Annotated in this window: 102 protein-coding genes, 4 tRNA genes and 1 other RNA gene (2 of these 107 only partly in view); 53 read left to right on the top strand and 54 right to left on the bottom strand. The window is 67.7% G+C overall.

Translation table 11 applies throughout. The features are described from left to right. Positions 1-955: the 5' portion of a DUF2235 domain-containing protein gene (locus EU805_RS10355; protein ID WP_129763901.1), read on the bottom strand. 110 nt of this gene lie to the left of the window's left edge; only the first 955 of its 1,065 coding nucleotides appear in the window; its start codon is at positions 953-955; its stop codon lies beyond the left edge, outside the window. Positions 956-1,265: 310 nt separating this feature from the next. On the opposite strand from EU805_RS10355, the gene EU805_RS10350 reads away from it, so the two are divergent. The 3 genes from EU805_RS10350 to EU805_RS10340 are packed head-to-tail and all read left to right on the top strand — an operon-like array spanning position 1,266 to position 5,750. Further along, complete coding sequence (locus EU805_RS10350) at positions 1,266-4,409, top strand: valine--tRNA ligase (RefSeq protein WP_129763900.1); 3,144 nt, start codon at positions 1,266-1,268, stop codon at positions 4,407-4,409. Next, positions 4,406-5,518: a pyridoxal phosphate-dependent aminotransferase gene (locus EU805_RS10345; RefSeq protein ID WP_129763899.1), complete on the top strand. Its 1,113-nt coding sequence runs from the start codon at positions 4,406-4,408 to the stop codon at positions 5,516-5,518. Before EU805_RS10350 ends, EU805_RS10345 begins: the two co-directional genes overlap by 4 nt. A gap of 46 nt (positions 5,519-5,564) precedes the next feature. After that, positions 5,565-5,750, top strand: coding sequence for a hypothetical protein (locus EU805_RS10340; protein WP_129763898.1), 186 nt, complete (start codon positions 5,565-5,567; stop codon positions 5,748-5,750). A gap of 98 nt (positions 5,751-5,848) precedes the next feature. Here the strand turns inward: EU805_RS10340 and EU805_RS10335 are convergent, their stop codons facing one another. Then, positions 5,849-7,024, bottom strand: a complete 1,176-nt coding sequence (locus tag EU805_RS10335; RefSeq protein WP_129763897.1) for an alanine--glyoxylate aminotransferase family protein — start codon at positions 7,022-7,024, stop codon at positions 5,849-5,851. A 104-nt stretch (positions 7,025-7,128) separates the two neighbouring features. Here EU805_RS10335 and EU805_RS10330 point away from each other — a divergent pair, with 104 nt between their 5' ends. Next, positions 7,129-8,997 (top strand): ABC transporter ATP-binding protein, encoded by a 1,869-nt coding sequence (locus EU805_RS10330; protein WP_129763896.1) that lies wholly within the window; start codon positions 7,129-7,131, stop codon positions 8,995-8,997. Beyond that, complete coding sequence (locus EU805_RS10325; RefSeq protein ID WP_129763895.1) at positions 8,990-9,727, top strand: folate-binding protein YgfZ; 738 nt, start codon at positions 8,990-8,992, stop codon at positions 9,725-9,727. The genes EU805_RS10330 and EU805_RS10325 overlap by 8 nt, the downstream gene beginning before the upstream one ends. A gap of 92 nt (positions 9,728-9,819) precedes the next feature. On the opposite strand, the gene efp is transcribed toward EU805_RS10325, so the two are convergent. After that, positions 9,820-10,383 carry an elongation factor P gene (gene efp, locus EU805_RS10320; RefSeq protein ID WP_129763894.1) on the bottom strand — a complete coding sequence of 188 codons (564 nt, stop codon included), beginning with the start codon at positions 10,381-10,383 and terminating at the stop codon, positions 9,820-9,822. A 222-nt stretch (positions 10,384-10,605) separates the two neighbouring features. Here efp and EU805_RS10315 point away from each other — a divergent pair, with 222 nt between their 5' ends. After that, complete coding sequence (locus tag EU805_RS10315; RefSeq protein ID WP_129763893.1) at positions 10,606-10,932, top strand: DUF6280 family protein; 327 nt, start codon at positions 10,606-10,608, stop codon at positions 10,930-10,932. A gap of 56 nt (positions 10,933-10,988) precedes the next feature. On the opposite strand, the gene EU805_RS10310 is transcribed toward EU805_RS10315, so the two are convergent. After that, on the bottom strand, positions 10,989-11,561 hold the full coding sequence (locus EU805_RS10310; RefSeq protein WP_129763892.1) for a cobalamin biosynthesis protein CobQ: 573 nt from the start codon (positions 11,559-11,561) through the stop codon (positions 10,989-10,991). Positions 11,562-11,612: 51 nt separating this feature from the next. Here EU805_RS10310 and EU805_RS10305 point away from each other — a divergent pair, with 51 nt between their 5' ends. After that, positions 11,613-13,064, top strand: coding sequence for a cobyric acid synthase (locus EU805_RS10305; RefSeq protein ID WP_129763891.1), 1,452 nt, complete (start codon positions 11,613-11,615; stop codon positions 13,062-13,064). Between the two features lie 57 nt (positions 13,065-13,121). On the opposite strand, the gene EU805_RS10300 is transcribed toward EU805_RS10305, so the two are convergent. From EU805_RS10300 to EU805_RS10290, 3 genes are all read right to left on the bottom strand, one after another. Next, the gene (locus EU805_RS10300) at positions 13,122-13,916 is read right to left on the bottom strand and encodes a hypothetical protein (protein ID WP_129763890.1); all 795 of its coding nucleotides are present in this window, start codon (positions 13,914-13,916) and stop codon (positions 13,122-13,124) included. Between the two features lie 66 nt (positions 13,917-13,982). Continuing rightward, positions 13,983-15,338 (bottom strand): TolC family outer membrane protein, encoded by a 1,356-nt coding sequence (locus EU805_RS10295; protein ID WP_129763889.1) that lies wholly within the window; start codon positions 15,336-15,338, stop codon positions 13,983-13,985. Continuing rightward, positions 15,335-15,988 (bottom strand): protein-L-isoaspartate O-methyltransferase, encoded by a 654-nt coding sequence (locus tag EU805_RS10290; protein ID WP_129763888.1) that lies wholly within the window; start codon positions 15,986-15,988, stop codon positions 15,335-15,337. The genes EU805_RS10295 and EU805_RS10290 overlap by 4 nt, the downstream gene beginning before the upstream one ends. Before the next feature lie 152 nt (positions 15,989-16,140). On the opposite strand from EU805_RS10290, the gene EU805_RS10285 reads away from it, so the two are divergent. Both EU805_RS10285 and EU805_RS10280 read left to right on the top strand, forming a co-directional pair. Further along, a tRNA-Cys gene (locus tag EU805_RS10285) sits at positions 16,141-16,214 on the top strand. A gap of 82 nt (positions 16,215-16,296) precedes the next feature. Then, a complete protein-coding gene (locus EU805_RS10280; RefSeq protein WP_129763887.1) occupies positions 16,297-17,406 on the top strand; it encodes a class I SAM-dependent RNA methyltransferase in 1,110 nt (369 codons plus the stop codon). On the opposite strand, the gene EU805_RS10275 is transcribed toward EU805_RS10280, so the two are convergent. The 5 genes from EU805_RS10275 to EU805_RS10255 are packed head-to-tail and all read right to left on the bottom strand — an operon-like array spanning position 17,375 to position 21,585. Then, positions 17,375-17,914 carry a gluconokinase gene (locus EU805_RS10275; protein ID WP_242494120.1) on the bottom strand — a complete coding sequence of 180 codons (540 nt, stop codon included), beginning with the start codon at positions 17,912-17,914 and terminating at the stop codon, positions 17,375-17,377. The two genes, EU805_RS10280 and EU805_RS10275, sit on opposite strands and share 32 nt — an antisense overlap. Beyond that, positions 17,911-18,957, bottom strand: a complete 1,047-nt coding sequence (gene modC, locus EU805_RS10270; RefSeq protein WP_129763886.1) for a molybdenum ABC transporter ATP-binding protein — start codon at positions 18,955-18,957, stop codon at positions 17,911-17,913. Before modC ends, EU805_RS10275 begins: the two co-directional genes overlap by 4 nt. Beyond that, positions 18,954-19,640: a molybdate ABC transporter permease subunit gene (modB, locus tag EU805_RS10265; protein ID WP_129763885.1), complete on the bottom strand. Its 687-nt coding sequence runs from the start codon at positions 19,638-19,640 to the stop codon at positions 18,954-18,956. The genes modC and modB overlap by 4 nt, the downstream gene beginning before the upstream one ends. After that, the gene (modA, locus tag EU805_RS10260) at positions 19,640-20,425 is read right to left on the bottom strand and encodes a molybdate ABC transporter substrate-binding protein (RefSeq protein WP_129763884.1); all 786 of its coding nucleotides are present in this window, start codon (positions 20,423-20,425) and stop codon (positions 19,640-19,642) included. Before modA ends, modB begins: the two co-directional genes overlap by 1 nt. A gap of 38 nt (positions 20,426-20,463) precedes the next feature. Beyond that, positions 20,464-21,585, bottom strand: coding sequence for an acetoin utilization protein AcuC (locus tag EU805_RS10255; RefSeq protein ID WP_129763883.1), 1,122 nt, complete (start codon positions 21,583-21,585; stop codon positions 20,464-20,466). Between the two features lie 472 nt (positions 21,586-22,057). Between EU805_RS10255 and EU805_RS10250 the strand changes: the two genes are divergently transcribed. Then, positions 22,058-24,547 (top strand): sialate O-acetylesterase, encoded by a 2,490-nt coding sequence (locus tag EU805_RS10250; RefSeq protein ID WP_129763882.1) that lies wholly within the window; start codon positions 22,058-22,060, stop codon positions 24,545-24,547. 88 nt (positions 24,548-24,635) lie between these two features. Here EU805_RS10250 and EU805_RS10245 read toward each other — a convergent pair. Together EU805_RS10245 and EU805_RS10240 are read right to left on the bottom strand one after the other, a co-directional pair. Further along, positions 24,636-24,712 (bottom strand) — tRNA-Arg (locus EU805_RS10245). Positions 24,713-24,780: 68 nt separating this feature from the next. Continuing rightward, on the bottom strand, positions 24,781-25,092 hold the full coding sequence (locus EU805_RS10240; RefSeq protein WP_129763881.1) for an ETC complex I subunit: 312 nt from the start codon (positions 25,090-25,092) through the stop codon (positions 24,781-24,783). Between the two features lie 113 nt (positions 25,093-25,205). Here EU805_RS10240 and EU805_RS10235 point away from each other — a divergent pair, with 113 nt between their 5' ends. Continuing rightward, positions 25,206-25,724, top strand: coding sequence for a superoxide dismutase family protein (locus EU805_RS10235; protein ID WP_129763880.1), 519 nt, complete (start codon positions 25,206-25,208; stop codon positions 25,722-25,724). Between the two features lie 103 nt (positions 25,725-25,827). Continuing rightward, entirely contained in the window at positions 25,828-28,038 is a 2,211-nt protein-coding gene (gene uvrB / locus EU805_RS10230; RefSeq protein ID WP_129763879.1) for an excinuclease ABC subunit UvrB, read from the top strand. 64 nt (positions 28,039-28,102) lie between these two features. Here the strand turns inward: uvrB and EU805_RS10225 are convergent, their stop codons facing one another. Next, positions 28,103-28,690 (bottom strand): helix-turn-helix domain-containing protein, encoded by a 588-nt coding sequence (locus EU805_RS10225; protein WP_129763878.1) that lies wholly within the window; start codon positions 28,688-28,690, stop codon positions 28,103-28,105. A 38-nt stretch (positions 28,691-28,728) separates the two neighbouring features. Between EU805_RS10225 and EU805_RS10220 the strand changes: the two genes are divergently transcribed. Next, positions 28,729-29,118, top strand: coding sequence for a VOC family protein (locus EU805_RS10220; protein WP_129763877.1), 390 nt, complete (start codon positions 28,729-28,731; stop codon positions 29,116-29,118). Positions 29,119-29,202: 84 nt separating this feature from the next. Here EU805_RS10220 and EU805_RS10215 read toward each other — a convergent pair whose 3' ends face one another. Further along, positions 29,203-29,493, bottom strand: a complete 291-nt coding sequence (locus EU805_RS10215) for a GlsB/YeaQ/YmgE family stress response membrane protein (RefSeq protein WP_129763876.1) — start codon at positions 29,491-29,493, stop codon at positions 29,203-29,205. A 9-nt stretch (positions 29,494-29,502) separates the two neighbouring features. Further along, entirely contained in the window at positions 29,503-30,024 is a 522-nt protein-coding gene (locus tag EU805_RS10210) for a hypothetical protein (protein WP_165351927.1), read from the bottom strand. A gap of 67 nt (positions 30,025-30,091) precedes the next feature. Between EU805_RS10210 and EU805_RS10205 the strand changes: the two genes are divergently transcribed. From EU805_RS10205 to EU805_RS10140, 15 genes are all read left to right on the top strand, one after another. Further along, positions 30,092-30,167: transfer RNA gene (locus EU805_RS10205), tRNA-Ala, on the top strand. Between the two features lie 105 nt (positions 30,168-30,272). Then, the gene (locus tag EU805_RS10200; protein ID WP_129763874.1) at positions 30,273-30,524 is read left to right on the top strand and encodes a hypothetical protein; all 252 of its coding nucleotides are present in this window, start codon (positions 30,273-30,275) and stop codon (positions 30,522-30,524) included. A 107-nt stretch (positions 30,525-30,631) separates the two neighbouring features. Next, positions 30,632-32,005, top strand: a complete 1,374-nt coding sequence (locus tag EU805_RS10195) for an aspartate aminotransferase family protein (protein ID WP_129763873.1) — start codon at positions 30,632-30,634, stop codon at positions 32,003-32,005. 303 nt (positions 32,006-32,308) lie between these two features. Further along, positions 32,309-33,760, top strand: a complete 1,452-nt coding sequence (locus EU805_RS10190; RefSeq protein WP_129763872.1) for a PLP-dependent aminotransferase family protein — start codon at positions 32,309-32,311, stop codon at positions 33,758-33,760. Between the two features lie 83 nt (positions 33,761-33,843). Beyond that, positions 33,844-35,619 (top strand): sulfoacetaldehyde acetyltransferase, encoded by a 1,776-nt coding sequence (gene xsc / locus EU805_RS10185; RefSeq protein ID WP_129763871.1) that lies wholly within the window; start codon positions 33,844-33,846, stop codon positions 35,617-35,619. Continuing rightward, positions 35,616-36,365, top strand: coding sequence for a sulfite exporter TauE/SafE family protein (locus EU805_RS10180; RefSeq protein WP_370318195.1), 750 nt, complete (start codon positions 35,616-35,618; stop codon positions 36,363-36,365). Before xsc ends, EU805_RS10180 begins: the two co-directional genes overlap by 4 nt. A gap of 100 nt (positions 36,366-36,465) precedes the next feature. Then, positions 36,466-37,512, top strand: a complete 1,047-nt coding sequence (locus EU805_RS10175; protein ID WP_129763870.1) for an acetate/propionate family kinase — start codon at positions 36,466-36,468, stop codon at positions 37,510-37,512. Continuing rightward, positions 37,509-40,349, top strand: coding sequence for a molybdopterin-dependent oxidoreductase (locus EU805_RS10170; protein ID WP_129763869.1), 2,841 nt, complete (start codon positions 37,509-37,511; stop codon positions 40,347-40,349). The genes EU805_RS10175 and EU805_RS10170 overlap by 4 nt, the downstream gene beginning before the upstream one ends. Beyond that, on the top strand, positions 40,346-40,483 hold the full coding sequence (locus EU805_RS17440) for a hypothetical protein (protein WP_165351926.1): 138 nt from the start codon (positions 40,346-40,348) through the stop codon (positions 40,481-40,483). Before EU805_RS10170 ends, EU805_RS17440 begins: the two co-directional genes overlap by 4 nt. Further along, on the top strand, positions 40,480-41,241 hold the full coding sequence (locus EU805_RS10165) for a 4Fe-4S dicluster domain-containing protein (protein WP_129763868.1): 762 nt from the start codon (positions 40,480-40,482) through the stop codon (positions 41,239-41,241). Before EU805_RS17440 ends, EU805_RS10165 begins: the two co-directional genes overlap by 4 nt. After that, on the top strand, positions 41,238-42,116 hold the full coding sequence (locus tag EU805_RS10160) for a DmsC/YnfH family molybdoenzyme membrane anchor subunit (protein WP_129763867.1): 879 nt from the start codon (positions 41,238-41,240) through the stop codon (positions 42,114-42,116). Before EU805_RS10165 ends, EU805_RS10160 begins: the two co-directional genes overlap by 4 nt. 166 nt (positions 42,117-42,282) lie before the next feature. Next, positions 42,283-43,005 (top strand): SDR family NAD(P)-dependent oxidoreductase, encoded by a 723-nt coding sequence (locus EU805_RS10155; protein WP_129763866.1) that lies wholly within the window; start codon positions 42,283-42,285, stop codon positions 43,003-43,005. Positions 43,006-43,025: 20 nt separating this feature from the next. Then, positions 43,026-43,871 carry an SMP-30/gluconolactonase/LRE family protein gene (locus EU805_RS10150; RefSeq protein WP_242494118.1) on the top strand — a complete coding sequence of 282 codons (846 nt, stop codon included), beginning with the start codon at positions 43,026-43,028 and terminating at the stop codon, positions 43,869-43,871. 41 nt (positions 43,872-43,912) lie between these two features. Next, positions 43,913-44,884, top strand: coding sequence for an aldose epimerase family protein (locus EU805_RS10145; RefSeq protein ID WP_129763865.1), 972 nt, complete (start codon positions 43,913-43,915; stop codon positions 44,882-44,884). 66 nt (positions 44,885-44,950) lie between these two features. After that, positions 44,951-45,027: transfer RNA gene (locus EU805_RS10140), tRNA-Met, on the top strand. A gap of 277 nt (positions 45,028-45,304) precedes the next feature. Here the strand turns inward: EU805_RS10140 and EU805_RS10135 are convergent. Next, positions 45,305-45,682 (bottom strand): DUF4260 domain-containing protein, encoded by a 378-nt coding sequence (locus EU805_RS10135; RefSeq protein WP_129763864.1) that lies wholly within the window; start codon positions 45,680-45,682, stop codon positions 45,305-45,307. 25 nt (positions 45,683-45,707) lie between these two features. Then, the gene (gene hemC / locus EU805_RS10130) at positions 45,708-46,643 is read right to left on the bottom strand and encodes a hydroxymethylbilane synthase (RefSeq protein ID WP_370318194.1); all 936 of its coding nucleotides are present in this window, start codon (positions 46,641-46,643) and stop codon (positions 45,708-45,710) included. An 83-nt stretch (positions 46,644-46,726) separates the two neighbouring features. On the opposite strand from hemC, the gene hemE reads away from it, so the two are divergent. Continuing rightward, complete coding sequence (hemE, locus tag EU805_RS10125; RefSeq protein ID WP_129763862.1) at positions 46,727-47,755, top strand: uroporphyrinogen decarboxylase; 1,029 nt, start codon at positions 46,727-46,729, stop codon at positions 47,753-47,755. Positions 47,756-47,771: 16 nt separating this feature from the next. Here hemE and EU805_RS10120 read toward each other — a convergent pair whose 3' ends face one another. Together EU805_RS10120 and hemF are read right to left on the bottom strand one after the other, a co-directional pair. Beyond that, the gene (locus EU805_RS10120; RefSeq protein WP_370318193.1) at positions 47,772-48,311 is read right to left on the bottom strand and encodes a cell wall hydrolase; all 540 of its coding nucleotides are present in this window, start codon (positions 48,309-48,311) and stop codon (positions 47,772-47,774) included. An 87-nt stretch (positions 48,312-48,398) separates the two neighbouring features. Beyond that, positions 48,399-49,289 carry an oxygen-dependent coproporphyrinogen oxidase gene (gene hemF, locus EU805_RS10115; RefSeq protein WP_129763861.1) on the bottom strand — a complete coding sequence of 297 codons (891 nt, stop codon included), beginning with the start codon at positions 49,287-49,289 and terminating at the stop codon, positions 48,399-48,401. Between the two features lie 81 nt (positions 49,290-49,370). Between hemF and EU805_RS10110 the strand changes: the two genes are divergently transcribed. Continuing rightward, complete coding sequence (locus EU805_RS10110) at positions 49,371-49,757, top strand: hypothetical protein (RefSeq protein ID WP_129763860.1); 387 nt, start codon at positions 49,371-49,373, stop codon at positions 49,755-49,757. A 1-nt stretch (position 49,758) separates the two neighbouring features. Here the strand turns inward: EU805_RS10110 and EU805_RS10105 are convergent, their stop codons facing one another. Genes EU805_RS10105 through clpS form a run of 3 tightly spaced genes read right to left on the bottom strand, consistent with a single transcriptional unit; the run spans position 49,759 to position 51,943 of the window. Next, entirely contained in the window at positions 49,759-50,565 is an 807-nt protein-coding gene (locus EU805_RS10105; RefSeq protein ID WP_129763859.1) for an SDR family NAD(P)-dependent oxidoreductase, read from the bottom strand. A gap of 25 nt (positions 50,566-50,590) precedes the next feature. After that, positions 50,591-51,568: a class I SAM-dependent methyltransferase gene (locus tag EU805_RS10100; RefSeq protein ID WP_129763858.1), complete on the bottom strand. Its 978-nt coding sequence runs from the start codon at positions 51,566-51,568 to the stop codon at positions 50,591-50,593. Positions 51,569-51,592: 24 nt separating this feature from the next. Further along, on the bottom strand, positions 51,593-51,943 hold the full coding sequence (gene clpS, locus EU805_RS10095) for an ATP-dependent Clp protease adapter ClpS (RefSeq protein ID WP_207208098.1): 351 nt from the start codon (positions 51,941-51,943) through the stop codon (positions 51,593-51,595). A gap of 287 nt (positions 51,944-52,230) precedes the next feature. On the opposite strand from clpS, the gene EU805_RS10090 reads away from it, so the two are divergent. Further along, complete coding sequence (locus EU805_RS10090; protein ID WP_370318192.1) at positions 52,231-53,586, top strand: D-alanyl-D-alanine carboxypeptidase family protein; 1,356 nt, start codon at positions 52,231-52,233, stop codon at positions 53,584-53,586. A gap of 4 nt (positions 53,587-53,590) precedes the next feature. On the opposite strand, the gene EU805_RS10085 is transcribed toward EU805_RS10090, so the two are convergent. From EU805_RS10085 to EU805_RS10065, 5 genes are all read right to left on the bottom strand, one after another. Further along, complete coding sequence (locus EU805_RS10085; RefSeq protein ID WP_129763856.1) at positions 53,591-55,183, bottom strand: ABC transporter ATP-binding protein; 1,593 nt, start codon at positions 55,181-55,183, stop codon at positions 53,591-53,593. Then, positions 55,180-56,316: an ABC transporter permease gene (locus EU805_RS10080; protein ID WP_207208100.1), complete on the bottom strand. Its 1,137-nt coding sequence runs from the start codon at positions 56,314-56,316 to the stop codon at positions 55,180-55,182. The genes EU805_RS10085 and EU805_RS10080 overlap by 4 nt, the downstream gene beginning before the upstream one ends. A 31-nt stretch (positions 56,317-56,347) precedes the next feature. Continuing rightward, a complete protein-coding gene (locus EU805_RS10075) occupies positions 56,348-57,421 on the bottom strand; it encodes a microcin C ABC transporter permease YejB (RefSeq protein ID WP_129763854.1) in 1,074 nt (357 codons plus the stop codon). Positions 57,422-57,423: 2 nt separating this feature from the next. After that, positions 57,424-59,307 carry an extracellular solute-binding protein gene (locus EU805_RS10070; RefSeq protein ID WP_242494117.1) on the bottom strand — a complete coding sequence of 628 codons (1,884 nt, stop codon included), beginning with the start codon at positions 59,305-59,307 and terminating at the stop codon, positions 57,424-57,426. A gap of 159 nt (positions 59,308-59,466) precedes the next feature. Then, positions 59,467-59,994: a cytochrome c family protein gene (locus tag EU805_RS10065; protein WP_129763852.1), complete on the bottom strand. Its 528-nt coding sequence runs from the start codon at positions 59,992-59,994 to the stop codon at positions 59,467-59,469. A gap of 126 nt (positions 59,995-60,120) precedes the next feature. On the opposite strand from EU805_RS10065, the gene EU805_RS10060 reads away from it, so the two are divergent. Then, positions 60,121-60,963, top strand: a complete 843-nt coding sequence (locus EU805_RS10060) for a prephenate dehydratase (protein WP_129763851.1) — start codon at positions 60,121-60,123, stop codon at positions 60,961-60,963. Between the two features lie 16 nt (positions 60,964-60,979). Here EU805_RS10060 and EU805_RS10055 read toward each other — a convergent pair whose 3' ends face one another. Continuing rightward, positions 60,980-61,438 carry an SRPBCC family protein gene (locus EU805_RS10055; RefSeq protein WP_129763850.1) on the bottom strand — a complete coding sequence of 153 codons (459 nt, stop codon included), beginning with the start codon at positions 61,436-61,438 and terminating at the stop codon, positions 60,980-60,982. Between the two features lie 60 nt (positions 61,439-61,498). Continuing rightward, entirely contained in the window at positions 61,499-62,440 is a 942-nt protein-coding gene (gene nudC / locus EU805_RS10050) for an NAD(+) diphosphatase (protein ID WP_129763849.1), read from the bottom strand. A 112-nt stretch (positions 62,441-62,552) separates the two neighbouring features. Between nudC and EU805_RS10045 the strand changes: the two genes are divergently transcribed. From EU805_RS10045 to recR, 6 genes are all read left to right on the top strand, one after another. Further along, positions 62,553-64,391, top strand: coding sequence for a 5'-nucleotidase C-terminal domain-containing protein (locus tag EU805_RS10045; RefSeq protein WP_129763848.1), 1,839 nt, complete (start codon positions 62,553-62,555; stop codon positions 64,389-64,391). A 39-nt stretch (positions 64,392-64,430) separates the two neighbouring features. Continuing rightward, positions 64,431-64,530: signal recognition particle sRNA small type (ffs, locus tag EU805_RS10040), an RNA gene on the top strand. 43 nt (positions 64,531-64,573) lie between these two features. After that, on the top strand, positions 64,574-65,599 hold the full coding sequence (gene rsgA / locus EU805_RS10035) for a ribosome small subunit-dependent GTPase A (protein WP_129763847.1): 1,026 nt from the start codon (positions 64,574-64,576) through the stop codon (positions 65,597-65,599). Positions 65,600-65,702: 103 nt separating this feature from the next. Beyond that, positions 65,703-67,463, top strand: coding sequence for a DNA polymerase III subunit gamma/tau (locus EU805_RS10030; RefSeq protein WP_129763846.1), 1,761 nt, complete (start codon positions 65,703-65,705; stop codon positions 67,461-67,463). A gap of 59 nt (positions 67,464-67,522) precedes the next feature. Further along, positions 67,523-67,867, top strand: coding sequence for a YbaB/EbfC family nucleoid-associated protein (locus EU805_RS10025; protein WP_129763845.1), 345 nt, complete (start codon positions 67,523-67,525; stop codon positions 67,865-67,867). A gap of 68 nt (positions 67,868-67,935) precedes the next feature. Next, a complete protein-coding gene (gene recR, locus EU805_RS10020; RefSeq protein WP_129763844.1) occupies positions 67,936-68,529 on the top strand; it encodes a recombination mediator RecR in 594 nt (197 codons plus the stop codon). Positions 68,530-68,604: 75 nt separating this feature from the next. Here the strand turns inward: recR and EU805_RS10015 are convergent, their stop codons facing one another. Next, complete coding sequence (locus tag EU805_RS10015) at positions 68,605-69,414, bottom strand: DUF1013 domain-containing protein (protein ID WP_129763843.1); 810 nt, start codon at positions 69,412-69,414, stop codon at positions 68,605-68,607. A gap of 128 nt (positions 69,415-69,542) precedes the next feature. Between EU805_RS10015 and EU805_RS10010 the strand changes: the two genes are divergently transcribed. After that, the gene (locus tag EU805_RS10010; protein ID WP_129763842.1) at positions 69,543-70,169 is read left to right on the top strand and encodes a ribonuclease T2; all 627 of its coding nucleotides are present in this window, start codon (positions 69,543-69,545) and stop codon (positions 70,167-70,169) included. A gap of 9 nt (positions 70,170-70,178) precedes the next feature. Here EU805_RS10010 and fmt read toward each other — a convergent pair whose 3' ends face one another. Genes fmt through EU805_RS09990 form a run of 4 tightly spaced genes read right to left on the bottom strand, consistent with a single transcriptional unit; the run spans position 70,179 to position 73,025 of the window. Continuing rightward, positions 70,179-71,078 carry a methionyl-tRNA formyltransferase gene (gene fmt / locus EU805_RS10005; protein WP_129763841.1) on the bottom strand — a complete coding sequence of 300 codons (900 nt, stop codon included), beginning with the start codon at positions 71,076-71,078 and terminating at the stop codon, positions 70,179-70,181. Positions 71,079-71,100: 22 nt separating this feature from the next. After that, positions 71,101-71,892, bottom strand: a complete 792-nt coding sequence (locus EU805_RS10000; RefSeq protein ID WP_129763840.1) for a metal ABC transporter permease — start codon at positions 71,890-71,892, stop codon at positions 71,101-71,103. Further along, on the bottom strand, positions 71,893-72,624 hold the full coding sequence (locus EU805_RS09995; RefSeq protein ID WP_129763839.1) for a metal ABC transporter ATP-binding protein: 732 nt from the start codon (positions 72,622-72,624) through the stop codon (positions 71,893-71,895). Beyond that, on the bottom strand, positions 72,621-73,025 hold the full coding sequence (locus EU805_RS09990) for a Fur family transcriptional regulator (protein ID WP_129764085.1): 405 nt from the start codon (positions 73,023-73,025) through the stop codon (positions 72,621-72,623). The genes EU805_RS09995 and EU805_RS09990 overlap by 4 nt, the downstream gene beginning before the upstream one ends. Before the next feature lie 122 nt (positions 73,026-73,147). Here EU805_RS09990 and EU805_RS09985 point away from each other — a divergent pair, with 122 nt between their 5' ends. Next, complete coding sequence (locus EU805_RS09985; RefSeq protein ID WP_129763838.1) at positions 73,148-74,242, top strand: zinc ABC transporter substrate-binding protein; 1,095 nt, start codon at positions 73,148-73,150, stop codon at positions 74,240-74,242. Positions 74,243-74,285: 43 nt separating this feature from the next. Here the strand turns inward: EU805_RS09985 and EU805_RS09980 are convergent, their stop codons facing one another. Both EU805_RS09980 and EU805_RS09975 read right to left on the bottom strand, forming a co-directional pair. Continuing rightward, positions 74,286-75,251, bottom strand: coding sequence for a YcjF family protein (locus tag EU805_RS09980; RefSeq protein ID WP_242494116.1), 966 nt, complete (start codon positions 75,249-75,251; stop codon positions 74,286-74,288). A gap of 8 nt (positions 75,252-75,259) precedes the next feature. Continuing rightward, complete coding sequence (locus EU805_RS09975; RefSeq protein WP_129763836.1) at positions 75,260-76,684, bottom strand: YcjX family protein; 1,425 nt, start codon at positions 76,682-76,684, stop codon at positions 75,260-75,262. 92 nt (positions 76,685-76,776) lie between these two features. Here EU805_RS09975 and truA point away from each other — a divergent pair, with 92 nt between their 5' ends. Beyond that, positions 76,777-77,562, top strand: a complete 786-nt coding sequence (gene truA, locus EU805_RS09970) for a tRNA pseudouridine(38-40) synthase TruA (RefSeq protein WP_129763835.1) — start codon at positions 76,777-76,779, stop codon at positions 77,560-77,562. A 102-nt stretch (positions 77,563-77,664) separates the two neighbouring features. Here the strand turns inward: truA and EU805_RS09965 are convergent, their stop codons facing one another. Further along, entirely contained in the window at positions 77,665-78,636 is a 972-nt protein-coding gene (locus tag EU805_RS09965; protein ID WP_129763834.1) for a membrane dipeptidase, read from the bottom strand. A gap of 166 nt (positions 78,637-78,802) precedes the next feature. Here EU805_RS09965 and EU805_RS09960 point away from each other — a divergent pair, with 166 nt between their 5' ends. Continuing rightward, positions 78,803-80,602 carry an autotransporter assembly complex family protein gene (locus EU805_RS09960; RefSeq protein WP_129763833.1) on the top strand — a complete coding sequence of 600 codons (1,800 nt, stop codon included), beginning with the start codon at positions 78,803-78,805 and terminating at the stop codon, positions 80,600-80,602. Next, a complete protein-coding gene (locus EU805_RS09955; protein ID WP_129763832.1) occupies positions 80,599-85,914 on the top strand; it encodes a translocation/assembly module TamB domain-containing protein in 5,316 nt (1,771 codons plus the stop codon). Before EU805_RS09960 ends, EU805_RS09955 begins: the two co-directional genes overlap by 4 nt. A gap of 125 nt (positions 85,915-86,039) precedes the next feature. Here EU805_RS09955 and EU805_RS09950 read toward each other — a convergent pair whose 3' ends face one another. The 5 genes from EU805_RS09950 to EU805_RS09930 form a co-directional block, all read right to left on the bottom strand. Beyond that, positions 86,040-87,050, bottom strand: a complete 1,011-nt coding sequence (locus EU805_RS09950; protein ID WP_129763831.1) for an oligopeptide/dipeptide ABC transporter ATP-binding protein — start codon at positions 87,048-87,050, stop codon at positions 86,040-86,042. Next, the gene (locus EU805_RS09945; protein WP_129763830.1) at positions 87,047-88,015 is read right to left on the bottom strand and encodes an oligopeptide/dipeptide ABC transporter ATP-binding protein; all 969 of its coding nucleotides are present in this window, start codon (positions 88,013-88,015) and stop codon (positions 87,047-87,049) included. Before EU805_RS09945 ends, EU805_RS09950 begins: the two co-directional genes overlap by 4 nt. A gap of 25 nt (positions 88,016-88,040) precedes the next feature. Next, positions 88,041-88,967: an ABC transporter permease subunit gene (locus EU805_RS09940; protein ID WP_129763829.1), complete on the bottom strand. Its 927-nt coding sequence runs from the start codon at positions 88,965-88,967 to the stop codon at positions 88,041-88,043. 10 nt (positions 88,968-88,977) lie between these two features. Beyond that, positions 88,978-89,901, bottom strand: a complete 924-nt coding sequence (gene oppB / locus EU805_RS09935; RefSeq protein ID WP_129763828.1) for an oligopeptide ABC transporter permease OppB — start codon at positions 89,899-89,901, stop codon at positions 88,978-88,980. Between the two features lie 101 nt (positions 89,902-90,002). Then, positions 90,003-91,634: a peptide ABC transporter substrate-binding protein gene (locus EU805_RS09930; RefSeq protein ID WP_129763827.1), complete on the bottom strand. Its 1,632-nt coding sequence runs from the start codon at positions 91,632-91,634 to the stop codon at positions 90,003-90,005. Positions 91,635-91,891: 257 nt separating this feature from the next. Here EU805_RS09930 and EU805_RS09925 point away from each other — a divergent pair, with 257 nt between their 5' ends. Next, the gene (locus tag EU805_RS09925) at positions 91,892-92,461 is read left to right on the top strand and encodes a hemerythrin domain-containing protein (protein ID WP_129763826.1); all 570 of its coding nucleotides are present in this window, start codon (positions 91,892-91,894) and stop codon (positions 92,459-92,461) included. Positions 92,462-92,561: 100 nt separating this feature from the next. Here the strand turns inward: EU805_RS09925 and acs are convergent, their stop codons facing one another. Then, a complete protein-coding gene (gene acs / locus EU805_RS09920) occupies positions 92,562-94,517 on the bottom strand; it encodes an acetate--CoA ligase (protein WP_129763825.1) in 1,956 nt (651 codons plus the stop codon). A gap of 154 nt (positions 94,518-94,671) precedes the next feature. Here acs and EU805_RS09915 point away from each other — a divergent pair, with 154 nt between their 5' ends. Together EU805_RS09915 and EU805_RS09910 are read left to right on the top strand one after the other, a co-directional pair. After that, positions 94,672-95,184 carry a YdcF family protein gene (locus EU805_RS09915; protein WP_242494115.1) on the top strand — a complete coding sequence of 171 codons (513 nt, stop codon included), beginning with the start codon at positions 94,672-94,674 and terminating at the stop codon, positions 95,182-95,184. Between the two features lie 47 nt (positions 95,185-95,231). Then, positions 95,232-95,897, top strand: coding sequence for a hypothetical protein (locus tag EU805_RS09910; RefSeq protein ID WP_129763823.1), 666 nt, complete (start codon positions 95,232-95,234; stop codon positions 95,895-95,897). A gap of 15 nt (positions 95,898-95,912) precedes the next feature. Here EU805_RS09910 and EU805_RS09905 read toward each other — a convergent pair whose 3' ends face one another. The 3 genes from EU805_RS09905 to EU805_RS09895 form a co-directional block, all read right to left on the bottom strand. Then, positions 95,913-98,201, bottom strand: coding sequence for a glycosyl hydrolase family 28-related protein (locus EU805_RS09905; RefSeq protein WP_129763822.1), 2,289 nt, complete (start codon positions 98,199-98,201; stop codon positions 95,913-95,915). Positions 98,202-98,306: 105 nt separating this feature from the next. Then, positions 98,307-98,735 carry a DUF4864 domain-containing protein gene (locus EU805_RS09900; RefSeq protein WP_129763821.1) on the bottom strand — a complete coding sequence of 143 codons (429 nt, stop codon included), beginning with the start codon at positions 98,733-98,735 and terminating at the stop codon, positions 98,307-98,309. A 64-nt stretch (positions 98,736-98,799) separates the two neighbouring features. Continuing rightward, a complete protein-coding gene (locus tag EU805_RS09895) occupies positions 98,800-100,380 on the bottom strand; it encodes a lysine--tRNA ligase (protein ID WP_129763820.1) in 1,581 nt (526 codons plus the stop codon). A 110-nt stretch (positions 100,381-100,490) separates the two neighbouring features. On the opposite strand from EU805_RS09895, the gene EU805_RS09890 reads away from it, so the two are divergent. Beyond that, positions 100,491-100,910, top strand: coding sequence for a tellurite resistance TerB family protein (locus tag EU805_RS09890; protein ID WP_129763818.1), 420 nt, complete (start codon positions 100,491-100,493; stop codon positions 100,908-100,910). A gap of 90 nt (positions 100,911-101,000) precedes the next feature. Here the strand turns inward: EU805_RS09890 and EU805_RS09885 are convergent, their stop codons facing one another. The 3 genes from EU805_RS09885 to EU805_RS09875 form a co-directional block, all read right to left on the bottom strand. Beyond that, positions 101,001-101,258 carry a hypothetical protein gene (locus tag EU805_RS09885; RefSeq protein ID WP_129763817.1) on the bottom strand — a complete coding sequence of 86 codons (258 nt, stop codon included), beginning with the start codon at positions 101,256-101,258 and terminating at the stop codon, positions 101,001-101,003. A gap of 107 nt (positions 101,259-101,365) precedes the next feature. After that, positions 101,366-102,895 (bottom strand): D-alanyl-D-alanine carboxypeptidase/D-alanyl-D-alanine-endopeptidase, encoded by a 1,530-nt coding sequence (gene dacB / locus EU805_RS09880; protein WP_129763815.1) that lies wholly within the window; start codon positions 102,893-102,895, stop codon positions 101,366-101,368. A gap of 47 nt (positions 102,896-102,942) precedes the next feature. Then, positions 102,943-103,542 (bottom strand): nicotinate-nucleotide adenylyltransferase, encoded by a 600-nt coding sequence (locus EU805_RS09875; RefSeq protein WP_129763814.1) that lies wholly within the window; start codon positions 103,540-103,542, stop codon positions 102,943-102,945. Positions 103,543-103,669: 127 nt separating this feature from the next. On the opposite strand from EU805_RS09875, the gene ettA reads away from it, so the two are divergent. The 3 genes from ettA to EU805_RS09860 all read left to right on the top strand — a co-directional run bounded on the left by ettA (position 103,670) and on the right by EU805_RS09860 (position 106,205). Then, on the top strand, positions 103,670-105,325 hold the full coding sequence (gene ettA / locus EU805_RS09870) for an energy-dependent translational throttle protein EttA (protein WP_129763812.1): 1,656 nt from the start codon (positions 103,670-103,672) through the stop codon (positions 105,323-105,325). 267 nt (positions 105,326-105,592) lie between these two features. Then, positions 105,593-105,799, top strand: a complete 207-nt coding sequence (locus EU805_RS09865; protein WP_129763810.1) for a cold-shock protein — start codon at positions 105,593-105,595, stop codon at positions 105,797-105,799. 196 nt (positions 105,800-105,995) lie between these two features. Beyond that, positions 105,996-106,205, top strand: a complete 210-nt coding sequence (locus tag EU805_RS09860; protein ID WP_129763809.1) for a cold-shock protein — start codon at positions 105,996-105,998, stop codon at positions 106,203-106,205. On the opposite strand, the gene EU805_RS09855 is transcribed toward EU805_RS09860, so the two are convergent. Next, positions 106,202-106,873 (bottom strand): arylesterase, encoded by a 672-nt coding sequence (locus EU805_RS09855; RefSeq protein ID WP_129763808.1) that lies wholly within the window; start codon positions 106,871-106,873, stop codon positions 106,202-106,204. The genes EU805_RS09860 and EU805_RS09855 overlap by 4 nt on opposite strands. Between EU805_RS09855 and EU805_RS09850 the strand changes: the two genes are divergently transcribed. Genes EU805_RS09850 through EU805_RS09840 form a run of 3 tightly spaced genes read left to right on the top strand, consistent with a single transcriptional unit; the run spans position 106,872 to position 110,595 of the window. Continuing rightward, complete coding sequence (locus EU805_RS09850; protein WP_129763807.1) at positions 106,872-107,540, top strand: ABC transporter ATP-binding protein; 669 nt, start codon at positions 106,872-106,874, stop codon at positions 107,538-107,540. The genes EU805_RS09855 and EU805_RS09850 overlap by 2 nt on opposite strands. Continuing rightward, entirely contained in the window at positions 107,537-110,047 is a 2,511-nt protein-coding gene (locus tag EU805_RS09845) for an ABC transporter permease (RefSeq protein WP_129763806.1), read from the top strand. The genes EU805_RS09850 and EU805_RS09845 overlap by 4 nt, the downstream gene beginning before the upstream one ends. Then, a complete protein-coding gene (locus EU805_RS09840; RefSeq protein WP_129763805.1) occupies positions 110,044-110,595 on the top strand; it encodes a gamma-glutamylcyclotransferase family protein in 552 nt (183 codons plus the stop codon). The genes EU805_RS09845 and EU805_RS09840 overlap by 4 nt, the downstream gene beginning before the upstream one ends. 12 nt (positions 110,596-110,607) lie before the next feature. Here EU805_RS09840 and gltX read toward each other — a convergent pair whose 3' ends face one another. Together gltX and EU805_RS09830 are read right to left on the bottom strand one after the other, a co-directional pair. Further along, a complete protein-coding gene (gene gltX, locus EU805_RS09835) occupies positions 110,608-111,933 on the bottom strand; it encodes a glutamate--tRNA ligase (protein WP_129763804.1) in 1,326 nt (441 codons plus the stop codon). Positions 111,934-111,963: 30 nt separating this feature from the next. Beyond that, a protein-coding gene (locus EU805_RS09830) for a DHA2 family efflux MFS transporter permease subunit (protein WP_129763803.1) crosses the window boundary here: on the bottom strand, positions 111,964-113,016 show its 3' portion. The gene runs 396 nt beyond the window's last position; the window shows 1,053 of its 1,449 coding nt (coding positions 397-1,449); its start codon lies beyond the right edge, outside the window — the gene reads right to left on this strand; its stop codon occupies positions 111,964-111,966.

The raw sequence follows: 113,016 nt of genomic DNA, 5'->3' as shown, positions 1-113,016 counted from the left end.
GCCACCAGAAGAGCTTGGCCTTGCCGTGCCATTGCCCGACCGAGGGCGCATGCGGATCGCGCGGAAACCGGGCGTGCCAGCCTTGGGGCAGGTCCACCCCCGCCCCCGCGATGCGGTTCAGCATCCAGACCAGCGGGATGTTGGCCAGGGGGCGCGCGGCCTCGATCGCGTCGAGATGTCCGCCCACGTCCGCATGGGTGCCGGTGAACCAGACCTGCCGGATGTCGCGGGGATCCTCCGCCCGCACCGACCACAGGACCGGTCGGTAGGCCCGTCTGCGCTCGTCCAGCGCCAGCGCCTGGTAGCCCGTGTCCACGTGATCGCCCAGCCGGTGATCGTGGAAGCCGTGGATGTCCTCCTGAAAGCGCCAGAGGATCGGCAACCGCAGTCCCAGCGCGCGCACCGTGTCCCAGACGCCGATCGCGGCGATGCGGGTTTCGGCATGACAGAAGCGGTCCCGGAAGTGCGCGACCGCCGCATCGGGACTTTCGCGCTGGTAGTGCCGAAAGGCCTGCCGCACCCCGCGCGCGGTGGCATGGTTGCGCCGCAGAAGCCCCACCCGTCCGATCATCCCTGCCAGAGACCGCGCCGCGTAGGCCCCGCGGGAATAGCCCATCAGCACGATCCGGTCGCCGGGCCGGTAGCGCGAGGCCAGCATCCCGTAGGCCCGCGCGATCTGCGCGTCGATGCCGTTGCCCGCGATCACGTCCAGCGTGTCCCGCCAGTCGCGCCACTGGATCCCGGCCTCGTAGTAGACCGTCAGCGAGGCCGTGCGCCCGGCCTCGCGCAGAAGCTTGTAGGTGAGGCCGGCGTTGGTCTCCCGCCCCGCCTCGAGCGACGACATCGTGCCGTCGAGGATGACCACATGCACCGCCGGCCCCCGCCCGGCCTGCCCCGCGCTCTTGCGCCGGGGGCGGAACCGGAAGAGGCCAAGCAGCCGTTCAAGCGGCGTCATGGACCCCGGCGGACGGCCGCCGCCGCAGGTTCGGGTAGACAGGGAACGGCGACGCCGCCGCCCGCGTGTATGCTCTGCCGCGCGACGGCGCCCGACCGGCGGCATCGACCGCGCACCGGGCCGACTGCCTCGGATGCCTCCCCCCCCGTGACTGGCCATCCCCGGCCGAATTTCGTCATCGCACCTGTCCTTCCGGAACCCGCGCCGACCCTTCCCCAAAGCCTGGCGGCTGTCCACCCGCCCCATTGCCCCTTTTCGCCGCCCCGCCCTTTGGGGTATCGGGGTCCGACACCAGACGAGGACGCACCCCATGGCCCTTTCCAAGACCTTCGATTTCGCCACGCGCGAGGCGGACATCTACGACGTTTGGGAAAAGGCCGGCTGCTTTGTCGCGGGCGCGGGCAAGAGGCGGGACGAGACCTTCACCGTCATGCTGCCGCCGCCCAACGTGACCGGCGTGCTGCACGTGGGCCATGCCTTCAACCACACGCTGATGGACATCCTGACGCGCTGGAAGCGGATGCAGGGCTACGACACGCTCTGGCAGCCGGGGCTCGACCACGCGGGCATCGCCACGCAGCTGGTGGTCGAGAAGGACATGGCCGAGAAGGGCGAGACCCGCAAACGCGCCGAGATGGGACGCGAGGCGTTTCTGGCCCGCGTCTGGGAGTGGAAGAAATCCTCTGGCGGGACCATCGAACAACAGGCCCGGCGTCTGGGCGACAGCATGGACTGGTCACGCTCCGCCTTCACCATGTCCGGCGCGCCGGGCGCGCCCGAGGGCGAGCGCGACGGCAACTTCCACGACGCCGTGCTGAAGGTCTTTGTCGAGATGTACGACAAGGGCCTCATCTACCGCGGCAAGCGGCTGGTGAACTGGGACCCGCATTTCGAGACGGCGATCTCTGACCTCGAAGTCGAGAACGCCGAGGTCGACGGCCACATGTGGCACTTCAAATACCCGCTGGCGGGGGGCGAGACCTATACCTACGTCGAGAAGGACGAGGACGGAAACGTCACGCTGGAGGAAGAGCGCGACTACATCTCCATCGCCACGACGCGGCCCGAGACGATGCTGGGCGACGGTGCGGTGGCGGTCCACGTGGACGACGAGCGCTATGCCCCCATCGTCGGCAAGCTGTGCGAGATTCCGGTGGGGCCGAAGGAAAGCCGCCGTCTGATCCCGATCATCACCGACCCCTACCCCGATCCGGCGTTCGGTTCCGGGGCCGTAAAGATCACCGGGGCGCATGATTTCAACGACTACGAGGTCGCCAAGCGCGGCGGCATCCCGATGTATTCGCTGATGGACACGCGTGGACGGATGCGCGCGGACGGCAAGCCCTACGCCGAGGAAGCCGCCACCGCGCAGGCCATTGCAGACGCATGGCTGATCCGAAACGGCTTCAAAGATAAGCCGGAAGGCCTCTACATCGACACTGGCGAACCGGATGAAAACTCGGTCGCCGCGATGAACCTCGTCCCCGAGGCCTACCGCGGCCTCGACCGCTTCGAGGCCCGCCTGCGTGTGATCGAGGACATCACCGCAGAGGGCCTCGCCGTCATGGTCCCGCCCACCGACCCGCGGCTGGGCGACACCGCCAAGCTGACCCCGCCAGAGGAAGGCGGCGAGGTCCGGCTTGACCAGCTTACGCCGCTGGTCGAGCCCAAGAAGATCATGCAGCCCTTCGGCGACCGCTCGAAGGTCGTCATCGAGCCGATGCTGACCGACCAGTGGTTCGTGGACACCGCCAAGATCGTCGGCCCCGCGCTGGAAGCGGTAAAGGACGGCCGCACCACGATCATCCCCGAGTCCGGCCGCAAGGTCTATGACCACTGGCTGGAGAACATCGAGCCCTGGTGCATCTCCCGCCAGCTGTGGTGGGGGCACCAGATCCCGGTGTGGTATGGGCCGGAAATTGTTGAGCAACCGAGAACGGCCGGCGGTTACGGTTTCGAGGAAGGTAAGAAGTTTTTCTGTGCTTCAACGGAAGCGGAAGTGATTAAGTTAGCTAAAGCGCATTATGGCGAAGGCTGCGAGATCGAATTCCTGCAAAGAGCAAGCAGCGCACCGCAACGACTGGATCACTCGATTACCCGCCGGACCGAAGCGGGTGAGACAACCGTTACAGTTGACCGGGTGTGTCTTGTTCGCGACCCCGACGTGCTCGACACCTGGTTCTCCTCCGGCCTCTGGCCGTTCGGCACGCTGGGCTGGCCCGAGGACACCGAAGCGCTCGACCGCTACTTCCCCGGCGACGTGCTGATCACCGGGCAGGACATCCTGTTCTTCTGGGTCGCGCGCATGATGATGATGTCGCTCGCCGTCATGGACGAGGTGCCGTTCCACACGGTCTACCTTCACCAGCTGGTGCGCGACGCCAAGGGCGAGAAGATGTCCAAGACGCGCGGCAATGTCATCGACCCGCTCAGCATGGTCGACACCTACGGCGCGGATGCGCTGCGGATGTCGAACGCGGCCATGGCTTCGATCGGGGGGGTGCTGAAGATCTCGGAGGATCGGATCGCGGGCTACGGGAAGTTCGTCAATAAGCTGTGGAACGCCGCCAAGCTGGCCGAGATGAACGGCGCGTTTGACGCCCCCGCCGAGCGGCCCGAACCGACCCAGACCGTCAACCGCTGGATCATCGCGGAGGTGGGCCAGTTGCAGCGCGACGTGGACGCGGCCCTGACCGAATATCGCTTCAACGACGCGGCGAACGCGCTTTACGCCTTCATCTGGGGGCGGTTCTGCGACTGGTACCTGGAGTTCTCCAAGCCGCTCTTGATGGACGGGTCAGAGGCCGACAAGGCCGAAACGCAGGCCACCCTGGGTTGGGCGCTGGATCAATGCCTGATCCTGCTGCACCCGGTCATGCCCTTCGTCACCGAAGAGCTGTGGCAGGAGACGCGCGCCCGCGACACGATGCTGGCCCTGACCCCCTGGCCCGAGAACGGCGATCTGACCGACGAGGCCGCGAGCGCCGAGATCAACTGGGTGATCTCTCTGATCGAGGGCATCCGCTCGGCCCGGGCGCAGTTGAACGTGCCCGCGGGGCTGAAGATCGAGGTGCTGCAGATCGAGGCGGACGAGGCGGCAAAAACCGCGCAGGCAAACAACCTTGCCATGATCCAGCGCATGGCGCGGGTGGAGGCGATCAACGAGGCCGCCGAGCCGCCCAAGGGCTCGCTGACCGTGGCCACGCGGGGGGCGACCTTCGCGCTGCCGCTCGCCGGTCTGATCGACGTCGAGGCCGAGAAGGCCCGCCTGACCAAGTCGGTCGCCAAGCTCGACAAGGAGATCAAGGGCCTCTCGGGGCGTGCGAACAACCCCAAGTTCGCCGAATCCGCCCCGCCCGAGGTCGTGGCCGAGACGCGCGCGAACCTCGCCGAGCGCGAGGCGGAGCGGAGCCAGATCCAGACCGCCCTCGCCCGGCTGGAAGAGTTGGGATGAGCGACCCGCGCCTGACGGACCTGGCGCGGTCCCTGCCCGCCTCGGTGCCCTTCGTCGGCCCCGAGCGGCTGGAACGCGCCCGCGGCGCGCCCTTCGCCGCGCGGTTGGGGGCCAACGAACAGGGCTTCGGCCCCGCCCCATCGGTGACCGAGGCGATCGCCAAGGTCGCGCCGGACGCCTGGATGTATCCCGACCCGGACATGCAGGACCTTCGGACGGCCCTGGCAGACCATTGCGGCGTGACGCCCGAGCACGTGATGATCGGCGAAGGCATCGATGGCCTTCTGGGCACCCTCGTGCGCCTGCTGGTGGCCCCCGGCGATGCGGTGGTAACCTCCGCCGGGGCCTATCCGACGTTCAACTACCACGTCACGGGCTTCGGGGGCGCGCTGCACACCGTCCCCTACGCGGGCGATCACGAAGACCCCGAGCGCCTGATCGAAAAGGCGCGAGAGGTCGGCGCGAAGCTGGTCTATCTCGCCAATCCCGACAATCCGATGGGCAGCCACCACGGGGCGGATACCCTGCACCGCATGATCGAGGCCGTGCCCGATGGCTGCCTTCTGGTGCTGGACGAGGCCTACGCCGAGTTCGCGCCCGCGGCGAGCACGCCCGACGTCGAACCGGGCGACACGCGGGTGATCCGGATGCGCACCTTCTCGAAGGCCTACGGGCTGGCGGGGCTGCGCGTTGGCTATGCGCTGGGCGCGCCCGCGCTGATCTCGGATTTCGACCGGGTGCGCAATCACTTCGGCGTCGGACGGCTGGCGCAGGTGGCCGCCCTCGCAGCCCTGCGGGACCCGGAGTGGCTGCACCATGTGCTCGACCGGACCGCCGGGGCGCGGGACCGCATCGCCGCGGCGGCCCGCAACGCCGGTCTGGAGCCCCTGCCGTCGGCTGCGAACTTCGTGGCCATCGACTGCGGGGCCGATGGGGCCTTCGCCCGCCGCGTCCTGGACGCCCTGGCACGACAAGGAGTCTTCGTGCGGATGCCAGGCGTCGCGCCCCTGGACCGCTGCATCCGGGTCAGCGCCGGTCCCGCGGACCAGATCGTTCTCTTCGCCCGGGCCCTGCCGGAGGCGCTGTCACAAGCCCGCGCGCAGACTTGACCGCAGCGCCTTGCCGCGCCCATGCTGGGCGCGAAAGGGAACGCCGATGCCAGCCGAACGACAGACCGGACGGGTCGAGGACTATACCGACGCCTTCCTCGCAACGCTCGGGTTGATCCTCTTCATGGCGCTGTGGTGCATCGGCGCGCTCTTCGGCTTTCTCTGGGTCATCGCAACGGCCCTTGCCTTCGACCGCATCCGCCTTCTGATCGCGCGCCGCCGCCCGGGTTGAGGCGCCACGCCCTCGATCTCTGTTCTGGAAATATCCCGGGGGAGCCGGGCCGTCAGGTCCGGCCGGGGGCAGAGCCCCCGCATCGCGCGAGAGCGCGATCACGCCTCGGCCAGAACCCGCGCCGCGGCCTCCAAGGCACCTTGGCCATAGGGCACGCCCGTCGCGATCAGCCCGGCCTGGATCGTGCCCAGAACCCCCATGATCATCTGCGCGTTGACGTGCCCCATGTGGCCCACGCGGAACCAGGCGGAGGTCGGTTCCCGCCCCAAGCCGATGCCCAAGGTCAGGCCCGCCTGATGCTCGCACCAGTGGCGCAGCGCATCGCCCTGCCCTTCGCCGATCCCGACAGAGGTCACCGCGTGGCTGCGATGGGCCGGGTCGGCCACGTTGAGCCGCATCGGCCCCGCCTGCCCCCAGGCCTCGAAAGCGGCCCAGAGAGCGGTCGCCAGGGTGGCATGCCGCGCGATCACGGCCTCCAGCCCTTCGGCGTTGATCATGTCGAGCGCGGCCCGCAGCCCGTAGAGGTGATGCGTCGGTGCCGTGCCCGCGAAATACTGGTAGTAGACCTCCGGATTCGACCGCGGCCCCCAGTCCCAGTAGCGCGAGACGCGGGCGGGCCTGCGTGCCGCGGCGCGTTCGTTGAACCAGACGAAGCTGATCCCCGCGGGCGTCATCAGCCCCTTCTGGCAGGCCGCCACCATGACGTCGACGCCCCAATCGTCCATGCGGAAGTCATCGCAGCCAAGCGACGCGATGCAATCGGCCATCAGAAGCGCATCGTGCCCCGCCGCGTCCATGGCAGCCCGGATCGCCCCCATGTCGGACTTGATCCCGGTCGAGGTGTCCACGTGGCACACGAGCACCGCCTTGATGGCTTGCGCGCCTTTCGCACGCAGCCGCTCTTCCACCCGCGCGGCGTCGACCGGCATAGTCTGGCCGAAGTCCATCACCTCGACCTCCAGCCCCAGGCCTGCCGCGATATCCGCCCAGCCGTGGCCGAAGCGCCCCGTGGCGCAGACCAGCACCCGGTCGCCGGGGTTCGCCACGTTGGCGAGCGCCGCTTCCCAGGCGGCGTGACCGTTTCCGATGTAGATCGCCACGTTTCCCGTCGTGCCGGCCACCTTGCGAAGGTCCGGGATGATCGAGGCGGTCAGATCGTGCAGCTCCCCTTCGTAGATGTTGGGAGAGGCGCGGTGCATCGCCCGCAGCACCGCGTCGGGAATGACCGAGGGGCCGGGGATCGCCAGGTAGGACCGGCCGTGGGACAGGGACATGGGAAGGCGCCTTTGCGAATTGGAACGCGCCGACCCTATGCCCGGGCGAGCGGAGGTCAAGCTCTTGCCTTGCGAGGCCGCAGGCCGCGGGATAGGTGTCCGGCATGAGCGCAGATCCCTTCACTGGCGACACCCCGGCTACAGCCGATCGACCGGCAGGCGAAGCGCAGGGCCCGGACGGCACCGCTCTGCCGGGAGAGGCTGCCCCGCCCCCGCGCACGCCACGCGCCTACACACCGCTCTTCGGCTGGCTCTGGCGAAGCTACCTGCACCGGCATCGCGGCACGCTCTTGGCCGCGACCCTGCTGATGTCGATGGAAGGGGCCATGCTGGGGCTCTTGTCCTATCTCATCAAGCCAATGTTCGACCGGGTCTTCATCGCGGGGCAGGAAAGCGCGCTCTACCTCGTGGGCTTCGGCATCATGGGGATCTTCATCGTGCGCGCCGTGGCGGGTGCGGCGCAGAAGATCCTGCTCAAACGCGCCAGCCAGAAATGCGCGGCCGAGATGCGCATCGACCTTCTGGATCACCTCATGGGGCTGGACACGGCCTATCACCAGATCAACCCGCCGGGGCGGCTGATCGAATGGGTACAGTCGGACGTCACGGTGGTGAACAACTCCTGGGCGTCGATCCTGGTGTCGCTGGGGCGCGACACGGTCTCGGTCGTGGTGCTCTTCGGGGTGGCGCTGACGGTGGACTGGCAGTGGACGCTGGTCACGCTCGTGGGCGTGCCGTTCCTCGTGGCGCCCGCCCTTCTGGCGCAGCGCTACGTGCGCAAGCGCTCGGACAAGGCGCGCGATCTGGCGGGGCACATGTCGACCCGCCTCGACGAGGTCTTCCACGGGATCAACCCGATCAAGCTGAACGCGCTGGAGGACTACCAGTCCCGCCGCTACCGCGTGCTGACCAACGACCGCGCGCGGGCGGAGGTCAAGGCCACCGTGGGCCAGGCCACGGTGCCTGCGCTGGTGGACGTGGTTACCGGCCTGGGGTTCCTTGCCGTCATGATCTACGGCGGCGGAGAGATCATCAGCGGCGAGAAGACCGTGGGCGAGTTCATGTCCTTCTTCACCGCCATCGCCCTGGTCTTCGACCCGCTGCGCCGCATCGCGAACACCTCTGGCCAATGGCAGATCGCGGCGGCGAGCATCCACCGGTTGCGCCGGGTCCTGGCCGAGCGCGCGACGCTGACCACCCCCGCCGCCCCCCGCCCCGCGCCCACCGGCGCGCCCGAGATCGTCTTCGAGGACGTGCGCCTGAACTACGGCGACCTCGCGGTGCTGAAAGGCGCCGCCTTCCGCGCCCGCGCGGGAGAAACGACGGCCTTCGTCGGTGCCTCTGGCGGCGGCAAGAGCACGGTGTTCAACGTGCTGACCCGCCTGGTCGAACACCAGTCGGGACGCGTCACCATCGACGGCATCCCCGTTGCGGACATGGCGCTGCCGGAGCTGCGAGGTCTCTTCTCGGTCGTGACGCAGGACGCGGCGCTTTTCGACGAAAGCCTGCGCGACAACATCCTGCTGGGCCGCACCGACGTGACCGACGCCCGGCTGGAGGAGGTCCTGCGCGCGGCCCACGTGCTCGATTTCCTGCCGCAGCTTCCCGACGGGCTGGACAGCCCCGCGGGCCCGCGCGGATCGAACCTCTCGGGCGGTCAGCGCCAGCGCGTCGCCATCGCCCGTGCGCTCTTGCGCGACACGCCGATCCTGCTGCTGGACGAGGCGACCAGCGCGCTCGACACGAAGTCCGAGGCGCTGGTGCAGGACGCGCTGAACCGGCTGAGCGTCGGGCGCACCACGCTGGTGATCGCGCACCGGCTGTCCACGGTTCGGGACGCCGACAGCATCGTGGTGATGGACCGCGGGCGCGTCGCGGACCAGGGCACGCACGCGGCCCTTCTTGATCGCGACGGCATCTATGCCGATCTGCACAGGATGCAGTTCAAATCGAAAGAGGCCGCCCATGACTGATCGCACCGTCCTTGCGCTGACCGGGGCCGACCGGGTCGACTTCCTCCAGGGGCTCGTGACCAACGACATCACCCGCGACGGGCTGATCTACGCCGCGCTGCTGACCCCGCAGGGCAAGTATCTGGCCGATTTCTTCGTGCTGGACGACGGCCCGCGGCTGCTGATCGACGTGGCGACGGAACAGGCCGCGGGCCTGGGCCAGAGGCTGTCGATGTACCGCCTGCGCGCCGACGTGGTGATCGAGACGACGGATCTGGTCGTCTCCCGCGGGGTGGGTCCGGCGCCCGAGGGCGCGCGACCCGACCCGCGCGATCCGGCGCTGGGATGGCGGCTTTACAGTGATCGTGATGTGTCGGAAGACGTGGACTGGGACGCGTTGCGGGTGTCCCATCTTATCCCCGAAGCGGGCCGCGAGCTGACGCCCGAGACCTATATCCTCGAAGTGGGCTTCGAGCGGCTGAACGGCGTGGACTTCCGCAAGGGGTGCTTCGTGGGCCAGGAAATCGTCGCGCGGATGAAGCATAAGACAACCCTGCGCAAGGGTCTGGTGGCGGTGAAAATCGACGGCTCCGCCCAGCCGGGCGACGAGATCACGAGCGACGGGCGCGCCGCTGGCGTCCTTCATACCGTCAGCGGATTCGAGGGCCTCGCCTACCTGCGCTTCGACCGCGCCGAGGGGGCGCGGACGAAGGATGCGGACTTGACGGTGCGGGCCCTACCGACCGTTTAGACTTCGTTCATCTTCCTGCCCAAACCTGAGGGGGGGGTCACCCCGAAGCAGGAAAGGACAGGAAAGTCGGCAGGAGCCGCGTGGATGGGACCTCAGGCGCGTTCGACGTATTCGAAGAGTTCGGTGTTCACCACGATATCCTCGTCGGTGCCGACGAAGGGCGGAATCATGACTCGCACGCCGTTGTCGAGGATCGCGGGCTTGAAGCTGTTGGCCGCCGTCTGACCTTTGACGACCGGCTCGGTCTCGACGACCTTGCAGGTGACTCGCAGCGGCAGGGTCACGTTCAGCGCCTCTTCGCCGTAGTATTCGATCTGCACGATCATGCCATCCTGCAGGAACGGGCGGCGGTCGCCCAGGATATCGGCCGGCAGGGCGATCTGGTCATAGGTCTCGTTGTCCATGAAGGTCAGCATTCCGTCGGCTTCGAACAGGAACTGCTGGTCCTTCTGTTCCAGCCGCACCTGCTCGACCTTGTCGGCGGAGCGGAAGCGTTCGTTCAGCTTGCGGCCATCGCGCAGGTTCTTCAGCTCGACCTGGGCGAAGGCCCCACCCTTGCCGGGCTTGACGTGATCGACTTTCACCGCGCCCCACAGGCCGTTCTCGTGCTCGAGCACGTGGCCGGGGCGAATTTCGTTACCGTTGATTTTGGGCATGGGTCACTTCGTGGCAGGAATGTTGCAAAAGGTTGATGACTTCTGGATCGGGTCTATATCTGGCGTGCAACAGCCCCGCAAGACGACCCATCTTGCGCGAAAAACCGCTAGACATGCACGCAGTGCATGACAGGCATTCCGAAACAGGTCGCCATTTTGCCCAACTTTCGGGCATAAGGAGCGTCACCGCCGCGATTAGGCGCGTTTAGACTAGGAGCGTATATGAGAGATTTCGTTGATGGAACCGCCTTCAACAATGAACAGGGCAATCGGGCGCGCAAGTTGTTCGCCGCCGTGGTTCTTGCCGCTCTCGACGACGCGATCGCCGACGACAAGAAGTATGGCAACGGGCCAGAGCAGATCGCACGCTGGGCGCGTTCGCGCGACGGCCGTGAAGTGCTGTCCTGCGCGGGCATCGACCCCAACGAGCGTGTTGTCGCCGGACTGATGGAATTCGTGGGCAAGGGTGTGCGCACCTCGGTCGCCCTGTCGCGTGAAGAGAGCGAGCGGCGTCATGCCGCCGCGGAAGCGGACGCTCGGGCCGCCTGACAGGCCCCTACCGTTTCGATTTCGAAAAGGCGGTCCCTCGGGGCCGCTTTTTCGCATCAGGCCATCATCAGCCCGAAGATCAGGGCGGGGGTGACCTCCAGCACGGCGAGCGCCGCGATCAGCCCGCGCATCGCGCGCGACCGGAACCGCCGCCACAGCCAGAGCGACAGGATCACGCAGGCGCCGACCTCGATCGGGCCGATCACCCCGCCGAAGTGCGCGGGGTCCCAGTAGCTCAGCGGGCTTGCGAAGACCCAGTCGGTCAGCGGCCAGAAATGCGCCCGGGCGTCGTCGTGGTGTAGCGGAAAGTCCAGGGCCAGGTGCAGCAGTCCCGATCCGGCGAAGGCCACGACCACGGGGCTGCGCCAGAGCAGACCCACGGCCGCCAGGACCGCCCAGAGCGGGACCGAGTTGTCGACGCGGAAGATGCCCTGCCACAGCGCCGAGTAATACATAGTGCCGAAGACCACCTGCGGATCGGTGCCCATCACCGCCAGTTGCCAGCCCGCCAGAAGGTAGAGCGACAGGTCCGGCACCAGCCCGCCCGCCAGGGCGGCCAGGGTGATCCGGCCCGCCTTGGGCCTGCCGAAGGCGGCGAGGCCGAAAATCAGGTGCGCGGGGGTGTTCATGGCGTTCCTCTCGGGCACGGGCTGGCGTATGGGTAGCAAGGGAGGCGCGCGATGGCACGGGCAATCATGATTCAGGGCGCCGGGTCGAACGTCGGCAAGTCGATGCTGGTGGCCGGCATCGCGCGGGCCGCGCGCAACCGGGGCCTGTCGGTCGCGCCGTTCAAGCCGCAGAACATGTCCAACAACGCCGCCGTCACGGAAGACGGGGGCGAGATCGGCCGGGCGCAGGCCCTTCAGGCGCGGGCCTGCGGGCGTGCGCCGCGGGTCGACATGAACCCGGTGCTGCTGAAGCCCGAAACGGACCAGGGCGCGCAGGTGGTCGTGCAAGGCCAGCGCCTGACGACCGTGCGCGCCCGCGACTACGCCGCCCTCAAGCCGCAGCTGATGCCGCGCGTACTCGACAGTTTCCGTCGCCTCGCCACGGGCTGCGATCTGGTCGTCGTCGAAGGCGCAGGCAGCCCGGCGGAGATCAACCTGCGGACCGGCGACATCGCCAACATGGGTTTTGCCGAGGCCGCGGGCGTGCCCGTCGTGCTGGTGGGCGACATCGACCGCGGCGGGGTCATAGCACAGCTCGTCGGAACGAAGGCGGTGCTGCCGTCCGACGATGCCGCCCGGATCACGGGGTTCGCGGTCAACAAGTTCCGCGGTGACCTGTCGCTCTTCGACAGTGGCATGGCCGAGATCGCGCGCCGCACGGGCTGGTCATCGCTCGGCGTCGTGCCCTGGTTCGCGCAGGCCTGGAAACTGCCGGCGGAGGACGTGATGGACATCGCCTCGCGCAAGGGAGGTGCTGTCAAGGTGGTCGTGCCGCGGCTGAACCGGATCGCCAATTTCGACGATCTCGACCCGCTGTCTGTGTCCTCCGGCGTCAGCGTGGAGATCGTGCCGGAAGGGCGGCCGCTGCCGCTGGACGCGGATCTGATCGTGCTGCCGGGGTCGAAGTCGACGATCGCCGATCTGGCGCATTTCCGCGCGCAGGGCTGGGACATCGACCTGGCCGCGCACCTGCGGCGCGGTGGTCACGTGCTGGGGATCTGCGGCGGCTACCAGATGCTGGGGCGGCGGATCAGCGATCCGGACGGATTGGAAGGCCCCCCCGGCGCGGTGGAGGGGCTGGGCCATCTCGATGTCGAGACGGTGCTGCATCCGCGCAAGCGTCTTGCACTGAGCGCCGCGCATTACCGCCCCACCGGCGACCCGGTGTCGGGATACGAGATCCACCTGGGCCAGACCACCGGCCCCGATGCGGAGCGCGCCTGGCTGGATTTCGACGGCAGACCCGAGGGGGCCGCTTCCGCCAATGGCCGCGTCATGGGGTGCTACCTGCACGGGCTTTTCGCCGCGGACGCGTTCCGGCAGGCCTACCTCGACCGGATCGGCCACCCCGCCCCGGTCGAGGATTACGACGCAACGGTCGAGACGACGCTCGACGCGCTGGCTGCGCATATAGAGACCTACCTGGACATGGATCGCCTGCTGGCACTTGCGGAAGAGGTCTGAGCCCGGTTCCGGGAGAAGCGGGTCGGTCGGGTCGCCCTTTGTTTGCCCCGCCGGACCTCAGTCGAAGTCGCTGGTGGACAAGGCGCGGTGGATCTCGCGCCGGACCAGCTTGCGGACGTTGCGCGTCACGCGTTCTCCCATCCGGCCCTGCAGTTCCTCGCGGACGATGTCACGGACGACCTGCGCCAGGGCTTCGCGCGTGATGCCGCCACCGCCTTCGAGGTAGTAGTTCAGCTGCTCGCGTTCCGCGGCGTCGAAATCCTCATCCGAAAGCGGCATCAGGTCGTCGTGATGCTCGTCCTCCTCCGCACGGCGGGCCGCTGCGCCATGGGCCTCCTGGTGGCGGAAGACTGGCTCCGCCGCATCCTCGCGGTCGTCGCGCGTCTCTTGCGTCCCGAAGATCCGCTGCGCCTCGGCCAGGGTGTTCGGCCAGTCCGACGGCGCGACCTCGACCGCATCCTCGATGGAGACATCGCCGCGGAAGCCCGCGCTGGCCCAGCTCTTGTCAAGGTCCGTGCCGGTGCCGTCGTCCTCCCAGTCGTCCGCCTGGCCCCGAACGGCGGCTTCCAGCTCGGCGATCGTGGCCAGAAGATCGGAGGCGGAGGACGTCGCGGGCGCATCCCGGCGGTCCGAGGGGCGCAACTGCAAGGGCGGTTCGACCTCTGGCGGTCCCTGCTCGGGGTCGAGGTCGACCCGGTGCGACGGCATCAGCACCAACCGCCCGACCCGCTTGCCCTCGCTCGGCGTCCGCCCGTCTGGCGCGGCCGCGGCGTCACCCGATCCTTCTGCCACCAGCCGGCGGATGGAGGACAGCACGTCCTCGATCTTCACGTTGGTCATGGCGTCGGACATGCGGGCTTCCCGGTTGACGTTGTGCGATGGTAGCCCGGTCGCGTTGATCGGACAACCAGGCGATGATTACTGGCCGATGGCGCTCAGGACGCGGTCCAGGGCCTGTCCCTGCCGCGACAGCGCGGGGGGCGCATCCTCGACCAGGTCGTAGTAGGCACTGGGATCGTAGATCTGGACCGGCAGGCGCAAATGTTCCGCCGTCATCAGGCCCATCGCCACGAGCACGGCGTAGGAAGCATTCACCTCTGCCACCTGGGCCTGGATGACGAGCGCCCGGGCGTCCAGAAGGTCCTGCTCGGCGTTCAGCACGTCCAGCGTGGTGCGGGCGCCCAGCGTCGCTTCCTCCCGGATTCCCTCGAAGGCCAGGCGCGCGGCGCGGACCTGTTCGGCGCTCGAGCTCAGCTGCGCCCGCGCGACCTGCAGGACGGCATAGGCGTTCGCGACCTGCTGGCGCACGGCCAGCGTCGTGATCCGCAACCCGGCGCGGGACTGGTCGCGTTGGGCCACGGCCTGCCGCACGGCCGAGGCGATCTGCCCGCCGGAATAGATCGGCCCGCCGAAGGACAGACCGACCGAATTACCGATGTCGCCGTTGAAGTCGGTCCCGATTTGCGCGTTGAGGTTCGCCTGCGGCTTGTAGGACGTCTCGGCCCGCGCGATGGACAGCTCCGAGGCGGCGACGTTGAACTGGGCCTGCAGGATGTCGGGGTGGTTGCGCATGGCGACCGCGATCGCCTGCGCCTCCGTGTTGGAAACGGGGGCGGGCTGCGCGCTGCTGATGGACCCCGGCTCGCGTCCGACGGCGGCCTCGAACTCGGCCTCCGCCTGTTCCAGGTCGCCCCGGGCCTGCACCAGCAGGCTGCGCGATTCCGCCAGACGCGCCTGCGCCAGCGCCACGTCGGTGCGCGTGACCTCTCCGACCTCGAAGCGGTCGTTGGCGGCCCCCAGCTCCTGTTGCAGAAGGCTGACGTTGTTCTCGCGCAGGCGGATGAATTCCTGCGCCGAAATGATCGCCATGTAGGCCTGCACCGCCCGGAACAGCACCTGCTGCTCGGCCGAGCGCAGGGCCTGGCGCGTGCCGAGGACCAGTTCCTTCTGTGCTGCGACGGCGTAGCGGTTCGCCCCGCCATCGTAGAGGTTCAGCTGACCCGTCAGCGACAGGCTGCCGGTGAAGCGGTCTGCGCCGGGGGCACGGGGGCTTTGCGTGTTGATCGACGAGGACCAGCTGATCACCGGCAGAAGCTGCGACACCGCCTGGGCCACGTCCTCGTCCGCGGCGCGCAGCACGGCGCGGTTCTGCACCAGAAGGCCGGAGTAAGCATAGGCGTCCGTCAGCGTCTGGACGAGGTTGTCGGCATGGGCGGAGGTCACGCTCACCGTCAGGCACAGCGCGGTCAGGGCGGCTTTCGCGAACCGGCTCATAGCGCGAAGCTCCGGGCCTTCTGAAAGCCCGGCAGAAGGGGCGCGCCCGCGTTGAAGGCGTAACGCCAGGCCAGGCGCCCACCGGACTTGACGCCGATGCGCGCGGTGCCGAGCGCGCCTTCGACGAACAGGGCCGCGACCCGGCCGCCGTCCTTGACCTGTTCGACAAGGCTGTCGGGAACCTGTTCGACCGCGCCGTGGATCAGGATCAGATCGTAGGGGCCCGACGCCGCACAGCCGTCTTCGAGCGGGTTGGTCATGACCGCGGCGTTGTCGATGCCGTGATCGGACAGGTTGGCCTGCGCTTCCTCGGACAGGCGTTCGTCGGATTCGACGGCCACCACGAAATCGACGAGATGGGCCGCGACGGCCGTCGAGTAGCCAAGCCCGCAGCCAAGGTCGAGCATCACGTCGGTCGGCTGGATATCCAGCGCGTCCAGCATCTTGGCCAGCGTGCGCGGCTCGAGCATGACGCGGCCCCCGGGCAGGGTCAGGTTCTCGCCCACGTAGGCGGCCTCGATCATGGAAGAGGGTACGAAATCTTCTCTCGGGACCGAGAGCAACGCGTCGATGATCGGGAATTTGGTGACGTCAGAGGGCCGCACCTGCGTGTCGACCATCATCGTCCTGCGTGTTGCAAAATCTGCCACGGTGTCCTGTCCACTCGATTGCTTTTTCCAAGTGATGCCATAGGTGGCCCCGAGCGGCAATGTTCGTGTCAAGGGCAGCGACGCTTTGCCCCCGAGTGTTGCGTGCCATCGGTTGACCCCGGGCGCGAAGCTGTCTATCCGGGGCCTCGGACGGCGAGTGGGCAGGTAGGTTATGCAGCGGATTGCAAATCCGTGTAGACCGGTTCGATTCCGGTACTCGCCTCCAATTTCCGACATCGTTGGGCCACGGGGGGATCGCGGTCCCGATCCGTGCCGCAGCCCTGCCCGACGTGCGAGGAAACACCGCCATGCCTGACCCGTTCGAGATCTTCGCGACCGCCCCGCCCGGGCTGGAGCACCGGCTGCGCCGCGAGGTGCTGGACAAGGGGTTCGCGGGGGCCGATGCCACGGCGGGCGGGGTGACGATCACCGGCGGCTGGGACGACGTCTGGCGCGCGAACCTGGAGCTGCGCGGCGCGGGCCGCGTTCTGGCGCGGATCGGGTCGTTCCGGGCGTTTCACCTGGCCCAGCTCGACAAGCGGGCGCGCAAGTTCGACTGGGGGGCCGTGCTGCGCCGCGACGTGCCCGTCCGGGTGGAGGTCGCGACCGACCGGCGCTCCAAGATCTATCACGGGCGCGCCGCGACGGAACGGATCGAGAAGGCCCTGCGCGAGGAGCTTGGCGCCCCCATCGCCGCCGATGCCCCCGTCACGCTGAAGGTGCGCATCGACGACAACCTCGTGACCTTCAGCGTCGATACCAGCGGCGAGAGCCTGCACAAGCGCGGCCACAAGGAAGCGGTCGGCAAGGCCCCGATGCGAGAGACGCTGGCCGCCCTTTTCCTGGCCGAATGCGGCTACGACGGGACGGAGCCGGTGGTCGATCCGATGTGCGGCTCCGGCACCTTCGTGATCGAGGCCGCCGAGATCGCGGCAGGCCTGCAACCCGGCCGGTCCCGCGCGTTCGCGTTCCAGCATCTGGCGACATACGATCCGGACCGCTTCGCCGCCCTGAAACGCCCCGCAGGTCCCGCGCCCGAACTACGCTTCCACGGCTCCGACCGCGATGCGGGTGCCGTCGCGATGGCGATGCGGAACGCCGCGCAGGCTGGCGTGGCGGGGTTTGCGCATTTTTCGCATCATGCGGTCAGCGATCTCGCGCGTCCCGAAGGACCGCCGGGGCTGGTCATCGTGAACCCGCCCTACGGCGCGCGGATCGGAGATCGAAAGCAGCTCTTCCCGCTCTATGGGGCTTTGGGGAAGACGCTGTCCGAGCGCTTCTCCGGCTGGCGGGTCGGCGTGGTCACGTCGGAGGGGGGGCTCGCCAAGGCCACCGGATTGCCGTTCGAGCCCACGAAGATCACCGTCCCCCACGGTGGCCTGCGGATCACCTTGCATCGAACCGGCCCGTTGCCATGATCGCCGCGACCACCTGCTGGGGGGGCTGGTCGATGTCGACCGTCACGGCATCCTCGTCCGGGCCGGGCGGTTCCAGCGTGGCGAACTGGCTGTCGAGCAGCGTGGCCGGCATGAAATGGCCCGGACGATGGCTGACACGGTCGAGCAACACCTCCCGGTCGCCAGCAAGGTGGACGAAGACGACCGGGCCGGCCAGCGCGCGGATCCGGTCGCGGTAGCTGCGCTTGAGGGCCGAGCAGGCGATGACCTTGCGGTCTCCGGCCAGCGCGTGTCCGACCGCGTCCAGCCAGGGCGCGCGGTCGGCGTCGTCCAGCGGAATGCCGGCGGCCATCTTGTCGATGTTGTGCTGCGGATGCAGGTCGTCGCCGTCCTGGAAGGCTAGCCCCAACCTGTCCGCCAGCATCGCCCCGATGCGGGACTTGCCGCAGCCCGACACCCCCATCGCGACGATCCGGTGGGCCGGGGGCTGGTCCTTGGTCCCGCCGTCTGTCGTGTCGTGCGCCATCATGTCCCTCCGATATCGCGCGCGGCGATGGCCGTGGCCTTGAGAATTGCGTGGATCCCCTGCCCCGCCGCCAGCCCCATGGCCTGCGCCGAGCGTCGCGTGATCCGTGCCAGTAGCCGGTCCTCGCCCGTGCGCAAGGACACCGCGACGCCCGGCCCCTGCCCATCGGTCAGCCCCTCGATCCGGCAGGAGAGGATATTGAGCGCGCTCAACCCCTGCGGAGGAGCGGTGGACAGGATCACCTCGGAGGCGGGCACCCGCAGGCGGACCGCGGCCCCCGCCGGTCCCAAGTGTCCGGGCAGGATCAACTGCGCCGCGCTCAGGGCGATCGTGGTCAGATCGTCGGCGGCGTCGTAGCGCAACACGCGGCCCGTCAGCACGGCCCCCGCCTCTCGCGGACCCACGAGGGGGACGGCGGCGGGATCCGACAGGACTTCCTCTATCGGGCCCGCGCGACGGACGGCGCCTTGCTCGAGGATGACCAGCGTGCGGGCCAGACGCGCGACCTCGGACATGTCGTGGCTGACGTAGAGGATCGGCACCCCGGTCCGGTCGCGCAGCCGTTCGAGATAGCTCAGCACCTCGGCCTTGCGGGGCGCGTCGAGGGCCGCGAGCGGTTCGTCCATGGCCAGAAGCTGCGGATCGCTCATCAGAGCGCGCCCCAGGCCCACGCGCGAGGTCTCTCCGCCCGAAAGCGTGGCGGGGCGGCGGTCCAGGAGGGGGCCGAGCCCCAGCAGGTCGATCACCGCGTCGCGCTCGTGCGTGCCGCCGTAGGCCAGGTTCTGCGCGACGGTCATGTGCGGGAAGAGCCGTGCATCCTGGAAGACGTAGCCGATCCGGCGCCGGGCGGGCGGCAACCGGGTGATGTCGCGGCCACCGATGCGGACGTGGCCGGCGTCGGGCCGCAGGAGCCCCGCGACCGTTTTTACCAGCGAGGTCTTGCCCGACCCCGACCGGCCGAAGATCGCGGTGACGCCGGCGGGCGCCGTGAAGGCCGCAGCCAGGGTGAACTGCCCCAGCCGCCGGGTGACGTCGACCTCGATCATCCGCGGATCCGGGCCTGCATCCGGCGCGACAGCACCTCGGCCAGCCCGAGCGTCCCCAGCGCCAGGGCCACGCTGATCGCCACCAGCACCGCCACCGCGCCGTCGCTGCCGGGGACTTGCAGCAGGCTGTAGATCGCGGTGGGGATCGTCCGGGTCTGTCCGGGGATCGCGGCGACGAAGGTGATGGTGGCCCCGAATTCGCCCAGCGCCTTGGCGAACCCCAGCACCGCCCCCGCCAGAAGCGCGGGCGCGATGAGCGGCAAGGTCACGCTGGCGAAGATGCGGGCCCGCGAGGCGCCGAGGGTGGCCGCGGCCTCCTCAAGCCCGGGATCGACCGCTTCGAAGCCCAGGCGGATCGCGCGAACGACCAGCGGGAAGGCCATGATCGCGGCGGCCAGCGCCGCCCCGGTCCAGCGAAAGGCGAGCGTGATCCCGAAGCTGTCGCGCAGGACCGCGCCGACCGGGCCCTGCGTGCCGAAGACGACCAGCAGCAGGTAGCCCGTGACGACCGGCGGCAGGACCAGCGGCAGGTGCACGAGACCGTTGAGAAGCCCCCGCCCCCGGAAACGCTTCCGCGCCAGAAGCCAAGCCACGAGCGTCGCCAGCGGCAGGCTGCACAGGGTCGCCACGAAGGCGATCCGCAAGGACAGCGTCACCGCGTCCCAAGGGATCGCCTGGAGCATCACTGCGCGTCCAGCGGCAGGAACCCCGCGCCGAGGAAGGCCGTGCGCGCCGCCTCGGACTGCAGGTCCGCCAGGAAGGCCGTGGCCGAATCTTCTGCCCCGCCCGCCACGACGGCGGCCTGATAGAGGATCGGTGCGTGGGAATCTTCGGGGATGCGGGCGACGATCTTCAGCGTAGGCTCCACCCGCGCGTCGGTGGCGTAGACCATCGCCAGCGGCACCTCGCCCCGGGCGGCCAGGGCCAGCGCCGCGCGGACGTTGTCGGTTTCGGCCAGCCGCGGTTCGAGCGCCTCCCACAGTCCGAGTGACGTGAGCGCCTGCTTCGCGTAGATGCCCGCGGGCACGGAGGTGGTCAGACCGATGGCCAGCCGACCGGACACGCCCAGCGCCTCCACGATGGACGCCAGCGTCAGGTCGAGGTCCGGCGTCTCGCTCGCGCCGACCAGCACCAGCGCGTTGGACAGAAGGTCGGTGCGGCTGCCCTCGACGAGGGCACCCTCGGCCGCGAGCGCTTCCATCCAGTCGGGATGAGCGAGGAAAACGAGGTCGGCGGGCGCGCCCTGCATGACCTGCCGCGCCAACGTGCCGGAGCCGCCGTAAGTGACCGTGACCTGCGGGTGGCGCAGGGCGATCTCGTCCAGCGGCTCCTTCAGGCTGGCGGCGGCGAAGACGGTGATCGGCTCTTCTATCGTCTCGGGCGGTGCCGTGCCTGCGGCCGGATCGGCCCCCTGCGCGACGGCGGGTGCGGCGATCAGGGTCAGGGCGAGGGCAAGGCTGCGGATCATGGGGCGACTATTCCGTGCATGAGGGATGGGGACAAGGTCTACATCCAACGCGCCAGACGCGCCGAGAGGGCCGCGACCCCTGCGCGCACCTCCTCCGACACCGGGCCGTCGTGCGGGGGATCGCGCAGGGTGGTCACCCAAGGCTCAGGCGGGATGACGATGCGCCTTTGGCCCTCCCACCGCAGGGCGCGCAGGACCGCTTGCGCGGGGGCGGGCAGGATGTCGGGAATTTCGTGTCCGTTCACGATGGCCCAGTTGCCGGACCACAGCCGTCCCACCGACCAGGGATTGTACCCCCCGCCGCCCAGGACCATCAGGCGCGGGGCAAGCGGCATGAGTCCGCGCAGGATGTCCCAATGGGCGTTGTTCGACAGCTCCAGCCGGGATTGCGGGTCCTCTGTCACGCCGTCGGCGCCGCATTGCAGGACGATGGCATCGGGCGCGAAGGCGGCCACGGCGGGCAGGATGACCGCGTCCCGCGCCAGCGCCATGTCGCCGTCGCGCGCCCCGCGCCGCAGCGGCAGGTTGAAGACCTGCCCCGCCCCCGCGTCCGTGATCGGCCCGGTGCGTGGCCAGCGCCCTGCCTCGTGGGTGGAGATCAGCAGCGTGTCGGGATCGTCGCGGAAGGCATGATCCACGCCGTCGCAATGATGCGCGTCGATATCAACGTAGGCGATCCGCCGCGCGCCCGACCGGCGCAGCGACTGGATGCCCAGCACGGGATCGTTGAGGTAGCAAAACCCGTTCGCCCGGTCCGGCATCCCGTGGTGCGTCCCCCCCGCGGGGGTGAAAACCGTGCCGGGGTCGCGCAGCAGCTCGCCGGCGAGCATCGCCGCCCCGGCGGAGGTCGCGGGCCTGCGCCACATCTCCTCGAAGATCGGGTTGTTGCCGGTGCCCAGCGCGTGGCGGGCGCGGACGGCCTCCTTCACGCTCTGGGTCCGCTCCGCCTCCTTCAGGGCGGCGAGGTAGGCGGGCGTGTGGAAGGACGTCAGCGCCGCTGCCTTCGCGCGGGGCGAGGTCAGATATTGTCCCGCCGCGATCCAGCCCATGGCACGGCACAGGTCCATGACCGTCGAGACCCGCGGCACCCGCAGGGGGTGATGCGGACCATAGGAGGAATGGCGGTAGATCTCTGATCCGATGAAGAGTGGCGCGCGCATGGGTATCGAGATTGGAACGGGACCGCCTGACAAGACCATGCGCGGGCGGCGGTTGCAAAGGGCATGCCGAGGGGACCCCGTCGAAACGGACCGGCAGACGCGGGCACGCGCGCCGAATCAGCTGGTCCACCTCGCGCAGCGGAGCCATGTCCGACGCCGCTTTGCCGACCTGACCGCCCGGTTGTTTCGAATTCCAGATAAACCCGGTGCAATCTGCGGGTTTGTCCGCGCTCTCGCCGATCTTGCAACCCTGACACGAGAATGTGCTGGGCGCCTTGCCCTGCAAGGGGATATAGAAGCGCCATTCCCGGTAAGAGCGTTTTCAGATGTCATTCACCATCCTGCGCGGCAAGAAGCAGATCGAAACCATTAATCAAACAACTCCGACGCGCTCGATGCGCTGCAGAAGAACGACACGCTGATCATCTCGGGCGAGGTGCTGCTCGACCCGATCCGCATCGGGGTTCGGAACATGACCCTGTTCAACGACGGCCCCCCGGTGGAGGTCGTCGTCTCTGCGGGGGTCTCTCGCATCTACCTGGGCGCGGGGGCCAACGCCGTCGTCACCACCGAGGGAGAGAACACGGCCGTCTACGGGGCCACGGCGGACACGATCTACGGCGGCGGTGACGGGGCCGACAGCTTCAAGGGCGGCGCGGGCGACGAGACGCTTTTCGGCGGCGCGGGCGACGACCGGCTCGAAGGGGGTGGCGGCAACGATTTCATCGTCACCGGTGCGGGGCAGGACTGGGCCAAGGGCGGCGCGGGCGACGACATCATCGTGGCGACCGCGGGCATGAACCGGATCACCGGCGGGACCGGGGCCGACACGATCGAGGTGCACCTCGATGCGGGTCAGGATACCATCAACTTCGACTTCGACACCGGCCAGGATCGCCTGGACATCGTTGGCTTCGGCGCCCTGTCGAGCTTTGCCGAGGTGCGCGCCGCGGGTGGTGATATCTACGAGAATTCCAAGGGCGACAGCCAGATCCGGCTGGGGGACGCCAAGGTCGAGTTGCGTGGCGTCACGCTCGAACAACTTCAATCCGCGACCGTGACGTTCGTCGAAACAGGGCGCCCCCTGCCCTACAACCCGCAGACCGACAAACCCGCCGAGGACACGTCCTCCGACCCGGGCGTTCCGCCCGATGTCATCATGGTCGGCGACGCCGAATACAAGCTGCGCGACGACGAACCGCTGCACGCCAACTTCAAGACCCAGGATGCCGCCGGAAACTGGTATTCGCCGGATTACTTCGTGCTCGTCGCGGGCGGCCAGTCGAACATGGTGGGGTCTTCCAAGACCGGCAGCTTCATCATGAACGACGACGTGATGGCCTACGACTGGTTCAACGACGAGATCATCAAGGGCGATTACGGTGCCTTCCCAGCGACGCTGCATGACGGGGCCGCGGCGCGCAACAACCTCTATTTCCCGATGGCGGTGGAGCTGACGGAGGCGCTGATGCGTCCCGTGCTGGTCGTGAACCGCGCCTATTCGGGTTCGCGCATCGACACCTGGCTGGAAAGCAAGGTCGGCACCAACTGGGCCAAGCTGACCGACAGCGTGAGCAAGGCACTGGCCCACGTGGGGCAGTCGAAGGCGGACGCCTTCATCTGGCACCAGGGCGAAAGCGACTATCCGATCAAGACCCATGCCTTCGTCGACCTGCTGGAGGAGTTGATCGACCAGGTCCGCGGCAGCGGGTGGGCCGCGCCGGACCTCGACATCGTGATGGGCGAACTCAGCCGCGAGGGCACGAACTTTGCCCAGAACGCGGCGTTCCAGCTCATGGAGATCGCGGGCGAAGACCCCGACCTGCGCTTCGTCAGCTCCGTCGGGCTGGCGTCGGACGACCTCAACGGCGTGCATTTCAACGGCACCGCGCTGGAGGAATTCGGCCACCGCTTCGCGCAGACCTTGCTGGACCTGCGGGACGGCATCCCGATCGCGCCGAACACCGCCCCGACCCCGGTCACGGGTGGCAAGGTCGGCAGCTTGACGATGCGCGAGGGCGAGGAGCTGCGCGTCGACGTCTCGAGCTACTTCACCGACGCGGAGGGGGATGACCTGTTCTATTACAGCTACCTCAGCCGCCGGTCCGAAAGCATGACCTTCGAGGATCAGGATACGAACGAGATCGTACTGCGACCGGATTATTCCTCCGTCGGGGAGTACCGCGTCTTCGTCTACGCCACGGACTGCGCCCTCGACGGCGAGAGCGTCTATTTCGACCTGACGGTGACGGGGGCGGTGCCGCTGGTCGCCACGTATACCGGCGCGGACTTCGGACGGCAGCTTTACAGCTACCGCGACTTCGACACCGGCCAGGCGAGCCTCACGCAGAACCGCGGCATCGACGTGCTGGACCAGGCGGCCTTCGGGTCGGCGGCGACGGCGATGCTCACCGGCGAAAGCCTGCACGTGCGGGGCGGGGCGGAGATCTTCGCCGACTTCCGCCTGGCCGACGACGTCGGCCGCGTCAGCTTCTACGGCGAGGCGCGTTTCGACGTCTTGGGCAACGACCTGGACAACCGCTTCGTCGGCAATGCCGCGACGAACGCGATGTTCGGCGGTGCAGGCAACGACTTCCTGTTCGGTGACGGCGGCGACGATCGCCTTTTCGGCGGGGACGGCTCGGATCGCCTGTACGGCGGGGCGGGCGACGATCTGCTGGTCGGCGGCCCCGGCAACGACCGGGTGCACGGCGGCGCGGGGCGCGACACCTTCGTGCTGTCCGCCGGCGCCGGATACCTGACCATCGAGGATTACACCGCGGAGGACACCATCGCGCTTGCGGGGTTTGACGGGATCGACACCTTCGACGATCTGCTCGCACGGGCGTCGCGGATCTTCGACAACCAGGGCCGCGCGATCATCGACATCGACGACCAGCGGCTGGTGCTGAACGATGTCGCGACGGACGACCTTTCCGCCGACATGTTCGACTTCATCTAGATCGACCGCGCCCCGGCCTCGGGGCGATCCGGCGCGTCGACCGCGCGGCAAAACGACGCGGGCGCGACACGGATTGGCGGGGGTGGACTGGCGATCCCGGAAGGACTCGAACCCTCGACCTGCCGATTAGAAGTCGGCTGCTCTATCCAGCTGAGCTACGAGACCGCTATGGCCGGTTTTGCAGGCTGAGACCGCGTTTGGCAAGCGCATTGGCCTGCGGCGGCGCGCAAAGGTCAGTGTGTCCAGGCGCCGCGACGGTTGGTGGCGAAGTTCTCTCCGTAGCCGCCCGCGCGGACGTTGGCCTTGCGCTGCTGGGGATCGGTCACGACCGCGTCGAGGCCCTTGTCCTTGGCGTAGGCCAGCGCCTCTTCCTTGGTGTCGAAGAACAGGCGCACCTGGCTTTGCGTGTCGTCGGACGAGGTCCAGCCCATCAGCGGGTCGATGTCCCGGCCGCTGGTGTCCACGAAATCCAGCACCCAGCGCTTGGTCTTGGCGGTACCCGACGACATGGCGGTCCGGGCGGGGCGGAAGATGCGGGCTTGCATGGGCAGTCTCCTGTTCGACGTATCGCTTATCGGGCTTCAGCGGCGCGCGTGCAAGAGGAACCCGCAGCCGCGCCGCCGTGTTGGACAGGCAGATGATCGAGAAAGGATACGACATGATGAATATCAAACTGCCTCTCGCCGCCACCGCCCTACTGCTGGCCACCCCCGCACTTGCCGAGACGCACGGCATGGAAGGCTTCAGCGCCGAAGTGCAATCGAACGAGGATATCACAGGCTCCGTCACCGTGACCGAGGAAACCTCCGGCGTCTTCGTCGTGACGGTCGATCTCGAGGGCGTGCCCGAAGGCGTCCATGGCATTCACCTGCATGAGACGGGCGATTGCTCGGCCGATGACTACTCCAGCGCGGGCGGCCACCTGGCCGACGGGCGTGAGCATGGCGTGAAGGTCGAAGGTGGTCCGCACCCGGGCGATCTGCCGAACGCGACCGTGGGCGCCGATGGCGTGCTGAGCGTGACGCACTTCAACACCTTCCTCACGACCGAGATGATGGCCGACGAGGACGGCACGGGCTTCATCGTGCACTCGGACCCCGACGACTACGAATCGCAGCCCTCCGGTGACGCGGGTTCGCGCATCGCCTGCGCCGTGCTGGTCGAACCGCAATCCTAAGCCTTTCGGCTGAGTGACGACCGCCCGCGCCGGGACTTGAACCCCGGCGCGGGCGGTCGCATGTTCGGTGCATCCCCGCCCGAACCGTTCGAAGGACCCCCCGATGGCCTATGCCCAGACCGACAAGCGCGACCTGTCGGACGCCGCCTACCTGTCGAACCCCGCGCCGAACGTGCGCGAGCGCGAGAAGATGGAAGGCGGAAAGACCTTCAAGCTGGTGACGGAATTCGATCCCGCGGGCGACCAGCCCACTGCGATCCGCGAGTTGGCACAGGGCGTGCGCGATGGCGACCGGGACCAGGTCCTGCTGGGCGCCACCGGCACCGGCAAGACCTTCACCATGGCCAAGATCATCGAGGAAACCCAGCGCCCCGCGATCATCCTCGCCCCCAACAAGACGCTGGCCGCCCAGCTCTATGGCGAGTTCAAGGGCTTCTTTCCCGACAACGCGGTCGAGTATTTCGTCAGCTACTACGACTACTACCAGCCAGAGGCCTACGTCGCGCGGTCGGACACCTATATCGAGAAGGAATCCCAGATCAACGAGCAGATCGACCGGATGCGCCACTCGGCCACCCGGGCGCTGCTGGAGCGGGACGATGTGATCATCGTGGCCTCGGTGTCGTGCATCTACGGCATCGGCAGCGTCGAGACCTATGGGGCGATGACGCAGGACATCCACGTCGGCAAATCCTACGACCAGCGCAAGATCATGGCGGATCTCATCGCGCAGCAATACCGGCGCAACGACGCGGCCTTCCAGCGGGGCTGCTTCCGGGTGCGGGGCGATTCCCTGGAGATCTGGCCCGCCCACCTCGACGACCGGGCGTGGAAGCTGTCCTTCTTCGGCGAGGAGCTGGAGGCGATCACCGAATTCGACCCGCTGACAGGGGAGAAGACCGGCACCTTCGACAAGATCCGCGTCTACGCCAATTCGCACTACGTGACGCCCAAGCCCACGATGCAGCAGGCGATCATCGGCATCAAGAAAGAGCTGCGGATGCGGCTCGACCAGCTGGTGGCCGACGGCAAGCTGCTGGAGGCGCAGCGGCTGGAACAGCGCACCAACTTCGATCTGGAGATGCTGGAGGCCACCGGCGTCTGCAACGGGATCGAGAACTATTCCCGCTACCTCACAGGCCGCGCCCCGGGCGAGCCGCCCCCCACCCTCTTCGAGTTCATCCCCGACAACGCCATCGTCTTCGCGGATGAATCCCACGTCTCGGTCCCCCAGATCGGCGGCATGTACAAGGGCGACTACCGGCGCAAGTTCACCCTGGCGGAACACGGCTTCCGCCTGCCCTCCTGCATGGACAACCGGCCGCTGAAGTTCGAGGAATGGGATGCCATGCGGCCGCAGTCGGTCTTCGTGTCGGCCACGCCCGCAGACTGGGAACTGGACCAGGCAGGCGGCGTCTTCGCCGAACAGATCATCCGCCCCACCGGCCTTCTGGACCCCAAGATCGAGATCCGGCCCGTCGAGATGCAGGTCGATGACCTGCTCGACGAGGTGCGCCGCGTCGCCGCCGACGGTTACCGCACGCTGTGCACCACCCTGACCAAGCGCATGGCCGAGGACCTGACCGAATACATGCACGAACAGGGCATCCGCGTGCGCTACATGCACTCGGACATCGACACCATCGAACGGATCGAGATCCTGCGCGACCTGCGCCTGGGCGCCTTCGACGTGCTGATCGGGATCAACCTGCTGCGAGAGGGGCTCGACATCCCCGAATGCGGGTTGGTGGCGATCCTGGACGCCGACAAGGAGGGTTTCCTGCGCTCCGAGACGTCGCTGGTGCAGACCATCGGCCGCGCCGCGCGCAACGCCGATGGCCGGGTCATCATGTATGCCGACCGCATCACCGGCTCGATGGAGCGCGCGATGGCCGAGACCGACCGCCGCCGCGCCAAGCAGATCGCCTACAACGAGGAACACGGCATCACGCCGCAGACCGTGAAGAAGAACGTCGAGGACATCCTCGCCGGGCTCTACAAGGGCGACGTGGACATGAACCGCGTGACGGCCAAGGTCGAGCGGCAGGGCTCGAACATGAAGGCGGTGCTGGACGGTCTGCGCACCGACATGCGCAAGGCCGCCGAGAACCTCGAATTCGAGGAAGCCGCCCGCCTGCGCGACGAGCTGAAACGGCTGGAAGCGGTTGAATTGGCCGTGGCAGACGACCCCCTCGCGCGGCAACAGGCGGTGGACCGGGCGGTCGAGGAAAGCAGCGCGAAGTCAGGCCGCAGCACGATGGGCCGCGGCGGGATGCGAGGTGGTGTGAAGCGGAAGGGAAAGAAGGGACGGTAGCGTCAATCGCGCTTCGGCAGCAAAGCGTCGGGCTGATCCGATCGGTTCCCGTGGTCTTCGAGACCTACCGTCCCGATGAATTGGCCCGCGAAGCCTTTCGTTCGGATGACGGCCCATCGGGCGCAAGTCCGATCGCCAAGCTGAGGTCCGCGCCCAGGTCAGCCGCCTCGTAGGTGGGCCGCGGCGGTCGCGCCTCGACATCGACATGGCGCCGGATCCATCTGCGATCTTCGAGCTGTCGCAAGGATCCCGACAAGGACCTGTCCGATATATTCCGAAGCTCGTGTCTGATTTCGCCGAAAAACCGCGGCCGGTCGGTCACGGCGAGGATCGGAACCGTCCACGTCCGCCGGATCAGAGCGCCTTCCGACGGGTCGTGCACCAGCCCCTTGATCCTGCAGGCGATGCCGGCGGCCCTTTCGCCGTCTGCGGTCAATCGGAACTCGGGACGCAGCGGATGGCCGTGGCCAGGGTTGCGCTCGATCAGTCGCATGTCGAGCAGGTTTGCCAAGCTGCCCGCAAATGCCGATCGTCCCGCCCCCGTCGCGGAAAGAAGGGTCGTCTGACGTCCCGGCGTTCCGGACGCAAGCGCGGCGAGAATGTCCAGTGACCATGCGCGCGATGACAGATTGACAAGAAGGCTGATGTCCATAAAGGTTAGTAACTAAACAAGACGTGAAAGGGAACACCATGTCTGTCGTCGCCTTGAACAACACGATTACCTTCGCGATCTCGGTGCGAGACAGGTACTCGAGCGCACAGTGGTACAACCAGATGCTGGGGTTCGACCTGCTGTACCACATGGACGACGCTGGCTGGAGCGAGATGACGACCAAGACCGAAGGCGTCACCCTCGGGTTGGGAGAACAGGCGGAGCCTGCTCCCGGCAACACCGTTCCAGTCTTCGGTGTCAGTGACATTGAAGCAGATCGGGCCGCACTCGAAGCGGCAGGCGTTCGTTTCGATGGAGAGACCGAAACGATCGAAGGCATGGTGAGTACGGCAACCTTCTACGACCCGGACGGGAACGCACTCATGATCGCACAGGATTTGTCAAAATCGATGCAGGCCGTCGGCTGACGACATCGAGCGTGTAGACCCGGTCCCCCGGGTTCATACGTCGATCACCTGCGGTATTTCGGCAGCACGGCGTAATGGCAGGCGTCAGTGCCGGGTCCGGTCGCCCCGCCCCGTCACCGCTTTCACCAGCGCCACGATCAGCACGGCGCCGACGATCCCGATCGCCAGCACCGCAAGCAGCCCGGCCCCCACGACCGCCGTCACGCCCAGCGCCGCCAGCACGAAGGGAAACGCCACCGCGCCCAGCACCCCGGCGATGATGTATTTCCCCTTGCTCCCGCCCGTCACGACCGAGGCGACCAGCCCCGCGACGAGGCCGATGAGGGCCAGCAGGACGATGGCCGTCCAGCCGATGACTTCGAGAAAGGTTTCCATGGCCGTCTCCTACTTTGCCCAGCGCACGGTGCCGTCCGACCACGTGCCCCGCAGCGTCCGGCCCTTCGCCTTGACCAGAGGATAGCGCACCGACCAGTCGCGGAAACGGTCGTTCGACACGATTTTCAGCCCCTCCCGCCTTGCCAGTTCCAGGATCTCCGCATCGGCCACGACGCCCTTGTCCACCACGTGGACCTGTCGCGGCGGCAGGTTCACCCGGCGCGCCATGGCGAAGGCCCCCTGGAACTTGTCGTAGAGCACCCAGCCCACGTTGGCGTCGAAGATCACGATGGGGGTCAGCCCGCGCGCCTCGACCGCGCGGATCACGCGGATCAGCACCAGTTCGGACGCCTCGCCGCCCCAGTGCATGACGTTCGACCCGTCTACCACGACGCATGTCTCCGGCGGGGGTGCTGCGGTCTCGCGCGGGCGGCGCCGGGTCCGGTCGCGGCCCCGGTCCCGCCACATCAGGCCCGCCAGCACCACCAGCAAGAGCGCGGCTCCGATCGCCAGTACCGTTTCGTCGCTCATATAGCCCTCTGAATTTCGTCGATGCGACCTTGCATTTCCGCCCCGCATGAGGCAAGTGAGCGCCAGTGGGGTCGTAGCTCAGTTGGGAGAGCGCGTCGTTCGCAATGACGAGGTCGTCGGTTCGATCCCGATCGACTCCACCATCCACCCCGATTTATTTTCGCACCAACCCGCGCGGCTCTTGCAGCGCTTGCGCGGCATCCCATCTGCGCTCCATCGCACTTCCGCGACTTCAGGAGCTCCGCGCCATGCGCACCGCCATTCTCGCCCTCGCCCTGCTTGCCACCCCCGCCTTCGCCGACAGCACCAGCGGCACCGTCCTGGCCTTCGACCGCGTCGACATGATCCTCGTGATGAAGGACCGGACCGTCTGGGAACTGCCCTCCGATCTCGAACTGCCAGAGGATCTGAAGGCCAATGACCGCATCGTCATCGACTGGGACACCAACGGCGACAACGGCGTCGGCACCTTCAACTCGATCACCCGGGTCGAGGAGTAATCTGGCCTTAGCGATGCGCCCGGTCTGGCACTAACGCGGCGCATCGCTTGGCGCGACGATCGCGGACGGGCCCCCCCAAGCCCCCCGTCCCAGACCGGAGTGCCGCGATGACCTACCCTCTCAGCAACGATCCCTCGGCCATCGTCGAAGCGGACCGCGCCCACGTCTGGCACCACCTGATCCAGCACAAGCCATTCGAGACCATCGACCCGCGCGTGATGGTAGAAGGGAAAGGCATGCGAGTCTGGGACATCCGCGGCAAGGAACATATCGACGCCGTCTCGGGCGCGGTCTGGACCGTGAACGTGGGCTACGGGCGCAAGCGGATCGCCGACGCGGTCGCGGCCCAGCTGACCAAGCTGTGCTTTTTCGCCAGCGCCTCGGGAACGATTCCCGGCGCGCAGTTCGCGCAGATGCTGGTCGACAAGATGCCGGGGCTGAGCCGCGTCTACTACACCAGCTCGGGCTCCGAGGCCAACGAGAAGGCCTTCAAGATGGTGCGCCAGATCGCGCACAAGCATCACGGAGGACGCAAGCACAAGATCCTGTTCCGCGACCGCGACTACCACGGCACCACGATCGCCAACCTCTCCGCCGGCGGCCAGCAGGAGCGCAACGCGATGTACGGCCCCTTCGCGCCCGGGTTCGTGCAGGTGCCGCACTGCCTCGAATACCGCTCGGACGACGGCGGGGAAGGATACGGCCAGCGCGCCGCCGATGCCATCGAGGCGGTCATCCTGCGCGAAGGCCCCGACACGGTGGGCGCCCTGTGTCTGGAGCCGATCACCGCGGGCGGCGGCATCATCGTGCCGCCCAAAGGCTACTGGGAACGCGTGCAGGAGATCTGCCGCAAGTACGACATCCTTCTGCATATCGACGAGGTGGTCTGCGGCCTGGGCCGGACCGGTACCTGGTTCGGTTACCAGCAGTTCGGCGTGAAGCCCGACATCGTGACCATGGCCAAGGGGGTCGCCTCCGGCTACGCGGCGATCTCGTGCTGCGTGACGACCGAAGCCGTGTTCGAGCAGTTCAAGGACGACACCGATCACCTGGGCTATTTCCGCGACATCTCGACCTTCGGGGGCTGCACCGCGGGCCCGACGGCCGCCATCGAGAACATGGCGATCATCGAGGAAGAGGACCTTCTGGCCAATTCCGCCGCGATGGGCGTGCGGCTGATGGACAACCTCAAGGACCTCTCTCAGCGCCACCCGGCGATCGGCGACATCCGCGGCATGGGTCTTTTCGCCGGGGCCGAACTGGTCACCGACCGCGCCACGAAGGAGCCGGTGAGCGAAAAGCAGATCGCCGCGATCCTCACCGACTGCATGGCGCAGGGCGTGATCATGGGGGCCACCAACCGCTCGGTGCCCGGTTTCAACAACACCCTGCTCTTCGCCCCGCCGCTGATCGCGACCGCCGACGATATCGACCAGATCACGGGGGCCGTGGACACCGCCCTGACCCGCGTCCTGGGCTAGACGAGAGCCTTTTGACATAGTCCGGGCGCACATCAGGCGTGCCGGCCGTCAGGGCTTTAGCCCGCAGAACGCGCGCAGACGTAGCGCCGCCCGGCTCACCAAGGCTGCCACCAATACGGATCCGCTTCGCGATTACCTTGCGCGCGCCTTCTGCCATCACCCACCTTCTTCTGGCCAGAAATATCCCGGGGGAGCCGACGCGCAGCGTCGGTGGGGGCAGAGCCCCCGCAGAGACGGCGCTTGCGCCGTCTCTTGCCACCTCTCCCCCATCGGTCCAGTCTGGCGCAAACATAAGGCCAGGGCATGGCGATACCGATAGAGCACTTTCACCTCGACACGGCGACCGAAGGGACGCTGCAGCAGCGCATCCGCCAGATGGTCGCGCGCGGCATCCTGTCGGGGCGGTTCGCCAAGGGCGCGCGCCTTCCGTCTTCGCGCAAACTGGCCGCACACCTCGGCGTTAGCCGGATCACCGTGACGCTGGCCTACACGGACCTCGTGGCGGATGACTACCTGACCTCCGCGGGGCGGTCGGGCTATTTCGTCTCGCAGACCGCGCCGGAGCCGCGCGACACCACCCCCGCGCCGACGACTCCCAGCACCGTCGATTGGGGGGCGGTGCTGCAGGTCCGGCCAGCGGGGTTCGGTGTCTCCAAACCCACCGACTGGGCGCGCTACCGCTATCCTTTCGTCTACGGACAGCCCGACCCGGACCTCTTCGACACCGCCGGTTGGCGGTTGTGCGCGTTGCAGGCGCTCGGCCGGCGCGATTTCACGGCCCTCGCCGCCGACCAGTACGACGGCGACGATCCGCTTCTGGTCGACGCGCTGGTGAACCAGATCCTGCCGCGGCGCGGCATCTCGGCCCGGCCGGAGCAGGTGCTGGTCACCCTGGGCGCTCAGAACGCCCTGTGGCTGTCGGCGCAACTGCTGCTGGCGGAGGGGACGGCTTGCGTGACCGAGGATCCCTGCTACCCGGCCCTGCGCCGCATCGTGCAGGCGACCGGCGCTGCCCTGACCCCGGTCCCGGTGGATGCCGATGGGCTGCCACCGGACCTGATCCCGCAGGGCACGCGCGTCGTATTCACCACCCCCAGCCACCAGTGCCCGACCACCGCCACCATGCCCGCCGCGCGCCGCGCCGCGCTGCTGGCCCGGGCGCGGCGCGACGACATGATCGTGGTCGAGGACGACTACGAGTTCGAGATGTCCTTCCTCGGCGCGCCGCAGCCTGCGCTGAAGTCGCGCGACCTCGATGGCCGCGTGATCTACGTCGGCAGCTTCTCCAAGTCGCTCTTCCCGGGGTTGCGCCTGGGCTACCTCGTCGGACCCGCACCCTTCATCGCGGCGGCCCGGGCCTTGCGCGCGCAGGTGGTGCGGCACCCGCCGGGTCAGATCCAGCGCACGACGGCCTATTACCTCACGCTCGGGCACTATGACGCGCGGGTCACGCGGATGCGCACCGCCCTTCACGCGCGCCGCCGAATCCTGGACGAGGCGCTGGCCCGTCACAGCCTGACCATCGAAGGGGTGGGCGTCTACGGCGGCTCCTCGGTCTGGGTCCGCGCGGGCGAGACGGTCGATACCGAACGGCTCGCGCAGGACCTGCTGACCCGTGATGTGTTGATCGAGCCCGGCGCGCCGTTCTTCGCGGCGGAGGGGCCGTCGAACGCGATCCGGCTGGCCTATTCCTCGATCCCGCAGGGCCGCATCCCGGAAGGGATCGCCCGGATCGCCGCGGCGATCTGGTCTTAGCCCATCGTCCGGACTGGCCCTATGCAGGGGGCGCGCACCGCCTAAACCTGTCCCCGAACCCCTTCAGCGCAGGATTTCCGCAGATGAAAATGACCACCGAGGAAGCCTTCGTCAAAACGCTTCAGATGCACGGGATCGACCAGGCCTTCGGGATCATCGGCTCCGCCATGATGCCGATCTCGGACATCTTTCCCGACGCAGGGATAACCTTCTGGGACTGCGCGCATGAAGGCTCGGCGGGCATGATGGCCGATGGCTACACCCGGGCCACGGGGCGCATGTCGATGATGATCGCCCAGAACGGGCCGGGCATCACCAACTTCGTCACCGCGGTGAAGACCGCCTACTGGAACCACACGCCGCTGCTGCTGGTCACCCCGCAGGCCGCCAACAAGACCATCGGTCAGGGCGGTTTTCAGGAAGTCGAGCAGATGAAGCTCTTCGAGGACATGGTCGCCTACCAGGAAGAGGTCCGCGACCCCACCCGTATCGCCGAGACGCTGAACCGCGTCATCATGGCCGCCAAGCGCGCCTCGGCGCCCGCGCAGATCAACGTGCCGCGCGATTTCTGGACGCAGGTCATAGACGTGGAATTGCCGCAGATCGTCGCCTTCGAACGGCCCGAGGGGGGCTCCGACGCCATCGCCCGCGCCGCCGAGTTGCTGTCCGATGCGAAATTCCCCGTGATCCTCAACGGCGCGGGCGTCGTGCTGGCGGAGGGCGGCATCGCCGCCTCGATGCAACTGGCCGAGCGCCTCGATGCGCCGGTCTGCGTGGGCTACCAGCACAACGACGCCTTCCCCGGCTCGCATCCGCTCTTCGCCGGGCCGCTGGGCTACAACGGATCGAAGGCCGGGATGGAGCTGATCGCCAAGGCCGACGTGGTGCTCGCGCTGGGCACGCGTTTGAACCCCTTCAGCACCTTGCCCGGCTACGGCATCGACTACTGGCCCAAGGACGCCAGGATCATCCAGGTCGACCTGAACCCCGACCGCATTGGCCTGACCAAGAAGGTCACCGTCGGCATCGTCGGAGACGCGGCCAAGGTCGCGACGGCGATCCACGCGGGCCTGTCGGACACCGCCGGGGACGAGGGCCGCGACGCCCGCAAGGGCCTCATCTCCGACACCAAGTCGAAATGGGCGCAGCAGCTCTCCTCGATGGACCACGAGGACGACGACGAGGGCACCACCTGGAACGCGCGGGCCCGCGCCGACAAGCCCGACTGGATGTCCCCCCGCATGGCCTGGCGCGCGATCCAGGCCGCCCTGCCGCGAGAAGCGATCATCAGTTCAGACATCGGCAACAACTGCGCCATCGGCAACGCCTACCCGTCCTTCGAGGCGGGCCGCAAATACCTGGCCCCCGGCCTCTTCGGCCCCTGCGGCTACGGACTGCCCGCCATCGTCGGCGCCAAGATCGGCCAGCCCGACACGCCCGTCGTGGGCTTCGCGGGCGACGGCGCCTTCGGTATCGCCTGCAACGAACTCACGGCCATCGGGCGCAGTGAATGGCCCGCGATCACCATGGTCGTCTTCCGCAATTACCAGTGGGGGGCGGAGAAGCGGAACTCGACCCTGTGGTTCGACGACAATTTCGTGGGCACAGAGCTGGACGAGGGCGTCTCCTACGCCGGGATCGCGCAGTCCTGCGGGCTGAAGGGCGTGCAGGTCCGCACGATGGACGAGGTGACGGAGGCGTTGAACACCGCACTCAAGGATCAGGCCGCGGGCAAGACCACGCTGATCGAGGTCCTTCTGAACCAGGAACTGGGCGAGCCCTTCCGCCGAGACGCGATGAAGAAGCCTGTGAAGGTCGCGGGGATCGACCGGGCCGACATGGCCGCAGCGCAGGTGTGATCGCGCTCGACGGTCTCGCCGCCTGGCCGGTTGCGCTGACGCTGGCGGCGGCCTTCTTCGGCGCCGCCGTCGTGCGCGGCTACTCTGGCTTCGGTTTCGCGGCCATCGTGCTCGGGATAGCCGCGCTGGTGACCGACCCGGTGCCGCTGATCCCGGTGATCTTCATCCTGGAAATCGTCATGAGCGCGGCGCAGGCCCGCAGCCTGCGCGGCCATGTCGACTGGTCCCGGCTCCTGTGGCTCTGGGCGGGCGCCGTGATCGCGATGCCGGTCGCGATTTTGGTACTTCTGGCGCTGCCGGAAACGATCGTGCGGCTCGGTCTCTCGGCGCTGATCGGCGCGATGGCCCTGGTGTTGCTCACCGGCTGGACCCTGCGCCGGCCCCTGCCGCCACCGGCGCATGCGGCGGTGGGGATCGTGGCCGGGATCGCCAACGCGGTTGCGGTCGGCGGCTTGCCGGTCGCCGCAAGCCTCGCGGCCCAGCCGCTGCCGCCCGCGGTCTTTCGCGCCACGATGATCGTCTTTCTCGCGGGCATCGACATCGTCGGACTGCCGATCATGGCTTGGGGCGGCAACGTCGGCCTCGGCACGTTCCAGTTGACCGCGCTTGCAGCGCCCATCGTCGGGCTCGGCCTCTGGCTCGGCAACCGCCGCTTCCTGCTCGCCCCGCCCGCCGCCTTCCGGCGCTTCGCCATGTGGCTCCTGCTGGCGCTGTCGGTCCTCGGCCTCGTCAAGGGCCTCGCATGAGCGCCCCCCTCTCCCGATCTCTGTTCCGGAAATATCCCGGGGGGAGGCCCGCAGGGCCGGGGGGCAGAGCCCCCTGCCCCGCCAGACGCGGGCGCCGCCCGTGATCCTCGTGCTCAACACCGGATCATCCTCCGTCAAATCGGCACTCTTCGACGCCGACCTGCAACCGGTGGCGCGGGCGACGATCTCCGAAGTGACCGATCCTGCCGCCGCCATCGCCGCACTGCTGGAGCGCTACCGCGACCGTGGCCACAGACTCACCGCCGCCGCCCACCGCGTCGTGCATGGTGGCGAGGCGCTGACGTCCCCGCAGCGGATCACCCCCGCCGTCCGGGCCGAGATCGAGCGCCTGGTCCCCCTGGCCCCCTTGCACAACCCGGCGCATCTGGCCGGAATCGATGCGGTGACGGCGCATGCCCCGGACCTTCCCCAGGTCGCCGTCTTCGACACCGCCTTCCATGCGACCAACCCGCGGGTCGCCACCGCCTATGCCCTTCCCGACACCGGTCACGGCCTGCGGCGCTACGGCTTTCACGGGATCAGCTACGAAGGCCTGGTGCAGGCGCTCGATCCGCTGCCCCGCCGCCTGCTGGCCTTGCACCTGGGGAACGGTGCCTCGCTTTGCGCGATCCGCGACGGGCATTCCGTCGCCACCACCATGGGCTATTCGCCGCTGGAGGGGCTGACCATGGGCACCCGGTCGGGCAGTCTCGATCCCAACGCGGTGCTGCGGCTGGCACGCGAGATCGGGATAGACGAGACCTCAGATCTGCTGAACCGGCGGTCCGGCCTGCTGGGCCTCGGCGGTGCCTCGGACATGCGGACGCTGGCCGAACGGGACGACCGCGCGGCCCGCTTCGCGCGGGGGCACTTCACCTACTGGGCCGTGCGGCACGCGGGCGCGATGGTGGCCGCGATGGGCGGTCTCGACGGCGTGGCCTTCACGGGCGGAATCGGCGAAAATGACGCCGCCGTGAGGGCTGCGATCATGGACGGGCTGGCCTTCCTCGGGGTAGAGTACGACGCGGGTGCCAACGCCGCGGGGGAGGCCATCCTGCATCGCAGGTCCTCCGCCGTGACCGCCGAAATCGTTCCGGCGCAGGAAGAACGAACCATCGCCCGCGCCGCCCGAAAGGTGTTGTCATGAACCAGCCGAAACTCGACCTGTCGCCTCGCGTCTCGGACGAGGTCCGCAAGACCACCTGCTATATGTGCGCCTGCCGCTGCGGGATCGACGTGCACATGAAAACCGGCCCCGACGGCAAGAAGAAGGTCGCCTACATCGAAGGCAACCGCGATCACCCCGTGAACCAGGGCGTGCTTTGCGCCAAGGGCAGCGCGGGGATCATGCAGCAGAACTCCCCCGCCCGCCTGCGCGCGCCGATGCGGCGCACGGGCCCCCGCGGATCCGGCCAGTACGAAGAGATCTCCTGGGACGAGGCACTCGACCTCGCCGTCTCCTGGCTGAAGCCGATCCGCGACGAGGCGCCCGAGAAGCTTGCCTTCTTCACCGGGCGCGACCAGTCGCAGTCCTTCACCGGGCTCTGGGCGCAGGCCTACGGCACGCCGAACTACGCGGCCCACGGCGGGTTCTGTTCGGTCAACATGGCGGCGGCGGGCATCTACACCATGGGCGGCGCCTTCTGGGAGTTCGGCCAGCCCGACTGGGACCGCACCAAGCTGTTCCTGCTGTTCGGCGTGGCAGAGGATCACGACAGCAACCCGATCAAGCTGGGCCTTGCCAAGCTGAAGGAACGCGGCGCGCGCACCGTGGGGATCAATCCCGTGCGCACCGGCTACAACGCCATCGCCGACGACTGGTTCGGCGTGACCCCCGGCAACGACGGGTTGCTGATCCTGGCCCTGATCCACTGCCTGATGACGGCCGGCAAGATCGACGCCGAGTATCTCGCCCGGTTCACCAACGCGAGCGTGCTGGTCGATCAGGACCCCAAGTCGCCGGACTTTGGCCTCTTCCTGCGCGACGACGATCTGCAGCCGCTGGTCATTGACAGCCGCACCGGCAAGCCCGCGCCCTGGAACGGCCAGGGGGTCGAACCCGTGCTGACCGGCAAGCTGCGCCGCGGCGGCGTCACGCATCTGAGCGTGTTCCACCTGATGGCCGAACGCTACGCCGACCCCGTGCACGCGCCAGAGACCGTGGCCGACCGCGTGGGCATTCCCGCCGCACGCATTCGCAGGCTGGCCGCAGACATCGCCGATGTCGCCTTCAACCAGGAAATCGTGCTGGACCGCGAATGGACCGATTTCCGCGGCAAGGTGCACAAGACCATGGTGGGCCGCCCCGTCAGCGTCCACGCCATGCGCGGGATCTCGGCCCATTCCAACGGGTTCCAGACCTGCCGCGCGCTGCATCTTCTGCAGATCCTGATCGGCGCGGTCGAGACGCCGGGCGGCATGCGCTTCAAGCCGCCTTACCCCAAGCCCGCCACGGCCCACCCCCGTCCGCACAGCCGCGTGACACCGGGCCAGCCGCTCGACGGGCCGCACCTGGGCTATCCGCAAGGCCCCGAGGATCTGTGCCTGACGCCCCAAGGCGCGCCTGCGCGCATCGACAAGGCCTTCAGCTGGGACGCGCCCCTCTCGGCGCACGGACTGATGCACATGGTGATCTCGAACGCGCATGCGCGCGATCCCTACAGGATCGACACGCTCTTTTTGTTCATGGCGAACATGGCGTGGAACTCCTCGATGAACGTGGGCGGTGTCACCAAGATGCTCACCGACACAGACGAGAACGGCGACTACGTCATTCCGCGGATCATCTACGCCGATGCCTACCAGTCCGAGATGGTGGGCTACGCCGACCTGATCCTGCCCGACACCACCTACCTCGAGCGGCACGATTGCATCAGCCTGCTCGACCGCCCGATCTGCGAGGCCGATGCCGCCGCCGACGCGATCCGCTGGCCGGTGGTGGAGCCCGATCGCGACGTGCGCGGCTTCCAGTCGGTGCTCTGCGATCTGGCCGCGCGGCTGGCGCTGCCGGGATTCGTGAACGCCGACGGCACGGCGAAATACGCCGATTACGCAGATTACATTCAAAGCCACCTGCGCCGGCCCGGCGTGGGCCCCCTCGCGGGATGGCGGGTCGGCCCGACCGGCCTGCAGCACGGGCGCGGCGATCCCAACGACAGCCAGATCGCCACCTATATCGCCAACGGCGGCTTCTGGATAAAGCACATCCCGGACGAGGCCGCCTATTACAAACCCTTCAACCGCGCCTACCAGGACTGGGCGGTGGAGACGGGCCTCTTCGATGCGCCGGCGCCCTACATCTTCCAGCTTTACGCCGAACCCCTCCGCCGGTTCCAGCGCGCCGCCGAAGGCCAGGGCGACCGCCAGCCGCCTGACCATCTGCGCGGCCAGATGCAGGTCACGATGGACCCGCTGCCGATCTGGTATCCGCCGTTCGAGGACGCCCATGTCGACCCCGAGGAATACGATCTGCACGCGCTGACCCAGCGCCCGGCGGCGATGTATCACAGCTGGGGCGGGGCCAACGCCTGGCTGCGGCAGATCCACGGGCACAACCCGCTCTATCTGCCGACGAAGGTGTGGGAAAAGCATGGCTTCAAGGAGGGCGACTGGGCCCGCGTCACCAGCGCCCACGGCGGGATCACCGTGCCCGTCGCCCACCAGGCCAGCCTGAACGCGCATACCGTCTGGACCTGGAACGCTATCGCCAAGCGCAAGGGCGCCTGGGCGCTCGATCGCGATGCACCGGAGGCGACCAAGGGTTTCTTGATGAACCACCTCATCCACGAGCTTCTGCCCCCCAAGGGCGACGGGTTGCGGTGGGCGAATTCGGATCCGATCACCGGACAGGCCGCCTGGTTCGACCTGCGCGTGAAGATAGAGAAATCCGCCGCCCCGAGCGAGGTCCAGCCGGTGATGCCGCCGCTCGACCTGCCTGACCGGGACACGCCGGATCGGCTGACGTGGAAGGTCGGCCCATCATGAAATGGACGCTGCTTGCGATCGCGGCTTTCCTGGTGTTCACGCTGGGCAGTTTCATCTGGTTCGTCGCCAGCTGGTCCGACCCCGACGCCACGGGCGGACGGCTCGATCCCCCCACGGAGACTTCTGCCGCATGACCCAACTTCCGCCCCCGTCTTCGGTGAAGCTCGGCCTGGTGATCGACCTCGACACCTGTGTCGGCTGTCACGCCTGCGTCGTGGCCTGCAAGGGCTGGAACACCGAGAACTACGGCGCGCCCCTGTCGGACACCAATCCTTACGGCGCCGATCCGTCGGGGACCTTCCTCAACCGCGTGCATTCCTACGAGGTCATACCCGACGAGGGCCCCGCCCAGCAGGTCCATTTCCCCAAGTCCTGCCTGCATTGCGAGGATGCGCCCTGCGTCACCGTCTGCCCCACGGGGGCCAGCTACAAGCGCGCCGAGGACGGGATCGTGCTGGTCAACGAAAGCGCCTGCATCGGCTGCCAGCTTTGCGCCTGGGCCTGCCCTTACGGCGCGCGCGAGGCGGATCCGGCGGAGGGGGTCATGAAGAAATGCACGCTCTGCGTCGACCGGATCTACAACGAGAACCTGCCGGAGATCGACCGCACCCCCGCCTGCGTGCGCACCTGCCCGTCAAAGGCGCGGCACTTCGGCGACCTGGGCGACCCGGACAGCGCCGTCAGCCAGCTGGTGGCCGAGCGTGGCGGGTTCGACCTGATGCCGGAACAGGGCTGCAAGCCGGTGAACAAGTATCTGCCGCCCCGCGCGCGCGATACCGACGAAGTCGACGTCCTGGCCCCGTTGCTGGAGCCTGTCGCACAGGACGGCAAGGGGCTGGTGGCCTGGCTCGACAAGGCGCTCTCGGCCCTGCCGAAAGGAGGGCGCGCGTGAACCCGGCGCCCTCCGTCATCATCTTCACCACGCTTTCGGGAATGGGGTTCGGCCTGCTGTTCTGGCTGGGGCTGGGCCTGCCGGCCCCGACCGGCTGGGTGGCCTTCGGGTTCTTCTTCGTGGCCTACGCGCTGGCGGTGGGCGGGCTGATGGCCTCCGCCCTGCACCTGGGCCGGCCGGAACGCGCGCTCAAGGCCTTCACCCAGTGGCGCAGCTCCTGGCTGTCGCGCGAAGCGATCGCCGCGGTCGTCACGCTGACCCTTGGCGGGATCTTTGCCCTGACCGCGATCTTCGGCACGCCCCTCGCGCCCCTGGGCTGGCTGGTGAGCCTGGGCTGCGCGGGCACGATCTGGACCACCTCGATGATCTACACCCAGTTGCGGTCCGTGCCGCGCTGGCATCACTGGACCACTCCGGCCGTGTTCCTGACCCTCGCGGGCGGCGGCGGGGCGCTTCTGGCCAACCAGGGGCTGGCGGCGCTTGTCCTGCTGGCCGCCGCCGCCGTGTTGCAGGGGATCGCCTGGTTCACGGGCGACCGGCGCTTCGCACGCTCCGGCACGACCCTCGGCACGGCCACCGGGCTTGGCGAGCGCGGAGAGGTGCGCGCCTTTCTGCCGCCGCACAGCGGATCGAACTACCTGTTGAAGGAGTTCGTCTACGTCGTCGGACGCCGCCACGTGATGTATCTGCGGATCATCGGGATGAGCCTCGCCTTCGTCCTGCCGCTGGCGATCCTGGCGTTCGGCTTGACCCATGTGACCGCCGTCGTGGCGATCCTGGCGCATCTGCTGGGCGTGCTTTGCCTGCGCTGGCTGTTCTTCGCCCAGGCCGAGCACGTGGTGGGCCTCTACTACGGCGCACGACGCACCGCCTGAGGCGGACCCCGGGACAGAGGGGGCTCTGCCCCCGGCGCGCGAGCGCGCCTCCCCCGGAGTTTTTCCGGCCAGATGAACGAGGGGCGGCGACAGCGGCTAGCGGTGGACATCGGCCCGTGTCGCGGTAGTGTCGGTGCGTGATTTCACGTCTGGGGGGCGCATCCAAATGACCGCACGATTCGACGAACTCGACGGCAAGGGCGTCCTGGTGACGGGCGGGGCGTCCGGCATCGGTGCAGCCTATGTCGCGGCTTTCGCGGCGCAGGGCGCGCGGGTCATCTCGCTCGACATCCAAAAGCCGGATGCGCCTGTCGACGGCGTCGACTACCGGCATTGCGACCTGACCGACACCGCCGCGCTGCAACGGGAGGTCGAGGGCGCGGGCCCCTTGCGCTGCCTGCTCAACAACGCCGCCAACGACCTGCGCATGGCGCTCGACGAGGTGACCGAGCCGATGTGGGAGGACATGATCGCCGTGAACCTGCGCCCCTACTTCTTCGCAGCACAGGCCGCGGCGCGGGTGATGGAAGACGGCGGGTCGATCATCAACATGTCCTCTGGGTCGATCCAGCTGGGCAGTGCCGGTATGACGCCATACGTGACCGCGAATGGCGGCATCCTCGCCATGACCCGGGCGCTGGCGCGGGAGCTGGGACCGCGCGGGATCCGGGTCAACACGATCCTCCCGGGCTGGGTGCTGACCGACAAGCAACTGGAGAAATGGGTCACGCCGGAGCGTTTGTCCGCCTTCATGGACCGCCAGTGCCTGAAGGAACACCTCGAGCCCCAGGACATGACCGGCACGGCGCTGTTCCTCGCCTCCGATCTGAGCCGCATGATGACCGGCCAGGCGCTATGCGTCGACGCAGGCGCCTGCTTTACCGGATGACGCGCTTTCGCAGACCAGACATGACCGAGGTGACCCCCATGATCCACGACGATACGCCTTGCGAGCTGGGCGAGGGCCCGCTCTGGCACCCCGAGCGACAGCAGCTCTTCTGGTTCGATATCCTGTCCAAGCGGCTGCACACGAAAGGGCAAAGCTGGACCTTTCCCGATTACGTCAGCGCCGCCGGCTGGATCGACCGCGACACGCTTTTCGTGGCCTCCGCCCGTGCGCTTCACCGGTTCGAGATCGACACCGGCGCGGATCACATCATCACCGACCTGGAACCCGGCAGCGCGCATACCCGGTCCAACGACGGCCGCGCGGATCCCGCGGGAGGCTTCTGGATCGGCACGATGGGGATCGCGGGCGAACCCGGGGCCGGCAAGATCTGGCGCTACTACAAGGGCGAGCTGCGCTGTCTCTACGACGAGATCACCATCAGCAACGCGATCTGCTTCGCCCCCGACGGGCGCACGGCGTTCTTTTGCGACACGCCGAAGCAGCAGATCATGAAGGTGGCGCTGGACGCCGAAGGCTGGCCCGCGGGCGCGCCATCGGTTCACATCGACCTCACCGGCACCGACCTGCACCCCGACGGTGCCATCGTGGACGCGGACGGCAACCTCTTCTCGGCCCAGTGGGGCGCGGGCCGGGTCGCGGTCTACGATCCCGAGGGCACCTTCGTCGAAGCCTTCGAGGTACCGGGCCGGCACGCCTCCTGCCCCGCACTGGGCGGTCCGGGGCGGCATACGCTCTTCGTGACCACCGCCCGGCAGGACATCGAGGATCCCGACGACGCGCAAGGCGTCACCTACGCCATCGAAACCGAATACACCGGCCAGCCCGAACACCGGGTGATCCTCTGATCCCGCCTTCCTTCGCCACGCGACCAGCATCGGACATCCCCATGAGCACATTCGGCCAGACCAGCGACGGCACCCCCGTCGAGGCGCTTTCCCTCACCGACGGCACCCTCACCGTCACGCTCGTGACCTATGGCGCGCGGGTGCAGGACGTGCGGCTCGCCGGGGTGGACCGGTCGCTGACGCTCGGGTCCGACCGCATGGCCGACTACGAGGGCGTCATGCAGTATCACGGCGCGCTGGTCGGCCCCGTGGCCAACCGGATCGGCGAAGGCCGCGTCACCATCGACGGCATGACCCATGAGATGGAGCGCAACCAGGACGGCAAGATGACGCTTCATTCGGGCTCCGGTGGGATCCACGCCCGCGTCTGGGAGGTGTCGGAGGCAAGCACCGACAGCGCGGTGTTGACCCTCACGCTGGGCGACGGGGCCTGCGGCCTGCCCGGCACCCGGGTCATCACCGCGCGCTTCACCGTCGCGGACTCCGCCTTGCATCTGGACCTGCGGGGCACCACCGACGAACCCACGGTCCTGAACCTTGCCAACCACAGCTTCTGGAACCTCGACGGCACGCCGACCTGGGACGGGCACAGCCTGTGGATCGCCGCCGACCACGTCCTGCCCACGGACGACGACGACCTCGTTACCGGTGAAATCGCCCCGGTGGAGGCGCTCGACATGGACTTCCGCGAGGCCCGCGAACCGATCGCGGGCCAGCCCCCCATCGATCACAACTTCTGCCTGTCCTCCGGCCCCGCGCCCCTGCGCGACGTGGCCCGTCTGCGCGGCGCATCCGGCGTGACCATGACCATCGCCACCGACCGCCCCGGACTGCAGGTCTTCGACGGCCAGCGCGGCCCCCGCCCGGGTGCCGCGCTTTACGAAGGCTTCGCGATGGAGCCGCAGGACTGGCCCGACGCCCCCTCTCACCCCGACTTTCCCGACATCGGCATCGCCCCCGAACACCCCTATTGCCAGACCAGCCGCTGGACGTTCCGGAAGAGCGAGGAATAGCGCGCGAGAGGGCGAAAATCGGTTTGACAGGCCCGCTGACACGGCCTATTCGAGCCTCCGTGGAATGGCGCGGTAGCTCAGCTGGTTAGAGCGATCGACTCATAATCGATAGGTCGGGAGTTCAAGTCTCCCCCACGCCACCACCCTCCTCTCTCCGTCGAAACCCTGATGCGCCTGACTTGACCGATGGGCCGACCGTGGGCGTTTGCTGCGCAAGCCACCCTTAGTCGGGAGTTCAAGTCTCCCCCACGCCACCACCCTCCTCTCTCCGTCGAAACCCTGATGCGCCTGACTTGACCGATGGGCCGACCGTGGGCGTTTGCTGCGCAAGCCACCCTTGGTCGGGAGTTCAAGTCTCCCCCACGCCACCACCCTTCCCTCTCCGTCGAAACCCTGATGCGCCTGACTTGACCGACAGGCCTAGCGGTTCTTGGCTGCACTGCCGATGGGGCCGAGGTGGGTGTGCTCGAAGCCCTCGGGCAATTTCAGGCCGTAGCCCATCATCCGGTCGAAGCCGGAGTGGCCGAGCCAGAGGGCTCCGACGGCGATCAGTGCGGGCTGGGCGAAGACGATGCCGGCCGCGAAAATCACGGCACCGAAGGCGTAGATATGCACGAGGTTGTAGACGAAAGCGCCGATTCTGGGACCAGCGGCGTAGGCCCCGAAGCTGAGATCGGGTGCGAAGAAGATCAGGACCGCGGCCCACCAGACGAACCCACCGTCGAGAAAGAGAGCAAGGGTGAGTGCCGCGGCGAAGACGAGGCCCCCTTCCAGCTGCTGCCAAAGTCGCGTCGTCATATGCGGGTCCTGCCTGTTCGAAACGTCAGTCGAAAAACCCTTCTCCCGCCTTGTCCAGCAGGCGCTCGGCCATCGCGCGCCCAAGCTCGGGGCCGGTGGAGATCGGGCCGCTGGCGGTATCGGTCAAAACGCGGCTGCCGTCGTGGCGCAGGATCTCTCCGCGCAGGGATAGCGTGTCGCCGTGGAGTTCGGCGAGGCCCGCGATGGGCGTCTCGCAGGATCCGTCGAGGCCCGCCAGGAGAGCGCGTTCGGCCGCCAGCCGGTGGCCGGTCGGCGTATCGTGGATCGCGGCCAGCATCCGGGCCGCGCGGTCGTCGTCGGCGCGGCGCTCGATCCCGATGGCGCCTTGGGCGATGGCCGGCAGCATCTCGTCGGGGGAGATCGGCTGATAGGGCACGCCTTCGAGCGACAGCCGGTTCAGCCCGGCGGTGGCCAGGAAGGTCGCGTCGGCCACCCCTTTCTCCAGCTTCATCAAGCGGGTCTGCACGTTGCCGCGGAATTCGACCACGTTCAGATGCGGGAAACGGGCGGCCAGTTGCGCGCGACGGCGGGTCGAGGAAGTGCCGACAACGGCCCCCTCGGGCATCTGCGACAGCGCCTGGTACTTCAGGGACACGAAGGCATCGCGCACGTCCTCGCGCGGCAGGTAGCAGTCCATCACCAGCCCGTCTGGCTGCGCCGTGGGCATGTCCTTGGTGGAATGGACCGCGATGTCGATCTCACCCGCCAGCAGCGCCTCCTCGATCTCGCGGGTGAACAGGCCCTTACCGTCGATCTCGCGCAGGGGCTTGTCGAGGATCTGGTCGCCGGTCACCTTGATGACCACGATCGTGAAGGCCTCGAACGGCAGATCGAGGGCCTGCGCCAGCCTTTCGCGCGCCTCGTGCGCCTGCGCCAGCGCAAGCGGCGATCCTCTGGTTCCGATCCGGAAGGCGTGGGCGGGGCTTGGCATCTGGTCCATCATGGCAGCGTGTTAGACCCGCCACCCTCGCTTGACAACGCCCCCCTGGCCAAGGATCACGGGGCGACGAAAGAGAGGCCCCCATGACCAAGACGATCCTGCGCGCGCTGGCGGGCGAGACCTTGCCCACGCCCCCCATCTGGATGATGCGGCAGGCCGGGCGCTACCTGCCTGAGTACAAGGCGACGCGGGCGCAGGCCGGGGACTTCCTGTCGCTGTGCTACACCCCCGAACTCGCCGCCGAGGTCACCTTGCAGCCGATCCGGCGCTACGGTTTCGACGCGGCGATTTTGTTCGCCGACATCCTGCTTCTGCCGCAGGCGCTGGGGGCGGACCTGTGGTTCGTGACCGGCGAAGGGCCGCGCCTGTCGACCATCACGGGCGCGGACGATCTGGCGAAACTGGGCCCGGTGGACGACATCGACGAAACGTTGTCACCGATCTACGAGACGGTGAAGATCCTGTCGCGCGATTTGCCCGCGGACACGACGCTGATCGGTTTCGCGGGCGCGCCCTGGACGGTCGCCACATACATGATCGCAGGCCGGGGCACGCCGGACCAGGGACCCGCGCATGCCTTGAAGGACGGCGACCGCGCCACCTTCGAGGCGCTGCTCGACCGGATCACCGAAGGCACGATCCACTACCTCTCCCGCCAGATCGAGGCGGGCGCGGAGGTGGTGAAGATCTTCGACAGCTGGGCCGGATCGCTCACGGGGGCGGATTTCGAACGCTACGCCGTGCAGCCCGCCGCCCGGATCACCGCGGCGCTGAAGGCCCGGCACCCCGGCGTGCCGGTCATCGCCTTCCCGCGCGGGGCGGGGGCGCGCTACGAAGGGCTGCACGCGGCGATCGGCGCCGATTGCATCGCCATCGACGACGGGGTCGAGGCGGGCTGGGCCGCGCAATCGGTGCAGACGGGCGGCTGCGTGCAAGGCAACCTCGCCTCGCGTCACATGGTCACGGGCGGAGACGACCTGGTCCGCGAGACCCGCGCGATCTGCGAGGCCTTCTCGGACGGGCCGCATATCTTCAACCTCGGCCACGGGATCACGCCGGATGCGGACCCCGACAACGTGCAGCTGATGATCGACACGGTCCGGGGCGGCTGAGCATTGCCCCCGGGCGTCAGGCCGGCGTGATGCCTTCCGTCCCGCGCGGCGGGACGGGTTGGGTCACCAGGTGCGACTTGCGTTTCTCGTAGAAGGAATTGCCGCCGGTCGTGACGGTGTAATGCATGTTGTCGTAGGGAAACCGGTGGCCCGCGGTATGGAAGAACCGCGCGTTCTGAACCATCGGGTGCCGCTCCCCCGACAGGACGGCGCGCGCGGCTTCCTGCACGCGGGGCATCGCGTCGGAATTCATCGGCCGCGACATGATGCCGGGCGCGAACTGATTGCGCTGGCCGACCACGTCGCAGACCGTATCGGGGAACTCGTCCGAGGCGACACGGTTCATCACCACCGTCCCCACCGCGACGAGCCCGTCCCGGCTGGAGCGCAGGGATTCGAAGAACATCGCCCGCTCCATGCATTCGACGGAATTGGTGCTGAAGCGCATCCTCGATGCGGATGCCTCCCTGTCCTTGCCGCCGAAAAAGCCGCATCCGCTCAAGGAAAGCGCCAGTGCGGCCAGTCCCGCAAGCCGCATGCCCGTTGTCAGGTTCATCCCCGGTCCCCGTCTTGTTTTGCGAAACAATAGTCCGGATCGGGGTGCCTGCTCAACGGGTGACGTCCGCTTGCGCGACTTGCCGCCTCAGATCCACTTGGCCAGCGGCGGCAGGCTCATCAGCACGGCGTTGGCGTCGTGACCGGTGGACAGGCCGAACTTCGTGCCCCGGTCGTAGACGAGGTTGTATTCGGCATAGACCCCGCGATGCACCAGCTGCGCCTCGCGATCCGCCTCGGTCCAGGGCAACGCGCGGCGCTTCTCGACCAGCGGCAGATACGCGGGCAAAAAGGCGCGGCCGATGTCCTGCGTGAGGGCGAAATCCGCGTCCCAGTCGCCGGTGTTGTGGTCGTCCAAGAAGATGCCCCCGACCCCGCGCGGCCGATTGCGATGGGGGATGAAGAAATACTCGTCCGCCCAGGCCTTCAGCTTGGGGTAGAGCTGCGCGCCATGCGGATCGAGATGCGCCCGTTGGGTGTCGTGGAAATGCGTCGTGTCCTCGTCGTATTCCAGCGCGGGGTTCAGGTCCGACCCGCCGCCGAACCACCAGGCATGCGGCGTCCAGAACATCCGCGTGTTCATGTGCACCGCGGGGACGTGCGGGTTGCGCATATGCGCCACGAGGCTGATGCCCGAGGCCCAGAAGCGCGGATCCTCCTCCATTCCCGGAATACCCCGGGCGGCCATCGCGGCCTGCGCGGGCTTGCCCAACTGGCCGTAGACGGTCGAGGTGTTCACGCCCACCTTCTCGAACACGCGCCCGCCGCGCATCACCGACATCAGGCCCCCGCCCGCGTCCGATCCGTCGTCGGAGGTGCGCGACGTTTCGGTCCGTTCGAACCGGCCCGCGGGTTCGTCGGCCAGGGGTCCGGAGGTCAGACCGTCCTCCAGCCTCTCGAACGCGGCGACGATCTCGTCGCGCAAGTCCTCGAACCAGGCGCTGGCGCGCGCTTTTTCGTGATGCATCTCTTCGGTCATGGTCTTGCCTTCGTGTTATTGCATAGCAGTTTATTATTCACCTCAGTGGGTGCAACCGCGACCGAACCTCAGGACCTTGCCATGCGATCGATTCTTGCCCTTCTTCCGCTGGCCGTCATGGCCGCCTGCGTGTCCCCGCAGCAGCAATGCCTGTCGGATGCCGCCCGCGAGTTGCGCATCAACGAAGCGCTGATCGCCAAGACGCAGGCCAACCTCGACCGTGGCTTCGCCGTGGACGTCAGGCAGCGGGTCTCGACCCGGCCCGGGATCTGCCGCGACGACCGGGTCGGCGGCGTACGGCCCATCGGCGTATGCAACCAGGTACGGGTGCGCGACGTGGCCGTGCCGGAACCGATCAACACCCGGATCGAGCGCGAGACGCTGGACCAGCTTGTTGCCCGCCGGGCGGAGTTGCAGCGCGCCACGCGTGCGCGCATCGACCAGTGCCGGGTGCTTTACCCCGAATGATCTAGTGGACGGAGACCGCGGCCGGATCCAGCAGGGTCCGACCGCCGTCGACGGTGACCACCTGCCCGGTCACGAAGCTCGCCGCGTCGGAGGCCAGGTACTGCACCGTGTCCGAAACCTCGCCCGCGTGGGCGATGCGGTGCATGGGCGTGCTGTCGACGATGGCCGAACGCGTATCGCCATGGGTCTTGATCCAGTCCTTGAGCGAGGCCGACAGGATCGACCCAACCGAGACGGCGTTCACCCGGATCCGCTCCGGCGCGAGCGCCACGGCCAAGCTGCGGGTCATCTGTTCGAGTGCTGCGCTGGCGATGGAAAAGCCCAAGAGCTCGGGATGCGCGCGCCGCCCGGAAATCGCGGAGAGATTCACGATCGAACCCACGCTGTGATCGTCGGGATTGCTGTCCTTGGCCTGCTTGATGAACCGCCGCGCGACCGCCTGGCTGAGCTTCAGCGGCAGGATCAGGTTCTGCTCCAGCATATGCTCCACCGAGGTGTCCTCGGCATCCAGCGGATCGGTGGAGATGAGCTCCCGCGCGCCGTTCACCAGGATATCGACCCGGTCAAAGGCGTCGACCGTGGCCGACAGCAGGTTGGCGACGGCAAGCTTCTCGCGCAGATCGCCGGTGAACAGCAGCACGTTGGGCTCGTCGGCCAGATCGCCCACCTGGTCCTTCATGCCCGTCTCGTCGAAGTCGGCGAAGACCACGTTGGCACCGGCGCGCACGAAACTGCGGGCCACGGCAAGGCCGACCCCGTTGGCGGCCCCGGTGACGATGGCCGTGCGGCCCTTGATCGAAAATGACATGGCAGTCTCCGGTAAGGGGGAAGCGTCAAGGGGTCTGGGGGCGGCTGGCGTGGAACAGCTTGAAGGCCCCGTCGCCGGGCAATTCCTCGACCCGGCGGAAATGAGTGTTCAGCGCGGCCTCGTAAGGCAGGTGCCGGTTGGCGACCATCCACAGATGACCGTTCGGTGTCAGCATACGCGCGGCGGCGGCGATGAATTGCTGGCCCAGGGCGGGCGTCCCCTTGGACCCGGTATGGAACGGCGGGTTCATGACGATCCCGTCGTATTTCTGCGCCGGGCGATAGGTCAGCGCATCCGCCCAGTGAAAGCTGGCGCGCGGATCCGTCACGTTCAACCGCGCACAATCGAGCGCCAGCCCCTCGGCCTCGACCAGGTCCACCGCGGCGACCCCGCGGCGCGTCAGGACGGCGTCCGACAGATACCCCCAGCCTGCGCCAAGGTCGGCCATGCGGGCGGGCAGCTTCTCGGGCAAGGCCCGGCCAAGAAGTTTCGACCCCTTGTCGATCTCCCCGTCGGAGAACACGCCGGCCGTGGTGTAGAAACCATGCGCGCCCTTCTGCGGCTCGGGGATCGCCCAGTCCGCGAAGGCATCGGTGGCGGCGAACCAGAACAGGCGCCCCTTGGCCTTGGGGATCGAGGGCAGGTCACCCAGCCGCGCGCGGCAGGCCTTGAAGAGGCTGTCGATCCCGTCCGTGCGCTGCCCGTCGACCAGGACGAAGTCCGCGCTTGCGGTGGCCTGCGCGATCAGGCCCCGCGCCAGCGCCTTGAAGCGCGGCACGACGACCAGCGCCACGGAGGCGTCCGGCGCGATCCGGACCACCGCGTGACCGGCGGCGGTAAAGGCCTCCGTCACGCGGGCATCGCTGTGCTGCAACGTCAGGTCGCGACCGCCGAAGGGGGCGAGGTCGGTTTCGACCTCGGGGCGCAGGACGACGGCAGGCCCCTCGGGCAGGCGAAGGGCGGCATCGTCGAGGGCGGTCGCCAGGCGGGATTGAGAAGCCATGAAAGAAGCGGAGGCGCGGGCGCGCTACTCCTTCTCCATCGTGCATTGAAGGGGATGCTGGTGCCGCTGCGCGAAGTCCATGACCTGGGCCACCTTCGTCTCGGCGATCTCGTGGCTGAAGACGCCGACGACCGCGACGCCCCGCTTGTGCACGGTCAGCATGATGTCGAAGGCCTGCGCATGGGTCATGCCGAAGAACCGTTCCAGCACCATCACGACGAATTCCATCGGCGTGAAATCGTCGTTCAGGATCAGGACCTTGTAGAGCGGCGGGCGCTTCGTCTTCGGCTTCGTCTTGAGCGCGACGCCGAAATCGCTGTCGTCGCCGGTGTCACCGTCGTCCTTGCCTGCCATGATCGTCGGGAAATCGCGCATCTTCATCCGGTTCGGCTGTGGATTGGGGCTCTATATATGCTAACGGGCCGATGTGAAAACCCCCGTGGACCGGCCACGTTCCCGTGACCGCCGCAAGAGGGCACCCCATGCGGTGGTTCCCGCGACATTCGCGCACCAGATCTGGTCGGGTGCATAAAGAACACGCCACAAACCCTTTTCATTTAACCGCTTTTCGGCCGCAAAAATGTCGTGCTAAGGTCAATTCAAGAATCGGTCACCGGACAAACCGGGACCCGTGAGGCAGAACAAACAAAGAGGCAAGTGACGTGCAAAACCGTCCGTTTACCCGCGTCCTGCGCGGGGTCGTCGCAGTCCTGTGCATCGCAGTGCTCCTTCCTGCAGCCGCCATCGCGGCGCCCTACGCCGCGCTCGTCATGGACGCGCGCACGGGGGAGGTCCTGCACACCGAGAACGCCGACACGCGGCTGCACCCGGCCTCTCTGACCAAGATGATGACGCTCTACATCGCCTTCCAGGCGGTGCAGCGCGGCGAGATCACGCTCGATACGGAAGTGCGCATCAGCCAGAACGCCGCCTCCGAGCCGCCGTCGAAGCTGGGGCTGCGGGCGGGCCAGACGATCAAGCTGCGTTACCTTCTGCGCGCCGCGGCGGTCAAATCCGCCAACGACGCCGCCACCGCCATCGGCGAGGCGATCTCGGGCAGCGAGGAGGACTTCGCCACCCGCATGAACCGCACCGCCGCCGCGATGGGCATGACGAACACCACCTTCCGCAACGCCCACGGGCTGACGCAGTCGGGACACCTGTCCACCGCGCGCGACATGAGCGTTCTGGGGCGGCACGTGATCTACGACTTTCCGCAGTACTACAACCTGTTCTCGCGCCGGACGGCGGACGCGGGCGTGCGCATGGTCAACCACACCAACACCCGTTTCCTGAACAGCTATTCCGGTGCCGACGGCATCAAGACGGGCTTCACCAATGCCGCGGGCTTCAACCTCGTGGCCTCCGCGCAGCGCGGGCAGGAGCGGATCATCGCGACCGTCTTCGGCGGCACCTCCACCGCGCAGCGCAACGCCCGCATGACCGAGCTGATGGACATGGGCTTCAACCGCGCCCCCGCCATGGCCACGCTGAACCGGCCCGAGGCGCCCGCCGCCTCTGCCGGCGCCACGGTGGCGGTCGCGGGCAACGTGGGTCCCGCCACCCAAGGCGGCGCCGGCAAGACGATCCGCGTGACGGGCCGCGTCAGCCGGGCGCTGCGCCCTGCCCTGCGTCCGATGACGGCCGTCACCACCCTTGCCGTCGACACCGACAGCATCAGCGCGGCGCTGGCCGAAGCCACGCAGGTCGCCTCTGCCCAGGCGGCCCCGCAAATGTCCCCCGCGCCAGAGATCGTCACCCGCGTCTCCACCTCCGGCGGGCGGCACTGGGGGGTGAACGTCGGGCGTTACAATTCCCGCTACGAGGCCGAGAAGGTCCTGATCCAGGTCGCCCTGAACGAGATGTCCACCCTGCAAAGCGCCGTGCGCCGCGTCACGCAACGGTCGGGCGGGTTCGACGCGAACTTCATGGGGCTGACGCGCGACGGCGCGGACCTGGCCTGCCGCCGCCTTCAGGCGCGCAACCAGACCTGCTTCATGATCGGCCAGGCCGAGTGAGGGATCAGACGGCCCGGCCTTCGAAGGCCGCGGCCATCAGCGCGCGGGTGTAGTCGGTCTCGGGCGCATCGAAGATCTGCGCGGCGGTCCCGGCTTCGACCACGTCGCCCTGCTTCATCACCAGCACCTTGTGACTGAGCGCGCGCACGACCTTCAGATCGTGGCTGATGAAGACGTAAGCCAGCCCGTAGCGCTTCTGCAGATCGCGCAGCAATTCCACGATTTGGACCTGAACGGTCATGTCGAGCGCGCTCGTCGGCTCGTCCAGCACCACCAGCTTCGGGCGCAGGATCATCGCGCGGGCGATCGCAATGCGCTGCCGCTGCCCGCCCGAGAACTCGTGCGGGTATCGGTGCATCAGGTCGGGCGACAGGCCCACCTCGCGCATGATCTCTGCCACCATCTCGCGCCGGGGGCGGTCCGGGTCGATGTCGTGGATCGTCAGGCCTTCCGCGATGATCTGCTCGACCGTCATCCGCGGGCTGAGGCTGCCGTAGGGGTCCTGGAAGACAATCTGGATGTCGGAACGCAGGGGCCGCATCTGGCGCTGGCTCAGCCCGTCGATGCGCTTGTCCTGGAAGGTGATCGCGCCTTCCGACTGGATGAGCCGCAGGATCGCCAGCGCTGTGGTGGTCTTGCCGGAGCCGGATTCTCCCACGATGCCCACCGTCTCTCCCGCCCTGACCGAGAAGGTCGCGTCGTTCACCGCCTTGACGTAGCCCGCCGTGCGCTTGAGCAGGCCGCGTTGGATCGGGAACCAGATCTTCAGCCCGTCGGTCGCGGCCACGGTGGGCGCGTCGGGACGCACCGGATCGGGAACACCGGCGGATTCGGCCTCCAGCAGCATCCGGGTATAGGGGTGCTGCGGCGCGTCGAAGATCTCGGCGGTGGGGCCGGTCTCGACGATCTCGCCGTCCTTCATCACGCAAACCCGGTCCGCGATCTTGCGCACGATGGTCAGGTCGTGGGTGATGAAGAGCATCGAAAGCCGGCGACGCTCCTTCAACTCGCCCAGCAGATCGAGGATCTGGGCCTGGATCGTCACGTCGAGCGCGGTCGTCGGCTCGTCCGCAATCAGAAGATCGGGACCGTTGAGCAGCGCCATGGCGATCATCACGCGCTGGCGCTGGCCGCCCGAGAGCTGGTGCGGATAGCTGGTCAGGCGGCTTTCGGCGTCGCGGATGCCGACCTGCTGCAAGGTCTCGACGATGCGCGCGCGCACCGCATCGCCGCGCAGGGCCTGGTGCAACTCGATCGATTCGCCCAGCTGGCGTTCGATCGTGTGCAGCGGGTTGAGAGAGGTCATCGGCTCCTGGAAGATGAAGCTGATGTCGTTGCCGCGCACCGCGCGCAGCTCGGATTCGGAGGCGCCGATCATCTGGCGGCCCTCGTAGGTGATGGAGCCTTCGACCTCGGCGCTGTCGCCCAGAAGTTGCACGGTGGACAGCGCCGTGACCGACTTGCCCGAGCCGCTTTCCCCCACCAGCGCCACGGTCTCGCCCTCCTCCACGGTGAAGGACACGCCGCGCACGGCGTGGGTCGTGGCCCCGTCCTGCCGGAAGCGGACGTTCAGGTCTCGGACGTCTAGAACGGTCATGAGAAGGTCTTTCGGGGATCGAATGCGTCGCGGACACCTTCGAAGATGAACACGAGCAGCGACAGCATCACCGCGAAGGTCACGAAGGCGGTGAACCCCAGCCACGGCGCCTGCAGGTTCTGCTTGGCCTGCAGCGTGAGCTCCCCCAGCGACGGGGCCGAGGACGGCAGGCCGAAGCCCAGGAAGTCGAGGCTTGCCAGCGTCGCGATGGACCCGGTGACAAGGAACGGCAGCATCGTCACGGTGGCGACCATCGCGTTGGGCAGCATGTGGCGGAACATGATGGTCCGGTCGCTGACCCCCAGCGCACGGGCGGCGCGGACGTATTCGAAGTTGCGCGCGCGCAAAAACTCCGCCCGGACGACGCCGACCAGCGCGGGCCAGCCGAAGAGCACCGTGAGGAACACCAGCAGCCAGAAACTTCGCCCCAGGATCGCGAAGACGATGATGATGACGTAAAGCGACGGCGTGCCGGTCCAGATCTCGATGATCCGCTGGAAGATGAGGTCGAGCCAGCCGCCGAAGTAGCCCTGCACCGCCCCCGCCACGATTCCGATGAAGGACGCCGCGGTGGTCACGATCAGCGCGAAGAGAATCGACAGGCGGAACCCGTAGATCACCCGCGCGGTCACGTCGCGCTTGGTGTCGTCGGTGCCCAGCCAGTTGTTGCCGTCGGGGGCCGAGGGGGCCACGCCCGGGATGTCGACGATCGTGTCGTAGCTGTAGGGAATGGGCGGCCAGAGCATCCAGCCCTTGACGAACTCCGGGTCGTCGATCGTTCCCGCCTCGGCCTGCGCGATCAGATCCTCCGGTGCGTCGAAGCAGTCCAGAAGCCCGCCGGTCACGATCAGGCAGCGGACCTCGACATCCGTGTAGCCGGCCTCGGTCAGGAAATCCCCGCCGAAGTCCTGCTCGGAATAGAACGACACCAGCGGCGAGCGCAGTTCTCCGCGGTAGCTCACCAGGAGCGGCCTGTCGTTGGCCAGAACCTCGGCAAAAAGCGACAGGCCGAAGAGCACGCCGAAGATGATGAGCGACCACCACGCCCGGCGGTTGCGCTTGAAATTGCGCCAGCGGCGCTGGTTCAGCGGGGACAGGCGCCGGCGGCGCGGGGCCGCGGCATCGGCGGTCATGCCGAGGTCGGAGGCTTCGGTCTGGCTCATCCTAGCCCCTCCCCTCGAAGTCGATGCGCGGATCGATCAGCACGTAGGTCAGGTCCGTCAGGATGCCGACGATGAGCCCCAGAAGCGAAAAGGCGTAGAGCGTGCCGAAGACCACCGGGTAATCCCGCGCGACCGTCGCCTCGAACCCCAGACGGCCCAGACCGTCGAGCGAAAAGAGCGTCTCGATGATGAGCGAGCCGCCGAAGAAGACGCCGATGAAGAGCGCCGGAAAGCCCGAGACGACGATCAACATCGCGTTGCGGAAGACGTGGCGATACAGCACCTGCCGCTCGCCCAATCCCTTGGCCTTGGCGGTGATGACGTATTGCTTCTTGATCTCGTCGAGGAAGCTGTTCTTGGTCAAAAGGGTCAGCGTGGCGAAGGCGGAAATCGTCGAGGCCAGCACCGGCATTGTGATGTGCCACAGGTAATCCCCGATCTTGCCCAGCAGGCTGAGGTCGTCGAAGTTGGACGAAGTCAGTCCCCGCAGCGGGAAGATCTGGTAGTAGCTGCCCCCCGCGAAGAGCACGATCAGCAGGATCGCGAACAAGAACCCCGGGATCGCGTAGCCCACGATGATCGCGGCAGAGGTCCAGGTATCGAACCTCGTCCCGTCGCGCACTGCCTTGCGGATGCCCAGCGGGATCGAGATGAGATAGGCGATCAGCGTCGACCACAGGCCCAGGGTGATCGAGACGGGCATCTTCTCGAGCACCAGCTCGAACACCCCGATGGAGCGGAAGTAGCTTTCCCCGAAGTCGAAGCGGACGTAGTTCCACATCATGTCGAGGAACCGTTCCAGGGGCGGCTTGTCGAAACCGAACTCGCGCTCCAGTTCGGCGATGAAATCGGCCGGCAGGCCGCGCCCGCCGATGTAATCGCTGTCGCCGCCGCCGACCAACTCTCCACCGCCGCCGGAGATGCCTTCGAAGACATCGCCGCCCCCTTCCATGCGGGCGATGATCTGCTCGATGGGGCCGCCGGGGACGAACTGGATGAGGGCGAAGTTGATGATCATGATCCCCAGCAAGGTGGGGATCACGAGCAGCAGTCGCCTTAGGATATAGGCGCCCATGGTTAGCGGGTTACGCTTTCGTCGATGCCAAGGGCCGCGGCCTTCTCGGCGTCGTACCACCAGAAATCCATCTCTCCCAGCGCGTAGGGCGGCAGTGGCTCGGGGTAGTCGTAGATGTCGTAGTAGGCCACGGTGTGCACGCCCTTGAACCATTGCGGCACGTTGAACCGGATCGCCCGCAGCGCCCGGTCGAGCGCCTTGACGGCGTTCGTCAGCGTTTCCGTGTCGTCGGCATCGACCACGTTTTCGATCAGCGCATCGATGGCGGGATCCTGCAGCGCCATCAGGTTGCGGCTGCTGTCCTCCGCCGTCTGCGAGCCGAACCACTGGTAAAGCGACTGGGACGGCTCCAGCGACATCTGGATGCCATGGGTCACCATGTCCCAGTCGCCGGACCGGGTCCGCTCGCGCTCCTGCGCGGCATCGACCCGCTCGAGCGAGGCATCGACGCCGAGGCGCTTGAGGTTCTCGACGTAAGGATTGATGATCCGGTCGAAGCTGGGGCTGCTTTCGAGGAAGGCGACGCTCAGCACCTCGCCGTCCTTGCGACGCAGACCGTCCGAACCCGCGACCCAGCCCGCCTCGTTCAGAAGTTCGGAGGCGCGGCGCAGGTTGCCGCGGTCAAGCTGCCGCCCGGAGGAGGTGGCGGGCATCACCACCTCGTCTTCCAGGATCGACGCGTCCAGCAGGCCGTCGTCCACCAGCGGCTGCAACAGCGCGACCTCGCCTTCGGTGGGCGTGCCCGTCGCGGCCAGGTCCGAGTTCGACCAGAAGCTCGTGACCCGGTCGTAGAGGCCGTAGAACAGCGTTTCGTTCGACCATTCGAAGTTGAACATCAGGCCCAGCGCCTCGCGCACGCGAGAATCCTGGAACTTCTCGCGGCGCAGGTTGAAGATGAAGGACTGCGCCGAGGCGAGGCTGCCGTCGGGAAGCTCTTCGCGCAGGACGCTGCCGTCGGCCACCCCCGGGAAATCGTAGGCGGTCGCCCATTGCAGCGAGGAGAATTCGTTGCGGAAGCGGTAGACCCCGGCCTTGAAGCCTTCCAATTCCGCCGCCGCGTCCGAGAAATACTCGATGCGGATGCGGTCGAAGTTGTTGCGGCCCACGTTCAGCGGCACGTCCGCACCCCAGAAGTTCGGGTTGCGCACGTAAGTCAGGTCACGCCCGTAGTCGAAGTCGCCCAGCACGTAGGCGCCGGTGCCCATGGGGGGCGTGTCCCAGCCTTCATCGAGCCGCCGGTCGGACGCCTCCCACTCGGCCTTGGAAAACGGCGAGAAGATCGAGGCGAGCCCCACCCGATCGCGCAGCGGCGCCTCGTCGGTGAAGGTGTACTTGAAGCGGTGCTCGCCCAGGATCTCCAGGCTTTCGATCTGACCGTTCACGACGGCCAGGAATTCCGGCAGGCCCTGCTCCATGAACAGGTTGTAGGTGAACTCGAAGTCCTCTGCCGTGACCGGCGAGCCGTCGGAAAAGGTCACGTCCTCGCGCAGGTTGACGATGACGTAGGACAAATCTTCGGGGTATTCGATCGTCGTGCACAGGTAGCAGTAAAGCGCCGTGGGATCGTCGGCGGTGGCAACCATGACGTTTTCGAACGGGGTCGAGGACAAGACAGCCGCGTTGCCCTTGCGGGTGAAGGGGTTGAAGCTGTCGAAGGTCGACTGGCTGTAGCTCTGGCTCATCTCGCCGCCCTTGGGGGCGTCGGGATTGACGTAATCCAGCCGCTCGAAATCGGCCGGGTATTTCACGTCGCCGAAGTAGGAATAGGCGTGGGTCTCGATCAGGTCCGCGTCCTGCGCGGCAGCGGTCCCGGCCCAGGTACCCGATACGAGCGCCAGGGCAGCACCGGCGCCAAGGCCAAGGGGAATGCGGTGGACGTGCGTCATGAGGACCTCCATCGGGAACGGATTTCGGTTGAGGCTACAGGCGCAGCCGCGCTTCGCCAAGTTAACTTAATGTAATTCACCGTGAGGCCGCGCCGCAAAGACCAAAACCGCGCCCTGATGAAGGCGCGGTTCATGGAAGGTCGACAGGATCTCGCGTGCTCAGCTGCCCGGGTTGGTCGCGAGGTAGGCGATCAGGTTCGCGCGGTCGGCGGGGTCGCGCAGACCGGCAAAGCTCATCTTGGTGCCTGGCGCGTAGCCCTGGGGGTCCTGCAGGAAGGCGTAGAGGTTTTCCTCGGTCCAGACATCGGCGGCTTCCTCGAGCGCACCGGAATAGGCATAGTCCGCCACGGCGTCGACATCGCGGCCGACGACCCCGAAGAGGTGCGGGCCAACGCCGTTCGAACCATCTTCAAGCGCGTGACAGGACCGGCAGTTGCGGAACACGCCTTCGCCGGCGGTCGCATCGGCCACCTCGAAAGCCTCCTCGAAGGTCACTTCGGGTTCCGCCTCGGCCGGCTCGCCGCCGCCGGATTCGGGCACATCGATGACATAGCCCTGCGCGTGCTCTTCGTCGTGGCTTTCGGTGCCGACGTAGATCAGCTCGGCCGCCCAGCCGCCCAGCAGGAACACCAGGAAGGTGCCGCAGACTGCGCCCAGAACCTTCGTCATCGTCATCGTGTCGAACATGTCGGTTGACCCTCGCTTTCGTCTCTGCCGCCGTGTAGCCGTTTTCGCGGCACCTGTGCAAGCTATAGTGCCGCGTCGGGATGCCGCGACATGGGCGGCGGGCAAGAGACCAAAGGGGGGCCGAAGATGACCGCAACGATCGCGTTCCAGGGCGAGCTGGGCGCCTACGGGCACCAGGCCTGCGTCGAATCCCGGCCCGAGCATACCCCCCTGCCCTGCGACAGTTTCGACGACACGCTGGCGGCGGTCCGCGACGGCCGCGCCGACCTGGGCATGATCGCGATCGAGAATTCGACCTACGGGCGCGTGGCGGACGTCCATTCCCTGCTGCCCGACAGCGGGCTGCACATCGTCGACGAGGTCTTCGTGCGGGTCCACGTGAACCTGCTTGGCGTGCCCGGCGCGCGGCTGGAAGACGTGACCGAGGCGCACGGCCACGTGGTGATCCTGCCGCAATGCGCGAGCTTTCTGCGCGCGCACGGGATCCGGGGCCGCGTCAGTTCCGACAATGCCCGCGCCGCGCGCGAAGTGGCGGAGCGCGGCGATGTCACGCAAGGTGCCCTCGCCTCCGAACTGGCCGCTGACATCTACGATCTGCAGGTGCTGGGCCGCCACATCGAGGATCACGACCGCAATACCACCCGCTTCGTCGTGATGTCGCGAAGCGCCGATCACAGCCGCCGCGGGACCCGCCCGATGATCACCTCCTTCGTGTTCCGCGTGCGCAACATCCCCGCGGCGCTTTACAAGGCGATGGGCGGCTTCGCCACGAACGGCGTCAACATGACGAAGCTGGAAAGCTACATGGTGGGCGGGGCCTTCACCGCGACCCAGTTCTACGCCGAGATCGAGGGCCATCCGGAGGACCCCAACGTCGTGCTCGCCCTCGAAGAGCTGGATTACTTCACCACCCACATCCAGTTGATGGGCGTCTTCCCCGGCGCGCCCCGGCGATTCGAAGGCCGCTGAGGCCGCGCGGACCAGCCTACCGGCGCGCGCCCTGCTCCACCGACTGGGCAAAAGCCGCAACGCGTTTCTTGAAGCGGTTGGTCAGGTTGGCCTTCGCAAGCTTGAGCGATTGCAGCAAAAGCCGCGACGACAGGGTCGAGGCCGCAAGGTCGATCGAGGCGGACATCCGTGTCTTCGCCTGCGACAGGGGCAATAGTTCGACCCGGAATTCGCCGCTCAGCCCATCAGAGCGCAGGTCGATCACCAACAGGTTCGGCCGGTCCATGTCTGCGACCTCGGCGGTCAGCTGCCGGGCGCGACCGCGGAAGGTAAAGCTCACCTCCCAGATCGTGCCGGGACCCGGCGGGCCCGCCGTTCGCTGCGTGATCCTGGCGCCGCGGCCCTGGATCTGACGTTCGAAGCGCTCGAAATCAGTGACAGCGGCGAAGACCTCGTCGATGCGGGTGTCGATGTCTTCTCTGGCACTGAACTTCATCGGTTACGCTCTTTCACACGAAAAAGGGCGGCCACGGACAATCGAGACCGGACCCGTGCCTCAATCAAGACTGTCCGCCAGCCAGTTTTCCATCAGAAAATGCGCGATCGCCCCGGCACGGGCGGGTTTGATGTCCCGATGTTGCCCGGCGAAGACATCGCCCAGATCCTCGCGGCTGACCCAGCGCGCCTCCTCGATCTCGGCGGGGTCGACCGTGATCTCCCCCGACAGCGCCTCCCCCCGCATTCCGCACATCAGCGAGGCGGGAAACGCCCAGGGCTGGCTGGCCAGGTAGTCCACGGCGCCGACGCGGATGCCGGCCTCCTCCCAGACCTCGCGGCGGACGGCGGCTTCCAGCGTCTCTCCCGGTTCGACGAAGCCCGCCAGAAGCGAGAACATCCCCTCCGGCCAGCCGGGTGACCGGCCCAAAAGGACCGAATTGCCGCGCGTGATCAGCATGATGACGACCGGATCGGTGCGGGGAAAATGGTGACGGCCGCAGGCCGGACAGTTGCGTTGCCAGCCCGACATCGCGGGCAGGCTAGCCGTGCCGCAGGCGGCGCAGAACCCGTGGCTGGCATGCCAGTGAAAGAGCGACCGTGCGGTGGCGGCCAGTTCCGCATCCGCACGGCCAAGCTCCGTCATCGCAAGGCGCAGCTCGCGGAATTCCGCCCCCGGCGCCTCCGGATGCGACTGCACCGACGTGTCCGAGAACCCGTCGGGAGTGGCGCCGTCCGCATCGGGCGGCGTCCAGTCCGACAGATCCGCCGCCCAGATCGCGCGACCCTCCTCGCGCGCCAGAAGCAGGCGCAGCGGACCGGCATCGCGCAGCATCGGATCCTCAGGCGAGCACCGCACCAAAGCGCCGTCGCGTATCAAGGGCTTGCCGCGCCACAGCAGGATCGTTTGGGTGTCACGGGCCGCCCGCGCGCCATCCGCCCGCCACTCGGCGGCACGGTCGAGGTTGCCCCCGGCAAAGGTCACGATTTCGGCGTGTCTCATGCCGGATCTGATCGCATGGGGGGCGTGAAAGAACAATCACCGGTGACAAAGCGTATTTGATCTCGGGATTTTCGCGTTTAAGTTGCGAAGGGTAAAGAGTCTGGATCTTTTGATGGAAGACGGCCCAGCGCCACCGACCACCACCCTGAGGCTGTTGCAGACCACGGATCTGCACATGCAGCTTCTGCCCTTCGATTACCTGGCGGACCGCGACACGCAGGGCAGGTCCCTGCAGGGCCTCGTCGCGCCGATAAGGGACGCGCGAAAGGACGGTCTGCCGACCCTCTTGCTGGACGCCGGGGATTTCCTCGAAGGATCCCCACTGGCCGACGCGCTGCCGGAGGATCCCGACCAGGCCCATCCGATGATCGCCGCCTTCAACCGGCTGGACTACGACGCGATCGCCTTGGGCAACCACGAGTTCGAATACGGGCTGGCGTTCCTGACGCGCACCCTGAGCCAAGCCAAGGCCGGGATCGTCGCCGCCAACCTGCGCACCGGCCCGGTCGATCACTACGTCGATCCCTGGGTGATCCTGGACCGGCGGGTGACGTTCTCCGACGGACAGGCGCGCACCCTGCGGATCGGGGTGATGGGCTTCACCCCCGCGCAGGTGACCGAGTGGAGCGCGGCCCAGCTGAAAGGAAACCTCACATCGGAGGATGCGCTTTCGGCCGCCCTGACCCAGCTGCCGCGCCTGCGCAGGGCCGGGGCGAACCTCGTGGTGGCCCTGTGCCACGGCGGCCCGGCGTTCCAGTCGACCGATCCGGAGTTGGAGAATCCCGCCGCGGCGCTCGCCCGGTTGCGCGGGATCGACGCGGTGCTGATGGGACATCTGCATGAGACTTTCCCCGGCCCCGCCTTCCGGGATGTCGAGGGCGCGGACGTGGAGCGGGCCACCCTTCACGGCACGCCCGCGATGATGCCCGGATCGCACGGCGAATGTCTGGGCCAGATGGACCTGGACCTTTGCGTGGACCCGCAGGGCAACTGGCGCGTGATCGACCATCGCGTCACCCTGATCCCGGCCAGCCCCGCAGTCTCCGACGGCGGCAAACCGCTGCCGGCGCCGTCCCCCCCGCTGGCCAAGGCACACGCCCGCGCCCGCGCGCAGCTTGCCATACCCGTCTGCGACAGCCCGCTGCGCCTGACGAGCTATTTTGCCGCCATCGGGCACGATCCGACCGCCGATCTGCTTGCCCGCACCCAATGCAACGCGATCCGCAAGGCGCTGGGCGGGACCGCGTTCGAAGGGCTGCCGGTCCTCTCCGCCACCGCCCCCTTCCGCGCCGGAGGGCACGCGGGCCCGCGCAACTTCATCGACATACCCGCAGGCCCCTTGCGGCTGCGCGATTGTCACGCGCTGGCCCCCTTCGACAACCCGGTCAGCGCCGTGCTGCGACGCGGCTGGCAGGTTCGCCAGTGGCTGGAGCGCAGCGCCGCTTATTTCGCCGGGGTAAATCCGGGCACCCGCGACGCCCGGCTCGCGACCGGCGCCATGGCCCCCTACCAGTTCGACACGATCCACGGCCTGACCTACACGATCGACCTGACCCGCCCCCCCTCCAACGACGGCGCCTTCGACCGCTCCAGCCGGATCCGACAGGTAAGGCTGAACGGCACGCCGCTGGAGGACGATACTCCGGTCGTGGTCGCCGCAAGCAGCTACCGCGCTCACGGCGGCGGCGGGCTCGTGACGGCACCGCCTGCGGACATCATCCACGAGACACAATCGGGCTTGCGCGCGCTGCTGATAGAGGCCTTGTCCACGGGCGAGGTGACGCCCCGCGCGGCCCCGCCCGTCTGGCAGTTCGCACGCGCGGCGCAGACGGCCGTCCTGTTCCCCAGCGCCCCGGCCGCCGTCGACGCGATGCCGCCCGGCGTGCAGCACGTCGCAGGCCCCAAGGGCGCGGACGACTTCGCCCTATACCGGCTGGACCTTGTCCCCTGAGCCGGGTTGCAACCGACCCGCCACGCGCCTATATCTGCGCGTGAGAGGCTGCGCGGGCAGGCGCTTCGCCAACCTGGTCAGGACCGGAAGGTAGCAGCCACAACGATTTCCGCCTGGGTCGCTGCAGTCTCTCACCCCCGCCCCTGTCACAAGGCCGTCGATGATCCGGACCCGCAGACCGCATGGATAAGGTTCTTGCGGACCTGGGCTGGACCGCGTTCTTTGCCGATCAGGCCGAAGGACGGGACGGCACGCCGGCCCGGATCCGCTCGGTCCATCGCAAGCAGGTCGCGGCACTCGGCCCCGACGGTCCGCTCGATCTTGCGCTCGATCCCGGGACCTCCGCGGCAGAGATCGCGGTGGGCGACTGGGTGCTCTGCGATCCCGCCGCCGCCAGTCTGCTGACCCGGCTCGACCGCGCGACGACGCTGCAACGCGGGCGCGAATACGCCACCGGCGCGCGCCAGTTGATCGCGGCGAACCTCGACACGCTCTTCATCACCACGTCCTGCAATGCCGACTTCAACGTGGCCCGGCTGGAGCGTTACCTGTCCTTGGCCCATGACGCGGGCATCACCCCGGTGATCCTGCTGACGAAGGCGGATCAGGCCGAGGATTCGGCCGCCTACATCGCGGAGGCGCGGGCGCTGGGCCCCGACCTGCCGGTCGTGGCGCTGAACGCCAAGGGCGCCGACGTGGCGACGATCCTCGCCCCCTGGTGCGGGCCCGGGCGCACCGTGGCGCTCGCCGGATCCTCCGGCGTCGGCAAGACGACCCTGACCAACGCGCTGACCGGCGGACAGGCCGCGACGCAGGAGATCCGCGAGGACGACGCCCGCGGACGCCACACCACCACCGGGCGCAGCCTGCACCGCCTGCCGCAGGGCGGCTGGCTGATCGACACCCCCGGCATGCGCGGGCTGGGCGTGGCGGATGTCGCCGCCGGTATCGACGCCACCTTCCCCGAGATCAGCGCCCTCACCGACCAGTGCCGCTTTCGCGACTGCAAGCACGAGGGCGAGCCGGGTTGTGCCGTCCTCGCCGCCGTCGATGCGGGCCGGATCGACGCAGACCGCCTGCGCCGGTACAACAAGCTGCGCCGAGAGGACGAGGTCGCCACGGAAACGGTCGCCGAATCCCACGCCCGCAAGAAACGGCTGTCCAAGAAGGTGAACGCCGCCGTCCGGACCAAGAAGAAACGGCGCTGACACCCCCGCGCGTTCCCGCAGGCCCCTGCCCCGCCCGCTGCCCGTGGTTGCCCTGCCCGCGGGCGGGGCGTAGTCTTTGCCCGATCCCATCCGAAGGCGCCCCATGACCGACCAGCCCGCCTACCAGGTGCTTGCCCGCAAGTACCGGCCCGAAACCTTCGCCGACCTCGTCGGTCAGGACGCGATGGTGCGCACGCTCAAGAACGCCTTCGAGGCCGACCGCATCGCGCAGGCCTTCATCATGACCGGCATCCGGGGCACGGGAAAGACGACCACCGCCCGGATCATCGCCAAGGGCATGAACTGCATCGGTCCCGACGGAAACGGCGGCCCCACGACCGAACCCTGCGGCGTCTGCGAGCATTGCGTGGCCATCATGGAAGGCCGCCACGTCGACGTGATCGAGATGGACGCCGCCTCCAACACCGGCGTCCAGAACATCCGCGACGCGATCATCGAGACGGTGAGCTACCGCGCGGTCTCGGCTCGCTACAAGATCTTCATCATCGACGAAGTGCACATGCTCTCGAAGTCGGCCTTCAACGCGCTTCTCAAGACGCTGGAGGAACCGCCCGCCCACGTGAAGTTCATCTTCGCCACGACCGAGATCCGGCAGGTGCCCGTCACGGTGCTCTCGCGCTGCCAGCGGTTCGATCTTCGCCGGATCGAACCAGAGGTGATGATCGGCCTGCTGCGCCGCATCGCGGGCGCCGAAGGTGCCGAGATCTCGGACGACGCGCTGGCGCTCATCACCCGTGCCGCCGAAGGCTCGGCCCGCGATGCCACCTCGCTGCTGGACCAGGCGATCAGCCACGGCGCGGGGGAGACGACGGCAGACCAGGTCCGCGCCATGCTGGGACTTGCCGACCGCGGGCGGGTGCTGGACCTCTTCGACATGATCCTGCGCGGCCAGGCGGCAGAGGCGATGACCGAACTCTCCGCGCAATACGCCGAAGGCGCGGACCCGATGGCGATCCTGCGCGACCTGGCCGAGGTCACGCACTGGGTCAGCGTCATCAAGATCACCCCCGACGCGGCCGAGGACCCCACCGTCGGGCCGGACGAGCGCACCCGCGGGCTGTCTATGGCTCACGACCTGCCGATGCGCGTGCTCAGCCGCATGTGGCAGATGCTCTTGAAAGCGCTGGAGGAAGTCGCCCAAAGCCCCAACGCCATGATGGCCGCCGAAATGGCCGTGATCCGCCTCACCCACGTGGCTGACCTGCCCACGCCGGAGGAGCTGGTGAAAAAGCTCAAGGATGCGACCCCGCCCCCCGCCGGTCCCGGCGGCGGTGGCGGTGGCGGCGGCGGCGGTGCGCGCCCGGCGGGGCCCGTCTCGGCGTCCGTCTCGCAGCCGCCCGCGCCGACCCACGGCGGCCCCTCGGGCCCCTCGGCCAGTGCCGCCCCCCAACTCGCGACCGAGGCGCTCGCGCATTACGCCCGCTTCGAGGATGTCGTCGAGCTGATCCGCTACCACCGCGACGTGAAACTGCTGGTCGAGGTGGAGACCGGCCTGCGGCTCGTCTCCTACCAGCCCGGGCGTATCGAGGTGAACCCGACCGACGACGCGGCCGCCGACCTGACCCAACGGTTGGGTGCGCGGCTGCAGGCCTGGACCGGAAACCGCTGGGCCGTCATCGTCAGCGCAGCCGAGGGCCGGCCCACCATCGCGGAAGTCCGCGACACCGCCCGGCGCGAGGCCGAGGCCAGCGTGCTGGCCCATCCCCTGATGCAGCAGGTGCTGGCCGCCTTTCCCAAGGCCCGCATCAAGTCGATCGAGACGGAAGCCGACCGCGCCCGCGAAGCCGCAGAGGACGCCCTGCCGGAGGTCGACGAGGAATGGGATCCCTTCGACGACGACTGACCTTGCGGGACCGCCGCCCCGGCCATACCTGTCAGACAACACCAAGAGGAGTGAGACGGATGCTCAAAGGACTAGGCGGTCTTGGCGACATGGCCAAGATGATGAAGAACGCGCAGGAGATGCAGGCCAAGTTCGCCCAGGCCCAGGAGGACATGGACGGCATCACCGTCACGGGCGAATCCGGCGCGGGCCTCGTCAAGGCCACCGCCACCGCCAAGGGCGAGTTGACCGGCCTCGACATCGACCCCTCGATCTTCAACGGCGACGAGAAGGAAGTGGTGGAGGACCTGATCCTCGCCGCGATCAAGGACGCGCAATCGCGCGCCGCCGAGCGGGCGCAAGCGGAAATGGCCAAGATCGCCGAAAGCATGGGCCTGCCGCCGGGCATGCAGATGCCGTTTTGAGCGCGCCCTCCCTTCATCTGGCCAAGAAAACTCCCGCCGGAGGCGCGGCTTACACAGTAAGCCGCTAGATGTCCGACACCCCGCCCGACATCGAGGAATTGATCGCGCTCATGGCCAAGCTCCCGGGCCTCGGTCCCCGCTCGGCCCGCCGTGCGGTGCTGCATCTCGTGAAGAAACGTGCGCTGCTGCTGACTCCGCTCGCGGACGCGATGACGCAGGTCGGCGCCACCGTGCGCGAATGTCTCAACTGCGGCAACATCGCCACGGCCGACATCTGCGAGATCTGCACCTCCAACAAGCGCGCCACCGGGCAGATCTGCGTGGTGGAGGACGTCTCGGACCTCTGGGCGATGGAGCGCAGCGGCGTCTTCCACGGGCGCTATCACGTGCTCGGCGGGACGCTTTCGGCGCTCGACGACGTGGGCCCCGAGGATCTGCGCATTCCCCGCCTCATCGACCGCATCGCCGCGGAGGACGTGACCGAGGTGATCCTGGCACTGGGGGCCACCATCGACGGCCAGACCACGGCCCATTACATCGCCGACAGCCTGCCGGGCGTGAAGGTCACCACCCTCGCCCAGGGTGTTCCCGTCGGCGGAGAGCTCGACTACCTCGACGACGGAACGATCACCGCCGCGCTGAATGCGCGCAGGACGATCTGATCCCGCCCCTGCCGACCGCGACGCGAAAGGCCCGCCGGATCGCTCCGGCGGGTCTTTGCCTCGAGTGCAGCCCGCTTACGGCTTGGAGCGCATGTCGCTGTCGTCGTCCGTCTCGTCCTCGTCGTCATTGCGCGCATCGGCGTCGTCGGGCAGGTTGAAGAAACTGTCCGCGTCGCTCACGTCGCGGGTGTCCTCGACCTCCTCCTCGGATTCGGTTTCCGTCTCGCTCAGGCTGAAGGTCTCGAGCCCGGCCATCGAGGCGGGGATCTTCGGCTCGGACGGATCGGCGCCAAGACTGCTTTCGGTCGACACCAGCTTGCGCCGTTCGTCGTCGGTCATCGCCAGGCCTTCGGCCGCGCGCTTGGCGTTGGCCTTCTGCACGGCGGCGTCCAGCTCGGACTGCTTGCACAGGCCCAGCGCCACGGGGTCGATCGGCTCGAGGTTGTTGATGTTCCAGTGCGTGCGCTCGCGGATCGCCTGGATCGTGGGCTTGGTGGTGCCCACCAGCTTGGAGATCTGGCTGTCCGCCAGCTCGGGGTGGAACTTCACCAGCCAGAAGATCGAGGCGGGCCGATCCTGGCGCTTGGAGAGCGGCGTGTAGCGCGGACCGCGGCGCTTTTCCTCGCCGACGGCGGCCTTGTAGAACTTCAGCTTGAGGTTATGCGACGGGTCGGCCATGCCGCGATCCAGCTCTTCCTGGGTCAGCTGGTTGTTGGCCACGGGATCGAACCCCTTCACGCCCTGGGCCACGTCCCCGTCCGCGATGCCCTGCACTTCCAGCTCATGCATGCCGCAGAACTCGGCGATCTGCCGGAAGGTCAGCGTGGTGTTGTCGCACAGCCAGACGGCGGTCGCCTTGGCCATGATCGGTTTGTTTTCTGCCATCGTCCTATCTCCTGTCTGGACAAGCCTGTCCCGGGCCCTTGAAGGGGCGGACCGCGGGGGCCGGGTTCACATTGTCGGGGAACTTGGGTGGTATATAGTCAGATGAGCCGAACTTGGAAAGACCGCAAATGTATCGCTGGATCGCCGCCGCCGCCCTGGCCGCGCAGGGGGCCGCGGCCGACACGCCCGGGGACTTCGACTACTACGTTATGGCCCTGTCCTGGTCGCCCAACTGGTGCGACAGCGTCGGCCGCGCGCGCAACTCGCCACAATGCGCGCCGGGGGCGGATTACGGCTGGGTGCTGCACGGGCTCTGGCCCCAGCACGAGGTGGGCTACCCCGCCGACTGCCAATCCGCCTATCCCCCACCCTCGCGCCGCGACACCGCAGAGATGGCCGACATCATGGGCACCGCAGGCCTGGCCTGGCACCAGTGGAACAAGCACGGCAGTTGTTCGGGATTGTCCTCTCAGGCCTATTTCGCCCTGTCCCGCGCGGCCTTCGACAGCATCGAGATTCCGCAGGCCTTCCGCGCCCTGAACCGGGACGTGACCCTGCCCGCCCTGCTCATCGAAGAGGCGTTCCTGGACACGAACCCCGATCTCACCGCCGACGGCGTGACCGTCACCTGCCGCGGCGGCGCGATCCAGGAAGCGCGGATCTGCCTGACGAAGGACCTGAAACCGCGCGACTGCGGGATGGACGTGATCCGCGACTGCACCTTGCCCAGCGCCGCCTTCAGCGCCATCGACTGACGTCGGACCCTATTGCACGAAGGGCCCGGGATCGAGCGCTTGAAGGGCCTGCGTGGCTTCGACAGGTTTCTTGCCGGCGCGCTGCAACCGGGTGATGCGCACCGCACCGGTCCCGCAGGCCACCGTCAGCCCCTCCAGCACCTGACCCGGCTCGCCTTCGCCGTCCGCGACCGTGCTGCCCAGCAGCTTGACCCGTTCGCCGCCGATCTCGCACCAGGCCCCCGGCGCCGGGGAGAGGCCGCGGATATGGGCGTCGACCTCCGCCGCGGGGCGGGTCCAGTCCACACGCGCCTCCGATTTGTCGATCTTGGCGGCGTAGGTCACGCCCTCTTCCGGTTGCGGCGACTGGCGCAACTCCGGCAAGGCGGCGAGCGCCTCGACGATCAACCGCGCGCCGATCTCGGACAAGCGGTCGTGCAACTCGCCCGTGGTCTCGCTCTCTCCGATGGGCGTGGCCTCGCGCAGCAGCACAGGCCCGGTGTCGAGGCCCGCCTCCATCTGCATGATGCAGACGCCCGACTGGCTGTCGCCCGCCATGATCGCCCGGTGGATCGGCGCCGCCCCCCGCCAGCGCGGCAGAAGCGAGGCATGGATGTTCAGGCAACCATTCTTGGGCGCGTCGAGCACCGCCTGCGGCAGGATCAGCCCGTAGGCCACGACCACCGCGAGCTCGGCCCCGAGCGCCGCGAAATCCTGCTGCGCCTCTGCCCCTTTGAGGGAGACCGGATGGCGGACGGACAGGCCCAGTTCCTCGGCGCGCGCCTGCACGGGGGAGGCGCGTTCGCGCTTGCCGCGCCCGGCAGGACGTGGTGGCTGGGTGTAGACCGCGGCGATCTCATGCCCTGCCTCGAACAGGGCATCGAGGGCCGGGACGGAAAAAGCGGGCGTGCCCATGAAGACGATGCGCATAAGGAACCTCCTGGAGGGTGACCTAGCGCAGGACGACCCGGGGGACGAGGGTCGCCAACGCAAAGAGTGCAACGGCCGCGCAGACGATCGTGGGCCCGGTGGGCGTGTCCAGCGCCAGCGATCCGCCGATGCCAAGCCCCGCCGACGCGATTCCGATACCGGCCGCGATCAGGGCCATGCCTTCCGGGCTGCGCGCCAGGTGCCGCGCACCCGCCGCCGGGATCACCAGGAGCGCCGTGATCAACAGCGCGCCCACCACCTTGATCGCCACCGCCACGACGGCGGCCAGCAGCAGGGTCAGGACCAGCTTCTCGCGCCGGGGATCGACGCCGGACGCCGACGCGAGATCCGGGTTCAACGTGGCGATCAGCAAGGGCGACCAATGCCACCAAAGCACCGCCAGGACCGCCCCCGCCCCGGCCCAGATCACGCCGACGTCGCGCGCGCTGACGAAGAGCACGTCGCCGAAGAGGTAGCTTTCCAGGTCGATCCGCGCGCCCGACAGCAGGGCGACCGCCACCAGACCGAGCGCCAGCGCGCCATGGGCCAGCACGCCCAGGATCGCGTCGCTGCTTTGCCGCCGGTCGTCCAGCCGGTGGATCGTCAGTGCGACGACCAGCGCCACGGCCCCGACCCCCAGCGTGACCGACAGGTTGAACGCAAGCGCCAGTGCCACGCCCAGGATCGAGGCATGCGCCGTCGCATCGCCGAAGTAGGCCAGCCTGCGCCAGACCACGAAACAGCCAAGCACGCTTGCCGCCAGCGCCGTCCCGACCGAGGCCAGCGCCGCGCGCACCAGAAAATCGTCCAGCATCTACTGCGCCGCCTCGTGATGGTGATGATGGTGGTGGTCATGATCGTGCCGGTAGAGCGCCAGCGCCCCGCCGGTGCCGGTGCCGAACAGCTCCCGGTAGGCCGGCGCGGCCGAGACGACCTCCGGCGTGCCTTCGCAGCAGATGTGCCCGTTGAGGCAGATCACCCGGTCCGAGGCGCTCATCACCACGTGCAACTCGTGGCTGACCATCAGCACGCCGCAGCCGAGGTCCTGCCGGACCTGCTCGATCAACTGGTAGAACTGCGCCGCCCCGGGCTGGTCGAGGCCCTGCGTCGGCTCGTCGAGGATCAGAACCTGCGGCCGGTTCAGGATCGCGCGGGCCAGCATCGCGCGCTGGAACTGGCCGCCGGACAGATCCGCCATCTGCCGCTTCGCCAGATGGGCCACGCCGCACCGGGTCATCGCGGCCTGCGCCTCGGCCTTGGCGGCCGGTCGGGGCAGATCGAGGAACCGCCGGACCGTCAGGGGAAGCGTCGCGTCGATCGCAAGCTTCTGCGGCACGTAGCCGATCCGCAGGTCGCGGGCGCGCGTCACCCGTCCCCGGCTGGGCGTCAGCGCGCCGATGAGCGTGCGCAGCAAGGTCGACTTGCCCGACCCGTTCGGCCCGACGAGGGTCACGATCTCCCCCGCCGCGATAGACAGGGAGACATCCCGCAGGATGTCGTTGCCATTGAGGCGCACGGCAAGGTCCGCACCGCTCAGCAAGGTCATGGGGCGGGCTCCTGGCAGGCGGGGCAAAGCCCCTCGGCCTCGATGACCGTGCGTTCGATTTCAAAGCCGCTGGCCCGCGCCGCGTGGTCGAGCGGCGTGGCCACGGTCGATTCATGCACGCTGCGGCAGGTGCGGCAGATCATGAAGGCCGGGTCGTGCGCGTCCTCTGGCCGGGCGCAGGCGACGAAGGCGTTGAGGCGCTCGATCCGGTGCGCCAACCCGTGTTCCACGAGGTAGGACAGCGCGCGGTAGACGACCGGCGGCTGATCACCCAGGCCATCGGCCTTGAGCCGCGCCAGGATGTCGTAGGCCCCCATGGCCGCGTGGCTTTCCAGCAGGATTTCCAGCACGCGGCGCCGCACGGGGGTCAGCCGCAGATCCGCCCGCTCCGCATGGGTCATCGCCGCGGCGATGCAGGATCGGTGATCATGTGCGTCGAAGGTCGAAGCCAAGGCTTGCCATCCCAGAAGTGTTATAACATATCACTGCGTAGCCGATTCACCCCTGACCCGCAAGAGGTTCCATGACACGTCTCAAGCTTCTCGGCACCGTAGCTGCCGCAACGTTCGCCCTGCCCGCGCAGGCCGAAGTCCCGCGCGTGATCGCCGACATCGCCCCCGTCCACAGCCTCGTCGCACAGGTTATGGACGGCCTCGGCACGCCCGACCTTCTGATCGAACCCGGCACGGATGCGCACAACCTGACACTGCGCCCCACCGTTGCCCGACAGCTCGACGCGGCAAACCTGGTCGTCCGGGTCGGCCCCGAATTGACGCCCTGGCTGGAAGATCCCCTGTCCAGCCTCGCCTCCGACGCGGAGATCCTGACCCTGCTGGACACCGACGGCTGGACCCCGCGCATGTATGCCGAAGCCGATGCGGCCCATGATCACGCAGAGGGCGAAGACGATCACGATCACGATCACGACGAAAAGCATGACCACGACCATGCCGACGCGGATCATGATCATGAAGAGCACGACCACGCGGACCATGATCACGGAGATCACGACGACGATCACGACCATGACCATGCTGCCGAAGGCGGTGAGGATCACGCCGTTGAGGAGGCCCACAACCATGATCACGACCATGACCATACCGGCCTGGACCCGCATGCCTGGCTCGACCCGCAGATCGCGGTCGTCTGGGTCGGTGCGATCCGCGATGCGCTGATCGAGGCGGATCCCGAGAACGCCGGCATCTACACCCAGAACGCTGACGACGCCACGACCCGGCTTGCGACCCTGGAAGAAGACGTGGCCGAGGCCTTGCCCGGAAGCGCGCGCGGCACCTGGCTCGCCCCGCATGACTTCATGGGTTACTTCGGCGCGCGCTTCGACACGCCCTCGGCCGCGGCGGTGGCCGAGGGCGACGCGGCGGCCCCCGGCCCCGGCCGTGTCGGCGACCTGCGCGAAATGGTCGAGGACGGCACCGTGACCTGCGTCCTGACCGAGAGCAACACCAACGAGAACCGGGCCGCGACGCTGACCGAAGGCACCTCGGCCCGCACCGGCTTCGTCAACGCGACCGGCGCGGGATTGACACCGGGGCCGGACCTCTACTCCGACCTGCTACAGCAGATCGCCGCGACCCTGGCCGAGTGCACGGCGTCCTGACCAAGCCCTGACCGGGGCCCCTCCTCGGGGCCCCGACTATCCGCTAGCCGCCGAAGAGCCCGGTGAGCGCGCGCTGCACGAGCCGCGTGACGGAGGGGCGCTTCACCGCCTGGAACGGCAGCGGGCGACAGACCTCCACGGCGGCCACGCCCACCCGGGCGGTCAGGGCACCGTTCACGATCCCCTCACCGAAGCGGCGGGAAACCTTCGACATAAGCCCGCCACCGGCGACCGACTGGATCATGTCGTCGCCCACCGCCACGGCCCCGGTCGCGACCAGGTGCGTCAGCACCGTGCGCACCAGCCGCAGGCTGCCCAGCGTGCCGGAGCGTCCGCCGTAGATCTCGGCGATGCGCCGGATCATGCGGATGTTGGCCGTCAGCGCCGCGAAGACATCCGCAAGCGCCAGCGGCACCACCGCGGTCACCAGCGCCACCTGCCGGGCGGCGGCCTGCACCTCGGCCAGCGCACGGGTGTCGAGCGGCACCAGCAGGCTGCGTTCGGCCAAGTTCAGCAAACCGTCGGCATCCAGCACCTCCGCCCGGCGGTCGGCCAGTTCCGCGCGGCCCCAGGCGGTGTCCTCCCGCTTGGCGTAGAGCGTGGCCAGATCGTCGACCACCCCCCGCGCTTCCTTCAGATCCCCTTCCAGGTGCGCCTGGGCCGCCCGGGTCTGGACGCGGTCGATGCGTCCCAGCCGGACGAAGGCCATGACCTCGCGGATCGCGATGGCCGCGCAGACGCACAGGAACAGCACGACGAGGGCGGCGAAGAACATGCCCAGAAGCGGCGAACGGTCGATCAGGTGACCGAGGTAGCTCCACGTCGCGAGCGAGATGGCGAAGCCGATCAACGTCAGCAGCAACGACCAGAACCAGCGCACCAGCGGGTTGCGTCGCCGCGCCGCGATGGCCGCGACGGTCTGCATCGCGGCCCCCTGCGGCGCCTCGTCCTGGATCGCGGGGGCGGTGGCGGGCGTGACCTTCGACGGCGCGTCGAGGTCGATGAGCACGGGCCCCTTCACAGCCGGTCCCCGATCAGGAACTCGGCGGCGCGGTCCAGCCGGATGTGCGGCGGCCCCTCGCCCGGGTCCAGCGTCAGCGTCGCGGGGGCGAAGCGCATCACCTTGTAGTCGCCGATCCCCCAGGCGTCGGCCCCGTCGCGCGCGGGCGACAGCAGATGCGACGGATCGGTGGGCAGCAGCCCGGGGTAGAAGGCGGCCTCCTTGCCGCTGTCCAGCAGGCGACCGCGCACCACGTCGAGTGGGCCGTCGCGATGATCGACGGTCTCCTCCACCGTGGTGCGCAGGGCGGCGATCGACAGCGCCTCTGTCGCGGCACCGGCGAAATCCGCGCGGTCGCGGGCATCGCGCAGCAGCGCCTTGGTCAGCGCGGTCAACTGCGGGTGCTGAGTGTGATGCAAATGGTCGGCCTTGGTGGCGGCGAACAGGATCTTCTCCACCCGGCGGCCCTGGAAGATGCGCGAGATGAAGCCGTTCTTGCCCGGGTTGAAGGCGGTCAGGATCTCGGCCATCGCCTGGCGCAGGTCATGGAGCGCGCGGGGGCCTGCGTTGATCGCCCCCAGCACGTCGACCAGAACCACCTGCCGGTCGATACGCGAGAAATGGTCACGAAAGAAGGGGCGCACGACGTGGCGCTTGTAGGCCTCGAACCGGCGGTCGAATTCCCGCGCGAGCGACCCGTGCGGGGCCGTGCCGGGCGGCAGCGGCGCAAAGGTCAGCACCGGGCTTCCGGCCAGATCGCCCGGCAGCAGGAACCGCCCGGGCGTGCAGTCCGAGAACCCCTCCGCCCGCGCGGCCTGCAGATGGTCGGTATAGGCCTGCGCCAGCTTCTGCGCATGTGGCTCGTCGAGTTTCGCGGTCGGGTCGGTTTCGGCCAGGGCCCGCAGGAACGCCGCCCCCTTGGGACGCCGCTCGGCCCGGCCCAGGGCGGCGGCGGACCAGGTGGCGAAGTCCTGCTCGAGCAGGGCAAGGTCCAGCAGCCATTCGCCGGGGTAGTCCACGATGTCGAGATGCACGGTACGCGGCCCCTGGATCCCCGCCAGCATGCCGGAAGGCTGGACCCGCAAGGACAGTCGCAATTCCGAGATATGGCGCGTGCCCTCTGGCCAGCGCGGGTCGCGGGCGGTCAGTTGCGACAGGTAATTCTCGTAATCGAACCGCGGCAGCGTATCGTCGGGCTGCGGCTGCAGATAGGCCGCCTGGATCGCCCCCGTGGCGGCCGCGCGCAGTTGCGGCATGCGGCCCCGGTTCATCAGGTTGGCCACCAGCGAGGTGATGAAGACGGTCTTGCCCGCCCGGCTGAGCCCGGTCACGCCGAGCCGGATCACCGTGTCCTGGAACGGGGCCGTCAAGGGGCGCGTCACGGCGCCCGCCACGTTGCCCACGCCACGCGCGATCTGGTCGGTGAAATCGGTCAGGCCCACGGGGGTGTCTCCTTCGGCAACCCCTGACAGATAGGGGCTGCGGGGTCGGTTGTGTAGTTGATTTCGCCGACCACCGGGCTTACCCCGCCGCCATGCCCCGATTTGCCCTGAAACTGGAATACCACGGCGCACCCTTCGCCGGTTGGCAGCGGCAGGCGGATCAACCCTCGGTGCAGGTTGCCGTCGAGGCGGCGCTCGCCCGGCTGGAACCCGGCCCCCATACCATCGCCGCCGCCGGGCGGACGGACGCGGGCGTCCACGCGACGGGTCAGGTGGCGCACTGCGACCTCGCCCGCGACTGGGATCCGTTCCGCCTGTCGGAGGCGCTGAACCATCACCTCAAGCCGCATCCGGTCGCGGTGCTGGACTGCGCGCGGGTGCCGGACGGTTGGCACGCGCGTTTCTCGGCGGTGGAACGGCGGTATCTGTTCAAGCTGATCGCCAGACGCGCGCCGCTGACGTCCCAAGCGGGCACCGCCTGGCGGGTGAACCACCCGCTCGACGCCGCGGCCATGCAGGAGGGCGCGAACCACCTGCTGGGACGGCACGATTTCACGACTTTTCGCGCGTCCCTCTGCCAGGCCGACAGCCCGGTGCGCACGCTCGACGAATTGCGGATCGAGGAACGACCGGCCCACGCGGGCCAGCTTTTCCACATCCACGTCCGCGCGCGCTCCTTCCTGCACAACCAGGTCCGCAGTTTCGTCGGCACGCTCGAACGGGTGGGCGCGGGGCACTGGCCTACGTCCCGCGTCCGCGACGCGCTGGAGGCGCGCGACCGCAGCGCCTGCGGGCCGGTCTGCCCGCCGCACGGGCTCTACCTCGCGGGCGTGGGCTATCCGGACGATCCGTTCGACGCGGAAACCTCCCTGCGCTGAACGGCAAGGTCCGGCAGTTCAAGGACCTCGTTCCGGAACGCCCTGCCTACCATACGTCAAGCAACCCGCCCCTGTCGCAGCGGACCGATGGCCCGTGCCGGATCACGTCGGCCCGAAGTTCGACCCGTAGAAGCGCAACCAGTTCTCGCCCATGATCCCGTCGATCGCAGCACGGTCGAGACCTGCCCCGACCAGCCCGTCCTGGATCCCGGTGAAATCGCGGTTGTCCCAGAACCATGTCGGCATCTTGGGAAAGGCCGGGGGACCCTCGTCGTTCCCCGCATCCTCCGCCCGCTTGGTCCATTTGCCGTTGCGCATCCAGCCCGCGACGCTGTCGGGCTGACCCTGGCACAGGGCTGAGCCCAGGCCGATCTGGCGCGCCCCGTAGCGGTCCACGAGGTCCACGACCATGCCGCAGAAACTGTCCAGCGTGCAGTCCGCTTCCCCCTTCAGATGCCGGGGGTGCAGCGACAGGCCCAGCATCCCGCCGGAGGCCATTAGCGCGTCCAGCACCGCGTCCGAGACGTTGCGCCGCGCGGGATACCAGCCCGCCGGGTTGGCGTGGGTGATCGCGATGGGACGCTGCGAATGCTCGATCGTCTCGAGCGTGGAGCGTTCGCCCGAATGGCTCATGTCGATCACCAGGCCCACGCGGTTCATCTCGCGCACCGCCTGGTGGCCGAAGCGGGTGAGGCCGGTGTCCTCCTCCTCGCGGCAGCCCGACGCCAGAAGCGACTGGTTGTCGTAGCTCAGCTGCATGAAGCGCAGGCCAAGCTGGTGCAGGATCTCGATCAGGCCGATGTCGTCGCCGATCGGCGTGGGGGTCTGGCTGCCCAGCACGATCGCGGTGCGCCCGGACGCCCGCGCCGCCCGCACATCAGAGGCGCTGGTCGCCCGCATGATCAGGTCGCCGTGGTCCTCGAAGCGGCGATTCCAGAGCGCGAGCTGGTCGATGCAGGCCTTGAAATCTTCGTGATAGGCGACGGTCACATGGACGGCATCGACGCCGCCGTCGCGCATCTGCTGGAAGATCCGCCGGGACCAGTTCGCGTATTGAAGGTTGTCGATCAACATGACGTGGGCAGATAGCCTTCCCGCGGCACACGTAAACGGCGATCGCAAACAATCGTGTGATGGCGCCTCCACACCCTGCGCCGGAAGGCCCGGCATGATGAATGCCGCGTTGGCGTTTCACCCAGAAGCCGCTATGACGTTCGGGCAACGGGCGGGATGATTAACGATGACGATCACACGGTTACTGTCGGGCGGACTGACGACGCTTCTGGCCAGCACGGCGCTTGCCCAGCAGGTCACCTTGCAGGCCCCCGGCGCGGACGAGGACCTGACCGATCTGCTGCGGGATGCCTCGCTGTCGCTCACTCTGCCCGACGACGAAACCGATCCCCAGCCGCAGGATTACGTCGCCGCCGCCCGCGCCGATTATCGCCGCCTTCTGACCGCGCTCTACGCCGCCGGCTACTACAGCGGCGTGATCTCGATCCGGGTGAACGGGATCGAGGCGGCGCAGATCGCCCCCCTCCAGGCCCCCGACCGGATCGACACCGTCGCCCTTTCGGTCGAGCCGGGGCCGCTGTTCCGCTTCGGCACCGCCCAGGTCGCCCCGATCGCGCCCGACACCGAACTGCCAGAGGGATTCGCGACCGGCGAGCCGGCCCTCGCCGACACGATCCGCGGGGCCACCGGGGCCGCCCGCACCCGCTGGCGCGAGCTGGGCTACGCCAAGGTCGAGGTCGCGGACCAGCAGATTACCGCCCTGCATGAACAGGACCGGCTGGACGCCGCGGTGCAGCTGGCGACCGGCCCGCGCCTGACCTTCGGCCCGCTGACCATCGTCGGCAACGAGGACGTGCGCACCGAGGCCATCCGCCGCATCGCGGGTCTGCCCGTGGGACAGGTCTATTCCCCGCAGGAGCTGACCGACGCCGCCAACCGCCTGCGGCAGACCGGGGCCTTCGACAGCGTCGCCCTGACCGAGGCCGAGGAGATCGCCCCCGGCGACACCCTGCCCATCACCGCGACCATCGCCGAAAGCCTGCCGCGCCGCGTAGGCTTCGGGCTGGAGCTGTCCTCGGTCGAGGGGGTGCGCGTCTCGTCCTACTGGATTCACCGCAACTTCTTTGGCGGGGCCGAGAATCTTCGCGTCGACGGTGCCGTGGGCGGCCTGGGCGGCGGCACCGGCGGCGTGGATTACGTCCTGTCGACGGCTTTGCGGATCCCCGCGATCTACGGCGCCAATACCGACGCGCTTCTATCGGCGGCCTTGTCGCGCGAGGACGAGCCCGATTACCGCGTCAGCAAGTTCGCCACCGAGGCGCTGCTGAACCGAATGATCACCGACGAGCTCGAAGTTTCGGGCGGCGTGGGCCTTCTGGTCGCCCGCGAGGAGACCGACCTGGGGACCCGCGATTACACGCTGCTGACCGCCCCCTTCGGGGCCACCTACGACCGCCGCGATTCCGAGACGAACGCCAGGAACGGCTACTACGTCGACGCGCGCGCCACGCCGTTCTTCGCGCTGGGCGACAGCTCCAGCGGGATCCGCGCCTACCTCGATGGGCGGGGCTACGCGAGCTTCGGGGCGGATGACCGGTTCACCATCGCGGCGCGCGGTCAGCTGGGCACCGTCTCCGGCCCCGGCCTGCTGGAGGCCCCGGTGGACTACCTGTTCTACAGCGGCGGCAGCAACACCGTGCGCGGGCAGGAATACAAGTCGCTCGGCATTCCCATCACCAACGGGGACGAGACCTTCATGTCCGGCGGCAAGTCCTACGCGGGCGCCCAGATCGAGGCGCGCGTCGGCATCACCGATGCGATCAGCGCCGTCGCCTTCTACGACTACGGTTACGTGGGCGCCACCAGTACGCCGTTGACGGATGGGGACGACCAATCCGGCGTGGGCCTTGGCGTGCGCTACGACACCGGGATCGGGCCGATCCGGCTGGATGTCGGCACGCCGGCCGACGGTGACGATCAGTTCGGCGCCGTCGAAGTGTACATCGGGATCGGACAAGCGTTTTGAAAAAGTTTCTGTTTGCCGCGGCGCTGGCCGCCCTGCCCCTTGTCGGCCTGCCCCTTGCCACCCAGGCCCAGGATGACGACGGCGAAGGCTACCTGACCCGCCTGATCCAGGACAACCTGTCGGGCGACGACCGGATCGTGGACATCACCGGCTTCCAGGGCGCGCTGTCGTCGCGCGCGACGGTCCAGTCGATCACCGTGGCCGACAGCGACGGCGTCTGGCTGACGCTGGACGACGTGGTCCTGGACTGGAACCGCAGCGCGCTTCTGCGCGGGCGCATCGACGTGGAGGAACTTTCCGCAGAACGCGTTCGCCTCGACCGGATGCCCAACACCTCCGGCGAGACGGACCTGCCAGAGGCCGAAGCGCAGCCCTTCAGCCTGCCGGAACTGCCCGTCGGCATCGAGCTGGGACAACTCGACATCCAACGCATCGAACTGGGCGAGCCCATCGTCGGCGAACCGCTGGCGCTGTCGCTCACCGGATCGGCCTCTCTCGCGGGGGGTGAAGGGACGACCAACATCGAGGCGCGGCGGATCGACGGCAAGACCGGCCTTTTCGCCATCGAAGGCGCCTACGACAACGAAAGCCGGGTGCTGGGCCTGAACCTTGCCATCGAGGAAGGCGAAGACGGGCTGATCGCGCGCCTGGCGAACATTCCCGACCGCCCCTCCCTCAGCCTGACGGTACAGGGCGAGGCGCCGCTGAGCGAATTCGAGGCCACCCTGGCGCTCGCGACCTCTGGCGAGGACCGCATCGCGGGCAATTTCGCGCTGAACCAGACGGACGGGCAGACCGGCTACGCGCTGGACATCGGCGGTGACCTGACCCCGCTGCTGGCCGATCAATACGACGGTTTCTTCGGCTCCGACGTCTCTCTCGTGGCGACCGGCGCGCGTGGCGACGACGGCGCCTTCGTGCTCTCCGACCTGGATTTGAGCGCCGACCGGCTGAACCTCGCGGGCGAAATCCGCGTCGACGCCGGCGGCTGGGCCGAGCTCATCGACCTGACCGGCACGATCGAGGACGTCAGCGGAGAGCCGGTGCTGCTGCCCATCGGCGGCGCGCCGACCTACGTCGACCGGGTCGACCTGTCGGTGCAGTTCGACGACACGACGGGCGACGACTGGACCGCGGATTTCGACATCCTGGGCTTCGACCGGCCCGGCCTCGGCATCGCCGAGATCACCCTGACCGGCGGCGGCACGATCCGCGAGGATACCGAGACCGACCCGGGGCTCTTCACCGCTGACCTGGGCTATGCCGCGACGGGCCTGCAACTCGACGACGCCGGTGCGGCGGAAGCCTTCGGTGACAGCCTCGACGGGCAGATCGTCGTGCGCCGCGTGCCCGGCACGCCGACAGAGATCCCGACCCTGACCCTCATGGGCCCGGGCATCGAGCTTGACGCAGAAGCGCAGGTCGACACCGCCGGCGAGGGGGTCGTCATCACCACGCAACTGGACTTCGACGCCGATGCGATCGGGCGGTTCTCCACACTGGCGGGCCGGGACCTCAACGGTGCGGCGGAGGCCACGGTGAACGCCACGATCCAGCCGCTCGACGGCATGTTCGACATCGAGATCGACGCGCAGACCCAGGACCTTGCCGTGGATATCGAAGAGCTGGACCCCGTGCTGGCCGGCACCGGAACGGTGGCGATCACGGCGGTGCGCGACACCGAAGGCACCCGCGTGCCCAACCTGCGGATCGAGACGCCGGAGGCGCTGGTCACCGCCCGCGCGAACCTCACGAGCGCGATCAGCACCGGCAATTTCAACATCTCGGTCGAGAACGTGGGCCTCATCGTCGAAGGCCTCGACGGCCCCGCGCAGATCGTGGGCGAAGCCGACCGGGACGAGGCTGGGCTGGTCAACTTCGACATCACCGGCACCGCGCCGCAGACCGAATTCGCCGCCACCGGCACCGCGGCGCCAATGGACGACACGCAGCGCATCACCGCGACGCTGACCGCCACCGCGGGCGATCTGTCGGCCTTCAGCGAGATCGTGGAGCGTGACCTGGGCGGATCCATCGACCTGACCGTGCAAGGCTCGGCCCTTGCCGACGCGACCGAGGCGGACGTGACCCTCGAGGCCACGATGGAAGATCTGCAGACCGGCGTCGAACAACTCGACCCGCTGCTTGTGGGACCGGGATCGCTGTCGGGGCGCTTCGGCGTGACGGACGGCACCATCTACTCGGTCGAGGGGCTGGACCTGAACACACCGCAACTTACCGTCACAGGAGACGCCAGCGGCGGTCTGGAAGGACCGGCGAATGCGGACCTCGACCTGCGCGTGGCCGACGTGGCCCTGGTGGTGGACGGGCTTTCGGGTCCGCTCACCGCACAGGTCGACGCGCAGCGCAACGCGGATGAAACCGCCGATATCGTGCTCACCGCGACGGGTCCCGGCGTCGATATCGACGCGGATGTGACCGTGGACACGCCAACGAACGGCTACGGGATCGCGGGACGGATCTCGGCCCAGGTGCCGGATCTGGCGCCCTACGCGGCCCTGGGCGGGCAGGAGCAGATCGCGGGCGGGGTCGACCTGACGCTCGACGGCAGCTTGCAGCCCGACCTCAGCCTCTTCGACGTGACGCTGGATGGCACGTTGCAGGACCTGCAGACGGGGGTCGCGCAGCTCGATCCGCTGCTGCAGGGGCCCGGGCGCCTCTCGGGCAGCGTCGCACGGACCGCGGAGGATCGCTTCAGCGTCACCGGGCTTGACCTGGCAACGCCGCAACTGACCGTCACCGGCGATGCCAGCGGCGGGTTGACCGGGGAAGCCGAGGCCGACCTCGATCTGCGGATCGCGGACGTGGGCCTCGTGGTCGACGGGCTGACCGGTCCGCTGACGGCGCAGGTGGACCTCGATCGGGAAGCGGACGAGGTCGCGGACGTCGTGCTGCGGGCCAACGGTCCCGGCGTGGACATCGTGGCCGACGTGACGGTGGCCGCCCCGGCGGATGGGTATGCCATCGCAGGCGAAATCTCGGCCGAGGTGCCGGATCTCGCACCCTATGCGGCCCTCGCGGGCCAGGACCAGATCGCCGGCGGTGTCGATATCGACCTCGTGGGCACGCTGGAGCCGGACCTGAGCCTCTTCGACGTGACCGTCGACGGGACCACCGACGGCCTGCAGGTGGGGATCGCCCAGGTCGATACGCTGATCGCGGGACAGGGCCGGATCGAGGGCAGCATCGCCCGCGACGGCCCGGACAGTTTCGCGGTGAGCGACCTGTCGCTGGTCACGCCGCAACTGACCGTCGAAGGCAGCGCCTCGGGCGGGATGACGGGGCCGCTTTCGGCGGATATCGATGCGATCCTGAAGGACGCGGGCGCGCTGGCGACCGGGCTGAACGGCGCGCTGACGCTGGACCTGCAGGCCAGCCGCGATGCGACCGGCACCGCGCAGATCGACCTGACCGCGCAAGGGTCGGGCACCGACGTGACGGTCGACGCCCAGGTCGCCCCGCAGGAGGACGACTACCGCGTGACGGCGGATCTGGATGCCTCTGTCGCGAACCTGTCGCAGTTCTCGCAACTGGCGGGCCTGCCGATCTCCGGTGCGCTCGACGTGACGGCGCAGGGGACCGTGATGCCGGACTTCAGCCTGCTGGACGTGCAGGCGCGCGCGCAGACGCAAGGGTTGGCCATCGGCAACCCGCAGGTGGACCAGCTTCTGGCGGGCACCGGCACCGTGCAGATCGACGCCCGCAAGGACGGGAACGACATCACGGTGCGGTCCTTCGACGTCAACTTCCCGCAGGTCTCGGCCTCGGGGTCGCTCGATGCGGGCACGCAAGGATCGGCCTCCGGCACCGTGCAGGCGCGCCTGGCGGACGTGGGCCTGTTCACCGACGTGCTGAGCGGACCGGTGACGGCGCAAGGACAGATCGGCCGGGCGGCGACCGGGGCGATCACGCTCGACATCGACGCCACGGGACCGGGCGGCATCACCGCAAGCGCCGCGGGTACCGTGCAGCCGGGGGGCGATCTGGACATCGACGCCGACGGCCAGGTGCCGCTGGGGCTGGCCAACACCTTCATCGATCCGCAGCGGCTGGACGGTCTGGCGCGCTTCGATTTGTCGGTCAACGGCCCCCCTGCCCTGACCTCGATCACGGGCCAGGTGACCACGGCCGGCGCACGGCTCGCGGTGCCCGCGATTTCCGAGGCGCTGGAGAACATCAACGCCACCATCCGGCTGAACGGGTCCGAGGCACAGGTCGATGCGACCGCGACCGTCCAGAGCGGCGGTGACGTGCAGCTTGGCGGACCGATCGCGCTGACGGGCGGATACGATGCGGCCCTCGACCTTGCCTTCCAGCGGGTCGTGGCGCGCGACCCGGAGCTCTACGAGGCGATCCTCTTCGGAAATATCGCGGTCGACGGGGCGTTGACGGGCGGCGCGCTGATCTCGGGCGAGGTGACGGTGGCGGAGGCCAACGTGCAGGTCCCCTCCTCCGGCGTGGGTTCGCTGGGCGAATTGCCCGAGGTGACCCACCTGAACGCCAGCGCCCCGGTGCGCCTTACCCTGGACCGCGCGGACGTGGCGCTGGACGGCGGGGCCGCCTCGGAGGCGGGCGACGGCGGCGGCGGGCCGGTCTATCCGCTGGATCTGACGGTGCGCGCGCCGAACCAGATCTTCATCCGGGGCCGCGGTCTCGACGCGGAACTGGGTGGAGAGTTGAGCCTGGGCGGCACCACCGCCAACATCGTGCCCGTGGGCCAGTTCGACCTGGTCCGGGGTCGGGTCGACATCCTGCAGCAGCGGTTCGAACTGACCGAAGGCTCGGCCACCCTGCAAGGCGACTTCGTCCCCTACCTGCGGCTTGTCGCAGCCACCGAGACGGACACCGGAACCGTGGTACGCATCGTCGTCGAAGGCCCCGCCAATTCGCCGGAGGTCAGCTTCGAATCGACGCCGCAACTGCCGCAGGACGAGGTGCTGGCGCAGCTCATCTTCGGCCGCGACCTGTCGGAAATCTCTCCGTTCCAGGCGGTACAGCTGGCCGCCGCCGTGGGGCAGCTGGCCGGTCGCGGGGGCGGTGGGCTCATCGACGGGTTCCGCCAGAACCTCGGGCTCGACGATTTCGACGTGACCACGGACGACGAGGGCAATGCCGCCCTGCGCGCGGGCAAGTACCTGTCGGACAACCTCTATACCGACGTGACGCTGGGCTCGGACGGGTCGACGGAGATCAACCTGAACCTCGACATCACCGACGAGATCACCGCCAAGGGCACCGCCGGGGCGGATGGCGAGACCAGCATCGGGATCTTCTTCGAGCGGGATTACTGAGCGGCCACGCGCCGCGCCCATGAAAGGCTTGGAGGGGGGCTGTCTGCCCCCCGCCGGGGCAGGGCCCCGGCCCCCCCGAGGATATTTCCGGAACAGAGATGGACGTGGCCGTCAGGCCGCGGCGCTCAGGCGCTGGCGGCGAGCAGGTCCTCGGCCTCGTGGTAGGGGCAGGCGACGCGATGGCCGGGCGCCGTCTGGATCATCGGGGGCACCGCTTCCGCGCAGGACGGCCGCGCCTTGGGGCAGCGGGTGCGGAAGACGCAGCCCGACGGCGGCGAGATCGGCGAAGGCAGTTCCCCGTCCAGGGTGGCGCGGGGGCGCTTGCGTTCGAGCTCGGGGTCGGGAATCGGCACGGAGGCGATGAGCGCCTGGGTATAGGGATGCTCCGGCCGGGTGGTGATGACCTCGGCGCTGGCGGTCTCCATCTGGCGGCCGAGGTACATGACCACGATCCGGTCGGAGATATGCTTCACCACCGACAGATCGTGCGCGATGAAGATCATCGACAGCCCCATGTCGCGCTGCAGCTCGCGCAGCAGGTTCACCACTTGCGCTTGCACCGAGACGTCGAGCGCCGAGACGGGTTCGTCGCAGATCAGGAGTTTCGGGCGCAGGATCAGCGCGCGCGCGATGCCGATGCGCTGGCACTGGCCGCCGGAGAATTCGTGCGGATAGCGGTTGATCAGGTTGGGCAGCAGGCCCACGCGCTTCATCATCTCCTGCACGCGGGCCTTGCGGTCGGCGCGGCCGAGCCCGGGTTCGTGGGTGACGAGCGGTTCGGCGATGATCTCCCCCACCGTCATGCGGGGGTTCAGGGCGGCGAGCGGATCCTGGAAGATCATCTGCACGTCGCGGCGATGGATCCGGCGCTGGCGCGGGGTCATGTCGGCGAGGTTCGCCCCCTCGAAGTTGATCTGACCCGAGGTCGACGGCACCGTGCCGACGATGGCGCGCGCAAGCGTCGACTTGCCGGAGCCGCTTTCGCCCACCACGCCCAGGCATTCGCCCGGCTTCAGGTCGAAGGACATCTCGCTCACCGCGTGCAGGGTCAGGGACTTCGTCCAGGGCCAGGCACCGCGGGGCCGGATGTCGAAGGTCACGGACAGATCGCGCAGGGACAGGATCGGGTCGGTCATGCGGTCACCTCTTCGCGGGATACGTGGCAGGCGCGGCGGCGGTTGCCGTCGAAGGTCCGCAGCTCTGGCGGGATGTTCGGGCAGACGTTGCGCACGTAGTCGCACCGGGCGGAGAACGGGCAGCCCTGCGGCAGGCGCGACATGTCTGGCGGCTCTCCGGCGATGGTGAGCAGTTCGTCGTCGGTCCGGTCGAGGCGCGGCACCGCCCGCAGCAGGCCGCGGGTATAGGGGTGCGTGGGATCGGCGAAGGTGGGGTCGGTCGGCCCGTCCTCCATGATCTGGCCACCGTAAAGCACCAGCGTGCGGTCGCAGAAGCCCGCCACCACGCCCAAATCGTGGGTGATGAGGATGATCGCGGTGCCGAAGTCGTCGCGGATGTCGGCCAGAAGCTGCATGATCTGCGCCTGCACGGTCACGTCGAGCGCGGTCGTCGGCTCGTCCGCGATCAGCAGGCGCGGACGGCACAGAAGCGACATGGCGATCATGATCCGCTGGCGCATGCCCCCCGAAAACTCGTGCGGGTAGGACCGGATCCGGTTCGCGGCGTCCGGGATCTTGACCGCGTCGAGCATCCGGATGCTGTCGCGCAGTGCGTCCTTCTTGGACATGCCCTTGTGCAGGGTCAGCACCTCGGCCATCTGGTCGCTGATCCGGATATAGGGATTGAGCGAGGTCATCGGGTCCTGGAAGATCATCCCGATCTGGTCGGAGCGCACCTTGTTGAGCTGGCGCGGTGACAGCTTCAGCAGATCGGTGCCGTCGAAGTTCACCTGCCCCGAGGCTTTCCCGTTGCGCGCGAGCAGGCCCATCATGGCGAAGGCGGTCTGGCTCTTGCCCGATCCGCTTTCGCCGACGATGGCCAGGGTCTCGCGCTGGTCGAGCTGGAAGGAGACGCCGTTGACGGCGTTCACTTCTCCGTCGGGGGTGTCGAAGGTGACGCGCAGGTTGTCGATATTCAGTAGCATCAGGGGTCTTTCGAAGTCCGGGGGCTTACCGATCCTTGGGATCGAGCGCATCGCGCAGGCCGTCGCCCACGAAGAAGAATGCGAAGATCGTCAGCACGAAGAAGATCAGGGGAAAGTAGAGCTGCCAGAGCACGCCGTAGGCCATGTTCGACGCCCCTTCCGAGATCAACGCGCCCAGCGAGGTGTTGGGTTCCTGCACGCCCAGGCCGAGGAAGCTGATGAAGCTTTCGAAGATGATCATGTTGGGCACGAGCAGCGTCGCGTAGACGATCACGATGCCCAGCAGGTTCGGCACGATGTGCTTGAGGATGATCTTGAAGGGCGCGACGCCGGTGGCGTGGGCCACTTCGACGAACTCCTTGTTCTTGATCGTCAGCGTCTGGCCGCGCGCGATCCGTGCCATGTCCAGCCAGGAGATCAGGCCGATGCCCAGGAACAGCATGAAGATCGACCGACCGAAGATGACCAGCATCAGGATCAGCACGAACATGAAGGGGATCGACATCAGCACGTCGACGATCCGCATCATGATGTCGTCCGTCCGCCCGCCCGCGTAGCCCGCGATGGCACCGTAGAGCGTGCCGACGATGACCGCGACCAGCGCGCCGATGATCCCCACCATCAGCGAGATCTGCGTGCCCTGCACCACGCGGGCGAAGAGGTCGCGGCCGCTGGCGTCGGTGCCGAAGTAATGCCCCGTCTCGATCGAGGGGACACCCTGGCGCATGTTCGCCCCGATCAGGGTGAAGTCGATGGTGTCGCGCTCGTATTGGGCGATGAACTGGCCGAACAGGGCGAAGGCCGCCACGACGAACAGCAGGAAAAGTCCCGCCATCGCGGCCTTGTTGCGCACGAAACGCGTCCGAGCGTCGGCCCAGAGCGAACGGCCCTGCACCTCGGCCAGGTGACCGACCTCGATCAGGCGTTCCGCGTCGGAGGAATAGGCAGGCATGAGAGCTCCTTCAGTACCGGATCTTGGGGTCGATCCAGGCGTAGATCACGTCGACGGCAAGGTTGAACAGGATCGTCAGCGCGCCCACCAGGATGGTGATGCCCATGATGACGGAATAATCGCGGTTGAACGCGGAGTTCACGAAATAGACCCCGATCCCGCCGGTGGAAAAGAAGATGTCGATGATGACCGACCCGGTAATCATCCCCACGAAGGCCGGCCCGAGGTAGCTGATGACCGGCAGCATCGCGGGTTTCAGCGCATGCTTGCGGATCACGCGGCCCCCCGGCAGGCCCTTGGCGCGGGCGGTGCGGATGAAGTTGGAATTCAGGACCTCCAGCATCGAGGAGCGGGTGATCCGGGCGATCGAGGCCATGTAGGACGTGGAGAGCGCGATCACCGGCATGATCAGGTATTGCCACTGCCCGCCGTTCCAGCCGCCGCCCGGCAGCCAGCCCAGCCAAAGGGTGAAGATCAGCAGAAGGATGGGCGCCATCACGAAGTTCGGCAGCACCTGCGCACCGATGCTGACCCCGACGGCCAGGTAGTCGAGCCAGGAGTTCTGGCGGATCGCCGCCGCCACGCCAAGCGAGACACCGACCACCACGGCCAACACGAAGGACCAGAAGCCGTAGGTCAGCGTGACCGGGAAACCTTGGGCGATGACGTCGTTGACGGTGCGGTCCTCGTACTGGAACGAGGGGCCGAAATCGAAATGGAAGACCACGTTGGTCACGTAGTCGACGATCTGCTTCCAGAAGGGCTGGTCGAGACCGTATTTCGCCTCGATGTTCGCCAGCACCTGCGGCGGAAGGGGGCGGTCCGAATTGAACGGGCCGCCGGGGGCCGCGTACATCAGCACGAAGGACAGCACCACCAGGATCAGCAGCGTCGGCACTGCGATCGCGAGGCGCTTGAGAATGAAGCTCAGCATGTCAGGGGCATCCCGGTGCGGGTCATGTCGTAACGCATGTCGTTAAAAAGAGCGTGCGCCGCGCCCCCGGCAAGGGACGCGGCGCACGAGGGATTGCGAATTTACTCGCTTTCGATCTTGTAGAGGTCCTTCGAGTACCAGTTCTGCTCGAAGTTGTTGACCGGCCAGTTCTCGATCTGGTCGCTCAGCATGTCGACCGCCGCGTAGTGGTAGATCGGGATGATCGGCATCTCTTCGGCGATGATCTGCTCGACCTGCGTGTACTGCTCGTTGGGGGTCTCGGAGGTCTTGGCATCGGCCAAGAGCTGATCGACTTCCTCGTTCACGTACTTGGAGTCGTTGTAGCCCGATCCCGACTGCATGAGGTCGAGGAAGGTCGAGGCCTCGTTGTAGTCGGCACACCAGCCGCCGCGGGCCACGTCGAAGTCGCCCGAACCGCGCGCGTCCAGGAAGGTCTGCCATTCCTGGTTGGACAGGGTGGTTTCGACGCCCAGCGTCTGCTTCCACATCTGGCTGACCGCGATGGCCACGGACTTGTGCGATTCGTTGGTGTTGTAGACGAGGTCGATGGTCAGCGGGTTGTCGGACCCGTAACCGGCCTCCTCCAGAAGCTCGACGGCGCGCGCGTTGCGCTCTTCCTGGGTCATCGAAGCGGCGGCGATCTCCGGCTCCTCGAAGCCCGCGGTCGCCCAGTGGGAGAAGTAGTAGGCAGGCTTCTGACCACCGGCCAGGACGGCGTCGACGATGATATCGCGATCGACGGCCAGCGACAGCGCGTTGCGCACGCGCTCGTCCTTGAGCTCTTCCGGGCCGTTCTCGCGCAGGTTGAACATGTAGTAGTAGGAGCAGGCTTCCGGCACGCTGATCGCCTGCTCGGGGTATTCCTCGCTCAGGCGCGGGAACTGGCCTGCGGGCACGTCGGTCCGGTCCAGCTCGCCGGCAAGGTAGCGCGTCAGGGCCACGTTCTCGTCGGGGACGACCAGCTTCACGACGCGTTCGATCGTGGTGTTCTCGTTGTCCCAGTACATCTCGTTGCGCTCGCGGACGGTGCGCTCGCCGGGAACCAGTTCGGTCAGCACGTAGGCGCCGTTGGACACCATGTTGCCGGGCTGCGTCCAGGCGTCGCCGAATTCCTCGACGTTGGACTGCAGCACGGGGAAAGTCGTGCCATGCGTCAGCATCTGCGGGAAGTAGGGCAGCGGCGTGGAAAGCTTCACTTCCAGCGTCGTGTCGTCGATGGCGGTGACGCCCAGCGCGTCAGGCTCCATCTCGCCCGCGATCACGGCAGAGGCGTTCTCGATGCTCATCAGCTCGATGAACCACGAGTAGGGGCTGGCAAGCTCGGGCGAGGCGGCGCGCTTCCAGGCGTAGACGAAATCACCGGCGGTCACCGGCTCGCCGTTCGACCACATCGCGTCTTCGCGCAGGTTGAACGTGTAGGTCAGACCGTCGTCGGACACGGTGTGATCCAGTGCCACGCCCGGCACGAGGTTGCCGTCGGCGTCCTGGTTGTAGAGCCCTTCGAACAGGTCGCGGACCACGTCGGACCCGTCGACGTCCTCGACCTTGCCCGGATCGATGGAGGGGCTCTCGTCGCCCACGCGGTAGGTGAAGGTCTGGTCCGCGGCGAGGTTGGCGTCGGCGGGCACCTCGCTCTGGGCGATCGCGGTGGTTCCGCTCAGCACCATGAGGGCCGCGGTGGAAGCCATGAGATGGCGTCTGGTGAAAGTCATGAGGGGTCTCCCTTTCGACGGGCTGTTGATCGCCCTGTCCTATGCAGATACGCGCAGCGATGTCGCTGCCGATGGGCCATTCTTTGACCAATAAGTCGGATTTGCAAGCAACCTCTGGGGGAGTCCCGACGTAACCTGCGCATTTCCGCAGGTGTGCACGAATGTTTTGCCACAGTGGCAACGCTTGAAACTTGAGCGCTTTCAGCACACCTCGTGGCGAAAGCAAAGACTTGACCTGTTCGAAAGATCTGCCTGCCATGACCGACGTTGCGCTGGAAACCCGCACTGCCTTGCCCGATGCCTTGCGTGTCCTGCTGGCCGAATACCCGCGCGAGGGGTGGACGGTGGACCCGGGATTCGACGAGCTGATCAAGTTCTGGCTGGATCGCCACCTGATGTTCCGCCGCCTGATGGAACGGATGGAAACCGGGACAGAGGCGCTGATCGACCGCAAGGTCGACGAACGTGCCTTCGCGCAGGAACTGTCGCGGTACGGTGGCATGTTCGTGAACGGCCTGCACGAGCATCACATGATCGAGGACGCCCACTACTTCCCCCGGCTGGTGAAGAAGGATGCCCGGATCGAGCGGGCCTTCGATATCCTGGATGCCGATCACAAGGCGCTGGACGGCCACCTCAACGCCTTCGCAGAAGGGGCCAATGCCACGCTGCGCCAGGTGGGCGATCGCGACCTGCTGCAGGACGAGGCCGGACGTTTCCAGGGCAACCTGTCCACCATGGCCCGGTTCCTGGACCGTCACCTGACCGACGAGGAAGAGATCATCGTTCCCGTCATCCTCAAGTTCGGCAGCTCCGAACTGCGCTAGGCCGCGCCCCTGAAGACGAAGAAGACCGGCGCCGCAACCACGACGCCGGTCTTCTCTATCCAGGGAACGGTGACCACACCGGCCCGGCTCGCCCGTATCCTCAGCCCTTGTTCATCCGGTTCTCGATCAGGTCGTCCACGACCTCCGGCTCCGCCAGCGTCGAGGTATCGCCCAGCGTGCCGTAATCGTCCTCGGCGATCTTGCGCAGGATCCGGCGCATGATCTTGCCGGACCGGGTCTTCGGCAGGCCCGGTGCGAACTGGATCAGGTCGGGCTTGGCGATCGGTCCGATCTCCATTCTGACCCAGTCCGACAGGTCCTGCCGCAGCGCGTCAGACGGCTCCTGCCCCGCCATGAGCGAGACGTAGGCATAGATCCCCTGCCCCTTGATGTCGTGCGGATAGCCCACCACGGCCGCCTCGTTGACGGCCTTGTGGGCGACGAGCGCGCTTTCCACCTCGGCGGTGCCCATCCGGTGGCCCGAGACGTTGATGACGTCGTCGACGCGCCCGGTGATCCAGTAGTAGCCATCTGCATCGCGACGGCACCCGTCGCCCGAGAAGTAGTGATTCTTGTACTGGCTGAAATAGGTCTGCTCGAACCGCTCGTGATCGCCCCAGATCGTGCGCATCTGCCCCGGCCAGCTGTCCGTGATACACAGCACGCCTTCGGCTTCGGTCTCGGCGATTTCCTGCCCGGATTCGGGCTCCAGGACCACGGGCTTCACGCCGAAGAACGGCAGCGTGGCCGATCCGGGCTTGGTGTCCGTCGCACCCGGAAGCGGTGTCAGTAGATGCCCGCCCGTCTCGGTCTGCCACCAGGTGTCGACGATCGGCACGCGGCCCTTGCCGACGACCTCGTGATACCAGGTCCAGGCCTCGGGGTTGATCGGCTCGCCCACGGTGCCCAGAACCTTGAGCGCGCTCAGATCGTATTTTTCGACGTATTCGTCGCCCTTGCCCATCAGCGCCCGGATCGCGGTGGGCGCGGTGTAGAACTGGTTGACCTTGTGCTCCTCGCAGACCTGCCAGAAGCGGCCCGCGTCCGGGTAGGTCGGCACGCCCTCGAACATGACCGTCGTCGCCCCGTTGGCGAGCGGTCCGTAGACGATGTAGCTGTGACCGGTGACCCAGCCCACGTCGGCGGTGCACCAGAACACGTCCCCGTCCTTGTAATCGAAGGTGTACGCGTGCGTCATCGACGCATAGACGAGGTAGCCGCCGGTGGTGTGAACGACACCCTTCGGCTGCCCGGTGGACCCCGAGGTATAGAGGATGAACAGCGGGTCCTCGGCGTTCATCGCCTCCGGTTCGCAGTCGTTGCCGACCCGGTCCTCGGCTTCGTGCAGCCAGTGATCCCGGCCATCCTTCATGGTGATCTCGCCGCCCGAGCGCTTCACGACCAGCATCTTCGCGTCGACCTCGATCTTCTCGAAGGCGCGGTCTGCGTTGATCTTGAGCGGGGTGTTCTTGCCCCCGCGGGGGGCCTCGTCGGCGGTGATGACGACCTTAGCCTCGGACCCGTTGACGCGGGCGGCCAGCGCATCGGGCGAGAACCCCGCGAAGACGACCGAGTGAATGGCCCCGATCCGCGCGCAGGCCAGCATGGCGTAGGCCGCCTGCGGGATCATCGGCAGGTAGATGACCACGCGGTCGCCCTTGCCCACGCCAAGGTCCTTGAGCACGTTGGCGAACTTGCACACATGGGCGTGCAATTGCTGGTAGGTGATATGCTGGGCCTCCGCGTCGGGATCGTCCGGTTCCCAGATGATGGCGGTCTGCTCGCCCCGCTCGGCCAGGTGGCGGTCGATGCAATTGGCCGCGACGTTCAGCGTGCCGTCCTCGAACCACCTGATGTCGATGTTCCCCGGCGCGAAACTGGTGTTCTTGACCGTCGTGTAAGGCGTGATCCAATCGAGCCGCTTGCCGTGCTCCCCCCAGAACGCCGCCGGATCGTCGACCGAGGCGGCATACATCTTCTCGTAGGTGGCCTTGTCGGCATGGGCGGCGGCGGCCACATCTGCGGCGGGCGGATAGGTTTTCGTGCTCTCGGTCATGGGATCCTCCTCCATCACTTCGTGTCCGGGTCTGCGACCCGCGCCACCCCGGGGCGGCCCTCCTTGCGCAAGATGACGCGAGGGACGACATTTCCAAGCACGACCGTCACCGCTGGGCGGCGCACTGTCAATCCGAACACAAGGGGCGATGCAGTTGGGTAAAATCCTTGACTCGGACCCGTCCCGCACGGTGTTGCTGGTGCTGGGCGCCGCGGTCTGGTCCGATGGGCCGTCGCCCGCGCTGCGACGACGCTGCCGCGCAGCCTCCGATGCCTATCACGCGGGCGTCGCCTCCCACGTGATCGCCAGCGGCGGCCTGGGCCGCCACCCGCCGACCGAGGCGAAGGCGATCCGCGACCTGCTCTGCGACGACGGAGTGCCTGCCGCCGCCATCGACATCGAAGACCGGTCCACGACCACGCTCGAGAACATCGTCTTCAGCCTGCCGATCCTGCACCGGGTCGGCGCGCGCCGCGTGATCCTTGTCACCGACCTGACCCACGGCCCCCGCGCCTTGATGACGGCCCGTGCCTTCGGGCTGAGCGCGTCGCTGCGCAGCCCGCCGCTCAAGGGCGCGCGCAAACGCACCCTGGCTTACCAGGTCGGCCGCGAGCTCCTTGCCCTGCCTGCCTACGCCCTGCGGCTCAGACGGCTCGGGCGCGATTAACCGCTTCTTTACCCTTCTCGCGGTTCATGGTCCGCGAGGGGGTTCGCATGAAATCCATATCGCTCGCCATCCTGCTCATCTTGGCGGCCACGATGCTGCGGGCCGGGGCCTGGCCGCGGGAAGAGGGCGATCTCTTCATTGCGGCCGGCGGGAACTTCCTTCTGTCCGAAGGCGCCCGGCTTCCCGTCCATTACGACCCGACGCTCTACGCGGAATACGGGTTCAGCCCCAGGCTCACGCTCGGCACCGATCTTCACACCGCCGACGCGGGCCGGATCTTCTCCACCTTCGTCTTCGCCATGACCCCCTTTGGCGATCCGGAGGCCGATCTGCGCCGAATGGCGGGTTTTGGACTCGGCTACCGTCAGAACAACGACGGCACCGAAGAGGCGTTGATACGCCCCGCCCTGTCCCTCGGCCAATCGACCGGATCGGGATGGCTGGCCTTCGACGGGACCGTGACCTACGGCACGGAAGTTCGGACCTGGCGCCCCAAGGCGGATTTCACTTGGGGGCATAACTGGACCGACCGGATCACGACCACGTTCCAGATCCAGACCGGGACGGGCTTCACCGGCGATCACTACGCCAAGATCAGCCCGACCGTCATCTGGACCGTGAACGACCGGGTCAAATTGAACCTCGGCGCCGTCCAGGCGCTGACGGGGGACCGGGGGAGCGCGCTCAAGTTCGAGACATGGTTGAACTTCTGACCCCCGGCCCCGGTGTCACGTCGGGTTGTCGATCCGCACGGTATAGCGCACCGCGCCCCGCACGGGCCGGGTGAAGTTGAACCGCACCGACCGTCCGGAACTGCCGAAGGAGGTTTCGACCCAGGGTGTCTCGCTCACCTCCGCGCCGGACCCGGTCCGTACCGCCTGCACCATCGCGAAGCCGTCCACCGTTCGCGCCCGCCCCAGGAACGGAAGCATCGGTGCGGTATTCGACACCCAACTTGACGAAGCTGACCCTTGGGTATGGATCAGCGACGCGGGATTGTAGCACGGCTCCTCCACGCCGTTGAACGCATTGCCCGAAATCTCGATCAAGCGCATCCGCGAGTAATCCAGATCGGCGAAACTCGTGTCGACGTCTTCGATCCGGTCGATGGTCCCGTTGATCGTGCGAAACACGTTCCCGGTCATCGAGAACCCCTGGATGAAATGCCCCGGCCCGTAAGGCTTGACCCGGACGAACACGAAACTCGACCCCGACGCGATCGAGATGAAATGATTGCCCGTGACCGTCAGCCCACCGAAGGAGAACTGGTTGGCGAAACGCGGCTCCGATTCGTACTCGTTGGTCCACTCGATCCAGCCGTTGTCGATGTAGTTGCCCGTTACCACCGACCGGCAGTTGGGCGTGGCGAAGATGAGCCCCGCGACCCGGACCCCGTCGCGAATGCCGTCGCCGTTGAACCAATGATTGCCGACGATGGTCCCGCCGCCGCCGCCGATCACGCCGAAATGCTTGAACAGCGCGCAGCGGTTGTCCCGGATCTTCACGTCCTCCGCGTTGGAGTTGAAGCCGATGGTGGTGCGGTCCTGCACCCTCAGGTTCTGCTCGTTCGAGGCGAAATTGCAGCGGTCGATCATCATCCCCTGGCAACCGCGCCCGTGAGAGGTGATCCCGCGATCCTTGGGCCTGGTGATGAAGCAGTCACGCACGTGGAAGATGAGGCCCGCCGGCGCCAGAAGGATCCCGCTCGCCTTGCCCGCGCACTGGAACTCGATATCGTCCAGCACGAACTGCTTGAGATCGTCGTAGCCCGAGAAATCGAGCAGATACTTGAACCGGGTGAACCCGAATGTCTGCCGCCCCGCGGCATCGTAGAGCGGCTGGCTCAGGTCCAGCGTCCGGTTGCCCACGTTCCGCGCGGTCACGTAAACCTCGCGGCCGACGCCCGAACCGGTCACCAGCGATCCCACGGGAATGTTGGCCACGTTGTCGACGTTGGTCAGCCGCTGGTCGTCCGTTAGGGAATAGTTCGCCCCCGAGGTCACGCTCGTCGTGTCCCAGTTGGTGTTGTTCGCGGGCTGGAACTGGCCATTGCGCACCACGCGCCGGGTCGCGTAGATCGTGCGCCCCGGATCGCAGGCCTGCATGTCCAGCGGTTCGGTCAGCGTCACGCGGATCCCGCACATGTCGAGCGATTCGTGATCCGAGAAGTTCAGCAGCGCCTGATAGGCTTTGCGAAAGGCCTGCTCCTCGTCCCCGAAGGCCTCCATATAAAGCCGCAGGTCGAATCCGTTCTCGAGGATCAGCCGCTTGTCGTCGGGCTGCGTCACCCGGCCCTCGAACCGGATCTTGGATTTGATCGAGACATCCTGCGCAAGACGGAACGTGCCGTCGGGAACCAGGATCTCGCGCCCGTCGGCCGCGGCATCCGCCGCCTCGAAGGCCGCGGAATCGTCCGTAGTGCCGTCCCCCCTGGCCCCGTAATCGACCACGTCGACCATCGAGATCAGCTCCCGCAGGAAGACGAGCGTGTAATCCTCGATCACGATATCATCGACGCGGACCAGCCCGCCCGATGGCCCGACAAGATCGATCCCGAAGTGCCCGTAAACGGGATCCTGCCAGACCAGGTCGACCCCTGTGCGGTCCCCCGGCCCCACGATGGCCGAAATCTCGACCACCTCACCATAGGTCGTAAGCTGCGTCTGCGGCCCGACCTTGGTCGGCACATCCGCCTCGCCGCCCCCCGGCAGCCCGGGATAGCCCGAGATCCGCACCGCCGGCAGCGGCCCCGCGATCGCCTTCACCCGCGCCGTGATCCGCAGGTAGGTGTCGGGCAGCAGGGGCGTCTCGCCCATGTATCGAACGCGCTGGACGGTTTGGGTCTTCTGCACCTCCAGGCTGCCGCCGAAATCCGGGTCGGAGGGCACGAAGACCCCCGAGCCGCTGGTCGCGTAGGTGTCCGATCCGGGTGTTCCATCGCCGCTCGACCAGACCGACAGGCCGGCGCCGAACGGCAGCGGCTGAAATACGATTCCATCGGTGATTGCTTTGTTCATTGCCTATCCCTCGCTTGGCCGGACCGGTCCGGGTGTCGCGAAGGGGGATAGGCGTCAGAAGTTAAGCGCGCCCGGGACCGCCGCCCGGTGACGGCGCAACACGGCTTACACGCCCACGTCGGGCAGAGGCAGAAGCTGCACGCCGTCGATCAGCCAGCTGTCCCCCTCGGGAATCATCGCGTATTCCAGCATGTGCAACCGACCCGTCGCATCCTGGATCATGACCTGCTGGTAGGTGCGGCCGCCTTCGGTCCGGGTCGCCACGAACCGGGCCGATGAGTTGTCCCAGACCATGGGATAGCCCTTCTCGACCATCCGGCCGAAGTTGCCGGGCCCGCCGAACAGGCGCTGGATCATCGGGCTCGCGTACTGCCAGGCGGCCCCCACGTCGCGCCCGCGAAAGGCATCGAGCTGCGCGCCGATCACGGCCTCGATCCCTTGCGATTGCACCTGCGCAGGCGGCTCCGCGGCCTCCTGCGCCAGGACAGGCGCACAGGTCAGGCAGGCCGCCGCGGCAAGGGTCAGGATACGCATCGCAGATCTCCCCATGTGAGTGTCTCACACGAATATACGCGAACCCTGCCCGAAGGGTTTCACCTCACCCGGTCGCGAGATCCCCGCGCAGCGCCGCCTCGATCAGGGCGATCGTCTCGTCGATGCCGTAAAGGGCTATGAACCCACCGAAACGCGGTCCCTGGCTCGCGCCCAGCAGCACCTCGTAAAGCGCGGTGAACCACGCGCGCAGCGGCTCGAAGCCATGCGCCTTGCCGACGGCGAAGACCTCGGACTGCAGACCTTCCGCATCGAGGCCTCCATCCCAGTCACGAAGCCGCTGGGCCAGTTCCTCCAAGGCCGCCCGTTCCCGCGGATCGGGGGCGCGGTAGACCTTCTGCGGCTTCACGAAGTCGTTGTAGTACTGGACCGCGAATCCCGCCGCGCGGTCCATCTGCGGATGGGTCTCGGCGGTCGCCTCAGGGGCGTAGCGCCGGATGAAGCCCCACAAGGTCTCCTTGTCCTCGGCCCCAGAGACGCTGGCCAGGTTCAGCAATATCGAGAACGACACGACCATGTCCGACGACGGCACGTCGTGACCGTGAATGTGGAACACCGGGTTGTTAAGCCGGGCAGTCTCGTCCTGATCGGCGTAGGCGCGCAACTGCTGATGATACTCGTCCACCGCCTTGGGGATCACGTCGAAATGCATCCGCTTGGCGGTCTTCGGCTTGAGGTACATGAAGTAGCTCAACGTCTCCGTCGCCGCATAGGTCAGCCATTCGTCGATGGTCAGCCCGTTGCCGGAGGTCTTCGAGATCTTGTGCCCCTGGTCGTCGAGGAACAGCTCGTAGGTGAAATGCTCCGGCGGACGCCCGCCCAGCACCTTGCAGATCCCGTCGTAGATCGGCGTGTTGGCGGCATGGTCCTTGCCGTACATCTCGAAATCGACGCCCAGTGCGGCCCAGCGCGCGCCGAAATCCGGCTTCCATTGCAGCTTCACGTTGCCTCCCGTCACCGGCACGGTCACGTCGGTGCCGTCCTCGTCCTCGAAGGTGATCCGCCCGTCCTTGGTGACCTCCTTCATCGGCACGTAAAGCACCCGCCCCGTCGAAGGGCTGATCGGCAGGAAGATGGAATAGGTCTCGCGCCGTTCGTCGCGCAGGGACTTCAGCATGATCGCCATGATGTCGTCGTAGCGCTCCGCCGCGCGCAGCAGGATCTCGTCCATCCGGCCGCCGCGATAGTAATCGGTCGCGCTCGCGAACTCGTACTCGAACCCGAACGTGTCGAGGAAGTTGTTCAGCCGGGCATTCATATGCGCGCCGAAACTGCCATGCGTGCCGAAGGGATCGGGCACCGATGTCAGGGGGCGCTGCAGGTAGGGCTCCAGTGCCTTGGGATCGGGGACATTGCCGGGTATCTTGCGCATCCCGTCCATGTCGTCGGAAAAGCACAGAAGTTTCGTCGGAATGTCGCTGATCACCTCGAAGGCGCGGCGGATCATCGTCGTGCGTCCAACCTCGCCGAAGGTGCCGATATGCGGCAGGCCGGAGGGACCGTAACCCGTCTCGAACAGCACGTAGCCCTTCTCGGGGTCCTTCTTCTCGTAGCGTTTGAGAACCCGGCGTGCCTCTTCGAACGGCCAGGCCTTCGATGTCATCGCGGCGTCGCGCAGGGTGCTCATGCTCAGTCTCTCTTCGGTTTGCGGGGTCGGGAACTCGTGCCCTCCTATTGCGCGGTGCCGCAGCCGTCAATAAATGCAAATGACCTGCCCCAAGTCGATCGAGCTCGCCCATGTCCGAAGATACCATGACCGCCCAGGATGCCCTCGTGGCCCTGATGATCGCCGTATCGGTCTCGGACGCCGATATCCGGACCTCGGAATTGATCAAGATCAACAGCGTGATCAACAACCTGCCGGTCTTCGCAGGCTTCGATTCAGAACGTCTGCCGCGGGTGACGCAGACCGTCTTCGATCTTCTGGACCAGGACGACGGGCTGGAGGCCATGTTCGGCCTGATCCGCGAAACCCTGCCCGAGCGCCTTTTCGAGACGGCCTACGCCCTCTCCTGCGAGGTCGCGGCCGCCAACGGCTCCATCGGGCCGATCGAGGGGCGGATGCTCGAAGAGGTGCGCGACGAGCTGTCCATCGACCGTTTGCATGCCGCCGCCATCGAACGCGGCGCCCGCGCCCGTCACATGACGCTCACCTGACCGCCCCCCTCAAAGGCAACATCGAAACTCCCGGAAACGAAAAAGGCCCGGACGCGATGTCCGGGCCTGCTCATTTCACGACTGACGAAATCAGTTGTTGTTGAGCTCTTCTTCAGCCGCTTCTTCCTCGGGGGACTCGACGTCGATGGTGGGAACTTCGACGGTTTCTGTACCGGTTTCGATGTCACCGGTCTCGACATCCGCTTCGGGCATCTGGCCACCCTCGACGCTCACGTCCACGTCCGGCAGTTCGCCTTCCTGGGTCTGTTCGACGTCGACGAAGAAAAAGAGGAAGTAAACGATCACGGCCACGACGATGACGGCGATGATTGCGAGAAGTGCGCGCATGGGTAGTCCTTACTGTTACGGCATAAGCCTTGCTTCGCGTCTAAACGCTGTTAGCCGCGCGCCGGTTCCATCACTATCCAACATTTTATCGTGGCCGCTTTTCGAGGCTATCCGCCTATGTCCCCCAGCACGAGCCAGCGTTGAACCAGCTTCTGCTGCAACCGCTTCGCACGCCCGTTGAACCCGGCGGTCCCTGCGGGCCGTTCGTCGAGCGATTGCTTGGACACCTCGCGCGCCGCGGGATCGTAGTTGAAGATCGCGAACGCCATCACGCGCCCCTCCCCGGAGATCGCATACCCCGCCAGCGCCGAGACGAAATTCAACGTCCCCGTCTTTGCCCGCGCGCTGCCCGGAAAGTTCGGTATCTGCCGGCGCGCATCGTCCACGATCGCGACCCCGCGCATGACCGGCTCCAGCACCGCGCGCACGCCGTCCGCCGACAAAAGCGTCGCCATTTCCGCCGCGGCGATGCGGTTCTGATCGCTCAGACCCGAATGATCCAAAAACCGCGGCGCGATCCCGGCCCGCCGCCCGGCCCATTCGGCCATGGTCGCGGCGGAGGACCGCAGATCCTGCGCGGCCCCCTCCTGCGCCGCCGTCGCGGCCATGCCCAGCGCCTCGGCCGTCAGGTTGGTGGAATAGCGCAGCATCCCGCGGACGATCTCGACCAGCACCTCGCTGTCGTGGCGGGCCAGTTCTTCCCCCTCGGGCGCCTCGTCCTCCACCACGACACTCGGCAAGGTCAGGCCTGCGTCTTCCGCAAGGGCTGCGAAGACCTCGCCCGCGTAGGCCGCGGGGAACCGCACCGGCAGCCAGCGCGAGCCGGCGTTCCCCAAGGCACCGCGCGCCACGGTCCACTGGTCGACGCCGTTGCCCTCGCTGTAGGTATAGACCGGGGTGGACCGGTCCACGATCTCGACCGTGGCCATCGTCACCGCGGGCCGAACCGTCTCGCTGCGGCCGTCCATGGTGACGGTATATCCGCTGCCCGACCGCTCCCAGCCGAAATAGACCCGGTTGTAGTTCAGGTTCAGACCGCCCAGCGAGGGGTTGTAGCCCAACTGATCCAGCTGGCCGGGCTCGATCTCCTTGACGCCGGGAATGACGCCGCCCCAGGCGACGAACCGCCCGGTGATCCCGGTGATCCCTTGCGCGCGCAGATCGGCGATCAGACCGACGAGGTCATCGGTCGCCAGCGTCGGATCGCCGCCGCCCGCCAGGATCAGGTCGCCCTGCACGATGCCGTCCTCGACCGGCCCCGTCGCCAGCACGCGGGTCGAGAACCGGTGATCCGCGCCGAGTGTCTCCAGCGCATAAAGGGCGGTCACCGCCTTGGTCACGCTGGCAGGGGGGCGCTGCACGTCGGCCTCGACCCGCTCCAGAAACCCGCGTCCGTCCACGTCGCGGATGGCGAAGCCGGTCTGGCCGTCCAGCCCCGCTTCGCGGATCAGGTCGGCCGCCGTCGTGCGCAGCGCGGGCCGCGCGTCGAGCGCGCTCTGCGCTGCGCTGACGCTGCCCGGTCGCGGCACGGGGCGCAACGTGCTGCTGGGACCGCCGAGAGCCGCCCCCGCACCACTTGCGAACAGCCCGGCAAGCAGGGCACGGCGGGTCAATCGTGTGGGGTGAAGTGCTGTCATGCCGAAGTCCTACTTGCCTTTGCAGCCCGCTGGCAACGCGGACCCGCTCACAGATGCGATATCCCGCCGGATCGGATCGCCGTCGACGACAGGGCCACCATCGGCATGTTCAGGAAACACCAGGCCGGCGCCGGGGTGCGCGCCAGGACCGGCGCCCGGTCCTCGCCCAGTTGCGCCGCGCGGAACACGCGCGCCGCCATGCCCGTCCGGGCCGAGATCCGGTCCCCCGGCCGCGCCAGGACGCCGATCGGCACGCGGCACATGATCCATCGCCAATCCTGCCAACGATGGAACTGCGTCAGGTTGTCGGCCCCCATCAGCCAGGTGAACCGCACGCCCGGATAGCGTGCGGTCAGTGCCCGCAGCGTCTGCGCGGTGTAGCGCGTGCCCAGGTCCGTCTCGATCCCCGTCACCTGCACCCTGGGATGCCGCATCAGCCCCCGCGCCGCCGCCAGCCGGTCCTCCAGCGGGGCCGGTCCCCGCGCCTTCAGGGGATTGCCCGGGCTGACCAGCCACCACACCCAGTCGAGCCGGAAACGCGCCAGCGCCTGTTCGGTCAGATGCACGTGACCCGCGTGGGCCGGATCGAAGGACCCCCCCAGCAGCCCCACCGTCTGCCCCGCCCGTGCGACAGGCCAACCTTGCATCCGCGCTCCCCCTTCGTTCGGCGCGATAAACCCTCAAACCGGCCGCGGGTGCAACCCGACACGATTGCCCCGCGCCCCGCGCGAGGATAAGAGAGCCGAAACTCCCTTCCTTCAGACGGTGCACCCCATGGCCAGCTATCAGTTCGTTTACTTCATGGACGGCGTGTCCAAGACCTACCCCGGCGGCAAGAAGGTGTTCGAGAACATCCGCCTGAATTTCCTGCCCGGCGTGAAGATCGGCGTCGTCGGCGTGAACGGCACCGGTAAGTCGACGCTGATGCGCATCATGGCCGGGCAGGACAAGGATTTCAGCGGAGAGGCCTGGGCCGCCGAAGGCGCCAAGGTGGGCTACCTGCCGCAGGAACCCGAGCTCGACGCCGCGCTCAGCGTGCGCGAGAACGTCATGCTGGGCGTGGCCGAGAAGAAGGCCAAGCTCGACCGCTTCAACGAGCTTGCCATGAATTACTCCGACGAGACCGCCGAGGAGATGGCGACCCTCCAGGACGAGATCGACAGCCAGAACCTCTGGGATCTCGACGCCCAGATCGACGTCAGCATGGAGGCGCTGCGCTGCCCCCCCGACGACGCCGACGTGACCACACTCTCGGGCGGTGAAAAGCGCCGCGTGGCGCTCTGCAAGCTGCTTCTCGAAGCACCCGACATGCTGCTGCTCGACGAGCCGACCAACCACCTCGACGCCGAGACCATCGCCTGGCTCCAGCAGCACCTGATCGACTACAAGGGCACGATCCTGATCGTCACCCACGACCGCTACTTCCTCGACGCGATCACCGGCTGGATCCTCGAACTCGACCGCGGGTCCGGCATCCCGCACGAAGGCAACTACTCCTCCTGGCTGGAAGCCAAGGCCAAGCGGCTCGAACGCGAGGCCAAGGAGGACAAGTCCAAGCAGAAGACGCTGGAACGCGAACTCGAATGGATGCGCCAGGGCGCCAAGGCCCGGCAGGCCAAGTCCAAGGCCCGGATCAGCGCCTACAACGACCTTGCCAGCCAGTCCGAACGCGACCAGGTCGGCCGCGCCCAGATCATCATCCCCAACGGCCCGCGCCTGGGCTCCAAGGTGATCGAGGTCGAGAATCTCAAGAAGGGCATGGGCGACAAGCTGCTGGTCGAAGGCCTGTCCTTCGACCTGCCCCCCGGCGGCATCGTCGGCGTCATCGGTCCCAACGGTGCGGGTAAATCGACGCTCTTCTCCATGCTCACCGGCCAGTTGGAACCCGACGAGGGCACCGTTGAATACGGCGACACGGTCAAGCTGTCCTACGTCGATCAAAGCCGCGACGCGCTCGACCCCGACGCCACCGTCTGGGAGGAGATCACCGGCGGGGCCGAGATCATTCCGCTGGGCGACGCGCAGATGAACTCGCGCGCCTATTGCTCGGCCTTCAACTTCAAGGGCGGCGACCAGCAGAAGAAAGTCGGCCTCCTGTCGGGCGGTGAGCGCAACCGCGTCCACATGGCCAAGCTCCTGAAGGACGGCGGCAACGTGCTGCTCCTCGACGAGCCGACCAACGACCTCGACGTCGAGACCCTGCGCGCGCTGGAAGACGCCCTGTCGAACTTCTCCGGCTGTGCGGTCATCATCAGCCACGACCGCTTCTTCCTCGACCGCCTGTGCACCCATATCCTCGCCTTCGAAGGCGACGCCCACGTCGAGTGGTTCCAGGGCAACTTCGAGGACTACGAGGAAGACAAGAAACGCCGCCTCGGCGCCGACGCGATGGAGCCCAAGCGCATGAAGCACAAGAAGTTCACGCGCTAACGCAACGCGCCCCTTCAGGCCGACGGCTGCGCTGATGGCGCCGTCGGCCTGTCGTCCACCCTTCGCATGCCCTTGGCGGAATGGCGCGGAGTGGCGGCATCCCGTCAATTCAATCTTGATTTTAAGTGCCGTATCCCGCATACGGGGTGTGCAGACGTTACCATCCGACCCTCGGTCCTCCCTTCATACGGCGGCCAGCGCTCTCGATGCACTGACTACGCCATCCCGTCGCAATCCTGTGGACGGACACTCATGAAGGAATATCACATGGCCACTGGCACCGTGAAATGGTTCAACGCCACCAAAGGCTTCGGCTTCATCGCTCCCGATGGCGGCTCCAAGGACGTCTTCGTCCACATCTCCGCCGTCGAGCGCTCTGGCCTGAACGGCCTGAACGACGACCAGAAAGTCAGCTTCGACATCGAATCCGGCCGTGACGGTCGCGAATCGGCCGTGAACCTGGCCCTCGTCTAAGCATTCCGAGGCGCGCGCCCGGCGCGCGCCTCACCGCCTGGCCCGGCGTAAAGGGCACCTTCCAAAAACCTGTTGATTTTGATGCGTCGCCCTTCATAGTCGGGGTGCTACGTCACCTTTGCTGCCTTGCTCGCACGATGGACGGGCCAAGCTGCTGCACCCGCGAGCGGCACTGACAACAGGAGAGGAAAACGACATGGCGACAGGCACTGTCAAATGGTTCAACACCACCAAGGGCTACGGTTTCATCGCACCCGACGGCGGTAGCAAGGACGTCTTCGTCCACATCTCGGCGGTCGAACGCTCCGGTCTGACCGGGCTCGCGGACAACCAGAAAGTCAGCTTCGACATCGAGGCCGGGCGCGACGGGCGGGAATCGGCCGTCAATCTGTCGCCCATGAACTAGGGCTCGAGCCCTTCCACGAAGTCCAGCAGGACCGGCCCCATCGCCGCCACGATCAGGCTTACGCCCGCGGCGTTGGGATGCACACCGTCCGACTGCAGCAGACGCGACGGATCCTGCCCCTCGGCCTGCAGCGCATCGAACCAATCGGGAATCAGCGGCACGTCGTAGGTCCGGGCAAGATCCCGGTACATGCCGTTGAAGGCCGTCTGGAACTCCGGCCCGTAATTCGCCCCCGCCTCTATTCCGATCAGCAATGCCGGCAGGTCACGTGCCTGCGCCCCCGACAGGATCGCATCGAGGTTCCGGCCTGAAACGGCCGGATCGAGTGCGCGCAGGTAGTCGTTCCCGCCCAGCGCCACGATCAGCCCGTCGACGTCGGGCGTCAGCGTCCAGTCCAGCCGCGACAACCCGCCCGCCGTCGTGTCGCCGGAGACGCCCGCGTTGACCAGCACCACCTCCGCCCCGGCCTCGTCCAGCCAGGCCTGCATCTGCGGCACGAACCCCTGCGCCCGTGGCAGGCCGTAGCCCGCCGTCAGGCTGTCGCCCAGGGCCGCCACCGTCACAGGCTCGGCCCAGCCAGGTGCGGCGATAAACACCAGCGCGCAGGCGTTGCGGAACACCCGCCATGCCCCATATCCAAGGGCTGACCCACCAAGGACCTCCCCCATGCCCCAACCCGTCCTGTCGCTCGCCGACGTTTCGCTGTCGCTCGATGGCAACGCAGGGCCCGTCGACATCCTGCACGACATCTCGCTCGACGTCCGCGCGGGCGAGACGCTGGGGCTGATCGGTCCGAGTGGTTCTGGCAAATCGTCGCTCCTGATGCTGATGGGTGGCCTGGAACAGGCGACCTCCGGAAGGATAACGGCGCTGGACCAGCCCTTGTCCGACATGACAGAGGATCAACTGGCGCGCTTCCGCAGGGACAATATGGGGGTGGTGTTCCAGTCTTTCCACCTGATCCCCACCATGACCGCGCTGGAGAACGTCGCGACGCCCCTGGAACTCGCCGGTCACGCCGACGCCTTCGACCGCGCCCGCGCCGAGCTCGAGACCATGGGCCTCGACCACCGCGCCGACCATTACCCCGCCCAGCTTTCGGGTGGAGAGCAGCAACGCACCGCCCTCGCCCGTGCCTCCGCCCCCCGCCCCAAGATCCTTCTGGCCGACGAGCCGACGGGCAATCTCGACGCCACCACCGGCGGGACGGTGATGGACCTGCTCTTTTCCCTGCGCGACCGGCACGGTGCCACGCTGATCATGGTCACCCATGCGCCGGACCTCGCGGAGCGGTGTGACCGGATCATTCCCTTGCGCGACGGACGCCTCGCATGAGGCTCGCCTTCCGTTTCGCCCGGCGGGAGCTTCGTGGCGGCCTGCGCGGATTTCGCATCTTCCTGGCCTGTCTCGCCCTCGGGGTCGCGGCCATCGCCGCGGTCGGAACGGTGCGCGCGGGCATCACCGCGGGGCTCGCGGAACAGGGGGCCGCGCTTTTGGGCGGCGACGCACAGGCCACCTTGACCTACCGCCGCGCGACAGAGGAAGAACGCGCCTTCTTCGACAGCGTCGCCACGGAGGTATCCGAGACCTACGACTTTCGATCCATGACGGTCGTAGGCGACGAACGCGCGCTGACGCGCATTCGCGCCGTGGACGACCTCTATCCGCTCGTGGGCCAGGTCACGCTCGACCCGCCGATGCCGCTCGCGGAGGCGCTGGCAGGCGACGGCACCTTGCCCGGCGGCGTGATGGAACGGGTCCTTGCCGACCGTCTCGGCCTTTCGCCCGGTGACACGTTCCGCCTCGGCACGCAGGACTTCGTCTTCGCCGCCACGCTCGACAGCTTCCCCGACAACGGCAGCGCGGGCTTCTCGCTGGGTCCGCGCACCATCGTGCTTTCGCGGGACCTGTCGGCCTCGGGCCTGTTGGGCGAAGGCACCCTCTTCGATACCGACTACCGCATGCGACTGCCCCCCGGCACCGATCTCGACGCGCTCGAAACCCGCGCGGAAGATCGCTTCCGCGATACCGGGTTGCGCTGGCGCGACAGCCGCAACGGGGCGGGCGGGACCGCGCGCTTCATCGACCGGATCGGGGCGTTCCTGATATTGCTGGGCCTGTCGGGACTTGCGGTGGGCGGCGTGGGCGTCTCCTCTGCCGTGCGCGCCTACCTGGGCGGCAAGACCGGCACCATCGCGACGCTCAGGACGCTGGGGGCCACGCGTGCCACCATCTTCGCCACCTACTTCCTGCAGATCGGCGTGCTGACCCTTCTGGGGATCGCGCTGGGGCTGATCCTCGGCGCGGGCATCCCGCTTCTGCTGGCGCCCTTCATCGAAGCCGCCCTGCCCATTCCGGCCGATTTCACCCTCGCCCCCGCCCCGCTGATGGAGGCCGCGATCTACGGCCTTCTGGCGGCCCTCATCTTCACCCTCTGGCCCCTCGCCCGGACCGAGCAGATCCGCGCCGCGACCCTCTTTCGCGACGCCTTCGCCAGCGGCAGCGCCCTGCCCCGCTGGCCTTACCTCGCGACCACCGTGGCTCTCGTGGCGCTCCTGCTGGGGCTCGCCATCTGGTTCTCCGGCACGGCCTGGCTCACCTTGTGGACCGCTGGCGGCATTGCGGCAGCCTTCGTCCTTCTCGTGCTCGCCGCCGCCGCGATCCGCTGGATCGCGCGGCGACTGCGCCTTGCCGCGCGGGGGCGTCCCGCGCTGCGCGCGGGCTTGGCCAGCATCGGCGCCCGCGGGGGCGAAAGCACCTCCGTCGTCCTGTCGCTGGGCCTTGGTCTTTCGGTCCTCGCCGCCATCGGCCAGATCGACGGCAACCTGCGCCGCGCCTTCACCGCCGAACTGCCGGAGGTCGCGCCGAGCTACTTCTTCGTCGATATCCAGCCCGACCAGATCGAAGGCTTCAGCGAGATCCTCGCCGACACGCCGGACGTCAGCCGCGTCGACGCGGTCCCGATGCTGCGCGGGGTACTCACACGCATCAACGACCAGCCGGCCGAGGTCTTCGCCGACGGTCACTGGGTCACCAGCGGAGATCGCGGCATCACCTACGCCGCCGCCATGCCCGATGGCACCACCCTGACCGAAGGCGAATGGTGGCCCGCCGATTATACCGGCCCGCCGCAGATCAGCTTCTCGGCCGAGGAAGCCGCCGAGATCGGACTGTCGCTGGGCGATAGCATGACCGTCAACGTCCTGGGCCGCGACATCACCGGCACCGTCACCAGCTTTCGGGAGGTCAGCTGGGAAGACGCGGGCATCGGCTTCGTGCTTGCCATGAACGAAAGCGCGCTGGCAGGCGCGCCGCACAGCTGGATCTCCACCGTCTACACCACGCCGGAGGCGGAGGCCCCGATCCTGCGCGAGATCGCGACCGCCTATCCCAACGTGACCGCGATCCGCATCCGCGATGCCATCGATCAGGTCGCGACCCTGGTGGAAGGCATCACCGCCGCCACCCGATACGGTGCGCTCGCCACGCTGGTCACGGGCTTTCTCGTCCTGATCGGTGCGGCGGCGGCGGGCGAGCGGGCCCGCACATTCGAGGCCGCGGTCCTCAAGACGCTGGGCGCGTCCCGCCGCACCATCCTGACCAGTTTCGCCTTGCGCGCCGGTCTCTTGGGTCTTAGCGCCGGCATCGTCGCCCTCGCCGCCGGGATCCTCGGCGGCTGGGCCGTGCAGAGGTTCATCATGGAGGACACCTTCGTGCCCATCTGGTCCAACGCCATCGGCATCGTGGCGGGCGGCATCGCGATTTCGCTCGCAGCCGGTCTCGCCTTCGCGATCCGCCCCCTGAACGCCCGTCCCGCACGCATCCTGAGGGCGCGCGAATGACCGAACCCAGTTTCTTCGGCTACGGCAGCCTCGTGCACCTGGCGACCCACGCCTATCGTGATCCACGCCCCGCCACCTTGCCCGGATGGCGGCGGATCTGGCGCACCACGACCCTGCGACGCGCCGCCTTCCTGTCGGTCGAGCCGGATTTCGACTGCAGGATCGACGGGATCGTGGCGCAGGTGCCGGATGCGGACTGGACCGCCCTTGACCAGCGCGAGGCGGCCTATACCCGCGTGGACATCTCGGAAACCATCGGCGTGCCCGAATGCGCGGTCTACCGGGTCTCGACCACGGTCCTGGCCAAGCCGGGCGGAGAAGCCCCGATCCTGCGCAGCTACCTCGACACCGTTGCGCAAGGGTTCTTCGACATCTACGGGGAAGAGGGGCTCGCGCGGTTCTTCGCCACGACCACGGGCTGGGGACCGATCGACGACGACCGGGCGGAGCCTGTCTACTCGCGCGTCCAACCCGTCGCCGACAATGTCACGGAGCGGATCGACGGCCACCTCGCCGCGCTGGACGGGGCGGCGCAGGGGCCCGGATAGTCCGCGCCCGCTTCAGAGGCTGGGCTTGCGCTGAAGAAGCGGCATCACCTCGGCCATCTCCGGCCCGCGGGCCTGGCCCGTGATTGCCAGCCGCAGCGGCATGAAAAGCTGCTTGCCCTTGCGGCCGGAAGCCTCCTTCACGGCCCCCGTCCATTCCCCCCAGGTCTGGTCGGTATAGGGCGGCTCGCCCAGCAGACCGAAGGCCTCCTCCACGAAGGCGCGATCCTCCTCGGCCACGACCGCCTCACCGCCGTCCTGGAAGAGCGCCCACCAGGGGGCCACGTCATCGAGCTTGCCGACGTTGCCCTTCACGGCGTTCCAGAAGGCGGGCTGCAGATCGTCGGGGACGCCGGCCGCATCCAGCGTGGGCTTCACGTCGGCGGCCTCCAGCCGGGCCAGATGACGCGCCGTCAGGGGCCAGAGATCCTCGAAGTCGAACTTCGTCGGGGCCGATCCGAAGGTGGAGATGTCGAAGCCCGCGACCACGTCGTCGATCCCGTCGACCAGCACGACCGGCTGGCTGGACCCCAGCTGCGCCATCAGGCTCAGCACCGCCTCGGGGGCGATGCCTTGCGCGCGCAGATCACGCAGCGCAAGCGTGCCCAAACGCTTGGACAGCGCCTCTCCCTGCGGGCCGGTCAGCAGGCTATGGTGCGCGAACCGCGGCACGCTGCCACCCAGCGCCTCGATGATCTGGATCTGCGTGGCGGTGTTGGTCACGTGATCCGACCCGCGCACGATGTCCGTGATCCCCATGTCCACGTCGTCCACGGGCGAGGCGAAGGTGTAGAGGATCTGCCCCGTCTCCTTGATCAGCACGGGGTCGGACACGCTGGTGCAATCGATCGACAGCGGGCCCAGGATCTGGTCGTCCCACTCGACCCGTTCCAGGTTCAGCTTGAAACGCCAGTGCGGGCGGCGCCCCTCGTCGCGGTAGGCCTGCTTCTGCGCTTCGGTCAGGGACAGGGCCGCCCGGTCGTAGACCGGCGGCTTGCCCATGTTGAGCTGCTTCTTGCGCTTGAGGTCCAGTTCCACCGGCGTCTCGAAACACTCGTAGAGCCGCCCGCCCGCGATCAACTGGTCACGCGCCGCGTTGTAACGCTCCAGCCGGTCCGACTGGGCCACGGTGTCGTCCCAGGTGATCCCCAGCCAGGTCAGAACGTCGCGCACGCCTTCCTTGTACTCGGGCTTCGAGCGTTCCTGGTCGGTGTCGTCGATCCGCAGGATGAAGGTCCCGCCGTTCTGCCGCGCGATGGCATAGTTGAAGAGCGCAGCACGCAGGTTGCCGATATGCAGCCAGCCGGTGGGCGACGGGGCGAAGCGGGTGATCGTGGTCATGGGCGTCCTCTCGAATTGGCCCAGCATCTGTCACGCTGCAGCGGCTTTGTCCAGTTTGGCCCTCTGTCCCTTGGGCAAGCGCCAGACCAGCAGCGCCACCAGCGCGAACGTCACGGTCGAGAACCACAGCGCGTGCGCCAGCGCCGTCGAGTAGGCCGGCACGTCCGCGCCCGCGCGGGCAAGGTATCCGAAGAAAAGCTGCCCCATCACTGCAAGCCCCAGCGCACCGCCCACCTGCTGGAACGCCTGCAACGCGCCGGAGGCAGAGCCCGTGTCCGCCTCCGCCACCTGCGCCAGAACCGTGTTGAACATGGGCGAGACGGCCGTGCCCAACCACAGGCCGCCCAGCAGCAGCGCCGGAAGCAGGGCGGTCCGCGACAGCGTCTCTCCGGCACCGGGCACCAGGACCGGCAGGATGGACATGCAGACCAGCAGCATCACGCCCCCGAGGGCGATCCGCAGCTTCGGCGTCCGGTTGCCCAGCCGCCCCGCCACGGCGGAGGCGATCAGCACCCCGACAGAGAACGGCATTGTCGTCAGACCCGACTGCAACGGGGTCAATCCGTTGCCCACCTGCAGCAGGATCGCCAACACGAAGAAAAAGCCCGGAATGCCCGCGAAGAGAAGAGTCACGAGCCCGGTCCCGATCATGTAGTTGCGGTTCGCGAACAAGGTGACCGGCAACAGTTGGGCCCGCCCGCTTGCCGCGCGCCTGCGCTGCCACAGCACGAATAGCACCGCCGCCGGAAGTGCCGCACCCAGCATGACGAAGAGCCATGCAGGCCAGTTCAACTGCCGCCCCTCGATCAACGGGAAGAGCACCAGGAACAGCGTCACCGCCGCCAGGCCGATCCCGACGAAGTCGATCTCCAGCCCCTTGCGGCCCGGCAGGTTCGGCACGTAGCGCAGCGCGCCAAGCACGGCGATGACGCCCACCGGCACGTTCACGAGGAAGATCGGGCGCCAATCGAGACCGCCCAGGTCCGCCCCGATCAACGCCCCGCCCAGAACCGGCCCCGACACGCTGGCCAACCCGGCCGACAACCCGAAGAGCGCAAAGGCCATCCCGCGCTCCTTCGGCGC

This window comes from Salipiger sp. IMCC34102 (assembly GCF_004145405.1).
Classification (GTDB): domain Bacteria; phylum Pseudomonadota; class Alphaproteobacteria; order Rhodobacterales; family Rhodobacteraceae; genus Loktanella.
The sequence above is the reverse complement of the archived record's forward strand: the minus strand, read 5'-3'. Positions and strand labels throughout refer to the sequence as shown.

What these genes read in the sequence shown, in the direction of transcription:
- hemF (WP_129763861.1), bottom strand. Translation starts at nt 49,289, where the DNA reads ATGACCGAAGAGATGCATCACGAAAAAGCGCGCGCCAGCGCCTGGTTC.
- EU805_RS10110 (WP_129763860.1), top strand. Translation starts at nt 49,371, where the DNA reads ATGCGATCGATTCTTGCCCTTCTTCCGCTGGCCGTCATGGCCGCCTGC.
- EU805_RS10330 (WP_129763896.1), top strand. Translation starts at nt 7,129, where the DNA reads ATGAGCGCAGATCCCTTCACTGGCGACACCCCGGCTACAGCCGATCGA.
- efp (WP_129763894.1), bottom strand. Translation starts at nt 10,383, where the DNA reads ATGCCCAAAATCAACGGTAACGAAATTCGCCCCGGCCACGTGCTCGAG.
- EU805_RS10080 (WP_207208100.1), bottom strand. Translation starts at nt 56,316, where the DNA reads ATGACCGCCGATGCCGCGGCCCCGCGCCGCCGGCGCCTGTCCCCGCTG.
- EU805_RS10300 (WP_129763890.1), bottom strand. Translation starts at nt 13,916, where the DNA reads ATGTCCGACGCCATGACCAACGTGAAGATCGAGGACGTGCTGTCCTCC.
- EU805_RS10240 (WP_129763881.1), bottom strand. Translation starts at nt 25,092, where the DNA reads ATGCAAGCCCGCATCTTCCGCCCCGCCCGGACCGCCATGTCGTCGGGT.
- EU805_RS09905 (WP_129763822.1), bottom strand. Translation starts at nt 98,201, where the DNA reads ATGAACAAAGCAATCACCGATGGAATCGTATTTCAGCCGCTGCCGTTC.
- EU805_RS10190 (WP_129763872.1), top strand. Translation starts at nt 32,309, where the DNA reads ATGGCGATACCGATAGAGCACTTTCACCTCGACACGGCGACCGAAGGG.
- EU805_RS09995 (WP_129763839.1), bottom strand. Translation starts at nt 72,624, where the DNA reads ATGACCTTGCTGAGCGGTGCGGACCTTGCCGTGCGCCTCAATGGCAAC.
- EU805_RS10255 (WP_129763883.1), bottom strand. Translation starts at nt 21,585, where the DNA reads ATGCGCGCGCCACTCTTCATCGGATCAGAGATCTACCGCCATTCCTCC.
- EU805_RS09910 (WP_129763823.1), top strand. Translation starts at nt 95,232, where the DNA reads ATGAAATCCATATCGCTCGCCATCCTGCTCATCTTGGCGGCCACGATG.
- EU805_RS10065 (WP_129763852.1), bottom strand. Translation starts at nt 59,994, where the DNA reads ATGTTCGACACGATGACGATGACGAAGGTTCTGGGCGCAGTCTGCGGC.
- EU805_RS10030 (WP_129763846.1), top strand. Translation starts at nt 65,703, where the DNA reads ATGACCGACCAGCCCGCCTACCAGGTGCTTGCCCGCAAGTACCGGCCC.
- EU805_RS09845 (WP_129763806.1), top strand. Translation starts at nt 107,537, where the DNA reads ATGAGGCTCGCCTTCCGTTTCGCCCGGCGGGAGCTTCGTGGCGGCCTG.
- EU805_RS10195 (WP_129763873.1), top strand. Translation starts at nt 30,632, where the DNA reads ATGACCTACCCTCTCAGCAACGATCCCTCGGCCATCGTCGAAGCGGAC.
- EU805_RS09895 (WP_129763820.1), bottom strand. Translation starts at nt 100,380, where the DNA reads ATGAGCACCCTGCGCGACGCCGCGATGACATCGAAGGCCTGGCCGTTC.
- EU805_RS10155 (WP_129763866.1), top strand. Translation starts at nt 42,283, where the DNA reads ATGACCGCACGATTCGACGAACTCGACGGCAAGGGCGTCCTGGTGACG.
- EU805_RS09965 (WP_129763834.1), bottom strand. Translation starts at nt 78,636, where the DNA reads ATGTTGATCGACAACCTTCAATACGCGAACTGGTCCCGGCGGATCTTC.
- EU805_RS09930 (WP_129763827.1), bottom strand. Translation starts at nt 91,634, where the DNA reads ATGACTTTCACCAGACGCCATCTCATGGCTTCCACCGCGGCCCTCATG.
- EU805_RS10010 (WP_129763842.1), top strand. Translation starts at nt 69,543, where the DNA reads ATGTATCGCTGGATCGCCGCCGCCGCCCTGGCCGCGCAGGGGGCCGCG.
- EU805_RS09940 (WP_129763829.1), bottom strand. Translation starts at nt 88,967, where the DNA reads ATGCCTGCCTATTCCTCCGACGCGGAACGCCTGATCGAGGTCGGTCAC.
- ettA (WP_129763812.1), top strand. Translation starts at nt 103,670, where the DNA reads ATGGCCAGCTATCAGTTCGTTTACTTCATGGACGGCGTGTCCAAGACC.
- EU805_RS09945 (WP_129763830.1), bottom strand. Translation starts at nt 88,015, where the DNA reads ATGCTACTGAATATCGACAACCTGCGCGTCACCTTCGACACCCCCGAC.
- EU805_RS10250 (WP_129763882.1), top strand. Translation starts at nt 22,058, where the DNA reads ATGACCCTGTTCAACGACGGCCCCCCGGTGGAGGTCGTCGTCTCTGCG.
- EU805_RS10070 (WP_242494117.1), bottom strand. Translation starts at nt 59,307, where the DNA reads ATGACGCACGTCCACCGCATTCCCCTTGGCCTTGGCGCCGGTGCTGCC.
- modA (WP_129763884.1), bottom strand. Translation starts at nt 20,425, where the DNA reads ATGATCCGCAGCCTTGCCCTCGCCCTGACCCTGATCGCCGCACCCGCC.
- EU805_RS10350 (WP_129763900.1), top strand. Translation starts at nt 1,266, where the DNA reads ATGGCCCTTTCCAAGACCTTCGATTTCGCCACGCGCGAGGCGGACATC.
- EU805_RS10220 (WP_129763877.1), top strand. Translation starts at nt 28,729, where the DNA reads ATGTCTGTCGTCGCCTTGAACAACACGATTACCTTCGCGATCTCGGTG.
- EU805_RS09850 (WP_129763807.1), top strand. Translation starts at nt 106,872, where the DNA reads ATGCCCCAACCCGTCCTGTCGCTCGCCGACGTTTCGCTGTCGCTCGAT.
- EU805_RS09925 (WP_129763826.1), top strand. Translation starts at nt 91,892, where the DNA reads ATGACCGACGTTGCGCTGGAAACCCGCACTGCCTTGCCCGATGCCTTG.
- EU805_RS09990 (WP_129764085.1), bottom strand. Translation starts at nt 73,025, where the DNA reads ATGACCCATGCGGAGCGGGCGGATCTGCGGCTGACCCCCGTGCGGCGC.
- EU805_RS10345 (WP_129763899.1), top strand. Translation starts at nt 4,406, where the DNA reads ATGAGCGACCCGCGCCTGACGGACCTGGCGCGGTCCCTGCCCGCCTCG.
- xsc (WP_129763871.1), top strand. Translation starts at nt 33,844, where the DNA reads ATGAAAATGACCACCGAGGAAGCCTTCGTCAAAACGCTTCAGATGCAC.
- oppB (WP_129763828.1), bottom strand. Translation starts at nt 89,901, where the DNA reads ATGCTGAGCTTCATTCTCAAGCGCCTCGCGATCGCAGTGCCGACGCTG.
- nudC (WP_129763849.1), bottom strand. Translation starts at nt 62,440, where the DNA reads ATGAGACACGCCGAAATCGTGACCTTTGCCGGGGGCAACCTCGACCGT.
- EU805_RS10120 (WP_370318193.1), bottom strand. Translation starts at nt 48,311, where the DNA reads ATGAACCTGACAACGGGCATGCGGCTTGCGGGACTGGCCGCACTGGCG.
- EU805_RS10025 (WP_129763845.1), top strand. Translation starts at nt 67,523, where the DNA reads ATGCTCAAAGGACTAGGCGGTCTTGGCGACATGGCCAAGATGATGAAG.
- EU805_RS09875 (WP_129763814.1), bottom strand. Translation starts at nt 103,542, where the DNA reads ATGCAAGGTTGGCCTGTCGCACGGGCGGGGCAGACGGTGGGGCTGCTG.
- truA (WP_129763835.1), top strand. Translation starts at nt 76,777, where the DNA reads ATGCCCCGATTTGCCCTGAAACTGGAATACCACGGCGCACCCTTCGCC.
- EU805_RS09885 (WP_129763817.1), bottom strand. Translation starts at nt 101,258, where the DNA reads ATGCGCGCACTTCTCGCAATCATCGCCGTCATCGTCGTGGCCGTGATC.
- EU805_RS10310 (WP_129763892.1), bottom strand. Translation starts at nt 11,561, where the DNA reads ATGAACACCCCCGCGCACCTGATTTTCGGCCTCGCCGCCTTCGGCAGG.
- EU805_RS10060 (WP_129763851.1), top strand. Translation starts at nt 60,121, where the DNA reads ATGACCGCAACGATCGCGTTCCAGGGCGAGCTGGGCGCCTACGGGCAC.
- EU805_RS09860 (WP_129763809.1), top strand. Translation starts at nt 105,996, where the DNA reads ATGGCGACAGGCACTGTCAAATGGTTCAACACCACCAAGGGCTACGGT.
- EU805_RS09950 (WP_129763831.1), bottom strand. Translation starts at nt 87,050, where the DNA reads ATGACCGACCCGATCCTGTCCCTGCGCGATCTGTCCGTGACCTTCGAC.
- dacB (WP_129763815.1), bottom strand. Translation starts at nt 102,895, where the DNA reads ATGACAGCACTTCACCCCACACGATTGACCCGCCGTGCCCTGCTTGCC.
- EU805_RS10145 (WP_129763865.1), top strand. Translation starts at nt 43,913, where the DNA reads ATGAGCACATTCGGCCAGACCAGCGACGGCACCCCCGTCGAGGCGCTT.
- EU805_RS10055 (WP_129763850.1), bottom strand. Translation starts at nt 61,438, where the DNA reads ATGAAGTTCAGTGCCAGAGAAGACATCGACACCCGCATCGACGAGGTC.
- EU805_RS09960 (WP_129763833.1), top strand. Translation starts at nt 78,803, where the DNA reads ATGACGATCACACGGTTACTGTCGGGCGGACTGACGACGCTTCTGGCC.
- rsgA (WP_129763847.1), top strand. Translation starts at nt 64,574, where the DNA reads ATGGATAAGGTTCTTGCGGACCTGGGCTGGACCGCGTTCTTTGCCGAT.
- EU805_RS10135 (WP_129763864.1), bottom strand. Translation starts at nt 45,682, where the DNA reads ATGACGACGCGACTTTGGCAGCAGCTGGAAGGGGGCCTCGTCTTCGCC.
- EU805_RS10165 (WP_129763868.1), top strand. Translation starts at nt 40,480, where the DNA reads ATGACCCAACTTCCGCCCCCGTCTTCGGTGAAGCTCGGCCTGGTGATC.
- recR (WP_129763844.1), top strand. Translation starts at nt 67,936, where the DNA reads ATGTCCGACACCCCGCCCGACATCGAGGAATTGATCGCGCTCATGGCC.
- EU805_RS10015 (WP_129763843.1), bottom strand. Translation starts at nt 69,414, where the DNA reads ATGGCAGAAAACAAACCGATCATGGCCAAGGCGACCGCCGTCTGGCTG.
- hemE (WP_129763862.1), top strand. Translation starts at nt 46,727, where the DNA reads ATGACCAAGACGATCCTGCGCGCGCTGGCGGGCGAGACCTTGCCCACG.
- modB (WP_129763885.1), bottom strand. Translation starts at nt 19,640, where the DNA reads ATGCTCCAGGCGATCCCTTGGGACGCGGTGACGCTGTCCTTGCGGATC.
- EU805_RS10000 (WP_129763840.1), bottom strand. Translation starts at nt 71,892, where the DNA reads ATGCTGGACGATTTTCTGGTGCGCGCGGCGCTGGCCTCGGTCGGGACG.
- EU805_RS10045 (WP_129763848.1), top strand. Translation starts at nt 62,553, where the DNA reads ATGGAAGACGGCCCAGCGCCACCGACCACCACCCTGAGGCTGTTGCAG.
- fmt (WP_129763841.1), bottom strand. Translation starts at nt 71,078, where the DNA reads ATGCGCATCGTCTTCATGGGCACGCCCGCTTTTTCCGTCCCGGCCCTC.
- EU805_RS10295 (WP_129763889.1), bottom strand. Translation starts at nt 15,338, where the DNA reads ATGAGCCGGTTCGCGAAAGCCGCCCTGACCGCGCTGTGCCTGACGGTG.
- gltX (WP_129763804.1), bottom strand. Translation starts at nt 111,933, where the DNA reads ATGACCACGATCACCCGCTTCGCCCCGTCGCCCACCGGCTGGCTGCAT.
- EU805_RS10200 (WP_129763874.1), top strand. Translation starts at nt 30,273, where the DNA reads ATGCGCACCGCCATTCTCGCCCTCGCCCTGCTTGCCACCCCCGCCTTC.
- EU805_RS09985 (WP_129763838.1), top strand. Translation starts at nt 73,148, where the DNA reads ATGACACGTCTCAAGCTTCTCGGCACCGTAGCTGCCGCAACGTTCGCC.
- modC (WP_129763886.1), bottom strand. Translation starts at nt 18,957, where the DNA reads ATGATCGAGGTCGACGTCACCCGGCGGCTGGGGCAGTTCACCCTGGCT.
- EU805_RS09865 (WP_129763810.1), top strand. Translation starts at nt 105,593, where the DNA reads ATGGCCACTGGCACCGTGAAATGGTTCAACGCCACCAAAGGCTTCGGC.
- EU805_RS10100 (WP_129763858.1), bottom strand. Translation starts at nt 51,568, where the DNA reads ATGGCTTCTCAATCCCGCCTGGCGACCGCCCTCGACGATGCCGCCCTT.
- EU805_RS10170 (WP_129763869.1), top strand. Translation starts at nt 37,509, where the DNA reads ATGAACCAGCCGAAACTCGACCTGTCGCCTCGCGTCTCGGACGAGGTC.
- EU805_RS10150 (WP_242494118.1), top strand. Translation starts at nt 43,026, where the DNA reads ATGACCGAGGTGACCCCCATGATCCACGACGATACGCCTTGCGAGCTG.
- uvrB (WP_129763879.1), top strand. Translation starts at nt 25,828, where the DNA reads ATGGCCTATGCCCAGACCGACAAGCGCGACCTGTCGGACGCCGCCTAC.
- EU805_RS10280 (WP_129763887.1), top strand. Translation starts at nt 16,297, where the DNA reads ATGCCTGACCCGTTCGAGATCTTCGCGACCGCCCCGCCCGGGCTGGAG.
- EU805_RS10315 (WP_129763893.1), top strand. Translation starts at nt 10,606, where the DNA reads ATGAGAGATTTCGTTGATGGAACCGCCTTCAACAATGAACAGGGCAAT.
- acs (WP_129763825.1), bottom strand. Translation starts at nt 94,517, where the DNA reads ATGACCGAGAGCACGAAAACCTATCCGCCCGCCGCAGATGTGGCCGCC.
- EU805_RS09890 (WP_129763818.1), top strand. Translation starts at nt 100,491, where the DNA reads ATGTCCGAAGATACCATGACCGCCCAGGATGCCCTCGTGGCCCTGATG.
- EU805_RS10210 (WP_165351927.1), bottom strand. Translation starts at nt 30,024, where the DNA reads ATGAGCGACGAAACGGTACTGGCGATCGGAGCCGCGCTCTTGCTGGTG.
- EU805_RS10325 (WP_129763895.1), top strand. Translation starts at nt 8,990, where the DNA reads ATGACTGATCGCACCGTCCTTGCGCTGACCGGGGCCGACCGGGTCGAC.
- hemC (WP_370318194.1), bottom strand. Translation starts at nt 46,643, where the DNA reads ATGGACCAGATGCCAAGCCCCGCCCACGCCTTCCGGATCGGAACCAGA.
- EU805_RS10075 (WP_129763854.1), bottom strand. Translation starts at nt 57,421, where the DNA reads ATGGGCGCCTATATCCTAAGGCGACTGCTGCTCGTGATCCCCACCTTG.
- EU805_RS17440 (WP_165351926.1), top strand. Translation starts at nt 40,346, where the DNA reads ATGAAATGGACGCTGCTTGCGATCGCGGCTTTCCTGGTGTTCACGCTG.
- EU805_RS10085 (WP_129763856.1), bottom strand. Translation starts at nt 55,183, where the DNA reads ATGACCGTTCTAGACGTCCGAGACCTGAACGTCCGCTTCCGGCAGGAC.
- EU805_RS10225 (WP_129763878.1), bottom strand. Translation starts at nt 28,690, where the DNA reads ATGGACATCAGCCTTCTTGTCAATCTGTCATCGCGCGCATGGTCACTG.
- EU805_RS10335 (WP_129763897.1), bottom strand. Translation starts at nt 7,024, where the DNA reads ATGTCCCTGTCCCACGGCCGGTCCTACCTGGCGATCCCCGGCCCCTCG.
- EU805_RS10340 (WP_129763898.1), top strand. Translation starts at nt 5,565, where the DNA reads ATGCCAGCCGAACGACAGACCGGACGGGTCGAGGACTATACCGACGCC.
- EU805_RS10275 (WP_242494120.1), bottom strand. Translation starts at nt 17,914, where the DNA reads ATGATGGCGCACGACACGACAGACGGCGGGACCAAGGACCAGCCCCCG.
- EU805_RS09855 (WP_129763808.1), bottom strand. Translation starts at nt 106,873, where the DNA reads ATGGGGGAGGTCCTTGGTGGGTCAGCCCTTGGATATGGGGCATGGCGG.
- EU805_RS10105 (WP_129763859.1), bottom strand. Translation starts at nt 50,565, where the DNA reads ATGTCATTTTCGATCAAGGGCCGCACGGCCATCGTCACCGGGGCCGCC.
- EU805_RS10235 (WP_129763880.1), top strand. Translation starts at nt 25,206, where the DNA reads ATGATGAATATCAAACTGCCTCTCGCCGCCACCGCCCTACTGCTGGCC.
- EU805_RS10305 (WP_129763891.1), top strand. Translation starts at nt 11,613, where the DNA reads ATGGCACGGGCAATCATGATTCAGGGCGCCGGGTCGAACGTCGGCAAG.
- EU805_RS10215 (WP_129763876.1), bottom strand. Translation starts at nt 29,493, where the DNA reads ATGGAAACCTTTCTCGAAGTCATCGGCTGGACGGCCATCGTCCTGCTG.
- EU805_RS09840 (WP_129763805.1), top strand. Translation starts at nt 110,044, where the DNA reads ATGACCGAACCCAGTTTCTTCGGCTACGGCAGCCTCGTGCACCTGGCG.
- clpS (WP_207208098.1), bottom strand. Translation starts at nt 51,943, where the DNA reads ATGCGCGATTTCCCGACGATCATGGCAGGCAAGGACGACGGTGACACC.
- EU805_RS09900 (WP_129763821.1), bottom strand. Translation starts at nt 98,735, where the DNA reads ATGCGTATCCTGACCCTTGCCGCGGCGGCCTGCCTGACCTGTGCGCCT.